Below are 91,632 nucleotides of genomic sequence, written 5' to 3'. Positions count from 1 at the left end.
CGGCAGATCGGCGATGTGCCGCTGGAGCTCGCCCAGAAGTTCTTCGTCCGGTGCTGGCGTCCGGTTGATCCGCGCGTCGTGCCAGTCGCTCGGGCGATGCAGCCGGAGGTGGACGTTAGAGCGCGCCAGCCCCAGTGCGTCGCAGACGGCCTTCACGGCTCGTCCTTGGGCAACAAGGGCGAGCGCGCAATCCACTTTTTTTCGGCGGCGTACTCCACGGCTTCCTTGAGGATTTCGTTCTCCAAGGTCTTCTTGCCCAGCACGCGCTGCAGCTTGGCGATCTCCGCGCGTGCGGCAGCGAGCTCGGACGCTGGCACCACCGACTCACCAGCAGACACCRCCACCAGCGCGCCTTCTCTCTCGAGCTTGCGCCACTGGAACAGCAGGCTCGCCGCCACGCCCTGCTGGCGCGCCACCAGCGACACCGACATGCCCGGTTCATAGGTGCGCCGAACCAGCGCAGCCTTCTCCTGCACCGACCACCGCCTGCGGCGCTGATCGGTCATCACGATCTCTACAGNCTGGCGCGCCACCAGCGACACCGACATGCCCGGTTCATAGGTGCGCCGAACCAGCGCAGCCTTCTCCTGCACCGACCACCGCCTGCGGCGCTGATCGGTCATCACGATCTCTACAGACTCCGTCCGCCTAGTCATATTCACAGTCCTACTCCTATCCTCAAAGATAAGCGATGGACCGTGTCCGGTCATTCAGGGGGCTAGCTCANCACGATCTCTACAGACTCCGTCCGCCTAGTCATATTCACAGTCCTACTCCTATCCTCAAAGATAAGCGATGGACCGTGTCCGGTCATTCAGGGGGCTAGCTCACAGGCGGCGGCTGATCGGCGATGACGCATCCGCTTCCCAGCGGACCCGTGGTCCGACAATTCCGCGATGGGCTACCTTACCTTCGACCTCACCGACAGCTCCGACGACATCCTCACGCTGGAAGCAATGGCTTCCACGCGCGAAGCTGAGCATGCGGCCGTAATGGCCGAGGTGGCGCTAGTGCTGGCCTGGGCGCGGGCCGATTTCGGTGGCCGGCAAGGACCGGTAGAGGATGGCAATGCCTGGGATCACGAGTTGCTGATCCAGCATGAGGCCGGCGGGTGGATCACTGTCACGCTGACGTTCAGCGCCTCGCCGGAGTTCGCGGAGGCCTTTCAGGAAGTCTTCGTCAAGACTGAGGACGACTGACGCGGGTTGCACTGCACCGCGCGATGGCGTCCTGTTTCGGCGTCGCACTTGGCCGGCACACTGCGCCCATGCACTTCGACCAGACCACCCCCATCCTGCGCAGCTTCAACGAAGCCAAGGCGCGTGAGTTCTATGTGGATTTCCTTGGCTTCAAGGTCGACTGGGAGCACCGCTTCGAGCCGGGCCTGCCGCTCTACATGCAGGTATCGCGCGGCAGCTGCGTGCTGCACCTGAGCGAGCACCACGGCGACTGCTGCCCCGGTGCGGGCATGCGCATCCGTGTGAGCGACATCGATGCCTTCCACGCCGAACTCAGCGCCAAGCACTACGGACATGCGCGGCCCGGCATCCAGGACACGCCCTGGGGTTCGCGCGACCTGTCCGTGACCGACCCGTTCGGCAACCGGCTGACGTTCACGAACGCTGTGAGCACCTGACGAGCCGCTGGGACACACGCGGTCCGACGCAGCAGCGCCGGCGCCACTTCCCGATCAGCACGAAGGTCATTCGCTGGACTGGGAGATGGCGGCAAGCTTCACCAGCTTGTCCAGCGCTACGAGCGACTCGTAGGCATTGACGCGCGGAAACTTCCGATTGGTATTGGCGACGTTGTCGTCCTCATCGTCGCCGTCGACGATCCAGGTTGATGTCGAACGGAGCACCTCCTGCAGCAACGGCACCGGCGGCAGTTCACCGGTGAGGCGCTTGTAGAACTGCTGCATCAGCAGAACGACGCCCGACACCGTCGGCGCCGCCTGGCTGGTGCCGTCCTGCACCGATGTCGCATCGTCGCTGGCGGCGCCGGCCGATGTGGCGGAAGCCCCGGCCGACATCACATCGGTATAGCAATCGGGGCTGGCCTCCTTGGAGAGCCGCTGCGTGAATGGCGTCATCTGGTCGGCGTGCGTCGAGAACGCGCTTGCGCCGCTCTTGTAGTGGCGGGGGCCGACCGACGCGTCGTATACCGCGCCGACCGAGATGACCTCGCGAAAGATCGCCGGCATGCTCATGCCCTCGGTCTCGAAGGACTTGTAGTCGTTGCCGGCAGCCACCACGACGGCGATGCGCCGTGCGTGAAGTTCCTTCAGGATGGCCGCGAGTTGCGGAAGCTCGGCGCGCACGCCGGCGTCGTCGCTGAGATTGACACCCGGGACGCCGAGCGAGAGGTTGGCGACGCTGATGTCCAGGCGGGTCGCGTTCTCGCTGATCCATACCAGCGCGTTGATGATTGGCTCCAGCGTGGGTGCCGGCAGCACCTTCAGCGGGACGACGCGTGCACCCGGTGCGATGCCGCGACGCTCGTCGCTGGTGCCCGCTGCGATGAGGCCCGCCACATTCGTGCCGTGGCCGTTCCTGTCGGTGACGAGGCCAGGGTCGCCGCCGTCATCAGTGGTGAAGTTGCGTACTTCGGGCACCCGGCCTGCAAAGCACTTGTGAGTCACGCGCAGGCCGGTGTCCAGCACAGCGACGGAGAGCCCGGCGCCATCGACGTTGTAAGACGCGCGCGCGCTCGGCGCCCCTAGCAGCGCATCGATCTCCGTATCGGCCGTGTTCAACAGCGACGGCGCAATGGTGGTGGGCGGCGTCGGGTCGGGGATGTAGAAGTTCATGGCGTGGCTCCTCGATAGCGGTTCAACAGGACGAAGGAAGCAGCCTTGGCTGCGGGTGACGCTTTTTCGCTGGCCAAGCGCGGCAGGTCATCCGCAGAAATGACGAGTCGCTCATGCATCGGTCCCGGCAACATCGCGCCGCGGCTATGCGCCGTTCAAGCGGGGAGGCCGCCCATGGACATGGCACTGAAGGACATCGGCATCACATTCCTGGTCGGCGCGTTTACGGTCCTCGCGCTCGACTGGGTGTTGCTCCACATTGCCGGACTCAACCTGACCGGCTTCTTCAGTGGAGAGCGGTTGGGGCTGGAAGTGCCCGATAGAGCCGGAAAGCCGGTGGCGCCCTTGAAGGCCTATGGGCACAAGAAGTCCTTCGACCCAACGATGACGGCGGCCGTGTTCGCCGGCCTGTCATTCGGTGTCGGAATCCTGGCGGAAGACCTGTCTTACAAATACATGGATAGCGTCCCGGTGCCTTCCTGGCGATCCATCCATGCGGAGCAGCTGTTCGGGGACGATGAGCTCTGGAACTTCCAGAAGGATTCGCGCCTGAGGACGCTGCTCAAGCGTGATCGGGCGAGGGAAACCGGATGGCTTCCCAAGGATCTCGCCAAGGACCTCGCCAAGGCCAACGCCTTCTCGTTGGCCCGCATCGACAAGGCGGCGGATGTCGAGGCCTGGCTGACCTCGCCGACGGCGTCAGCCGCCAACCTCGATCCGGACGCCCGCGACAGCTGCGTGGACGCAGGCTGCATCCGGGGCGAGACGCTGAAAGGTGCGATCGCCAACCTCTATTACTTCGCCAAGAACAAGGTGTACGGCGACAAGAACTACTACGACGAGATGCGGCGGATCCAGGCGCGCATGGAGTTCTCCAGATCCATCGCGCTCGTGTCATTCTTCTATCTCATCGTGAGCATCTTCGTTGGCGCGGTGGTGTTCTGTTGCCGACGCAACGTGCCGTTGAAGGCCATAGGGCGCCGCACGGGCACGGCGTTGGCGGCGCTTTTCTGCATCCATGCCGCCGCTGTCTGGGCCTATGAACGTGAAGCCGATGAGTTCAACAAGCGCGCGTTCGGCTACTTCAGCAGCATGCGATCCCGCTGAACATCAAGCCCTGATTCGAATGCCTGCTCGAAAGCTCAATACAAGTCCCGCGCCGCCAGCCTCACCTCGTGCAGCAGTTGCCTGGCCCCCGGCGACATCAGATGCCCTTCACGCGTGATGATCCCGAACGCGTCCATGTGGCACGGCAGCTCGATCGGCAGGATCGCCAGCACATTCAGCGACGCGTAGTAACGCGCCACTTCGACGGGCATCACATGCAGAGAATCGGTCTGCTGCAACAGCGCCGTGATCAACAGCAGCGCCGTCGTGTCTACCACGTTGCCCGGCGGCTCCAGCGCGGCACGGCGGAACATCAGCTCCCAGCGATGCCGCAACACGCTGCCGACCGGCGGCAGGATCCACGGCTGGTTGGCCAGGTCGGCGAGCTTCAAGTTGTCGGACTTGAGCAGCGGGTGCCCGACACGCGCCACTGCGCAGGCGGGCTCGACCGTCAGCTCCTCGTAGTGCATGCCGGCAGCGCCTTCCTCCTCGACGATGCGGCCGATCATGAAGTCCAGCTTGCCGCGGCTGAGCATGTCCAGCAGCGCCTTGCTGCTGTCCATCTGCACACCGATGCGCAGCTTGGGCGCCTGCAGCTTGATGCGCGAGATGGCGCGCGGCAGCAGACCCATGGCGGGGGTCATGATGACGCCGACCTCGACCTGGCCCGACAGGCCGTGCTTGAGCGCGACGATGTCGTCATGCGCGGCGGACAGCGACGTCAGCGCCATCCGCGCGTGGCGGATCATGGTCTCGCCATAGAGCGTGGGTTCCATGCCGCGTGGGTGACGCTCGAAGAGCTTCACATCCAGCATGTCCTCCAGGTCCTTGAGCTGCTTGGACGCGGCGGGCTGCGTCATGCACAGGACTTCGGCAGCGCGGTGGATGTTGCGCTCGTCGTCCAGCGCGATCAGCAGAAGCAGCTGACGTGTCTTGAGCCGTGCGCGCAGGAACCAGTTTGGGTTGGGGCTGGCGTCGGTCAGGCCGCCGTTGTCGTCGTCGCTATCGCGGGCCATGTCAGGTATCCATGCCGCACTCGCGGCGGCCGTAATGCATCGCTTCGGGCCGAGCGCCGGGCCGCTCCCAAGCCGGCCCGTCATGGCGATGTGTTGCCGGTCAATCCGGCAAGCATCGCCGTCTCCTCGGGGGACCGACCAAGGTACGCCTTGGGCGAGGGGCTTCATTTCACGCAAGATTGACTCTGCCATCGTTGGCCAAGACGCTGTTGATGTCGTCCCCCGTCTCGTCGAGCTGTACCAGCGTGGCTTGGCGGGCGCCCAGCGGATCGCGCGCCTGCAGCGCCGTCAGGATCGCCTTGTGACGCGGCAGCGAGAGTTCGTGCGTGTTGGGCAGTTGGCTGGACAGCGTGATGGACTCACGCAGCGCCAGCGACAGCATGTTGCCGATGTAGGCGAGCAGGTCGTTGCCCGTGGCCTCGGCAATGCGGCGGTGGAAGGCCAGGTCGGGCTCCAGCAGCTCTTCGGTCGTCTTGGCGGCGGCCATGCCTTCGTAGGCCTTGGCAATCGACGCGAGCTGCGCGTCTGTCGCGGCCTTGGCCGCCAGCGCGGCGGCGGCGGGCTCGAAGATCTGGCGCACTTCCAGCAGCGTCTGAACGAAATCGCGCTGCGGGCGGGACTGAATGAGCCAGTACAGCACGTCGGGGTCCAGCAGATGCCACTCGTTGCGCGGCCGCACGATGGCGCCGGCGCGCTGGCGAGAGACCACCAGGCCCTTGGCGACCAGCACGCGCACCGCCTCGCGCAGCACGGGTCGGCTGATCTCGTAGCGCTCCAGTAGCTGGGCTTCGGGCGGCAGCTTGTCGCCGGGTTGGAGCTCGCCGCCGACGATGGCCAGCCCCAGCTCGCTGACGATGCGACCGTGCTGGCTCTTGCCCTCGGATTGAGCGCTATAGGTGGAGTGGTCCGCTCGGGTTCGCATGGGCGCCGGGCCTGGAAAAGCCCGCATTATCGAAAGCGCGCGACGAAGCCGCCGCGGGGCGCCAATGTCAGTTGGGCGGCTGGTGCTGCGAGCTTGCGCTCGGCGAACTCGCGCTCGCCCGCGCCGTCGGTGATGAGCTGGCCTTCCCGCTTGCCCAGCCAGCCGAGGTCGAGCTGCACGTCGCGCGGCTGCCCGTCGGCATTGAATCCCGCGATGAACCACTGCTTGCCAGCGCGGCGCGCGATGACGGCGAACTTGCCCGGCTCGCCGGCCAGGAAGCGCATCTCGTCCCACTGGCGCGGCAGCTCGCGCAGGAAGCCCTTCACGTAGGAAGGCACGCTGGCCATGCCCTCGGGCGTCTCGGCGTAGTGCTGGATACCGGACAGGAACAGCACGCTCTGCGCCAGTTCGAAGCCGTTGCGCGTGGTGCGCTTGATCTTGGGGATGTCGCCGAACACCATGGGCGTGAAGTCCATCGGGTCGAACAGGTTGCGCGTGAACGGCAGCATCGCGGCATGCGGGGCGATGACGTCCTGGTCTTCCTGCGTGAAGGTCACGAACTCGAAGCCGCGCACGGCCTCCACCGTCATCAGGTGGGGATAGGTGCGGCTCCAGCCGCGCGGCAGCGTGGCGCCGTGGAAGTTCATCAGCAGCCCGGCTGCGGCCGACTCCTTCAGCAGATCCACGTAGTAGGCCTGCATGGAGGCGCCGTCGCCACCGAAGAAGTCGACCTTCAGGCCGGCCACGCCCATGGCCTTCATGCGCGCGAACTCGCGCTGCCGGTCGGCGCGGTTCAGCAGCGCGCCGCGGGGCGTCTGCGGGGTGTCGTTCCAGTCGCCGGCAGAGTTGTACCAAGCCAGCAAGCCGACGCCCTTGGTCTTGCCGTAGTCCGCCAGCGCCTTCATCTTGGCGTCGCCGATCTGGCGGTCCCATTCCGCATCCACCAGCGTGTAGTTCCAGCGCATGTCAGCGGCGTAGTCGATGAAGCGCTTCTGCACGTCGTAGACGGTGGCCTCGTCTTTCAGCAGTGCCCAGCTCCAGGACGCATGGCCGGGCTTGAGCTTGGCCTTGTCGAAGGGCACGGCGGGGGCGGCGAGGTCGGTGCCGAGGGTGGACTCCATGACCGTCTTCAGCGGGCCGATGGCCAGCACGCGCCAGGGTGTCGTCAAAGGCCCGTTCACGTCGGCGAGGACGTGGCCGCCGGTGAACACCTCGCTCGGGTCGGGCAGACCGATGCGGTAGGTGCCGCCGGTCGAGTCAGCCTGCAGGCGCGACGCGTGGAAGCGGCCGTCCATGTCTGCCTCGGTCAGCGCCACCCAGTTGGCGCCGCTGCGGAACAGCGCGGGGAAGATCCAGCCGGCCGGCATCGGTGACGGCGTGCCGACGGCGATGTCCACCTGGTAGTGCTCTTCGTAGGACGGGTTGACGCGCTTGTAGCCCGACTTGGCGGCCGCCATCGGCTGCAGCCAGGCGCGGGCCTCGGCGGGGAAGGCGAAGCTGGTCAGCTCGTCCTTGAACGTCTTCTGGCCCGCGCCGTCCACCGTGTAGCGCAGCGCCAGGCCGTCGTTGGAGGCGCGCAGCGTCAGCACGGCCTGCTGCCCGGCCGCGTTGGCGACGGTGAAGCGCTGCTCGTTGGCGCGGTAGTCGACGCGGCTCTTCTTGCCCGCGGCCAGCGTGTACTGCTCGCTGTGGACCTTCACGGGAGACGTCGCGACAAGCTTGAGCCCGTTGGCAAAGTCGCCCTGCTCCAGCACCAGGCCCAGCCGCGAGGCCAGCAGCACGGGCTGGCCGGCGCGCTGCACCGTGTAGACAAGCTGCTGCTCGGCGTTGACCGACACGTCGACCTGGAGCTGGCCGTCTGGGCTGCTCAGCGCGTGGGCGAGCGCGGGCAGGGCGAGCAGGAGCGAGGCGATGTGGCGCATGTTGTTCCTCAGAGGGAATAGGGGCCGTCGGCGACCGGCGTGCCGAAATCGGGGAAGCCGTCCGCGCGCCAGCCGAAGGCCTGTACGCGTGCATGGCGGTTGGGATCGTTCAGCGGGTCGCCGACGATGGCACGGTAGCTCCGCGCGTGATAAACCAGCAGATCGGTCTTGCCGTCGGGCGTTGTCGTGAAGCTGTTGTGGCCGGGGCCGAACTGGCTGACCGGCTCGTGCGTGCAGAACACCGGCGTGGGCGACTTGTGCCAGCTCGCAGGGTCGAGCAGGTCAGCGTGCTCGTCGGCCCACAGCAGACCCATGCAGTAGTTGGCATCGGTCGCGGCGGCCGAGTAGGCGATGAAGATGCGGCCGTGGCGCTTGAGCGGCGCGGGGCCCTCGTTGACGCAGAAGCCGATTCGCTCCCAGGCCAGGTCGGGCCGCGTGATGACGACCGGCTCCGTCTTCAAGGTCCACGGGTTGGCCATCTCGGCGAGGTAGAGATTGCTTTCGGTCGGCGGGCTCTTTTGCGCCCAGCAGAGGTAGCGACGCCCGTTGTGCTCGAAGGGCGTCGCGTCCAGCGAGAAGCCTTCTTCCGGCGTGAGGATCTGGCCTCGTTCGATCCACGGGTCCGTCATCGGATCCTGCCCCGAGCATTCGAGGACATACATGCGCAGCTTCCAGATGTCGTCGCGCTCGCTGGCGGCGAAGTAGACATACCAGCGCCCGTCAATGCGGTGCAGCTCCGGAGCCCAGACATGAAAGCTCATCGGACCGCTGTCATGTGCCCGCCAGATCACTTTCGTGGGTGCGCCCGCGAGGCCGGCGATGCTGTCGGCGGTGCGGATCTCGATGGCGTCGTAGCGTGGCACCGACGCGGTGAACCAGTAGCGGGCGTCGACCAGCGTCAGGTGCGGGTCGGCGCGCTGCTCGACGACGGGGTTGTGCCAGGCGTTGCTCATGAGCGGACGGCCCTGGTGACGATGACGTTCCACGATGCCGGTTTCAGCAGCACGCGCAGCTGCTCGCCGTCGACGAGCACATCGGGCAGCGGCTGGGGCGCCACGCGGTCTGGCGCATCGGCGGTGTTGGTGGCGTGCAGGTCGGCCGAGTGCAGTTGCTCGGCCAGCACGAGCTGCCGTGCGTTGCCCAGACCGCGCAGCGTGATGGACAGGTCCATCTCGTCCGTCAGGCTGCGGTTGAGCAGGAAAACGGCCGTCTGCCCCGTGGCGGCGTCATCCACGACGCTGGCGCAGAGATACGGCACCTCGCCATGTAGCGCGTTCGCATATCCCGGCGACTTCACGACCGGTCGCAACACCTGGCCGCGGGCCCAGCGCGCCGCCTGGGCGAAGGGGTGGAAGATCGTCTGCCGCCAGGCCGGCCCGCCGGGCTCGGTCATGATGGGCCCGATGACGTTGACCAGCTGCGCCATGCAGGCCACCTTGAGCCGGTCCGCGTGGTTCATCATCATCGTCAGCATGCCGCCGATCAGCAGCGCGTCTTCCGCCGTGTAGATCTCCTCCAGCAGGCGCGGCGCCTCGGGCCAGCCGACCGGCTTGAGATGCTCGCCATGGCGCGCGCGGTACCAGACGTTCCACTCGTCGAAGGACAGCATCAGCCGCTTGCTCGACCGCTTGCGCGCCGCCACCGAATCGGCAATCGCCACCGTATCGCGGATGAAGCGCGCATTCGTCTCGATCTGCGCCAGGTAGCTCTCGGTGCTGGTATCGGCCGCCTGGCCAATGGGCGGCTTGACGAAATAGCTGTGCAGCGACAGGTAGTCCACCTGCTCGTAGCAGTGCTCCAGCACGCGGTCTTCCCAGATGCCGTAGGTGGGCATGTCGTGGGCCGAGGAGCCGCAGGCGGCCAGTTCGATGGACGGGTCCACCATGCGCATCAGCTTGGCCGTCTCCTTGGCGATGCGGCCGTACTCGTCGGGCGTCTTCTGGCAGATCTGCCAGGGGCCGTCCATCTCGTTGCCCAGGCACCAGAACTTGACGCTTAGCGGGGCCTCGGCGCCGTGCGAGCGCCGCAGGTCCGACAGCGCCGTGCCGCCGGGGTGGTTGCAGTATTCGAGGTAGTGCCGTGCTTCGTCCGGTCCGCGCGTGCCGAGGTTGACGCCGAACATCGGCTCCATGCCCACCAGGCGGCACCAGTCCATGAACTCGTGCGTGCCGACTTGGTTGGTCTCGGTCGAGTACCAGGCCAGGTCGAGCCGGCGCGGGCGCTGGTCCTTGGGGCCGACGCCGTCCTCCCAGTTGTAGCCCGACATGAAGTTGCCACCGGGGTAGCGCACGATGGTGGCGCCGAGTTCGCGCGTCAGCGCTGCGACGTCGCCGCGGAAGCCCTGCTCGTCGGCGGTCGGGTGGCCTGGCTCGTAGATGCCGGTGTAGACGCAGCGGCCCAAGTGCTCGACGAAGACGCCGAAGAGGCGGCGGTCCAGCGGGGCGATGTCGAAGTCGCGGTCGACGGTGAGGGAGGCTTGGAACATCATCGACGGGCTTTCTGCAGGGCTTTGTTGACGCGCTTCTCGACGCTGGCCTGAACCTCCGCCACCGGCTTGCCCGACAGCAGCAGGTTGGCCACGTCCTCGCCGATGAGCAGCTCGATGTTGCGTTGCGTGGGCACGTTGCCGGGCATGGAGGCACCCGTGCGCGTGATCTCGGCCAGCGACTCGCGCTGCGGCAAGGCACGGAAAGCCTCGCTCTGCGCCACGGTTTTACTGACTGGCAGGTGACCGGTGCGCGACCACTCGGCGCTGCGGTCCCAGACAAACTTCAGGAACTTCACGGCGGCCTCGTGGCCCTTGGCGTCGGTCGTACCGCCCTTGAACAGCGCCCACGAATGGCCGTCGGCGAACACCGCCGGCTTGTCGTACAACTGCGCGAACGGCCGCACCGCGTATCCACCCTGCAGCGGGGAGTCGGGCTTCCTGGATTCGCGCAGGAACTGGTCGATGGTCCAGGTGCCGACGACGACGACGCCGGCCTCGCCGTTCAGGAAGGCCTGGTTGGCGGCGGCGTAGTCCAGGTTGGGCCGCACATGGCCTTCCCGGTAGAGCGTCTGCATCAGCGTCAGCGCCTTGGTCACGGCGGGCTGCTGCATGTGGATGCTCTTGCCGTCTTGCGCGAACAGTGCCGCGCCCTGCTGCGCTATCAGCGACTGGAAGGTGCGGTTGTTGGCGGCCGTTTCGTTGGCCACGGCCCAGGCGAAGTAGGGCTTGCCGGTCTTCTGCTTGAACTGCCGTGCCTGCGCCAGCAGTTCGTCGGGCGAGCGCGGCAGAACGGGCTGGCCGTCGGCGGTGGTCAACGCGGCCTGCTTCATCAGCCGGGTGTTGATGTGCCACAGCCAGGCCCAGGTGTCGAAGGGCAGCGCATAGGTCTGGCCGTTGAACGTGGTGCCCTTGCGCGCATGCTCGGTGAAGTCATCCACGGGGATGCCGATGCGCTGGAAATCGTCGTCCAGCGGCAGCACCAGCTTGCGGCGCACATAGTCTCCGAGTGCGGACTCGTGCATGACGGCCACGGTCGGGATGTCCTTGGACACAAGCCGCGCAGTCAGCTGGTCGTAGTACGGTCCCCACTCGCCGATCTGGGTGCGCACGACGATGCCGTCGGGGTTGGTCGCATTGAACTCGTTGACCAGCGCGGTGACGATGCCGCACTCGCCGATGCCATCGGACACCTTCGCCACCTGGCCGAACTGCGACTCGCAGCTGCCGAAGAAGCGCATCAGCGTGATCTCGGTCTTGCCGGCGTCAGGCGTGCGGGCGCCGCAGGCGGCGAGCAGCGCGGCGGTCAAACAGATCAGCAGGCGCTTCATCACTTGCCCGTCCCCGCGACGGCCGTCACCAGATGGCGTTGGAAGAACAGATACAGCATCAGTGCGGGCACGCCGGCGAACACGGCCTGCGCCATGAGGAAGCCCAGCCCTTCCGACTGCGCGAAATTGGTCTGCGTGGAGGCCAGGCCACGCGTCAGCGTGTACATGTCTGGTTGCGTCGCGATGACCAGCGGCCACAGGTAGTCGTTCCAGCAGGCCAGGAAGGTGAAGATGCCGAGCGTCGCCTGTGCCGGCAAGGTCAGCGGCAGGATGATGGTCAGGAAGGTCTTGAAGCGCGATGCGTTGTCCAGCATCGCCGCCTCTTCGAGCTCGGCCGGGATGGCCTTGAAGTACTGCGTCATCAGGTAGACACCAAACGGCGCGGCCAAGCCCGGCAACGCCAGGCCAGCGATGGTGTTCTGCAGGTTCCACTCGGAGAACAGCCGGTGCAGCGGGATGAAGACCGACTGCGCTGGCACGGCCAGGCCGAACATGACCAGCGCGAACAGCCACTTGCGCCCCGGGAACTCGCAGCGCGCGAAGCCATAGCCGGCCAGCGACGACAGCACCAGCACGCCCACCGTCTGCAGCAGCGCGACGAGGGCACTGTTGCCCAGCCAGCGGAACACCTGCGAGGTCTGCAGGATGTCCAGGTAGTTGGCCAGCGTGTAGGGCGGCGCGAGGAACACGTCGGTGTGCCGCAGCAGGAAGTCGTTGGGCTTGAAGGACAGGGCCAGAACCCACAGCAGCGGCGCCATCCAGACCAGCGCCAGCAGCGTGAGCGCGACCATCACGAAGCGGTCGAACCAACCGCGTCTGAGCAAAGGATTCATCGCGCGGCTCCCTTGCGATCACGCTCCAGCCAGAGCTGGGTGGAGACGCCGATGAGCATGATGGCCAGCAGCACCTGCGAGGCGGCGGTCGCATAGCCTAGCGAGAGCTGCATGAAGGCCTGCTCGTAGGTGAACTGCACGATGGACCGCGTGGTGTTGTTGGGCCCGCCGTTGGTCATCAGCATGATCTGCGGGAAGACCTGGAACTGGCGAATAACCTCGATCAGAGCCACCAGCACGATGGCGCGTTTCAGGCTCGGCAGCGTGATGTGCGTCAGCACGCGCCAGCGCGGCGTGTTGTCCAGCGCGGCGGCCTCGTAGATGTCCGACGGGATCTGCTGCAGTGCCGACAGGAACAGGATCATCGGCAATCCGATGATCCACCAGACGGTGACGAGGGCGATGGTGGTCAGCGCAAAGGCGTCGCTGGTCAGCAGCGGCAGCTCGGGGATGCCGAGTGCCTGGAATGCCTGGGCGATGAGGCCGCGTTCGGGCATCAGGGCCAGCTTCCAGACCAGCGTGATCAGCGTGACGGAGAAGACCGACGCGCAGAAGAAGGTGGCGCGCAGGAAGGTGGCCAGCCTGCCAGGGCGGTTCAGAGCGATGGCGAGCATCAGCGACAGGATGACGAAGATGGGCGTGCTGATCGCGACGAAGCGGATGGTGTTCCACACGACTTCATGGAAGACCTCGTCGCTCCACAGCTCCTTGTAGTTGGCCAGGCCGATCCAGAAGCTGTCGTCGGACAGCAGGTCGTGATCGTGGAAGCTGGTCCACACGCCCTTGGCGAGCGGCCACAGCAGCATCAGCACGTACAGCGCCACGAAAGGCAGCACAAAGAGGGCATAGGCCGGGCGCGAGGCGCGCAGCCCGACGGCAGCGCTCATGCCAGTGACTCCTGTGCGTGGTGGGCCCGGCCGCTTTCGTCGAACAAATGGGCCTCGGCCACATCCACGCTCACCGCCACATGCGAGCCGAGTTTCGGAGAAGCCCCGGCCGGCACTGTCACGATCAACGGCGAGCCGCCTTCAAGCTTCAGATGCGCCAGCGTCCGCTCGCCGAGGAACTCGACCAGCTCGACACGGCCTCGCAGCGGGCCCTGCTCTGCCACCCGCAGGTTCTCGGGTCGCACGCCCAGCGTCAGGCCTTGCGCCGGCAGGCCGTCGGTCGAAACGCGCGTCGTCACCCACTGGCCGCCCGGCACCGTCACGACGACGCGCCCGCGGTCGTCCGGGGCGCGCTGCACGGGGATGAAGCCCATGCCTGGCGTGCCGATGAAGCTGGCGACGAAGCGCGTGGCCGGCCGGCGGTACAACTCGGCCGGCGTGGCGACCTGCTCGATGGCGCCGCCCTTCATGACGACGATGCGCGTCGCCAGCGTCATCGCCTCGATCTGGTCATGGGTGACGAACACCATCGTCGCGCCCAGCCGCTGGTGCAACTGCGCGAGCTCCAGCCGCGTGCGACCGCGCAAGGCCGCGTCGAGGTTCGACAGCGGTTCATCGAACAAGAAGATGCCGGGTTCCTTCACCACCGCGCGGCCAATGGCCACGCGCTGGCGCTGGCCGCCCGACAGCTGCCCCGGCTTGCGGTCCAGCAGCGTGTCCAGCTCCAGCATGCGGGCCGACTCGGTGATGCGCTTGGCGATCTCCTCAGAAGGGATGCCAATGTTCTTCAGACCGAACGCCAGGTTCTCGCGCACGCTCATGTGCGGATACAGCGCGTAGTGCTGGAACACCATGGCGAGGTTGCGCTGACCCGGCGGGGCCACCGTCACGTCGCGATCGCCGATCAGGATGCGCCCGCCGCTGACTTCCTCGAGCCCCGCCACCATGCGCAGCAGGCTGGTCTTGCCGCAGCCCGACGGGCCCAGGAAGACGACGAACTCGCCTTCGGCGACGTCGAGCGACAGGTTCTCGATGACTTGCACCGCGCCGTAGCGCTTGCAGACGTTTTCCAACTTCAGGCCAGCCACGGTGCTCGTCTCCGGTTCATTCTTCTTGTGCGACCACGGGCCAGCCGTCGTCGGACCAGGCGAGGCGCTTGAAGCGCAGATGCGGCTTGCCGCCACGCGTGGTGTCGTAGGCGTGGTGGACCAGCCAGTCGCCGACGACGTCCTGGTGGCCCGGTCCCTTCCAGCGCGCGCCGCTTGCGGCGAGCACCTGGGTCCCGCCGGCGTCCATCAGGTCCTTGCCGTCTCGGTCGAGGTAGGGCCCCGTCACGCTGCGGGCGCGACCCACGCGGACGTTGTACGTACTGTCGGCGCCCTTGCAGCACAGGTCATAGGAAGCGAACAAGTAGACCCAGTCGCCGCGGCGCTGAATGGTGGGCGCCTCGATGGCGGGGCTGCGGGCAATGAAGCGCGTGCTGCCGATGGGGTGCAGGGTCGCCGCGCTCAGCTCGGTCAGGCGCAGGCCACCCCAGAACGAGCCGTAGCTCATCCACAGCTTGCCGTCGCCCTCGACAAAGAGGTCGGGATCGATGGCGTTGAAGTTGTCCGTCGCCGTGCTGGCCACCACCAGGCCGTCGTCGCGCCATTCGCCGCCGTCGGGCTTGTCGCTGCTGGCCAGGCCGATGGCCGAGCGGTTCTTGCCGAAGGTGGAGATGGAGTACAGCAGCCAGGTGCGGCCCCGGTGCTGGAAGACCTTGGGCGCCCAGACGTCCACGCCCTTGTGCGCGGGCACGGCCTCGGCCCACCAGGCAGGCGCCTGCGTGAACACCGGCGCCAGGCGACGCCAGGTCTTGCCCTGGTCGGTCGACTCCAGCCGCTGCACGCCCTTGCCGGTCGTGAAGACGAACCAGTGGTCGCCCTGGATCAGCAGCGTGGGGTCATGCGCGCCCGTGTCGCCTTGCGGCTCGACGGCGCTCGCGGGTACGGCCAGGCACAGGGCCAGCAGCGCCGCGAACAGCGCCCGCATCAGTTGCCCCAGCGAAGGACCAGGGGATCGAGGCGTCTTGCGGCATCGAGCAGGCCGGCGCGCACCTCGGGGCTCATCTCGGGGAAGGGATGGCGCGGCGCGTCGCTCTTGATGACGCCGCCTTCCTTCATCAGCGCCTTGGCGGTCAGGATGCCGCCCTGGCGGTTCTCGTAGTTGATCAGCGGCAGCCAGCGGCCGTACTGGACGACGGCCTCTTCACGATCGCCGCGGTGGAAGGCGTCGAAGATGAGCCGGATGCCGTCGGGGAAGCCGCCGCCCGTCATTGCGCCGGTGGCGCCGGCGTCCAGGTCGGCCAGCAGCGTGATGGCTTCCTCGCCGTCCCACGGGCCTTCGATGGCCGCGCCGCCGACGCGGATCAGCTCGCGCATCTTGCTGGCAGCCTGCGGCATCTCCAGCTTGAAGTACTTCACGTTGGCGATCGTTGTAGCCATCCGCGCCAGCAGCGGCACCGACAGCGGCGTGCCGGCCACCGGGGCGTCCTGGATCATGATCGGAATCTGAATGGCGTCGGACAGGCGCTGGTAGAAGCTCTCGATCTGGCCTTCCGACACGCGGAAGGTGGCGCCGTGATACGGCGGCATGACCATGACCATGGCCGCGCCGAGCGATTGCGCGAGCTGGCTGCGCTCGATGCAGATCTGCGTCGAGTAGTGCGTCGTCGTGACGATGACCGGCACGCGGCCGGCGACGTGTTCCAGGATCGCTCGCGTCAGCGTCTCGCGCTCGGCGTCCGACAGCACGAACTGCTCGGAGAAGTTGGCCAGGATGCACAGGCCGGTGGAACCCGCGTCGATCATGAAATCCACGCAGCGCAGCTGGCCGGGAACGTCCAGCGTGCCGTCGGCGTTGAAGATGGTCGGAACGACGGGGAAGACGCCGCGGTAAGGTCGTGCGAAGGCGGTGGCGGAGGCGCTCATGATGCGGTCCCTTGTCTCTGTGGGAAGTTGGATCAAGCACCGGCGGGCGGCGCACGGCCAGCTGTCATCGCCGGCATGGCGCTCATTAAAGTATGACTATTTATCGTTGATCATCGGGGTTAACCCGAAAACTGCTGCCTTTGCAAACAAAAAAGTATGACTAATAATTCCCGCATCGCCTGGCCAATGCAGCCGGGCCGGATGCTGCAGGAGACCGACCGATGAGTTCTTACGCCCGCTACCCCAGCCTCCAGGACCGCAGCGTCCTGATCACTGGCGGGGCCACCGGCATTGGCGAAACCCTGGTGGAGAGCTTTGCCGAGCAGGGCGCCAAGGTGGCCTTCATCGACCTGGCCGCCGAGGAAGGCAAGGCTTTGGCCGACCGGCTGGCAGGCGCGCGCCATGCGCCGCAGTTCATGGCGGCCGACCTGTCCAACGTCGAGTCCCTGCGCGGGGCGATCGCCGCGCTGCGCCAACGCAGCGGCCCCTTCACGGTGCTGCTCAACAACGCCGCCAACGACAAGCGCCACGCCGTCGAAGACACCACCCCGGAGTTCTGGGACGCCAGCGTCGCCGTCAACATCAAGCACCAGTTCTTCACCGCCCAGGCCGTGCTGCCCGACATGAAGGCAGCCGGTGGCGGCAGCATCATCAACTTCGGCTCCATCAGCTGGATGCTCAAGCAGGGCGGCATGCCGGCGTACACGGCCAGCAAGGCCGCGGCGCAGGGCCTCACGCGTTGCCTGGCGCGGGACTTCGGGCCGCACAAGATCCGCGTCAACACGCTGGTGCCGGGCTGGGTCATGACCGAAAAGCAGTTGAAGCTCTGGGTCACTGAAGAGACCAAGCAGGAGATCGCCAAGGGCCAGTGCATCAACGAGCCGCTGATGCCGCAGCACATCGCTGCGATGGCGCTGTTTCTCGCGGCGGACGACAGCGCCATGTGCACGGCGCAGGACTTCATCGTCGACGGCGGCTGGGCATGAGCGTTCGGTGCGTCGAATACGGGCAGCTGCCCGATGGCCGCGTCGTCCATGAATACACGCTGGACAACGGCCTGGGCCTGAAGCTGACGGCCATCACGCTGGGCGGCATCGTCACCGGCCTGTGGGTGCCGGACAAGCAGGGCCAGGCTGGCAATGTGGTGCTGGGCTTCGACAACCTCGGCGACTACGTCCACCGCAACCCTTCCTTCGGCATCATCGTCGGCCGTTACGGCAACCGCATCGCGGGCGCCAGCTTCGAGCTGGACGGCCAGACCCACACGCTCGCCCGCAACGACGGCCCCAACTGCCTGCACGGTGGCACGGAGGGATTCGGCCACCGGCTCTGGACGGCCGCGCCCGTCGAGCCGCCCGATCTCCTGCCTGGCGAGGCCGCGGCGCTGGTCTTGAACCTCACCAGTCCGCATGGCGAGCAAGGCTTCCCAGGTGAGCTGCAGGTCAGCGTGCGCTACTCGCTGAGCGCTGCCGACAACAGCTGGCGCATCGACTACCGGGCCACGACCGACCGCGCCACCGTCGTCAACCTGACTCATCACGACTACTTCAATCTCGCCGGCGACGGCAGCGTCCTGCGCCACCGGCTGACGATTCCGGCTTCGCGGTACAGCGAGGTCGACGCGCATCTGATTCCGCAACGTCATGCGCCGGTGGAAGGCACGCCCTTCGACTTCCGCCAATCGACCGCTATCGTCGCGCGCATCCGCAAGGCCCATCCGCAACTGCTGTTCGGCAAGGGCTATGACCACAACTGGCTGCTCGACGGCGCCCTGGACGCCGACGGCCTGCGTCCCGCCGCGACTCTGGAAGACCCGTATTCCGGACGCCGCATGGACATCCTGACCAGCGAGCCGGCGATCCAGTTCTATTCCGGCAACTTCCTCGACGGCAGCCTGGTCGGCCCCGAGGGGCGCATCTACCGCCAGGGCGACGGCCTGTGCCTGGAGACTCAGCACAACCCGGACTCGCCGCACCACGACGCCGGCACCGACTGGCCCTCCACGGTGCTGAGGCCGGGCGAGGTGTTCCGCAGCACCACAATCCATCGCTTCAGCTAGGAGCGCTCGATGGACCTGCCCGCCCACCAACTGACGATGACGGTGCTGATGACGCCGGACACCGCCAACTTCGCCGGCAACGTCCACGGCGGCAACATCCTCAAGCTGCTCGACCAGGTCGCCTATGCCTGCGCCAGCCGGTATGCGGGGCGCTACGTGGTCACGCTGTCGGTGGACCGGGTGATTTTTAGGCAGGCCATCCACGTCGGCGAACTCGTCACCTTCCTGGCCAGCATCAACATGACCGGCACCTCGTCGATGGAGGTCGGCATCAAGGTCGTGGCCGAGAACATTCGCACGCAAGACTCGCGGCACGTCAACAGCTGCTATTTCACGATGGTGGCCGTGGGCGACGACAACAAGCCCGTGCCCGTCGCACCGCTGCGCCCCTTCACCCCCGATGAGCGCCGGCGCCATGCGGCCGCGCTCGCCCGCAAGCAGGCCCGCGCCAGCCTGGAAGCTTCACCCGATGCCCACTGAACATCCCTTCACTCTCGCGCTCGCCCAGGCCAACAGCCTCGGCGAAGGCCTGCAATGGCATGGCCCCAGCGGCCGCTGGTGGTGGACCGATATCGAGGGTGCCTGCATCTACGCCTGGACGCCTGGCGCCAATGCCACGCTGCAGGTCCGCCTGCCCGAGCGAGTCGGCTGCTTCGTGCACGGACGCTCCGGCGCTATTGTTCTGGCCATGGCCAAGCGGCTGGCGCGCCTGACGCTGCCCGACCTGCAGGCCACCGGCAGCATCGCCGGCGAACCCGAGACCATCACGTCGCTCGAAGCCCACCTGCCCACCACACGCGCCAACGATGGTCGCTGCGACCGCAGCGGCGCCTTCGTCTTCGGCACGCTGGACGAGGCCGAGCCCCGTCAGTCCATCGGCGGCTTCTACCAGTACTCGCTGGCCAGGGGGCTGCGCCGCCTGCCGCTCGACGGCGTGGCCATCGCCAACAGCATCTGCTTCAGCCCCAACGGCCAGCGCATGTACTACTGCGACACGCCCAGCCGCCGCATCATGGTCTGCGACTACGACTCGGCCAGCGCCCGCGTCAGTGAGCCGCGCGTGTTCGTGAAGAAGGAGGCCCGAGACGGCTATCCCGACGGCTCCTGCATCGACGCCAAGGGCTGCCTGTGGAACGCCGAATGGGGCGCGGGCACGGTCGCCCGCTACGCGCCCGACGGTCGGCAGCTGGGCCGCTACTCCGTCCCCGTCAGTAACACCACCTGTCCCGCCTTCGGCGGCCCGGCCGGTGACCAGCTGATGGTCAGCACCGCCCGCGAAGGCCTGAGCACGGCCGATCTGATGGCCCGTCCGCTGTCCGGCAGCCTGTTCGGCATGACCGTCGAGACGGGGCTGTATCTGGTTGAGCCGCTGTTCAACGACGCTTGATCCAGCGCGGGCTTCTGCACCCAGGCATCCATCCGCGCCGTCCGACAGCTTCAACACGAAGTCGCCTTCGGGATGAGCGGGGCCTCACGGCCCTCTGGCATGGCGGTGGCGTGGTGAGCAAGATCGGCTGATCCTGCGCGCCAGAGTTGGTGTGCATCAGGCATCGCTAACGCGAACCATGGCTGATCAAGACACTCCCTCCAAACGCCGTCAGCGCGAGCACAGCCCAGAGCTCAAGCGCGAGTTGGTTCGGCCATGCCTGCTGCCCGGCAACCTCATTTTTTTCGTACGAGGTGCGGATTTCCGTTAAATGCGACGACGTGTCCAATTTTTTTAGTACGACAGCCCAACAGTCAGCGCTGTGTCTCGCCGCGTCGCACTGGCTTGGCGGGCCGAGCAAAAGCAGCTGCCCTCACTTCGCCACATTTCGACGTCGTCCGCCTTCGGCAGCCGCCGGAAACAACCGATGCAGAACATAGAAAACCTCCTGCAGCCCGCATGAATGCTCACTTCTCGACTGAACTTTAGTGAGCATGGACCCAAATATGGACCCAGCCATGCCATGTGTCTCAGCCGCAGGGGTGCGTTGCTTCATCGAATCTATCCCAGACTAACGCCTTCCCTGCGCATCGCTCGCACCAGCGCCTCGGCCAGCTCCTCGGTCGAGCCAGGCTTGCTGACTTTCGGCTTGGCAAGCGTCTTGATGATCTCCCCCTGGCGGCGGCCCGACACCGTGCCATAGCTGTAAAAGGTCGTCAGCACGCCCTCGTGCCCGAGGTTCTGGCTCCATGCCTTGAAGTCCTCGGGCGACTGGCAAATTGTCTCGCCCAGCTGCACCAGCGTGCTGCGCAGGCTGTGCGGGTTGAAGTAAGGCAGTCCGGCCGCCTCGAAGGCCTGTTTGAAGATGGCCCGTATGGGCGCAGCCGTCGCCCAGCCCTTGCGGTCGATGCCGGTGGCTTCGAAGTGCAGCTTTTCGCCCCAGCTCGATGCGGGTTGCCGGAAACAGGGGGGCGTCGTTACCCCACAGCAGATCCCGGCGCAGGTGCGTCAGGCGCGCCAGCAGCTCGGCCAGGGCCGCGTCTGGCGTGGCTGGCGCCATGTCAGGCCGCTGCAGCCTGGGCCGGGCTTGCCTGCTCCACCGGTGCCGGCGCGTGCGGTTCGATGCCCGAGTCCTCCAACATCTGCCGCAGGCTCAGGTCGATCTCGTCATATTTGAGTGAACACGAGTTCGGGTGCGTGATGCGGATGTTCACCGTCTTGGGCGGCTTCCCTTCGGCCACAAACACCGTCGCTGCCAGGTCCACCTGCGTCACGTTGTAGAGGTGCAGCGGCACAGATTGGCCCACCTGCGCCAGCAGCTCATGCACCGCCTGCCGGTTGCTGCGCCCGTCCGCCTCCACCGTGATCTTGTCGCCCGCTCGCACGCGCGACGACAGCCGCAGCTTCTTCACCACCACCGTGCCGATGCTGCTACCCAGAGCATGCGTGAACTCGAAACCGGCCTGCGTCAGCGGCGCCAGGTCATACACCCGCTCGTCCTTCGGGTCTGGCGGCAGCTCGTCCAGCTTCAGGATGGCCTGCGCAAACATGCCTTGAAGCGCGGCGATGAACTTCTGCCCGCCCCGAAAGTTCAAGTCCAGCGTTCCCTCGCCTTGCGCATAGACGAACACGATTTCGAACGCCGGGTTGTGTGGTCGCGGGTTGAACTCGCCATCCACCCACTCCACGCTGCGCTGCGCGTGGTCCTCGGGAAAGGCGAAGAAGTAGTCCCGCTCCCCGCGTCGGTAGGCCTCCACCACGCAGTTCCGGCCCCGGCCTTCGGTCGCCCGGAAGTAGTTCTTGATGAGGTCCGCCAGCCGCGCCACGCTGGCCTTGTCCGTTGCCGCCACCACGCGCGGCAAGTTCTAGCGCTTGCGCCAGTGGGTGAGCTGGTCGGCGTAGTGAAAGCGCTGCGCGCCCTTCCAGCACTGCGGGTGATCAAGAAACGTCACCAGTGCCCGTGCCGGGTGGTCGCCCAACGCGGCCAGGTCGTCGATGAAGGCCTGCAAAGCGTCCGGCTCATCCGCGGGCTGCCAGCGAGCCTCATCGACGATGGCGCCAAAGCCCTTCGCGTTGCTCATCAGCCAGATCTCGCGAAAGTCCGCCTCGGCGCTGCTGCGCTGCTCATCCGTCAAGCCTGTCCAGGCCTCGAACAACGCCTCTGGCTTGCCCTCGGGCATCGCGCCGAAGTCCAGGCCCGTCATCAACCTTCGTCCCGCGAAGTACCGCCCCAGCAGGGGTTTCGGCATCTGGCGAAAGAAGTCTTTGCTCGAATAATGTCGACTCATCCGGCTCCTCCCCGTCACTGATGGACGTTATGGGCAGCTAATGTACAAACACGGCCAGCGCGCACCAAGCGCAGCCACGCCGCCGGGCCACCGGCAGAGCGACAAGATCAGGGGGAACCATTGGCCAAAAAACGCACCGCCGCAGCGGCAGCAACGCCTGCCAGCCAGACCGGCACCTACCGCCACAACCAGCAGGCCGTTCAGCGCCCCGATGCCGGCGTGCAGGACCAGTTCAGCAACCGCAAGCCTGCCAAGACCTACCGCTACGACAGCAGCCTGGACCCCGCCCTGAGCTGGGACGAAAGCCGCGACCGCGAACTGGCCGAATGGCTCATCGGCTTGGTGCAGCGCTGCGCGACCGAAGGCGAGGCGGCCGTATTCGCGCAGCCCGAGGCTTGGGCTGGCGGTGGCGTGCAAGTGCAGTCGCTTAAGGCGGCAGCCGACCTGCTGCAGCACTTGAGCCAGCCCTTCCTCAACTGGGCCGGCAAGGCCGAGCGCCACCAGCTCAGCGTGCCCACCGTGCCGCTGTTCGTGCATGAGCGCCATTCCACCAAGGCGATCCTGGACGGCATCAGCCACCGCAAGGCCAAGGGCACCACGCTGGACCTGTTCGGCGACGGGGGCCTGGACGTGACCGACAAGCTCGACGCCTACGAACATAGAGGCCCCTGGCAGAACCGCATGGTGCTGGGCGACAGCCTGCAGGTGATGAACTCATTGCTGGAGTTCGAGGGCCTGGGTGGCCAGGTGCAGATGATCTACATGGACCCGCCCTATGGCGTGAAGTTCGGCTCGAACTTCCAGCCCTTCGTGCGCAAGCGCGACGTGAAGCCCAACGCCGACGAGGATATGACTCGCGAGCCTGAGATGGTCAAAGCCTACCGGGACACCTGGGAGCTGGGCCTGCATTCCTATCTGACCTATCTGCGTGACCGGTTGATGGTGGCAAAGGAGTTGCTGCACGAGAGCGGGAGCGTGTTCGTACAGATCTCGGATGAAAACCTGCATCACGTCCGCGAAGTGATGGATGAGGTCTTTGGCAGTGCAAATTCAATGGGCGTCATCGTCTTCTCGAAGACGACTAGTGCTTCTGGGTCGGGCTTGGCCTCGGTTTGTGACTATCTTCTTTGGTACGGTAAGGACTCGGCGCGTACCAAGTACCGCGACTTGTACCTACGTCGGGACGGCGAGGGCTGGGTGAACTATGACTATCTCAAGACCGGCCAAGGTGAGTTTCGGCGCATGTCAGGTGACGAACGTAGAGACTGGTCCCTTTTGCCAGAAGGCAGCACTGTCTATAGGCGTGACAACCTGACAAGCCAGCGTCCCGCACAGGATGGTGATGTCCGTCAATACGAATACGAAGGCAAGTCTTACACGCCAGGGAAGGGAACCTTCAAGACTGACAAGAAGGGGCTTGACAGACTTGCAAAGGCAAAACGCTTAGAGGCCTACGGTGCGACGCTTTCTTATCGGCGCTTCGTAACTGACTTCCCTTTTCTCCCACTCAGCAACTTGTGGGATGACACGCTGACCGGCGGATATGCCGAGACTCGCTACTACGTCGTTCAAACGACCACAAAGACGATCCAGCGCTGCATGCTCATGTGCACCGACCCGGGTGATCTAGTTCTTGACCCCACCTGTGGCAGCGGCACTACCGCCTATGTCGCCGAACAATGGGGCCGCCGCTGGATCACTTGCGACACCAGCCGCGTGCCGCTGGCGCTGGCCCGGCAACGGCTGCTGACCGCAACCTTTCCGTACTACGAGTTGAAGAACCCGCAGGCCGGCCCGCAGGGCGGGTTTGTCTACAAGCGGCGGCAGAACCGCAAGGGCGAGGAGGTGGGCGGGCTGGTGCCGCACATTACGCTGAAGTCCATTGCCAACGACGAGCCGCCGGCCACCGAGGTGCTGGTGGACCGGCCCGAGATCAACAACACCGTCACCCGGGTGGCCGGCCCCTTTGTGGTGGAGGCCACCATTGCCCCGGCGCAGTCGCTGGATGAGCCGGTGGGTGCGAGTGAGCCCGCCGAGGCCCTGGCCGCGCAGTCCCTGGACGCCGCGCTGGCCGAGTCGGATGCCGCCAATGGTGCGCTGCCGCGCGGTGTGGCCGAGACCGCAGCCCGCTACAACGACCCCGCCACCCACATCGAGCGCATGACTCAGGTGCTGCGCCAAAGCCGCACGCTGCGCCTGCCGGGCAACCGCGAGCTGGCGCTGGAGGGCATCCGCCGCGCTGACAGCGATGTGCTGCACGCCGAAGGGGTGGACGCCGAAGGCCAGCGCATCGGCATCGTCTTCGGCCCCGAGGATGGAGCCATCGGCTCGGAGCTGGTCTACGAGGCGGCGCGCGAGGCGCATTACCTGAAGTTTGCGCACCTGTACTTCTTCGGCTTCGCCATCCAGGCCAAGGCCCGCGAGCTACTTGAAGACCGCAACAAGCTGCGCATTCCCTGCACCTATGTGACGGTGACGCCCGACGTGGCGATGAGCGACCTGCTCAAGACCAGCCGCGCAAGCCAGATCTTTAGCGTCACCGGTTTGCCAGACGCAGTGCCGCGCAAGACAAAGCTGAAGAACGACGACGGCGCGGCACTCTACGAGGTGGAACTGCGCGGGCTGGACATCTTCAACCCTGCCACGATGGAGCAGGAGGCTATTGAGGGCCAGAACCTGCCTTGCTGGATGCTGGACACCGACTACGACGGCATGTGCTTCTACGCCACGCAGGTGTTCTTTCCCAAGACCGCCGCTTGGGACAACCTGCAGAAAAGCCTGAAAGCCGAGTTTGACCCCTCAGTGTGGGAACACCTGGCCGGCACCGTCAGCGAGCCCTTCCCTGTCGGGCCGAGGCGGCGCGTGGCGGTGAAGGTCATCGACGAGCGGGGGAATGAGCTGGTGCGTGTCTTGGAGGTGGGGACGTGACGGTAAAGAAGCCCGGTTTCGCAGAGCGCGTCTTCGAGTTCGCGTTTAACGCTGAGTACTGCGCCGCTCACAAAGCGGTGTTGGCCGCCTGTCCGTACCTGCCCTCCCAGCAACAGGAAAAGCGTTTGGGCTATGACGTTGAGATCCAGACTCTCGTGGCGGGAGGAGCGGTGTCGTCCCTATTCCTCCAGCACAAAGTGGCCCGGCATGTTGATTCACGCACAGGGTCGAACGCCAAGTTCTATGACGCGGTTGGTGGACCGTACTTCAAGTTCGAGCTGGATATCGAGCAGTACAACCTCATTCACAAAGCGGTTCAAGGGGGGAAGCAGAACTTCTTCTACTGCGCCCCCGCGTTCACGACGCGCGCCGAAGTGGACCAACACTTTGCGACAGGCTCTGTCGTGGACAACTCCGTTTGGATCGACGTATTGAACGCAGGTGCCATTACAGACGCACGCTCCCACTCCATCGTTTACAACCTTGACGCGTCGCAAGTCCACAGGTTCTCAGACCAACCCGTGCGCGCAACCGGCGGCGCTCCTTCCGAATGGAGGCTGGATACCGGCCGCATTGAGAAATTTGATCGGGATGCCGTAGTTGAGATTTACAACGACCTTCTTGAGGATCTGAATGAGTGGTGGCCACATCGGCAAAAGCTGCGGAGGAAGTCGGAAGCAAGCGAATCGCAACTGATGCCCGACCATCTTCCGAAAGTTCGAGAAGTCCCTGACCTAGCGCAGGCTGTGGAGGCCGTTCAAGAGCTTGCGGTTGACTATTTCGGGGTGTCTTGGTTGATCGGAGCGATTGAATGAGCCAGATCAACGCAGTTGAAGCGCCGATCATCAACCTGCCCTACGTCGAGCCGGCTTTCCACTGGCACATCGAGGCAGCGAAGCAGCCCGAGAAGCGACCGGGCCGCCGGCAAGCCTCCTACTTCTTCCGCGTGCCTGAGCGCGCCGCCCGAGGTGCCAAGGGCAAGGTGCAAAAGGCGTTGTTCGATGACGCGTCCAAGGGCCAGGAATACCTGCTGGACCTAGCCAACCTGATCCGCCTGCGGATCAAGGAATGGCGGGCGCGTGAGTACGCAGGCGCCACTAAGGTCACGCGCGAGCTGCTGGCGCTATGGCACGACCCCGAGCGCTCGCAGAGGCTGTTCTTTGCCCAGCTCGAAGCAGTCGAGTCCGTGCTGTTCCTGGTGGAAGGGCCGGATGACCTGAAGCAGGGCGTGGTGGTGCCCTCGGACGAGCCGGGAGAGGACGCCAAGGCCGCCGGCTACAAGGCGTTCGTGCGCTATGCGCTGAAGATGGCCACCGGCAGCGGCAAGACCACGGTGATGGGCATGCTGGCTGCGTGGTCCATCCTGAACAAGGTCAACGACGCGCAGGCCGCCGCGTATTCGGACACCGTGCTGATCGTCTGCCCTAACGTCACCATCCGCGACCGGCTGCGCGAGCTGGACCCGAACCAAGACGAACTGAGCCTGTACCGCACCCGCCAGCTCGTGCCCCTGCACCGCATGCCCGAGCTGCGGCGCGGCGAGGTGTTCATCACCAACTGGCACAACCTGGAGCGGCGCGAGCTGGGCGACGTGAGCGGCTCATCAGCGCGCGTGGTGCGCCGAGGCACACCGGTGGAGAAGCTGCGCACCATCAAGCTGGGCGGGCGCGACGACCTGAGCGAGGCCGACATCCGGCACCAGGCCTTGACCGGCGCCTTCGACATCGTGCGCGAGCTGCGCGACAAGAAGGAGGTGCTAACTGGCTTCGAGGTCAAGGAGACCCGCTACTACGAGAGCGATGCCGCCTTTCTGCGCCGCGTGCTGGGCAACCGCAAGGGGCGCAGTTCGGCCATCCTGGTGATGAACGACGAGGCGCACCATGCCTACCGGCGCGGCAAGCTGGATGCGGATGACACCTACGCCATCGACGAGGAAACAGCCGAGGTCGATGCCCGTGAGGCCACCGTGTGGATCGAGGGCCTTGACCGCATCAACAAGGCCTTGGGCGGGCGCGCCAACCGGGGCAATGGCATCCGGCTGTGCGTGGACCTGTCGGCCACGCCCTTCTTCATCCAGGGCAGCGGCAACGAGGTGGGCAAGCCCTTCCCCTGGGTGGTGTCGGACTTCAGCCTGTTGGAGGCCATCGAGGCCGGGTTGGTGAAGATCCCGCAACTACCCACGCAAGACGGCGGCGGCACCGCGACGCCGGCTTACTTCAATGTCTGGCGCTGGGTGCAAGAGATTGCCGAGAAGGACGGACTTGGCAAAGGGCTGACGCCGGAGCTGCTGATGCGCTACGCCACCCAGCCCATCGTGCAGATGGCCGACGAGTGGCGCAAGACAGCGGCCGACTGGCAGATGCAGTTCGCCGCCGGCCACCGCAAGAGCGACGTGCCGCCCGTCTTCATCATCGTGTGCCGCGACACGGCGCTGGCCAAGGAGATGCATGACTGGCTGGCCCATGGCAAGAGCGAGTATGGGGCCGCGCCCGAGTACTTTCGCAACGCACCGGGCCGTGAGTGGACGGTGCGCGTGGACAGCAAGGTGGCCGAGGACATCGCCGAGGGCGGCGGCAAGAACGACGAGGCGCGGCGGCTGCGCTTCGTGCTGGAAACCATCGGCAAGACAGCCTGGCACGGCAACCAGGTGCCCGAGGAGTACACCGACCTGGTGAACCGCCACAACCACCGCGCGCTGGACGACGACAACGGCTTGGTGACGCTGGACGCGAGCGTGCCCCCGGGGCGCGATGTGCGCTGCATCATCAGCGTCGCCATGCTGTCTGAAGGCTGGGACGCCACCACGGTGACGCATGTGGTGGGTCTGCGGCCGTTCGGTTCGCAACTGCTGTGTGAGCAGGTGGTGGGCCGGGCGCTGCGCCGCACGTCCTACGCGGTGGACGAGGCCACCGGCTTCTTCCGCGAGGAAACCGCCAAGGTCTTTGGCGTGCCCTTCGAGCTGATCCCGTTCAAGGTGGAAGGCGGCGCGCAGCAGCCCCCGTCGCCACCCGCCAACCAGATCTATGCGGTGCCGGCCAAGTCGGGTTACGAGATTCGCTTCCCGGTCGTGGAGGGTTACACCGACCCTGGCATCACTCGGCTGGCCATCGACTGGGCCACAGTGCCGAAGCTAAAGCTGGACCCGATGACGGTGCCCGACACAGTGCTGATGAAAGGCCTGGCAGGTGCCGACGGCGCCCTGGCAGCGTATGGCCCCGGCGCCGTGGACGTGATGACGCTGGATGCCTGGCGCGCCGGGGTGCGCGTGCAGCAGGTGGCGTTCACGCTGGCCAAGGTGCTGTCGCAGCAATGGGTGCAGGTGCGCGGCGACACCATCCCGATGCACCGAGTCTTTCCGCAAATGCTGGGCTACACGCAGCGATTCCTGGCCACGAAGCTGGACTGCATGGGCAATCGCGCGGCGCAAGACGTGGCGCTGAATCCGTACTTCCAGAAGGCTGTGGCGCTGCTCTTTGATGCCTTGCACCCTGTGGATGCCAGCGGCGCAGCGATGGAACGGCCCCTGATCGCGCCAGGCCCGGCGGGCGAGCGCTCCACCCGTTTTGTCGAGTTCGCCACCGGCCGCCAACCCTGGGCCGCACACAAGTGCCACCTGAACGCCATCGTGGCCGACACCAAGACCTGGGAGCAGGCGGCAGCCACAGCGCTGGACGCGCATCCGGCGGTGCGTTCATGGGTGAAGAACGACCACCTCGGGTTTGTCGTGCCCTACCGCAAGGACGGGCTGCGCAAGCGCTACCTGCCGGACTTCATCGTGGAGCTGGCGAGCGGCGAACGGCTGATTGTCGAGATCAAGGGCCAGCCGGGTGATGCCGAGATCAAGGCAGCAGCGGCGCAGCGGTGGTGCCGGGCAGTGAACAACGATGGGCGGTTTGGGCGGTGGAGCTATCACCTGGTGATGCAGCCGGCGAATTTGAGCAAGCTGCTGGATCAGGTTGCAATGGCGGTTGCTGCATGAACGAGTCGCCACTTTGCGCTCAGCCGCCAAGATTTACGGTGAACCTATGAGTGACACATTACCCGTGACTACTGGCGCTGACGTAGAAGAACCAATATCGCCACCGCCACCGCCACCTCGACTTGACGGACCAATCCACTTGCGCACAGGCGGCTTTTGGCCGCGTTTGCATGATGTCGGCAAGCCGGTGACGCTGAAGGATGCTGCTGACAACCTCAAGAACTATGGCATTGCGGCAGCATCGTACGCGGCGGGGGTCACGCTCTTAAGCAAGGCCGGCATGACGGCATTTGCAGGCGGACTACTTACTGCCATCGCGTGTGCTTTCTTCGTCATTACTCTCGCTCAGTCGTGGGTTATTGCTCAGAAGCAAGCCCAAGCGTTTGTGCCGTTCACCGTCAACGATCGGATCCGCAATGGTCTGAAATCAGCGGCCAAGGTGTTGTTCTACGTCCTGGTGCCTACGACATTAGCGTTCATCACGATAACCAGTGCCATTTGGTTTGCGGGACATCAACCGCCTTAACGGCATTGCTTGGAGTACGGTAACTTGCTTCAAGCGACCTGCTTGAACCTCCCCAGGATTAGCTGCCCGCTCATCATCAACTGCTCGGTGTAGTCGGACCAGAACTGCAGCATTTCGCGCCGCTGCGATTCGTACTCTGCACGGTTGTAGACGCCACGCACCCCGCCGATGGTGTGGTTCAAAGCCTTTTCCACCACGTCGGAAGGCCAGCCGTTTTCATGCAGCAGCGTGGAAGCGGTGCGGCGCAGGTCGTGGATGGTGAACGCAGGTATGTCCTGCCCCTGCAGCGCCATCTTCAAAGCGTTGTTGATCGCATTCTGGGCAAACGGCTTGGTCAGGCTGCCCCGCCCGGGCAGTACCAGCTCGCTGCCGCCAGCCAGGGCCTGGAGTTCCTTGAACATCGCCACCGCCTGCCGCGAGAGAAAGACGATGTGCGGCTTGCCCGTCTTGGAGTGCTCGGCGGGAATGTGCCACTCGGCCTGCTCGAAATCCACGTCGGACCAGCGCGCCAGCAGCAGCTCGGACTTGCGCACCATCGTCAGGAGGATGAGGTGCAGCCCAATCTTGAACTGGCGCCGGATGTTGGACTCGAACGCAGCCTTCAGGAACTTGCGGATCTCGTCCGGCGCCAGCGCGCGGTCGCGTGACTTGGCCTTGTGGACATGGCGCATGGGCAGTGCCAGCACCGGGTTCACCGTCGCCAGCCCGGCGGTCATCGCATAGTCGAACAGCCGCTTCAGCACGCCCCGGATGTTGCCGGCTGCAGCGTCGAAGCCCTCGTCCTTCTTCTTCCAGATGATGGCCCGCACGTCCTCGGTCGTCACGTCACGCACCGGTTTGCTGCCGATCGCCGGCACGATGGCCTTGTCGAAGTAGCGGCGCGGAATGGTCAGGTCGCGCCGGTCCTTAGCCACGATCTCACTGAAGAAGCGCTCACCAAACTCCGCCACGGTGGTGGCGTCGGCGGCAGCCACCTTGGCGAGCTGCTTCTGTTTGGCCGGCGACTGGTCCATTGCCGCCGCTTGCGCCGCCTCGTCGCGCTTGATGCGCGCGTTCTTGAGTGTCAGCGCCGGGTACTTTCCCAGAGTCAGCTTTTCGCGCTTGCCCCCAATGCGGTAGCGGTAGCGCCAGACGATGCTGCCGGTGGGCAGCACCTCCACATACAGCCCCCGCTCATCCGCCACGGTGTAAGCCGCGTCCTTGGGTTTGAGTGCCTTCAGGGCGGTGTCTGTCAGGGCTATCGCTGCCTCGCTGGGCCCATGGAATTTTGATTTCTGGGTCCAGATCGCTCCATGGACCCAACCGTGGACCCAGTAGCTATCGGCTGCCGTTGGGTCCAGGTGGACATTGTAGGAAGACAATTCCTTTGCAGATCAACGGTTTACGAGCGATCTTTAGATTCCGATGGATCGTCTAGGAAGCGGTGTCATTTGCCGATGCAAAAGCTGCTGAAGATGACGCCCAGCAGTTCGTCAGCCGAGAACGCGCCGGTGATCTCGCCCAGCGCGTCGTGCGCCAGGCGCAGCTCCTCGGCCAGCAGATCCAGCGCCGCGTCGCGCTGAGCGGCGACCTCTCGTGCAAGCATCAAATGCTCAGCCGTGCGGGCCAATGCCTGTACATGCCGCTCGCGGGCGATGAAGAGGCCTTCCGGCACAGCCTGCCAGCCGGCCGTTAGCAGCAGGCGCTGGCGCAGTGATTCCAGGCCGTCGCCAGTCTTCAAGCTCAGCGCGATTTCGCCTTCGGGTGCTGTGGCGAGGTCGGCCTTGTTGAAGACCTGCACGATGCGGCTTGCGTCCACGCCGGCCAGCCGCGCGCGGATGCGCTCGTCCTCGGCCTCGTAGTCCGCCTGGCCGACTCGGCCCAGGTCATGCAGGAAGAGCACCACGTCCGCATCGGCGATGGCATCCCAGCTGCGTGATACGCCGATGCGCTCGACCTCATCGGCCGTCGCGTCGCGCAGGCCGGCGGTGTCGGTGATGTGCAGGGGCACGCCTTCGATCTGGATGGTCTGGCTGACCTTGTCGCGCGTCGTGCCGGGGATGGGGGTGACGATGGCGAGTTCTGCGCCTGCGAGCGCGTTCAGCAGCGAGCTTTTTCCCACATTGGGCTGGCCGGCGAGCACGACCTTGAGCCCGTCGCGCAGCAGCGCGCCCTGGCGCGTGCGGGCCTGCACGGCGCCCAGTTGCGCCGTCAGGCGGTCTAGCCGGCCAAAGGCGTCGGCCTTCTCGAGGAAGTCGATTTCTTCTTCGGGAAAGTCCAACGTGGCCTCGACCAGCATGCGCAGCTGGATCAGCTGATCGCGCAGCACGCCGACCTCGTGCGACAGCGCGCCACCGAGTGCGCGGCTGGCGCTGCGCGCCGCAGCTTCGGTGCTGGCGTCGATGAGGTCGGCCACCGCCTCGGCCTGGGCCAGGTCGAGCTTGCCGTTCAGGAAGGCGCGCTGGGTGAACTCGCCGGGTTCTGCAAGCCTGACGCCGGGGCCGGCCTGGATGACCCGCGCCAGCAGCAACTGCATGACGACGGCGCCCCCGTGGGCCTGGAGCTCCAGCACATGTTCGCCGGTATAGGAGTGCGGCGCCGGGAAATGCAGCGCCAGGCCCTGGTCGATTGATCCGCCGTTCGCGTCACGGAACGGCAGGTAGGTGGCCTCACGCGGTTTGAGCGTGCGGCCGCAGACGGCTTCGATGATCGGTGCCAGGTCCTGCGGTGACGACACGCGCACGATGCCGACGGCGCCGCGCCCCGGCGCGGTGGCGATGGCGGCGATGGGGTCGCTGTGTCCAGTCAGTGAGCGGGCAAGCATGACGCGATTGTCGCGGCCCCAAAAGCAACAGCCGCTCGGTGAGCGGCTGTTGCGGGCATTGGCGCGGGGGAGGCCAGTTTCGGTCGCTCTCGTGAGCCCCGTCCAGGCCGGTGTTCTCTGCCCCGCGAAGCCATTGAACTGCTAACTGCAGGCAGAAAGTAGCCCCCGGCTGCGGGGGCTGTGCAGATTCACGTGACTCAGTTCACGCCCATCTGTTTGTTGATCATCCACTGCTGTGCGATCGACAGGATGTTGTTCGTCAGCCAGTACAGCACCAAGCCGGCCGGGAAGACAAAGAACATGACGCCGAAGGCCACGGGCATGATCCACATCATCTTCTGCTGCATGGGGTCGGCTGCCGGCGGGTTGAGCCAGACCTGGAACAGGCTGGTCGCCATCATCAGCAGCGGCAGGATGAAGTAGGGGTCGCGCACGGACAGGTCGGTGATCCACAGAATCCACGGCGCCTGGCGCATCTCGACGGTGGACAGCAGCACCCAGTACAGCGCCATGAAGATGGGCATCTGCGCAAAGATGGGCAGGCAGCCGCCGATCGGGTTGACCTTCTCCTCGCGGTAGATCTTCATCATCTCCTGCTGCATTTCCTGCGGCTTGTCCTTGTAGCGCTCCTTGAGCTCGGCGACGCGCGGCGCGACGGCCTTCATCTTGGCCATGGACTTGTAGGCGCTGGCGTTGAGCCAGTACAGCGCAATCTTCAGCAGCACGACCAGGGCGACGATGGTCCAGCCCCAGTTGCCGATGAAGCCGTGCAGCTTGTCGAGCAGCCAGAACAGTGGCTCGGCCAGGATCGTCAGCACGCCGTAGTCCTTGACGCGCTCGAGACCCGGGGCCAGCTTGGCGAGGTTGTTCTCCTCCTGTGGGCCTGCAAACAGCGTGGCCTGTTGCGTCGTGCTGGCGCCTGGCGCCAAGGTGGGCAGCGTGAACACCATGCCGGTGGCATAGGTGTCCCCGCGCACGCCGGCCTGGCCGGGCAGCTTGCGCACGAAGAACTCGCGGCTGACCTGCTCGTTGACCAGCCAGGCGCTGGCGAAGTAGTGCTGGATCATCGAGACCCAGCCGTCGGTCGCCTGCTTCTCGATGTCGACCTTGTTCTTGTCGATGTCCTCGAAGGTGACGGTCTGGAACTTGGCCTTGTCGCTGTAGACCGCCGGACCGGTGAAGCTCGGCGTGAACGCCGCGCCACCGGTGACGGTGCTTCCGTCGCGCACCAGTTGCAGATAGACCTGCGGCGTGACCGCCGCGGCACCGGCGTTGATGATCTCGTGGGTGACGCCGATCGTGTAGGCGCCGCGCTTGAAGGTATAGGTCTTGACCAGCTTGACGCCACCGACCTCGGGCGACTCCAGGCGCAGCTTGACTTCGTCGCTGCCGGCTTCCAGCTCGCGCGGGCCTTCCACGGCCGTCATCGGCGTGTTGTGCGTCGGCAGCGGTGCCGGGCCGCCCACCAGACCGGTCTGGGCGCGGTACTGCTGGCCGGCGTTGAACAGGACGACCGGCTGCGGCTTGAACTCGGGCTTCTTCTGCAAGCCGACCATCTGCAGCAGCTGGTCGGTGACGTCCGGGTCATAGGACGTCAGGTATTTGGGCAGTTCGGCGCGGACGATGTCGCCTCCCAGCGTGTCGACCGTGACGGTCAGCACGTCGGTGCGTACCGTGATCTTCTCGGAAGGCGCTGCCGCAGCAGGCGCGGGGACGGCACCGGTTGCCTGTGCAGCGCCGGCAATCGCGGACGGCACGCCGCCGGATGCGGGCGAGGCCGGTGCTGTCGACGCTGCCCGCGGCGCGGGGCTGAACATCGAGGGTTGTCCGTTGTGCTTCTGCCAGCCGTCCCAGAGCAGGACGAGGGACATGGTGAACACCACCCACAGCACGGTGCGGCGAATATCAGTCATTGGGAGACTCGGACGAGGAAGAGGACGCGCAGGTGCGCGCCAGGGAGGGAGAAATGAGGCGCGAAAACAGCCGCGGCGCATTGTCAAGCACGCGGTCAGGCACGGGGTCGTGCCCGCCGGCGCACCACGGAGCGCAGCGCAGGATGCGGTGCACGGTCAGGTAGCTGCCGGCCAGCGCGCCGTGTTTTTCAAGGGCGGCGAGCGAATAGCGCGAACAGGTCGGCTCGAAGCGGCAGGCGCTGCCCAGCCAGGGGCTGAGCATGAGGCGGTAGCCGCGCACGACGGCCATCAGCGCGCGGGCGGGCCAGCTCGGCGTCATGCCGGCGCTCCGGCTTTCGGTGCAGCCGGGGCCAGGGCGCGATCAAGCAACTGGGCCAGTTCAGCGCGTGCGGCCTGGCGCAGCGCATCGGATGCGGCGCTCGGGAACTTCTGGCGATCAAACGGCGAGCGCAAGCGGACGACCCACAAACCCGGCGGCATGCCGGGACGCTCGGCAAATGCGGCGCGGATCTGGCGCTTCAAGAGTGCCCGCGTCACCGACCGCTTGGCGTGCCGTTTGGGCACGACGATGCCCACCCAGCAGTCGCGGGGCGGGCTTGGTTCCACAACATTGTGGGCAGCTTGTTCGTCGCCTGTTGATAACTCGGCCTGGGCTGTGCGTAACTTTGCAGCTGCCCAGGCGCTGGGCGCCGGGTGGGCCGAGAGATGGTGCAAGGCGAAGTGGACGCTGCGAGAGCGGCTCGGGCGGGCGAGAACCCGCTCGAAATCCACCGGGCGTTGGATGCGACCGATCATCGGGAGCCCGGATGCGGGCGACGCGGGAGCGCCGCCTTGTGCGACAAGACCTTAGACGGCCAGGCGCTTGCGGCCCTTGGCGCGGCGAGCGGCGATCACGGCGCGGCCACCGCGCGTCTTCATGCGCACGAGGAAGCCATGGGTGCGGGCGCGGCGGGTCTTGGAGGCTTGGTAGGTACGCTTCATGGGGAACCCCTTTTGAGGCTTTTGAGGGCTTGTTCGGTCCGGGCACAGCGGTTGGCACCCGGGCAGGAAATGCCCGAAGCAGGTCGGGCAAGAAAAGCGCACGGCGATAAATCGCAGTGGGCGAAAACCCGGCATTACAGCAGAAGCGGCAACACCGGTCAATAAGTCGCCAGTCTCAAGCCGGGTTTGCCAGGGATTGACCCTCGTCCGAATTCTGTGGATAACCCGTCCTTCGTCGGCCTCGGTTCCGTACAATCCGGCCGCTCGAAAAGAAGTTTTCCACAATGAGCCAAGAAGAACAGAGGGTGGATGGGGTGCAGGTTTTGAAGGCGGGCGAACAGAGCATGGGTTCGGCGGATTGGGCAACGGAGCTGTGGCGTCGCGGGTGCGAGCGCCTGGCCACCGAGCTGCCCGAGCAGCAGTTCAACACCTGGATCCGCCCGCTGCCGCCGGCCACGCTGGAAGGCGTTGGCGCCCCTGAAACCGCCCTGGTCGCAACGCTGAAGGTGCCCAACCACTTCAAGCGCGATTGGATCCGCCGCCAGTACGCGGCCCGCATCGAAGCCATCCTGACCGAACTCGCCGGCCGCCCGACGCGGCTTGAGCTGTCGCTGACGGCGCGCGAGCCGTCGGGCGCGCCCATCGCCATGCCCGCGTCCAGCGTGAACGCCGCGCCAGCGCAGCAGACATCGGCGCAGCCGGATGCCGGCGCCGGTCCGCGGCCCACCGCCACCACGGCCAGCACGATGATGCTGCCGTCGCAGGCGCCTGCCTCGGCCAAGCACCGCATCAACCCGCTGTTGACCTTCGACACGCTGGTGCCCGGCCGCGCCAACCAGATGGCCCGCACCGCCGCATTGCATGTGGCCGGCGCGCCGGGCATCACCTACAACCCGCTGTTCATCTACGGCGGCGTCGGCCTGGGCAAGACCCACCTGATCCACGCCGTCGGCAATGCGCTGCTGAAGGACCGGCCCGACGCCCGCGTGCTCTATCTGCACGCCGAGCAGTTCATCTCCGACGTCGTCAAGAACTACCAGCGCAAGACCTTCGACGAGCTCAAGGCCAAGTACCACTCGCTGGACCTGCTGCTGATCGACGATGTGCAGTTCTTCGCTGGCAAGGACCGCACGCAGGAGGAGTTCTTCAACGCCTTCGAGGCGCTGCTGGCCAAGAAGGCGCACATCATCATGACGTCGGACACCTACCCCAAGGGGCTGGTGGACATCGACGAGCGGCTCACCTCACGCTTCGACGCCGGCCTGACGGTGGCCATCGAGCCGCCCGAGCTGGAGATGCGCGTGGCCATCCTGATCAAGAAGGCCGAGGCCGAGGGCACGCCCATGCCCGAGGACGTCGCCTTCTTCGTCGCCAAGAACGTGCGCGCCAACGTGCGGGAGCTCGAGGGCGCGCTGCGCAAAGTGCTGGCCTATGCCAAGTTCTCGCACAAGGAAATCAGCATCACGCTGGCCCGCGAGGCGCTCAAGGACCTGCTGTCCATCCAGAATCGCCAGATCGGTGTGGAGAACATCCAGAAGACCGTGGCTGACTTCTACAAGATCAAGGTCGCCGACATGTACTCCAAGAAGCGCCCGGCCAGCATCGCCCGGCCGCGCCAGATTGCGATGTACCTGGCCAAGGAGCTGACGCAGAAGAGCCTGCCCGAGATTGGCGAGCTCTTCGGCGGCCGGGACCACACGACCGTGCTGCACGCGGTGCGCAAGATCGGCGGCGAGCGCCAGAAGAACACCGAGCTGAACCAGCAGCTGCACGTGCTTGAGCAGACCTTGAAGGGCTGAACCAAAGGTCGGCTACGGGTTGACCCGTAGCCTTCGCCAAGCCCCGGCAGCCTGGCCGCGCACCCTTTCCGGGCGACAATCGCAGCTTCACGCGCGCGCGCGTTTTTGGGCTTGGCCCCAGCTGAAATCTCTCCCCCCAAGAGGCCCTCATGATCGTTTTGAAAGCTCCCCAGGATCAGGTGCTCGGCGCGCTGCAAGCAGTGGCCGGCATCGTTGAGCGGCGTCACACGCTGCCCATCCTGGCCAATGTGTTGATCCGCAAGACCGGCAACCAGGTGGAGCTGACGACGAGCGACCTCGAGATCCAGGTACGCACCACGGTGCAGTTTGATGGCGATGCGGGCAACCTGTCCACCACCGTCGGCGCGCGCAAGCTCATCGACATCCTGCGCTCCATGCCGAGCGACCAGGTCGTCAGTCTGACGAGCAACGCCAACAAGATGACGCTGCAGGGCGGCAAGAGTCGCTTCACGCTGCAGACCCTGCCGTCCGACGACTTCCCGCTGGTGCAGGAAGCCGCCGACTTCGGCCCTGCCTTCAGCGTGCCGCAAAAGGCGCTCAAGGGCCTGATCAACCAGGTCCACTTCGCGATGGCGGTGCATGACATCCGCTACTACCTCAACGGCATCCTGTTCGTCGCCGAAGGCAAGAACCTGACGCTGGTGGCCACCGACGGCCACCGCCTGGCGCTGGCCCAGGCCGAGCTGGACACCGACATCCCCAAGCAGGAAGTCATCCTGCCGCGCAAGACCGTGCTGGAGCTGCAGCGACTGCTCAAGGACGGCAAGGACGTCGACGAGAACACCCTCATCGAGATGCGCTTCGCTGGCAACCAGGCCAAGTTCTCGTTCAGCGGCATGGAGTTCGTCACCAAGCTCGTCGAGGGCAAGTTCCCCGACTACAACCGCGTCATTCCCAAGAACCACAAGTTCCGCCTGACGCTGGGCCGCGCGCCGCTGCTGTCCAGCCTGCAGCGCGCCGCCATCCTGACCAGCGAGAAGTTCAAGGCCGTGCGCCTGAGTTTCGAGCCGGGCCTGCTGTCCATCGCGTCCAGCAACGCCGAGCAGGAAGAGGCCAAGGAAGAGATCGAGATCGACTACGCCGGCGACAAGATCGAGACCGGCTTCAACGTCACCTACCTGATGGATGCCCTGGCCAACATGAGCCAGGACATGGTCTGTATCGACCTCAACGACAGCGCCAGCAGCGCGCTGCTGACCATCCCCGACACCACCGGCTTCAAGTACGTCGTGATGCCGATGCGGATCTGAGTCAGAACTGACTTGGACACACAGCGGGCCTCGGCCCGCTTCAGTGCTTTTAAAGGGTGATGAGTTTGTCGCCCGCGAGTGAGAGAGAGTTCCCGATGAGTGATGTTTCCAGCAGTGCCGAACACCCCGATGGCCTGAACGCCAACCAGCAGGCCGCCGCTGCGGCCGAGGCCAAGTCGGGCGCGGTCTACGACGCCAGCTCCATCCAGATCCTCGAAGGCCTGGAGGCCGTGCGCAAGCGCCCGGGCATGTACATCGGCGACACGTCCGACGGCACCGGCCTGCACCACCTCGTCTTCGAGGTGGTCGACAACTCCATCGATGAGGCCCTGGCCGGCCATTGCGACGACATCGTCGTCACCATCCATACCGACAACTCCATCTCCGTCATCGACAACGGCCGCGGCATCCCGACCGGCGTCAAGATGGACGACAAGCACGAGCCCAAGCGCTCCGCCGCCGAGATCGCGCTGACCGAGCTGCACGCCGGCGGCAAGTTCAACCAGAACTCGTACAAGGTCTCCGGCGGCCTGCACGGGGTGGGCGTGAGCTGCGTGAACGGCCTGTCCAAGTTCCTGCGCCTGACCGTGCGCCAGAACGGCAAGGTCCACTTCATGGAGTTCGCCCAGGGCATCCCTCAGGACCGCGAGATCGTCCTGGTCAACGGTGTCGAGACCAGCCCGATGAAGATCACCGGCGAGACGGACAAGCGCGGCACGGAAGTGCACTTCCTGCCCGACACCGAGATCTTCAAAGAGAACAACGACTACCACTACGACATCCTCGCCAAGCGCCTGCGCGAGCTCTCGTTCCTGAACAACGGCGTCAAGATCCGCCTGGTCGACGAGCGCAACAACAAGGAAGACAACTTCGCCTATGCCGGCGGCGTCAAGGGCTTCGTCGAGTTCATCAACAAGGGCAAGACGACCCTGCACCCGAACATCTTCCACGCCATCGGCGACAAGATGAGCGACCAGCAGACCAACATCGGCGTCGAAGTCGCCATGCAGTGGAACGACGGCTTCAACGAGAACGTCCTCTGCTTCACCAACAACATCCCGCAGCGCGACGGCGGCACTCACCTCACCGGTCTGCGCGCCGCGATGACCCGCGTCATCAACAAGTACATTGAGGACAACGAGCTGGCCAAGAAGGCCAAGGTCGAGGTCGCCGGTGACGACATGCGCGAAGGCCTGGCCTGCGTCGTCAGCGTCAAGGTGCCCGAGCCCAAGTTCAGCTCGCAGACCAAGGACAAGCTGGTCAGCTCGGAAGTGCGCGGCCCGGTGGAAGACATCGTCTCGCGCCTGCTGACCGACTACCTGCTCGAGAACCCCACCGACGCCAAGATCATCTGCGGCAAGATCCTCGACGCTGCCCGCGCCCGTGAGGCCGCCCGCAAGGCCCGCGAGATGACACGACGCAAGGGCGTGCTCGACGGCCTGGGCCTGCCCGGCAAGCTGGCCGACTGCCAGGAAAAAGACCCGGCGATGTGCGAGATCTACATCGTCGAGGGCGACTCCGCCGGCGGCTCCGCCAAGCAGGGCCGCGACCGGAAGTTCCAGGCCATCCTGCCGCTGCGCGGCAAGATCCTGAACGTCGAAAAGGCCCGCTACGAGAAGCTGCTGACCAGCAATGAAATCATCACGCTGATCACTGCTTTAGGCACGGGCATCGGCCGCGGCGCCGGCAGCGACGACTTCAACCCCGACAAGCTCCGCTACCACCGCATCATCATCATGACCGACGCGGACGTGGACGGCGCCCACATCCGCACGCTGCTGCTGACCTTCTTCTATCGCCAGATGCCCGAGCTCTGCGAGCGCGGCCACATCTACATCGCCCAGCCGCCGCTCTACAAGGTCAAGGTCGGCAAGCACGAGCAATACCTCAAGGACGCGCCCGAGCTCGACAGCTTCCTGCTCAAGGTTGCGCTCCAGGATGCGTCGCTGGATACCGGCACCGGCAACACGCTCAAGGGCGACACGCTCGATGCGCTCGCCCGCAAGTACGTCGCCGCGCAAGCCGTCATCACCCGGCTTTCCAATTGGATGGACATCGAGGCCCTGCACGTGCTGGCCAACGGCTTGGCGCTGGACCTCGACACGCCTGAAGCCGCCGAGACCAGCGCGGCCAGCCTCAAGGGCCTGCTGCACGACGCGCTCGTGACGGTCGAGACCGACCCGCGCACCGACAAGCTGTTCCTGAAGATCGCCCGCACCCACCACGGCAACGTGCGCGCCAGCGTCATCTCCGCCGACTTCGTGCACGGCGCTGATTACGCCGTGCTGGCCGACGCGGGCCTGAGCTTCCAGGGCCTGATCCAGCCCGGTGCCATCGTGCGCAAGGGCGAGGGCGAGAAGGCCAAGGAAAGCAAGGTCGAGGACTTCCGCGCTGCCATGGCCTGGCTCATGGGCCAGGCCGAAGGCGCCGTCGGCCGCCAGCGCTACAAGGGCCTGGGCGAGATGAACCCCGGCCAGCTGTGGGAAACGACGATGGATCCCAACGTGCGCCGCCTGCTGCGTGTGCAGATCGACGACGCCATCGAGGCGGACAAGGTCTTCACGATGCTGATGGGCGACGAGGTGGAGCCACGACGGGACTTCATTGAGACGAATGCGTTGAGGGCGGGGAACATCGACGTTTGACGGGCTCTGGCAATGGATGGCGACGCATCGGAGCCAGTAGATGGGCAGGCCTCGGGCTCTGACGTCAGAGCTGTCTTTGAACAGCTGGCCATTTGTGTTCCCTTCGACATTGAAGGCACTCGAGGCCCCCAGTCCAAAGTATTGAATCGAATTGCCACTCGTGCGAATTTGATTGGCCTGCCCCTGCTCGCCTGTGTTGCCATCTTTGCTTGGCTTAGGTACGGCATTGGCTCAGTCGGGCCTAGCTTGGACTGGCTTCTCTGGTTCTTCGGTCTAGGCGTCATGCCGCTAGTGGCCGTCGTGAGCTTGTTTTGCACCGTCGCGGCCGAAGTTCTCCACTTTCGTGAGATGCAACAACGGCAGGGACAGAACTGGGCGAGTGAATACGAAAACGACGCCTCGTACGCGGATTCACTCGCAAAGTTCTCGATAGACGTATTGCGATCAGCCGACGCGTGGTTCGAGCAGAAGATCAAGCGCATTGAGCGGCGCCAAACGCGATTTTTCGGTGGCCATGACAAGCTCGCGCTGCTGACCTTGATCGCGGCGGGGTGGGCGTCGTGGAAAGAGATCCGGGGCCTGCTTCAGGGAGGCGAACCGCCTTGGTTTTTACTCGGGCTGGCGCTTCTGGGCGGCATCCTGCTGGGAGGCCTGACGCTTTCGAGTCAGTGGGAGCGGATGGGCTACCTGCGTGATTTGCTGGCTATGGCAATCAAGCGCAAAGAGGCTGCGGCGGAGTAACAACCGACGACGCTGCTCAGTCCTGCTTCAGCAAGTCAACGAACGCCGGATTCACAAAGATCTTCTCGCGACCTACTTTGTGCTCGCGCAAGATGCCGATGTCGGCCAATTGCTTCAGATAAACACTGGCTGTCTGGCGCTTTGCCAGGCCGGCATTCGTCACATGCGCGATGCGGCAATACGGTCGTTCGAAGACGAGTTCGGCCAGCTCACGCGAGTAGACCTGCGGTGCCTCCTGCCGCATGCGTTCAGTCGTCACGTCCAACAGCTTGCGCACGGCGTGGATCTTGTTCATCGTCCAGCGGGCCGTGTCGGACACACCTTGCAGCATGTACAGCAACCAGGGTTCCCATGCGCCATCCTGGGTGACGGACTGCAGGCCGCGGTAGTACTCGGCGCGGTTACGGAGAATGTGCCGGCTCAGGTAAAGCACAGGGATGTCTAGCAATTCCTGCTCTACCAAATACAGCAAGTTGATGACTCGGCCCGTGCGGCCGTTGCCATCGGTGAATGGGTGGATGGCCTCGAACTGATAGTGCGCTACCGCCATGCGCACCAGCGGATCAATCTCTTCGCTACCGGGCAGCGCACCGTGCATCCACCGCTCCCAGTTGGCCAGCTTCTCGCGCAACAGAGCTTCACCCTCGGGCGGCGTGTAGATGACTTCAAGAGTCTGGGCGTTGCTGAGCGTGGTGCCTGGCGTGCGGCGCACGTCCATGTCCACGCCCTTGATCGCGCGGCAGATCTGTACCGCAGTGTTGGTGGACAGCGGACGCTCCTTGAGGGCCTGAAAGCCCTCCCACAAAGCCGTGCGGTAGCGCAACGCCTCCTTGGTGGCTGGGTCGGCGTTACCTTCACTCACGCCATCGAACAGGAACATCTGATCGGTCGTCGTCACGATGTTCTCGATCTCGCTGCTCGCCTGAGCCTCGAGTAGCGGAATGGTGTTGATCAGCACACCCTGGTTGGGAATGAGGCGTCCAACGGCTTTCAGCTCTGCGACGACGGCACGCGCGGAAATGCAGGCTTTCAAGACGGCCCTTGACTCCAGCTCCACCGCTGGCGGCAAGGCCGGCAGATCGTTGTGTGGCCGAGTGGGATCGAAAGGCATGTGTTGATCTTTAGATTGGAAATCGACCTATTAGGCGGATATGTCTAGCTGATCGACATGATGCCATTACATGTCGATTTATCTTTGGTAAATCGACATTTTATGAAAAGCATGTCCACTCAAGCCCGGTGCACCGACACGTCAACGTGCGCAAGGGCGAGGCGAGAAAGCCAAGCAAAGCAAGGTCGAGGACTTCCGCGCCGCCATGGCCTAGCTGATGCAGCAAGCCGAAAGCGCCGTCGGCCGCCAGCGCTACAAGGGCCTGGGCGAGATGAACCCCGAGCAGCTCTGGGAAACGACGATGGACCTCAACGTGCGCCGCCTGCTGCGCGTGCAGATCGACGACGCCATCGAGGCGGACAAGGTGTTCACGATGCTGATGGGCGACGAGGTGGAGCCGCGTCGTGATTTCATTGAGACGAATGCGTTGAGGGCGGGGAATATCGACGTTTGACGTCCGTCCGGGCGCGCCGGCCGGCAACTCTAGGAAACTAGGCGCTTGGCGCGTTTTTCAACTGCGCGTAGACCTTGCTCAGCAGGTGCTCCACAGCCAGTCTGCGGAACTCGCCATCAGCCATTAACCGGCCGAAGATGTCTTCGTTGCCCTCCATGCGGTCGATCACCAGCCCCTCAAAGGCCTTCTCGAACACCGAGCGGAAGTCGTCCTTGGAGTTGCTGGTCGCGGCCTTGCGAAGCGCCTCGTTTTCCACGGCCTGCTCCTGGATCTGATCAAAGAACAGCTGATCGGCCTGCCTGAAGTCGGTGCCAAAACGTTCGTTGAGGATGTCGATCAGCTCTGACAGCCGAACCATCTGTTCCGGCTGCCCCGTCCCCACGTCGCCCGGCCCTTTTAGCGGCTTGGCCTCACCCTGGCTCAGGTCGATGCGCTGCTCGCCGATCTTCTGCAGGCGGTAGTACTCCAGTTCCACTTCATCTTCCACCTGCACGGGCGTGCCACCCTCGCGCCTGGGTAGCTTGGTGAGCAGGAACCGCAGGTACGTGTAGAGCTGCTCCAGGTCACTGTCCTGGTACGGGATGACCTGCGAGAGGAATCCGTACAGGTTGCGGAAGTTCACCAGCTGCGCCTTCAGCTCATCTTGCTCTTCAACAACCAAGGCTTTGTAGCGCTGCACCGCCTGGTCCAGCACCGCGTTCATCTGCTCGTGATCAGTGACCGATGACTTGCGGCGCGGCTTAAAGTACACCGCGCAGAAGGCCTGAACCTCCGCAGTGTGAACAAGGCCCGCCTCCTCGATGTCGTGCTGCAGGCGATAGAGGTGCTGCGGGTCGGTCAGCGGCTCGGTCGGCGTGTCTTCGTAGTAGGGCTTGAAGGCCTTGAAGATCTCCCCCGGTTTGTTACGGAAGTCCAGCACGAAGGTGTCCTCCTTGCCCGCGCAGGTGCGGTTCAGGCGCGACAGCGTCTGTACCGCCTGTAGGCCCGTGAGCGTGCGGTCCACGTACATGGTGTGCAGGAAGGGCTGGTCAAAGCCGGTCTGGTACTTCTCGGCCACCAGCAGCAGCTGGTAATCCTGCGAGTCGAAGCGCTCGGGCAGCTCGCTCTCTTTGATGCCCTGGTTCATGCCCACTTCGGTCCAGCGCTGGCCGGGCAGGTCCGGGTCTTCCACCGTGCCCGAGAAGGCCACCAGCGTCTTGATGTCGGTGTAGCCCTTGTCGGCGATGTACTTGTCGAACGCGCGCTTGTAGCGCACCGCGTGCAGACGGCCATCCGTCACCACCATGGCCTTGGCCCGGCCGCCGATCTTGTGGCGGACATGGGTGCGGAAGTGCTCCACGATCACCTCGGTCTTGGTGCGCAGGTTCACCTCGTGGAAGGTCAGCGTGCGGGCCAGCGCCCGCGCCGCCTGCTTGCGCTCCACATGCGGGTCGTCATCGCCCACCTGCACCAGGTGGAAGTAGGTCTCGTAGGTGATGTAGTGGCGCAGCACGTCGAGGATGAAGCGCTCCTCGATGGCCTGGCGCATCGTGTACTGGTGAAACGGCGTGCGGCCATCCGGCCCCGGCTCGTTGAAGACCTGCTTGGTCTTGTACTTGGGGGTGGCCGTGAAGGCGAAGAAGCTCAGGTTGGGCTGGCGGCCTCGCTTGCTCATCTCGCGCACCACGCCGGCCATCAGGTCGGCTGCGTCTTCGTCGTCCACCAGCCCATGCTCGATCACGTACTCCGCTGCTGCCTCCTGCACGCCGTGGGCGTTCAGTACGCCCTTGAGCTGCATTGCGCTCTCGCCCGACTGCGAGCTGTGCGCCTCGTCCACGATCACCGCAAAGCGCTTGCCCTGCGTCGCAATGCCCAGCTCGCCGCCGCCTTCGGCCTGCGCCTCACGCAGCTTGTCCAGCGTTTCGGTCACGAACGGGAACTTCTGCAGCGTGGTGATGACGATGGGCGTGCCCTTGGCCAGCGCCTGCACCAGCTGGCGCGTGTCCTCGTCGATCTTCTGCACCACGCCCTGCTTGTGGTCGAACTGGTGGATGGTGTTCTGCAACTGCTGGTCCAGCACCCGGCGGTCGGTCACCACGATGACCGAGTCGAACACCTTGCCCTCGCCCGCGTCGTGCAGGCTGGCCAGCCGGTGCGCCAGCCAGGCAATGGTGTTGCTCTTGCCCGAACCCGCCGAGTGCTGCACCAGGTAGTTGCGCCCCGCGCCGTGTTCGCGCGCATGGGCCACCAGGCGCCGCACCGCGTCCAGCTGGTGGTAGCGAGGGAACACCATGGTCTCCTTGCTGATCTTCCTGATGCCCTCGTCGGTGAGGATGCGTTTCTCCTCCACCTGCAAGTGCATGAAGCGCCCCAGGATGTCAAGCAGGCTGTCGCGTTGCCACACCTCGCGCCACAGGTAGGCGCTGCGGTAGCCGCCATCCGCCGCTGGCGGGTTGCCTGCGTGGCCGTGGTCGCCCCGGTTGAAGGGCAGGAAGTGCGTCTGGCTGCCCGAGAGCCGGGTGGTCATGAACACCTGGTCCGGATCCACCGCGAAGTGCACCAGCGCCCGCTTCTTGAACTCGAAGATCGCCTCCCGCCCATCGCGGTCGCGCTTGTACTGGAGCTTGGCGTACTCCACCGTCTGCCCCGTCATCGGGTTCTTCAGCTCGGCCGTCACCAGCGGCAGGCCGTTGAGCAGCAGCACGAGATCCAGGCTGTTGTGGTGGGTCTCGCTGTACTGCAGCTGCCGCGTCATCACCAGCCGGTTGGCCGCGTACTCGGCCTGGGTCAGCGGGTTCAGGCCATTGGCCGGCGCAAAGCTGGCCACCCGCAGCGTCTTGCCATAGCACTTGAAGCCCTGGCGAAGCACCTTGAGCATGCCCTTGGTGTCCAGCTCCTTCACCAGGTGGTCGATGACGATGCGCTCGGTCTCGGCGCCATGCACGGCGTGCAGGCTGGCCCAGGTCTTGGGCTGGGTCTGCCGGATGAAGGCCAGCAACTCGGCGGCATCCAGCGCACGCGCCTTGTCAAAACGGCCGACCGCCTCGCCCTGTCGGTAGTCGATGAAGCGATAGCCGCCCCCACCCTCGCACAGCGCGTGGACGATGGCGTCTTCCAGCCGGGCTTCGGTGTGTTGGCGCATGGCGGGCTCCCTGGTGTGCTTGTGCTTGTGTTGTCGTGAGTCAGGCGGCGGCCGGCACCGCCACACCGCGCACATCGATCTGACCGGTGATGGCGGCGGTAATGAGGGCGGAGCGGTATTCGGTCAAAAGTTCCGCTCCTTTCAGGCTGCTGCTAAGTCCGCTTTTCCGATCAATCAACGCATCGATCTGGCCTGTCTTCCAGTCGAGGAAGTTGGCGATGTGTCGTTGTTCATCCTCCGGCGGCAGCGGCACCACCAGGTCCTTCAGCGTGTCCTGGCCGATGTTCTGCATCGAGCCGCTGGCGCCCGTGGCGTCGCGCTCGTAGTGAAATCGGGCGGCAGGCGTGCGTAGCAGGTAGACCAGGAACTCGCGCCGGATGCCCGGCACCGGCCGCAGCCGGAACAGCTTGTCGCATAGCAGCAGACGCGGGCGCACGCCTTGCGGCACCAGGGCGGCGCTGCCCACCAGCTCACGGGTGTTCGCGCGGCTCACCAGCACGTCGCCGGGCTGGAGTTCGTATTCGGGCAACGGCGCAAGGTCTGGCGGCAAAGCCTTGTTTTCGGTCGCGTCAAAGCCATGACCGTTGACGCAACCCACCTTCATGACGCCCCAGGCTTCTTCGTCGGCAGGCAGGTTGTCGCACTGGGGCGACCAGCCTTGCTCGATGCGCTCGGTCAGGAAGCGCAGTCGGCGCCAGCCCCAGTGGGCAGGCAAACGGCTCAGCGGGCCGTGGTGGGTCGGCTGCCACTCGGGATACGCCGGATACCTCACGCCTTCTTCCTCTGCGCCCGCTTGGCCGCCTCGCCCAAGGCCTCCAGTTCCGCCAGGTCCGCCGCATCGGCCGCCAGCGCCTCGCCACGCCGACGCTGCGTGTCGAATTGAGCGTACCGCTCGTGGGCGATGGCGTCGGCATCGTCCTTGCGCAAGCTGCCGGCGCCCTGCAGCACCGGGCGTTCGCTGAACTGCAGCAGGCGATCCACGTTCTGGCGCCAATAGTCCAGGCTCAGGTCCTGGCGCTCCTTGGCGCGCAGTTCTGCCTGTTCCAGGAAGATCACCACCAGGCGGTTAAGGGTGTCCACCTCGTCGGCGCTCAGGTAGTTCTTGGCCACCACCACGTCGGCCTTGCGCACGCGGCTGCCTTCCCATGTGGTGAGGGCCATGTTGGGCTCGGCCGGGTTAGCGCGAGCCACGATCAGCTCGGCGGCGGTCCTCTGCGTCACCGCATAGAGCAGCTTGTTCTGCACCTCGGCGAAGAAGACCTGGGTGCCGGCGTCGCCCGCGCGATAGTCGCTGCTGAGGGCAAAGAGGTCGCGCACCTTTTGGTAGAAGCGCTTCTCCGAGGCGCGGATCTCGCGGATGCGGGCCAGCAGCTCGTCGAAGTAGTCCCAAGCGCCGCCCGGGTTCTTCAGGCGCTCGTCATCCATGACGAAGCCCTTGACCAGGTACTCGGCGAGGTGGGCCGTGGCCCATTGGCGGAACTGGGTGCCGCGCACGGAACGCACCCGGTAGCCCACGGCCAGCACCATGTCCAGCCGGTAGAGCTTGGTGGGGTAGCGCTTGCCATCGGCGGCAGCTATTAAGTCCTGCTTAATAACTGCCTCGGCGGCCAGCTCGCCCTCCTGCACGATCTTGCGCAGGTGGATGTTGATGTTGGCGACGGTCACGCCATACAGCTCGGCCAACTGCAGCTGGGTGAGCCACAGGCTGCCCTCGATGGGCCGGAACTGCACCCGGGCCTGACCGTCGTCGCTTTGGTAGATGACCAGTTCACCGCTCATGCCGTGATCTCCTTGAGCATGGCGACGATGTCGCGCTCCAGGTCCTCGATGTCCTTCTCGATGGCCGTAAGGTCGCGGGGCGGCTTGTATTCGTAAAAGTGGCGGTTAAAGGGGATCTCGTAGCCGACCTTGGTCTTGCTGTGGTCGATCCAGGCGTCGTCACGATAGGGCAACACCTCGCGGGCGAGGTAGTCCTCGCAGTGTTGCTGCACCAACTCCAGCAAGGGCTCAAGGCTGACCTTGCCCTTATTCTTCTTGCCTTCGTAGTCCAGCGGGAGGGGCAGCTGGATGCCTTCGGGCAGGGGCACGTTCTCGGTGTCGCGCAAGTCTGGATCGGGCTCGGATTCACCCTTCTTGTTCCAGCAGACCTCGGCCTTGGGGTCTTTCTCACCCAAGCTGCCCGGGGCGAGCAACGCAGTCTTGAGACCGGCCTCCAGCTCGTAGCCGGCGGCTTTGAAGGCCTGGTTGAGCATCTGGTCGAACTCGGCCCGGTCCTTGACGAGCCGGCCATCCAAAAACGCCATGCGCATGCCGCGCAGTACCTTGAGTAGGCTGGCCTGCGCCTGCCGGCCGGCGACTATTTCTGCCTCGGCAGCCGCCTTGTTCTTGCGCTTGCGCGAGAGCAGCAGGTTGGCCAAGGCGCCGGTGCGCTGCGCGCGGCGAAGGCGCTCGTTGGTGACGGTGAAGTTCAGCCGCAGCGGGCGCTCGACGGTGATCTTGAGGTAGCCGAAATCCTGGTTGCGGAACACCTTGCTCACGCACAGAGTCTCGTCGGCATCACGGTCACTGTTGTCGATGTTGTTGCCGATGTCGGCCCAGGGCATGCGCACCTCGTGGCCGAAGTTGCCGTACAGGCGCGTGATGAAGCCGATCTGGTCCGGCGAGCCGTCGGGCTGGTCGCTCTCGCCGTTGGTGCCGTCACCCAGGCGTTTGCGCTTGTCGCCCAGGCTTTTCTTCATGCGGCGGGCGAAGTCGGCGGCGTTGATGAGCTGCACCTTGCCGCGCCGCTCGGGCCGCTTGCGGTTGGTGACCAGCCAGATGTAGGTGCTGATGCCGGTGTTGTAGAAGAGCTGGTCGGGCAGGCCGATGACGGCCTCCAGCATGTCGTTCTCGATGATCCAGCGGCGGATGTTGCTTTCGCCACCGCCGGCATCGCCGGTGAACAGCGGCGAGCCGTTGAACACCACGGCAATGCGCGAGCCCTCGCCCTTACGGTCGGCCGGGCGCATCTTCGAAATCATGTGCAGCAGGAAGAGCAACGCGCCGTCGTTGATGCGCGGTAGGCCCGGGCCAAAACGGCCCTTGAAGCCGAATTGCTCATGCTCTTTGGTGACGTGGTCCTTCTCGGGCTTCCACTCCACGCCAAAAGGTGGGTTGGCCAGCATGTAGTGGAACCGCTCGTCGGGGTGCCCATCACCGTCCACAAAGCCTTCCTTGGGCTTGCCGGTGCCGAGGGTGTTGCCATAGACGATGTTCTTTACTGCCTCGTCCTTGATCATCAAGTCGGAGCCACAGATAGCGTAGGACTCTGGGTTGTATTCCTGGCCGAACAGCTCAAGGTTTGCACCGGGGTTCAGGCCTGTCTCAGGGTCTGCGATCAGCTTGTCGGATTCGGAAAGCATGCCTCCGGTCCCGCAGGTGGGGTCATAGATCGTGATTCGCTTGCCGTCTACGTACACGAGGTCGTCGTGCGTGAACAGCAGCTTGACCATCAGCTTGATAACCTCGCGCGGCGTGAAGTGGTCTCCGGCCTCCTCGTTGGCCTGCTCGTTGAAGCGACGCACCAAGTCTTCGAAGAGGTAGCCCATTTCGATGTTGGGGATGCGGTCAGGGTGCAGGTCGACCTTGGCGACCGACTGAACCACTTCGAAGAGACGATTGGCCTCGTCAAGCTTCTCGATCTCCTCCTCAAACTTGAACTTCTCCAGAATCTTGCGGGCGTTGGCGGAGAAGCCAGCGATGTAGGCGCGAAGGTTCGGATTGAGCTTGTCGGCGTCTGCCAGCAAGCTCTTGAAAGTGAAGGCGCTGGTGTTGTGAAAACTGAGCTTGAACTTGTGGTTCACCATCTTCTCGATGGTCTCGTCGTCGTGCTTGCCGCTGGCCTTGAGCTGGCCGTGGTAGGTCAGCACGTTCTTCTTTGTGGCCTCCAGCACGCAGTCGAGTCGCCTCAGCACTGTCAGCGGGATCATCACGCGCCGGTATTGCGGTGGCCGGTAGGGGCCGCGTAGAAGATTGGCGATGTTCCAGATGACATCGCCTTGCTGCTTCAGAGATTCTTGGTTCTTCATGTGTCTGTCAGCAATGCGGACGTGGTGCCTACAAGTTCAAGGGCAGAGCAGGTTGGCCCTGGCTTTGCTGGCGCTGGTAGATCAGTCGTGACCAAGCGAGTCACGACGGGCGGTGTGGAGGCGCCGCCCGTTGGGCCAGCACTCTAACGGGCGGCGCATTTACGGTGACGAGAACGCTCAGGACACGGCTAAGCCTCTGCTTGCTTTCGTACCCCGTCGCCACGCGCCCAGGTGATCTAGAGGGGCATCAGCGCGGGCCACGCCTCCTCACCACGTCTTGCCCATGCCGCTGGCCGCCGGCCTTGCGGCGCCTTGCAACGCGCCTTACCGCCCCGCCGCGCTTAACAACCCCCGCTGCCGCAGCCAGTCCTCGGCGTGGCGTGGCCAGGCGGAAGCGGTGCCGAACCCGTCGCGCATGCCGATGCCGTGGCCGCCTTGCTCGAAGACGTACAGCTCGGCCGGCACGCCGGCGCGCGTGAGGGCCTGGTAGTACAGGATGCTGTTGTCCACCGGCACCGTCTTGTCGCGCTGGGTGTGCAGCAGCAAGGTGGGCGGTGTGTCCTTGCTCACCTGCTGCTCCAGCGAGGTCAGCGCCAGCAGCGCCGGACTGGGCTTGTCGCCCAGCAGCGAGCGGCGCGAGCCGGCGTGGGCGGCGGGATCAGTCATCGTGATGACGGGGTAGACGAGCGCGGCGAAGTCGGGCCGGGCGTTGACGTTGTTGTCCAGCGCGGCGCCGGTGCGGCCGTCAGCGTGGTCGAACAGCGTGCTGGCGCTGGCCGCCAGGTGGCCGCCGGCGGAGCTGCCCATCACGCCGATGCGGTTTGGCGCGATGCCGAACTCGGCCGCGCGTGAGCGCACCAGGCGGATGGCGCGCAGCACGTCCTGCAGGGGTGCGGGGTGGCCCCACTCCTGCAGGCGGCTCTTGAGGATGAAGGTCGTGATGCCCAACGTGCTCAGCCAGGCAGCGTATTGCAGGCCCTCGTGCTGCCAGGACAGGTAGCGGTAGCCGCCGCCCGGGCACAGGATGACGGCGGTGCCATGGGGCGGTGAGTGGCGGTCGACGGCGGGCGCCACGACGGTGAGCGTGGGCACCGACACATTGGCAATGGCGCCGTTGGCGTCCACGCGCTCGGGGCCGAGTTCGCCGCGGGCGGCAGGCGCGTCGGCGCGCATCGCGGCGGGCACGCCCTCGGGCCAGAGCGGCAGCACGTTGGGCGGGGCGGCCCGGGCGTGCGTCGGGAGCAGCGCGAGCAACGGCGACAAGGTCAGCAATCGGCGCTTGGTGTTCATGGCGGCTCAGTCTGCCAGCGGGCGGCGGTTTCGGCGCGGGGTGGTCGCAAGCGCTCAGCGCCTTGACCGCGCGGCTGTGGCTACTTCTGCGGCCGGCCGTAGCCCGTGGCCGCCCACCACACCCCGCCCCACAGGTGGTCCAGATACCGCTCGTCGCGGTACATCGCGCCGTTGTGCCCCAGCGCCGTGACGAACACGCGGCCCTTCTCGTAGGTCTGCCACCAGCTCACCGGGTGGTCCGCGCCCATGCCCTTGGCGACCTGGCCCGGCCAGATCTTGGTGGGGTCGTAGGTGCGCTCGTCCACGGCCAGCACGGGGTTGATCTTCACGCCGTGCGGGTTGCTGAACTCGTACCACTCGTCGCTCCAGATCCACTTGTCCGGCAGGCCGAAGGTGGCGGGGTGGGTCGGGTCGGTCTTGGTGACGACGGCCGTCTGCAGCATGGGGTGGATGACGAAGGAGCGGCCCACCAGCTTTTCGTACCAGGGCCACAGGCCCGGCTTGCTGATGATGGCGCGGTGCACGACGACGGCGTTGCCGCCAGCCTTGATGTAACGCTCGAACCCCGCGCGCTGCGCCTCGTTGAATTCCTCGCCCGAGCTGTTGAGCAGCACGACGGCCGCGTACTTGCTCAGGTCGCCTTCGAAGGCATAGGGCTGCGCCGCCCAGGTCAGCTCGAAGGCGTGCAGCCTGGCGAGCTTCTCGAAGCTCTCGCGCGCCACCGGGATGTACTCGTAGTGGTACTTGGTGGGCATGGCCAGCACCAGCAGCTGGAACTGGCCATCGGCTGCGATGGCGGTGCTGGAGAGCGCGGCGGCGGCCAGGGCGGGCAGGACGTGGTTGAGCTTCATGGGCGACGATTCTCCCTGCCCGCGTGGCCGGCGCTAACCCCGCAGGCGCACGCAAGGTGGCGCCTGCGGGGTGGCGGGCTTCAGGCCCCGGCGCGGCGGCGGCGCGACATGAAGCCGATGACGCCCAGGCCGAGCGCCATCAGGCCGTAGGTCTCGGGCTCCGGCACGGCGGCGATGGCCGCGGCGCCCATCAGGGCGTGCGACACGGCCGACGGGTGCAGCGCGTCGCTGAACTGCGAGACGGCGCACGACGTGCCCGGCGAGAACTGGAAGCTGCCGCAGGACGTCGTGACATTGGTGATGCCGTAGAGGCCGCCGCCGTTGTTGAGCGCATCGTTGCGGACCGTGGCGCTGAGCGCGGCAAAGTCGAAGAAGCTCATGGTCAGGCCCAGGCCCTGTCCGTAGCTGACCACGCCGCTCATCTCTGCATTGAAGGCATTGGTGGCTTGCGTGGATGCGGCGGTCAGGCCGAGCATCATGGCCTCGGGTGTTGCGCCGAGGTCGGGCAGGTTGGCCACGAGGAAGTGCTTGGCGCCCTTGCCGGCGAGCTGGTCGATGGCGGTCTTGAGATTGTTGGCGGCCGCAGCAGCGGCGGTGTCGATGTTGGCCGGGTTGCCGCTGCGGGCATCACGCATGTCGTTGCCGCCGGCGACGACGACATAGAGCGCGTTCGGGTCGGCCACGGCGTAGTTGCTGCTGAAGGTGCCGATCTGGTTGAGCACGCTGGTGGCACCAGACGCCACGCGGGCGCCGCCGATGGCGTAATTGTTGCCGCCCAGGTAGTTCGCCTTGGCCGCGACGGCGTGGCCGATGCCGGCCGCGAGGTATTCCACCCAGACCGGGCCGTCGGAGAAGCGGCCCTGGTAGTAGGGGCCAGCAGGCATCTGGCCGAACGCCAAGACGTTGCCGGTGTCGGACAGGCTGTCGCCGAAGAAGAAGGCGTTGCTGAAGCTGGCAGACGCGGGGCCGGCGAACAGCGCCACGAGTGCCGCGGCGGCGAGCTGGCTGCGAAGGGGTCGGGTCATGAGGTCTCCATTGGTTTTGTGGGAGGCCGACGCTAGGCACCCGGCCAGGCGCTGACAAGAGGGTTAGCCAGCGTGTCCCCGAGGTGTCATGCGCAGCCACCCGCCCAGGTGTTGCATGGCCGCCGGCGTGCGTGCCAGGCTGCGGTGATCGGTGCCCGCCAGCTGGTGCACGGTCACGGCGGCGCCGGCGGTCTGCAGTGCCTTCACCAGCGTGCGCGAATGCGCATGCGGCACCTGCCGGTCGCGCTCGGCCAGCAGCACCAGCACCCCGCAGTTCAGCGCCCGCGCGGCGGCGATGCTGTCCAGCGGCGAGCGCAGCCAGGGTGTCAGCGGGGCCAGCAGCAGGTTGCGCGCGAGCACCGCGCGCAGGCTCTTCAGCGGCGTGATCAGTGCGACGCTGGCCGCCGGCCGGCCGGAAGCGGCCAGTCGCGCGGCCAGCTGCATGGCCACGCCGGTGCCCAGGCTGCGGCCAGCCAGGTGCAGGGCGCCGGGCGGCAGCGCCAGTTGCGCCAGTCCCCAGGCCGCGGCTGCCTCGGCGTCGGCCACGCAGGCGGCCTCCGACGGCCAGCCGCCGCTGGCGCCCAGGCTGCGGTAGTTGAAGGCCAGCAGGGCGCAGTCGTCGGGCAGCCAGCCCGCCAGGTCTGGCGTCCAGGCCACGTTCTCGTTGCGGCCGCCGAACCACAGCAGCATTCGCCGCGGCGGCGTGTCACCCGCGGGCACGGTCAGCCAGCCCTGCAACTGCACGCCGCGTGGGCGGGTCAGCCAGACGGCCTCGCTGCGCCGCCGGGCTGCGGCCGGGCCGGGGTCGGTGCGGCGGATGACCCAGGTGCGACCGAACAACAGCTTGCCCTGCAGCAGGACGATGGCGGCTATCAACGCGGCCCATGCGAGCAGAGGCCAGCTCCAGGGTGGGAGGTCATTCATGTTGCATATCAGCCTATCCGCCCACCGTTACAGCATGGTGAGGCGCCCTTGTTACGCCCGCGCAGCGGTGACCCACGTATATTTGAGTGCTTGCATACCCCAGACAAGTTGCGACCGCTGCTGATCGGCGTTTCCGCGCGCATCTACTACCCCGCCACGCCAGTGCTCGACCTGGGCGGCGTCTGGACCCGGACCCTGCACTACCTGGAGCAATCGGCCGCGGTCTGGCTGGCGCGCAGCGGTGCCCTGCCGGTGATGGTGCCGGGCGTGGATTCACGCAGCCTGGCCTTGATCGGCGCCGATCAGATCGACCGTTATGCGCAGGCCCTGGATGGCCTGGTGCTGCAGGGCGGCAACGATGTCTGCCCCGCCACCTACGGCGAGGAGGCGCTGCGGCCGGAATGGGCCGGCGACGCCATCCGCGACCACTATGAGCTCAACCTCATCGACGCCTTCGTCCAGGCCGGCAAGCCGGTGTTCGGCATCTGCCGGGGCATGCAGTTGCTCAACGTGGCCTTTGGCGGCACCCTTTACCAGGACCTGCCCACCCAGCGTCCGCAGACAGGCGAAACGCATTTCGCTCGCCAGGCCTACGAGCAGAATTTCCACCATGTGGACATGGTGCCGGGCGGCTGGCTGGCCCATCTCTACCCGAACGCACGGCACTGCCGGGTCAACAGCATCCACCACCAGGGTGTCAAGGACCTGGCGCCGGCCTTCCGTGTCGAGGCGCGCTGCCCCGATGACGATATCGTCGAAGCCATCCGCAGCACGCGCCACCCCTTCGTGGCCGGCGTGCAGTGGCACCCCGAGTTCCACGGCATCGGCGAGCCGACCGTGTTCGATGATTCGAAGCTGCTGGCCGACTTCCTGTTGGCCTGCCGGCGGGCCAGCGAGGTGACCGAGCCGGTGACCGTCGAGCGGGTCATGCGCCTGCCGTCACACGGCGGCAAGCACGGCTTCCGGCCGTCCTGACCGGCGGCCCGGCGGGGGCGAGCCGGTCATGCAGGCGCCACGGCTTTTGCGGACACTCCCGTCATGGCCTACGCCCACACCCTCGGCGCCGAGCGTTTTCACTTCCCCGACCTGCGCACCCTGCTCGCGCGCGCCAGCCCGCGGCGCTCGGGCGACGAGCTTGCCGGCGTGGCCGCAGCGAATGCGCGCGAGCGCGTGGCGGCGCAGCTGGCGCTGGCCGACCTGCCGCTCCGCACCTTTTTGAACGAGGCCGTCGTGCCCTACGAGGCCGACGAGGTCACGCGCCTCATCCTCGACACCCACGACGCGGCCGCCTTCGCCCCCATCGCCCACCTGACCGTCGGCGGCCTGCGGGATGCGCTGCTGGCCGACGCGGTGGACCCCGCGCAAATCGCACGCGGCCTGACGCCCGAGATGGCCGCTGCGGTCAGCAAGCTGTGCCGCGTGCAGGACCTGATGCTGATCGCGCGCCGCTGCGAGGTGGTCACGCAGTTCCGCAGCACGCTGGGGCTGCGCGGGCGGCTGGCCACGCGGCTGCAGCCCAACCATCCGACGGACGACGAGGCCGGCATCGCGGCCAGCCTGCTGGACGGCCTGCTGATGGGCGCGGGCGATGCGGTCATCGGCATCAACCCGGCCACCGACAACCTGCCGCAGGTCATGCGCCTGCTGCAGATGCTCGACGCCGTCATCACACACCACGAGATCCCGACACAGAGCTGCGTGCTGACGCATGTGACGACGACCATCGAGGCCATCCGGCGCGGTGCACCGGTGGATTTGGTGTTCCAGTCCATCGCCGGCACGCAGGCCGCCAACACCGGCTTCGGCATCACGCTGGCGCTGCTCGAAGAGGCGCAGGCCGCCGCGCTGGCGCTCAAGCGCGGTGGCCGGCAGGTCATGTACTTCGAGACCGGCCAGGGCAGCGCGCTGTCCAGCGGTGCCCACCACGGCTGCGACCAGCAGACGCTGGAGTGCCGGGCCTATGCGGTGGCCCGGCAGTTCGAGCCGCTGCTGGTCAACAGCGTCGTCGGCTTCATCGGGCCGGAGTACTTGTTCGACGGCAAGCAGATCCTGCGCGCCGGCCTGGAAGACCATTGCTGCGGGAAGTTGCTGGGTTTGCCGATGGGTGTGGACGTCTGCTTCACCAACCATGCCGAGGCCGATGTCGACGATGTGGACAGCTTGCTGACGCTGCTGTGCGCTTCGGGCTGCAACTACGTCATGGGCGTGCCGGGATCGGACGACATCATGCTGGGCTACCAGAGCACCAGCTTCCACGACGCGCTGGCGATGCGCCGCCTGCTGGGGCTGCGGCCCGCGCCGGAGTTCGAGGCCTGGCTGCAGCGCATGGGCGTGTTCACGCCCGGCCCCGAACCGCGGCTGGCCGACGGCATGCCATCGGGCTTTGCGGCACTGTTGGCGGCGACATGACGGTGATCACCCAGCCCTGGGCCAGCCTGCGTCGCCACACTGCCGCGCGCATCGCGCTGGGCCGCGCCGGTGTCAGCGTGCCGACTGCTGCCCACCTCGCCTTCCAGCAGGCCCATGCCGAAGCGCGCGACGCCGTGCATGCGCCGCTGGATGTCGAGGATTTGTCGGGCGGCCTGCGCGCGCTGGGTGAGGCGCCGCTGGCCGTTCAGAGCCAGGCGCCGGACCGGGCTGTGTACCTTCAGCGGCCGGACCTGGGTCGCCGCCTCGACGCGGCCGACGCCGCTGTCTTGGCGGGGCTTCATGCGCCGGTGTGCGATCTCGCCTTTGTTTTCGCTGACGGGCTGTCGGCGCTTGCGCTGCAGCGACAAGGGCTGCCGCTATTCAGCGCGCTGCGCGAGCGGCTGTTGCTTGAGGGTGGCTGGACGTGGGCGCCGCCCGTCGTCGCAACGCAGGCGCGGGTCGCGCTGGGTGACGAGGTCGGCGCGCTGCTCAACGCGCGTTGCATCGTGGTGCTGATCGGCGAGCGGCCCGGCCTGTCGGCGCCGGACAGCCTGGGCGTCTACTTCAGCTGGGCGCCGCGCATCGGCCTGGTGGACTCCCAGCGCAACTGCATCTCCAACGTGCGAGCTGCCGGCATTGCGCCGGCTGCCGCCGCGGCGAAGCTGCATGCGCTGCTGCGCGAGGCGCGAACGCGCCAGGTCAGCGGCATTGCCTTGAAGGACGAGCAGGACGAACGCGCCTTGCCTCAAACCGCCGCGGCGGCGCCGCTGATGCGTTTGCTCGGCGGTTAGGTGCGGCCAGGTCGCGGTGTCATGGTGTCGATGCCCGCGCCGGGGTCTTCTTCGCCGGCCACCGAGTCGTCGAACGACCCATTCTTCACATCGCGCGCGGGCCGCTGCTTCGCAGTGGGCCGGTCGCTGTCGACGGTTGGTATCGCCGGAGCGTTCTCGGGCGGAATCGGCGGGGTGCGGGTGGGGTCGGGCATAAGGCCTCCAAGGGCTAGCAAAAAGGGGCGGCAACCGCCGCCCCCTTCAATCACGAAGCGGCTGGCGCTCAGACCCACCAGCTCGAACCGTAGTAGTCATAAACCTTGCGGCCGTACTCGTCGTTGTAGGTGGGCGTTTCGTCCATCGGGTAGCGGGGTGCGCGCTCCAGCTGGGTCTTGTCGACGTTGACGACATAGCCGTCCTTGGCCGTGTCGTACTTCAGCTGGTCCCATGGCAGGGGGTAGCGGTCGGTGCCCATGCCCAGGAAGCCGCCGAATTCCAGCGCGGCGTAGCGGACCTGGCCGCTCTTCTTGTCGATGACGAGGTCGTCGATGGAGCCAAGCTTGTCGCCGTTGGGGCTGAAGACCGTGGTGCCCTCGACCTTGGACGAGGAGATGGTGGGATTGGCGCTAGTCATGGTGATTGCTCCTGTGAGGTTGAACATCGGGCGGGGCGGGCGTTGCGCGCCCCGGCAGGTGCTGTGCACCATGTCTCCAATGTGCGCCGCAGCGCCCGCGTTCACAGTCGGGCTGGGCCCCTCAGGGATGTAGGAACTGGCCGACCGGGCGGCGCCAGCCCATGACGGTGGCGTCAGTCGGCGGCGATGGCCTCGATCTCCAGCAGCCAGTCGCTGTCGTAGATGCCGGCGATCAACACCGTCAGCGCCGGGCTGCGCGTGCCCAGCACCTCACGGCGAATGGCCGAGTTCTCCAGCGCGTGCTTGCGGTCGCCGAGATAGGTGGTCACCTTGACGAGGTGGTCCAGCGTCATGCCTGCTGCGTGCAGTTGGGCGCCGACATGCGCCCAGACGAGGCGGCATTGCGCGGCGAAGTCCTTGGGTACGGCGCCGTCCTTGTCGACGGGGATCTGGCCGCTGATGAAGAGCAGGCGAGACGGCGCCTTCAACTCCAGCGCCTGGGCATAGCCGCCGGACGGCGCGGGCGCTGCGGGGGTGTTGATGGCGCGGGTCTTGGTGGCCATGGCGGCTCCTGCAGTGGTGGTGGTCGCCAGGCTTAGGGCCAGCGCGCGGCGCGTGACGGTCATGGCGAGGTGCTCCCTGGGCAGGCCGGCGGCCAGGTTGGATCGGCACCGGGCTGGAGGTCGATGACGAAGAGCTCGCCCGAGCGCGTGCCGTCGGCTTGCGCGAACAGCAGCCGGTCGGCCTTGGGCGACAGCAGCGGGCCGACCTGGAAGACGTCGTCGCGTGCCGCCAGCCGGCCCAGCGGGCGCCAGCCGTCGCCGCTGCGCGCGAAGCGGTAGAGATGGGAGCGGCCTTCGCGGTCGGACACGACGACGGCCTGGCTGCCGTCGCGCGACATCTCGACCTCGTAGTCGTTGCGCGCCGTGTTCAGCGGCGCGCCGAGGTTGGCGACGCGCCAGCCCCCGTCGGCCTGCCGCGTGGCCACGTAGACGTCGTTGCCGCCGAGGCCGCCAGCGCGGTCGGAGCCGAAGAAGAGGCGACCATCGGGCAGCAGGCGCGGCAGCAGCTCGGCCTGCGCTGAATTGATCGGTTCGGGCAGGCGCCGCGGTGCGCGCCAGCCCCCGCGGCCGTCGCTGTCGGCGACCCAGATGTCCAGGTCGTCGCCCCGCTTGCCGGGGAAGGGCCGGTTGGAGACGAACCAGATCTGGCGGCCGTCGGCCGTGATGAAGGGGTCGGCCTCGCTGGCCGGCGGCGGCGCCGCGATGGCCAGCGGCGTGGCCTCGCCCCAGCCGGCCGGGCCGCAGCTCGACTGCAGGAGGCGGTAGGCCGAGAACTGCGGATTGGCGCGCATGAAGACCAGCGTGCGGCCGTCGGGCGCGAAGCTGGGCGATGACTCGTAGTCCGCGGTCGAGAGGCGCTCGGGCGTCCAGCGCAGCGGTGCGCCTGCGGCCGCTGCAGCAGCGGCGGCTATGGCGAGGCTGAGGGCCAGCAAAGCCTTCATGGCGGTCCTTCGAGTGCGGCAGGTCGCGAGTCTCGTGCCGAGCCGGTTCTTGGCCGAAAGCCATGGACTCAGCCGTCGGCGCGTACCTACACGACGGTTTCCGGCCCGCCGACGACGCGGGCCAAGCGGCGCGCCGACAGTGGGCGCATGGCTGACAACGCAAAACCCGCCAATCCTCGCGCCATCTGGAAGGGCGCCATCTCCTTTGGCCTGGTCCATGTGCCGGTGTCCCTGCACACGGCCACCAGCGAGCAGGAGGTCGACTTCGACTGGCTGGACAAGCGCAGCATGGACCCGGTCGGCTACAAGCGCATCAACAAGCGCACCGGCAAGGAGATCACCAAGGAGAACATCGTCAAGGGTGTCAAGCTCGAAGGCGATGACTACGTGGTGCTGTCGGACGACGAGATCAAGGCGGCCTACCCCAAGCGAACGCAGACCATCCAGATCGAGAGCTTCGTCAAGGCCACCGAGGTGTCCTTCGTCTACATCGAGAAGCCCTACTACCTGGCGCCCGACGGCCGCGCCGGCCGTGTCTATGCGCTGCTGCGCGAGGCGCTGGAGAAGTCCGGCGTCATCGGCATCGCGCGCTTCGTGTTGCACAACAAGGAGCACCTGGCCGCGTTGATCCCCGCGGGCCCCGCGCTGATGCTGGGCACGCTGCGCTGGGCCGAGGAGATCCGCTCGCCCGAGCCGCTGGACCTGCCCAAGGCGGGGGCAGGCGACCTCAAGCCCGCAGAGCTGAAGATGGCGCAGCAGCTCATCGCCCAGATGACCGATGCCTGGAAGCCCGAGCAGTTCAAGGACGACTTCAGCAGCGCCATCCGCGCGCTGGTCAGCCAGAAGGCCAAGGCCGGCGACAAGGCCACCGTGCAGCCGCTGGAAGAGGCGCCCGACCTCAGCGGCGCCGCCAATGTGGTCGACCTGACAGAGCTGCTCAGGCAGAGCCTGGGCGGCAAGGCCAAGGCCGCCAAGGGCGACGAGAAGGTGAGCAAGCCAGCCGCGGGAAAGAAGCCCGCGGCCAAGGCTGGGGCGCCGCGCAAGAAGGCGGCTTGAGCGCGCCTGTGCGGGAGCCCGGATAGCGCGCTCGGGGTGTCACGGGCGCATGCCGGCGAGTTGAGTGGGGCCTGTCGTTGCGCTCGCCCTTCACCGATGGGCGCGGTGCGATGTGGCATTCGTTGGAGGAGCAGACCCTGGAAACCACGCTTACCCTGCTGGGAACGCTGATGATCGTCGCGACGCTGCTGCCGCTGGCCAGGCTGGACGACTGGTGGGTTCGCGTCTTCGATTTCCCGCGTCTGCAGATCGCGGCGGTGTCTGCCGCGGTGTTGGTGCTCACGCCCCTTGTGCGCGACGACGCCGGCATGCTGCACAACCTCTGGCTGGCGGCGCTGGCCGCCTGCACGCTCTACCAGGGCTGGCGCATGTTTCCCTATACGCCGCTGCATGCCAAGCAGGTGCAGGACAGCGAGGGTGGCGACCCCGCCGCCAAGATCAGCCTGCTGTGCGCCAACGTGCTGATGAGCAATCGCAGCGCCGCGGGCCTGTGCCGCCTCATCCAGGAGAACGACCCCGACCTCATCCTGGCGGCCGAGCCCGACGGCTGGTGGCAGCAGGCCTTGAAGCATCTCGAGGCCTCGCATCCCCATACCGTGCAGCAGCCGCAGGGCAACACCTATGGCCTGCTGCTTTACTCGCGGCTCGAGCTGATCGATGCCCGTGTGCGCTTCCTCGTGGAGGACGAGGTGCCTTCCATCCACGCCCGCGTTCGGCTGCGCTCCGGGCAGGAGATCGTGCTGCGCTGCCTGCACCCGCGCCCGCCCGCGCCTGGGGAAAGCAGCCGCTCGACCGAGCGCGACGCCGAGCTGCTGCTGGTCGGCAAGGAGATCAAGGCGCTGCAGGCACCGGCGCTGGTCTGCGGCGACATGAACGACGTGGCCTGGTCGCACACCAACGACCTCTTCTGCGACGTCAGCGGCCTGCTCGACCCGCGGATCGGCCGCGGCTTTTTTCATACCTTCAGTTCCAAGTGGCCGCTGATCCGGTTCCCGCTCGACCATGTCTTCCACAGCACGCACTTCCGCCTGGTCGACTTCCGCCGGCTGCCGCACTGGGGATCGGACCACTTCCCCGTCTTCATCAAGCTGAGCTTCGAACCGGATGCGCAGGCCACCCAGGACCAGCCGGAGGCCAGCGCCGAGGAGCACCAGGAGGCGCAGGAAAAGATCGGCAAGGCGGCTTGACGTCCTCGAGGTCGGCGGGTCGTCGCCCACACATCCGTCTTCGAAACATCGACTCACGTCTTGCCGGCGGGATTCGTCGAAAACGATGCCGTTGACTCGTCGAATCGATGTCGGCAGCGTTGCCGTCCCACCTCAAGGAGCCCTCATGACTAGCAAGAACACCATCTGTCTCTGGTTCAACGGCGAGGCCGAAGACGCGGCGCGCTTCTACGCCCAGACTTTCCCCAACAGCCAGGTCGGCGCCATCCGCCGCGCGCCGGGCGACTATCCCTCGGGCAAGCAGGGCGACGTCATCACCGTCGACTTCACCGTCTACGGCATCCCCTGCGTCGGCCTCAATGGCGGGCCCGAGTTCAAGCACAGCGAGGCCTTCTCCTTCCAGATCGAGACCGAGGATCAGGCCGAGACCGACAAGCTGTGGAACGCCATCGTGGGCAACGGCGGCCAGGAGAGCCAGTGCGGCTGGTGCAAGGACCGCTGGGGCGTGTCCTGGCAGATCAGCCCGCGCGTGCTCAACGAGGCGATGGACAACCCCGACCGCGCCGCCGCCAAGCGGGCCTTCGAGGCCATGATGACGATGCGCAAGATCGACGTGGCCGCCATCGAGAAGGCTCTCAAGGGCTGATCCGCTGCCACGAAAGCGCCCGCTCCGCCGGCCGCAAGTCGTAACAGTCGCGGCCCGCGCGTCGCGCGCTCAAGGGACAGCCCTGGCCGCAGGGCAGTGCGTAACGGTCCGTCGATGCCGCTGGATTAGGGGGTCAGCCGGATACAGTGCTCCAGTAGTAGAAATACGCCCACAAAGGCCCCCATGAGCATTGCCCGGCGCAATAACGTCCAGGTCAGCGGCGTCGGCACGGCGACCATCGTCTTCGCCCACGGTTTCGGCTGTGACCAGGCCATGTGGCGCCTGTTGGCGCCGCAGTACGCCCGTCGGTACAGGGTCGTCACGTTCGACCATGTCGGCAGCGGCAGCTCGGACCTGGGCGCCTACAACCGCGAGAAGTACAACTCCCTGGGCGGTTATGCCGACGACCTCCTGGAGATCATCCGCGACTGCGGCTCGGGCCCCGTCATCCTTGTGGGCCATTCGGTCAGCGCCATGATCGGCCTGGTTGCGGCGCTGCGCGCGCCGGGCGCCATCGCGGCGCATGTGATGGTCGGCCCGTCGCCCTGCTACATCAATGACGGTGACTACGTGGGCGGCTTCTCGCGCGAAGACATCGACGGCCTGCTCGACATGCTGGAGTCCAACTACCTGGGCTGGGCCAGCAACATGGCGCCTGCCATCATGGGTGCGCCCGAGCGGCCGGAGCTGGGGCTGGAGCTGGCCGAGAGCTTCTGCCGTACCGACCCCGAGATCGCCAAGCAGTTCGCGCGCGTGACCTTCCTGTCGGACAACCGCGCGGACCTGGCCAAGCTGCAGGAGCCGACGCTGATCCTGCAGTCCACCGAGGACATCATCGCCCCCGTGGCCGTTGGCGAGTACATGCACCGCGTGCTGCCGCGTGCGACGCTGACCCTGGTGGACAACGTCGGCCATTGCCCGCACTTGAGCGCGCCCAGCGCCAGCGAGCAGGCCATCGACCGCTTCATCGCCTCGCTCGAACTCTGATCGTGGCAACCGCACCGCCCTGCCCGCCGCTCGAGCAGTTGCTCGACGAGGTGCCCGTCGGCCTGCTCGTCACCGACGCTGTTGGCACCATCACCAGCGTCAATGGCACGCTGTGCAACTGGTCGGGCTACAACGCGCAGGAGCTGGTAGGGCAGAAGAAGCTGCAGGACCTGTTCACCGTGGGCGGGCGCATTTTTCACCAGACGCACTGGATGCCCATCCTGCAGGTGCAGGGCTCCATCTCCGAGGTCAAGTTCGACCTGCGCCGCAGCGATGGCCGCGTGCTGACGGTCATGCTCAACGCCGTGCGCCGGGGCGCGGGGGCTGGCTGCCACGACGTCGTCTCGGTCGTCGTTGCCGAGGAGCGGAACAAGTACGAACGCCAGCTCTTGCTGGAGCGCAAGCGCTCGGAAGAGCTTTCGCAGAAGCAGCTGCGCGAAGCCGAGGACCGCGCGCTGTTCGCCGAGCAGATGGTCGGCATCGTCAGCCATGACCTGCGCAATCCGCTCGCGGCCATCACCATGGGTGCCACCACCATCGGGCGCGATGCCACGCTGGGCGAGCGCCATGCCAAGGTGTTGGACAACATCCACCGCTCCGCGCGCCGCGCCCGTCGCCTCATCGACGAGCTGCTGGACTTCACGATGATCCGCGTCGGACATGGCCTGACCGTGGCGCACAAGCCGGCCAACTTCCACGAGCTGGTCGGCCAGCTCGTCGAGGAGCTCAAGCTCGCGTTCCCTTCCAACCCGATACGGCACAGCGCCGAGGGGCCGGGAGGCTGCGCGGTCGACGCCGACCGCATCGCGCAGCTGCTGGGCAACCTCGTCGCCAATGCCGTCACCTACGGCGAGCCGGGCGGCCCGATCACGGTGACCTCCTGGGGCGACGGCGGCGAGTGCGTGCTCACCGTCCACAACCTCGGCGAACCCATTCCCGAGCCCATGCTGGCGCGCGTGTTCGAACCGCTGGTGCGCGGCGGCACGCCCGATCACTCGACACGCAGCGTCGGCCTTGGCCTGTTCATCGTCAAGGCGATTGCCCAGGCGCATGGCGGCTCGGTCACGGTGACCTCGTCGCGGGAGCAGGGCACGACGTTCAAGTTCGTGTTCGCCTGCTGAGGGCGTTCAGCCGGCGCAACGCCCGGTCTGCCTACTCGCGCCCCGCATCCTGGACTACAGCCCCGCATCGATGGGCGACCGACAGTGCGGCAGGACTGCGACGCCGTTCATGGCGTGGCTCCGCACCTTCCAAGGAATGAACATGAGCATCAGCGCCATCCTCCTCGTCGTCGTGATCCTGCTGCTCGTCGGCGTCCTGCCGGCCTGGCCGCACAGCCGCAGCTGGGGCTACGGGCCCACGGGCGGGCTGGGTCTGGTGCTGGTGATCCTTTTGGTGCTGCTGCTGATGGGCAAGTTGTAGGCACTGGGGCGCGCGGCCTGTCGGCCAGCGCTTCGGCTCGTCCGTTGGCCCACGCGCTTCGTCGCCTGCTGCTGGCCGCGCCGCGGCGCGCTTTGCAAACTGCCCGGCATATTCAGCTTTGCAAGGAGCCGCCATGCCGCCCATTTCCATCGAGCGCCCCGTTCAAGCGATGCGCTCGCGTTCACGCCAGATGTTGGCCGGGATGTGCCTCGCCGCCTTGGCCACGCCCTGCTTTGCGCAGGACACGGCCCGGTCGGGGCCGCTCCATGACGAACTTGCAGGCATGGACGCCGCGTTGTTCGAAGCCGCTTTCGTCACCTGTGACGCGGCCAAGTTCAGAAGGCTTTTCACGGACGACGCCGAGTTCTATCACGACAAAACCGGCGCCAGTTTTGGTGAGGCCGTGAAGGTCATGAAGTCCTGCCCCCGCGACAACGGCGTCACGCGCACGCTGGTCCCCGGGAGCCTGGAGGTCTATCCCATGCAGGGCTACGGCGCCGTGCAGATGGGGCGGCATGTGTTTGCCAAGCAGGGCGAACCGGGCTCCGAGGAGGCGAAGTTCGTGCACCTGTGGAAGCGTGAGGCGGGCGGGTGGCGCTTAGCGCGGGTGCTCAGCTTTGACCATCGGCCGGCGGCGGCCAGGGCGCCTTGAGTCCAGGGCAGCGTGGGTCGCCAGCTCGGCGAGCCAAGACCCATCAGCGCTCCGTCCACTGGCCTGCAGCAGGATGCCAGACTGCTCCGATTCGAGAACTCTCTGCTGCGGCTCGGTAGAAGCAGGAATTCGCCGAGCAATGCCGTGACGTCCGCCAGCGCTTGGTCCTCGAGCGCAGCCTTGGACAGGAAGGCGCGCCATTGCTTCATCTTCGCGGGATCGGTGCCGAAGTAGGGCGTCAACTCGAAAGGGGCAGGTTGAAGTTTTCGCCCTTGCTGCGCGACCGGTTCAGCAGCCGGGCCAGCACCGATGCCGAGCGATCAGCGCTCACGCCGCCAGCGCCTCCAGATACGGCCGCATCACGTTGGTCATGCGGTTGATCTGGGCAAAGCGCCACAGCTCGTCCATCGTCACCTTGCGCTCGGTCCACGCCTCGCGCAGCGCTTCGAGTGCGACATCCAGCCCCACCTTGCCGCGCAGCTTGAAACAGTCGGTGATGGTCTTGGCGAGGGAGTAGACGCGCACCGGCGCACCGTCGAGCACGTGGGTCTCTATGCCGTCGGTGAAGGCGGCACCAGACAGGCGCGTGATGCGCAGGACTGCCGTGCTGCCCTTGGGTGCGTGGGTGCCGGCCGGCAGCGCGATCCAGACCTCGAAGGGGGCCTGCACGCCGATGCCATGAATCTCCAGCGCGGAGAGCAGGCAGAGCACGGCCCTGGGCGCGAGCTTGGTTACCTCGATGGCAGATTGATGCGCGCTCGGCGGGGTGTCCGTGCCGGCGTAGAGCCCACGGCCGACGCGCCGGATATGGCCACTGGCCGTCATGCGTGAGAGCGTGCGCGCCGGAATCCCCGCCTCGTTCAGCTCGCGGGAGGACAGCGCCGGCTGCTTTGCAGCGAGGCGCAGCAGCTTGGTGGCGCGGCTTTGGGCTGACATGGGACGGAATGGTAAAAAAGTGCACTACTTGTGTGGAAGTAGTGCACGATCATGACATCCGGACTTGCCACTTTGACCTCCTCACGAGGGCGCCGAGTTCTTTCATGGCAAAACCGGCGCCAGTGTTGGCGAGGCCATGAAGCAGAGTCATCCGCACCCTGATGCCCGACAGCCTGGAGGTCTATCCGATGCAAGGCTATGGCGCCGTGCAGATGGGCCGACATGTCTTGCCAAGACGTGCTAACCGGGCTCCGCGGAGGCGAAGTTCGTGCACCTGTGGAAGCGCGAGGCCGGCGGATGGCGGCTGGCGGGTGTTGAGTTTTGAGCACCGGCCGACCCGACAAAAGGCACCCTAGGCTGGGCTTTGAGTTGGAAGCGTCATTTAGCCTGAGCGGCCCGGTGACTGGGCAGGTATTGGCTAACATGCCCGCCCATCTGAATCGTTAGGCTGAGCGCTACCTCCTCGGCGCAGGGTCCCCCTTTCATGCGCCAAGTCCCCGTCCTGTCATTTGCAATGGCTAGTTTGCTGCTCGGCCTGACCGCTTGCGGTGGCGGGGGTGATGATCGTGAATCCGTGGGTTGTCCGGCCATTGTCCTGAGCGACGGGCCGTCGCTCATCCTTGCCTCGGTCCAGAATGCCGCCACCGCTGCATCAATCCCTGTGGTTGTACTGAGCGACATCACGGTCGGTGGCTCACGCGTCCCGCTGGAGTTGCTGAGCCAGCAGTCGCTCAATGTCAGAGTGGTCGGCAACACGCTGGAATGCACGCTGCCGTGCGGCTTCTCGGCGTCGGCGGGAGAACAAGCCTTCACCGTCTCGGCACCCGGCTACATCTCGCAAACAGTGAGCGCCATTGGCTCTTACGCTGGTCGTCGTGGCGAGTGCCCACCCACGCTGACTGACGGAAAACGAATCTCGCTGAGCTTGCATCCGAGCTAGCACTGCGTCCCGGTCGCGGGGAACTGTGGGCTGCCGAGCGGGCGGCTGCCTGTTCTTGAATGCCAACGGGCCTGAGACCAAAACGGGTCTGTCACTACAGTCGTACCAGGCACAAACAGCTGCGTGCCCTTCAGCACAGAGTGGCCCGCCGAGCCAGCACCTATGCCGAGCGATCGGCGCGCACGGCGCTGCCAGCGTGCCGAGGTACGGTCGCAGCATATGGGTCATGCGGTTGAACTGGGTGAAGCGCCACAACTCGTCCATCGTCAACTTTCGCTTAGTCCTAGCCTCGCACAGCGCTTCAATTGCGACATCCAGCCCTACCACCAAGGCCCTTGACGCGAGCTCGCTTACCTCGATGGCAGACTGATGCACGCTCGGCGGGCTGTTCGCGCAGGCGCATAGCCCACGGCAAACGCGGCGGATGTGGCCTCTGGCCGTCATGCGCGACAGCGTACGCGCTGGGATTGCGGGTGCGATCAGCGTGGAACGGTGTCCGCCATCACCGCGGAATACTGTCCGCCATCAGAGCGGAACGGTGTCCGCGATCGGGTGGAACACGCAATGTCCCCAAGACTCGCCACTCGGTGCGTGCGCCTCGCGAGTGCACGACGCGGGAGACTGTCGACTGGCCCGGGTGCTCAGTTTCCATATCGGCCGGCGGCTGCCAACTAATCAGGCGCGCCGTTCTTGCGAACATGACCCGCTGATGAAGACTTCGTCACGGCCCGCCCATAGCTGAACGCGGGCTTCATCTACGACACGCAGACCGGTGACTCCGGCGGCTGCACGAGCGTATCTGCTGCTGCGAATGCTAAAAGTCCCAGCTATAGGTCGAACCGCTGTCCTTGTGGGTAACGATGACGCGGCTGCGGGTTGCGCTGCAAATCCATTCCTGCAGATCGTAGGGCGGGGCGGTGCGCAGCGCGCGCGGGCTCACAACCGCAGCGCAGTGCGTCCCGGGGCAGCGCACCGACTCATAGCGAATCCATTCGATGCCATGAACGCGCGCTTCGGCGGCGACCGCCTGCGTGCCGCTGTAGTCGGCGCCATCTATCCACCGCGCGCGTCCTGCGTGCCAGGGTGGTTCGGTCAGGTTCATGGCCAAACCATGGATGTGGGTCTGAAACAGGGTGTGCAAGGTCAGCAGTCCGCTGGCATCTTTGGCCAAGCCTGCCGAATCCAGAATGAAGCGGTGACGCCAATAGGCCAACTCAGCGCAGACGGTCTCAACCGATGCGGCGCCGTACCAGATGCCTGCTTCGTTGGGCCGCCGGAAGCGCGACGGATAGGGGGAGGTGTACCGAAACGGCGTAAAGAGCAGGTAGTGCAGCCCCTCGCAGCCTTCGGGCAGCGGGGGCTTCGACGCTTCCAGCATTTCCTCTAGCGCGTCGTGCTCCGCGCCCGAGTCGACAAGTCGCCAAGTGGCGACTTGCGCCTGGCGTTCGACGCCGCGCCAAGCCGTCATTTCCGCCGGTGCGCAACGCTGGAACCAATCAGCGTCCCAAGCAAACGGTGCTTCTGCCGGTCCGGTTGTCATCAGATTGGGGCGCGCATGCCGTCCAGATAGGCCAAGGTGCGCGCTAGCCCCTCGGCCGTCACGATGAGTGCTGCGGGCACGCCGTTGAGAGCGGCGTTGTGCGACGTCATCCAGGTCTGACGCTTGGCCGCATCTCCGCCAACCAGTGCGTCAAGTGAACGGAACACGCGCACCAGCATCAGGCTGAGCTGGCCCTCCTTGGAGGCGGGGTCAATGCCGCGTTCGCCCCGCAAGATGCGGGACACGGTCGGCTCGCTGAACCCGACGACTTGCGCCAGCGTACGGCCATTCAAGCCCAAGGCCTCGGCTGCGCGCTGCGTGGCTTTGCCAAGCACATGGCTGCGGTCGACTTCCATCGCGGGACTGATTTGCATCGCCTTCCTTAGACTCTCTCGATTTCTCAGGAAAGATTGTTATCGAAAAGCAGATATTTTTGTGGGAAGCGTCGTAACAAAGCCGCCACGGGTTCAAAGCGCTATTGGCATGCACCTGGCCGCCAAGTACTGATCCCGCGACACCGCCGGGACTGCTACGAACTCTGCGTGCAGGTCACCAATGCCGTGCGAGCAGGGAGCAAACAAAAAGGCCCGTGGCGTTTCACACCACGGGCCCGTTGTTCGCGTGAAGTCCGTTTTAGAACGGAATATCGTCATCCATATCATCGAACCCCGTTGACGCCTTGGGCGCCGCAGCCGGCGCACGCGGAGGCGCCGGGCGCTGAGCCGCTGCCGGACGCGCCGCTGGACGGGCACCGCCACCGCCCTCGTCATCGCCGCGACCGTAGCCGCCGCCACCACCGCCAGCGCCAGCACCACCACGGGCGTATCCGCCCCCGCCGCCTTCATCCCCACCGCCCTGGCCGTCACGGCCGCCGAGGAGTTGCATTTCCTGGGCAATGATTTCCGTCGTGTAGGTGTCCTTGCCTTCCTTGTCCTGCCACTTGCGGGTCTTGAGGCGGCCTTCGACGTAGAGAGGGCGGCCCTTCTTGACGTACTCGCCGACGATCTCGGCGAGGCGGTCGTTGAAGACGACGCGGTGCCATTCGGTCTCTTCCTGGCGCTCGCCGGTCTCGCGGTTCTTCCAGTTGCGGGTCGTCGCCAGGCTGAGGGTGACCCAGGCGCCGCCGCTGGGGTTGTAGCGGACCTCGGGGTCCTTGCCGACGTTGCCGATGAGGATGACTTTGTTGACGCTGGCCATGACGCTCGCCTGAATTCGATGGGGAAGGGGCGAATTATGCCGAGCGACCTGTCCCAATTCGTCAGCAACACCCCGCAGACCGCATCCCGCACCCTAGGGCCTGCACTTCGTCTCCCCGCCCGTCACCAGGCTGGCTGCCCTCCCTAAGATGAAGCCATGAACCCGCCCAGCCACCGCCACAGCAACCGCCGCCTCTGGTTGGCGTACGCCGGTGGCTGCGCGCTGGCCTGGTGCCTGTTCGTGCTGGCCGGCAGCGAGTTCGATCGCGGGCTGGATCCGTTCTGGCTGGCCGTCTACCAGGCCACGACCATGCTGTGGGCGCCGATGTTGCTGGGTATCGCCGTGTGGCCGGTGGCTCGCCTGCTGCATGGCAGTGATGCCGGCCCGGCCGCCGCCGCGCTGGCGCACTGGATCGCGGCGCTGTCGTTCTCGGCGCTGTGGCAGGTGGGGGAGTTCGCCGTCAACGCCGTGCTGTTCGGCACCGACCATGCCGGCGCCGTGCTGCTGGCCGGGCTGCTGTGGCGCTCGGTGTGGGGGGTGGTGGTGTACGCCGCCATTGCCACCGCCTTCACGGCCGTGCTGCAGGCGCGCGCGGCGCGCGCGGCGGCGGTGGCCACGGCCCAGGCGGAGAGCGCACTGGCCAAGGCCGAGCTGTCGGCCATCAGCGGCAAGCTCAACCCGCATTTCCTGTTCAACACGCTGAACTCGCTGATCGCACTGACGCGAAAGGACCCGGCCGCCGCCGAGGCCGCGCTGCTGAAGTTCTCGTCCATGCTGCGTTATGTGCTGGACACCAAGCGCGGCGCCGAGGACCGCGTGATGCTGTCCGACGAGATCGACTTCCTGCGCGACTACCTTGCGCTGGAAGCCCTGCGCCTGGGCACGCGGCTGCGCGTGGACTGGGACCTGGAGGAGCGCGTGCTGGCCGACGAGTTGCCGCCGCTCACACTCCAGCCGCTGGTCGAGAACTCCATCCTGCACGCCGTGGCGCCGCGCAAGGGCGGGGGCCGCGTGACGATCAGCGCGCGCCGCAATGCGCTCAACCAGGGGCTGGACCTGGCCGTGGCCGACGATGGCCCGGGCTGCGAGCCCGAGGCGCTGGAACCCCAGCCCGGCCAGCGCCGCGGCGTGGGCCTGGCGGCGCTCAAAAAGCGCTTTGCGCTGGACTACAACGGCCAGGCGCGCCTGCGCATCCACACCGCCCCCGGCGCGGGCTTTCGCGTCGATTTGTTTATCCCGCAGACATGAACATGACCACTGTCCTCATCGCCGAAGACGAACACCTGGCTGCCGACGCGCTGGCCGATTGGGTCAAGGCCACGCCGGGCCTGCAGCTGGTTGCCGTCTGTGAGGACGGCGACGACGCGCTGGCCAAGATCCGCGCGCTCAAGCCCGGCCTGGTGCTGACCGACATCCAGATGCCCGGCCTGACCGGCCTGCAGGTGGTGCAGGCGCTGCAGGGCGATGCGCACCAGCCGCGCATCATCTTCACGACGGCGTATGACCAGCATGCGCTGACCGCCTTCGAGCTGCACGCGGTGGACTACCTGCTCAAGCCCTTCTCGCGCGAGCGCTTCGACGAGGCCGTGCAACATGCGCTGCGCGATGCCGCACCCAGCACCGCGGACGTCGCGCAGGCGCTGGGCGCCCCGCATGACGCACCGCTGACGCGGCTGCTGGTGCGTGACCAGGGCAAGATCTTTCCGCTGCAGATCAGCGACATCGAGTGCCTGCGCTCGGACAACAAGTACACCGCTATCACGGCCAAGGGCCGCAGCTTCCTGGTGCGCCTGCCGATTGCGGACTTCGAGTCCCGGCTGGACCCCGCGCGCTTCCTGCGCGTGCAGCGGGGCTGCATCGTCAACCTGGACTTCGTCGACAGCATGACGCCCGACGAGAACTCGCAGCTGGTCGTGCAGCTGCGCGACGGCACGCGCATCACGGCCAACCGCGAGGTGTCCAAGATGCTGAGGGAGCAGTCGCTATGACGCTGATGCGCCTTTTGCCGGTGCTGCTGCTGGCGACGGGCCTGGCCGGCGCCCAGCCCGCGCCGCCCGCAGCCGCTGCGCCGGCCGCGCCGTCGGCCCAGCCGGCGCAACCGGCCTCACCACCCCGGCCCCATTTGCAACCGCGACCGCTGCCGCTGCCTCACCCTGCGCCGGTGGTCCGCCCCGCGCCGCCTCTGCCGCCGGCCGGCGAGGGCAGGGTCTATGCGCCCGGCCCGTTCGACCGCCTGGAGCTGGCCGGCGCGGCGCGCGTTGTTCTCGTGCAGGGCGACCGGGATCAAGCCTTCATCGCCGGCGACGAGGAGGTGCTCAAGAGCGTCGAAGTCGAACTGGTCGACCGTCAGCTCGTCATCCGCCCGGCCGGTGGCTGGAAGTTCTGGCACAGCAGCAAGCTGTTCGTGCAGGTGGAAATGCGCGAGCTGCGCCAGCTTTCGCTGACCGGCGCGAGCGACGTGCACGCGCCCGGGCCGCTGCGCTGCGACCAGCTGCTGCTCAGCATCAGCGGCGCAGGCGTGGCGCGGCTGGACCAGCTGGACGCGCGCCAGATCACCTTTGCGATCTCGGGCGCAGGCGACGGCCGGCTGGGGGGGCGCGTGGATGACCTTGCGCTGCAGATCTCCGGCAAGGGCAAGGTCTCGGCCGAGCGCCTGCAGGCCCAGCGGGCCCGCGTCAACGTCAGCGGCATCGGCAACGTGGCCCTGTGGGTCACCGACGACCTGGCGGCCCACATCTCCGGCATCGGCTCGGTCGATTACTACGGCAACCCCGCGGTGCAGCGCTCGGTGTCGGGCATGGGCTCGATCAGCGCGCGTGGCGCACGGCGGCATTGACGCCGCGCTGCGACCGGGCAGCGCTTACGTCGAGGTCGGCCGGGCCGCGCGGCGGCAACGCCAGCCGGCGACAAGGCCGCCCACGGCCATCAGCCACAGCGTGGACGGCTCCGGCACCGGGGCGAAGGACTTGGTCCAGTCCAGCCCGGAGGGCGATGAGACGCTGAACAGCGACAGGTCTGCCGGCACATACAGGCCGGAGTTGGGGTCGAGCACGGAGATCGCGGAGATGCCGTTCCAGTAGGAGGAGTGCCCGAAATCCGCGGTCGCCGAGCCGGCGGCGCTGAAGCTGCACTGCAGGTCGGTGCCGCCGCAGTCGACCTTGTGGGTGTGCAGCCTGAGGCGCTCGATGACCGTGAAGACCGAACCCAGCGTGATGTTGGCCGTGATCTCGTGGATGCCCGAGTAGTACAGCGGGCCGCCGGCGACGGCGCTGACGTTGGCCACCGGGAAGCCGCCCGGGAAGGCCGGATTGGAGTTCGCCGTCCACGTGCCCAGAAATGAATTGGTGTTGCTGCCCACGCCGAAGAAGAAGTCCACCGAGCCGTAGCCGCCGCCGGTCGGGTCGATCAGGCCTTGCAGCGTGACGCCCATCTTGACCTTGGCCTGCATGCCGTTGAAGCCGGCGGAGCTGATGGTGATGTCTTCCCCGTAGGAAGCACCGGCATGGGCGTCGCCGATGCTGTTGCCGGCGCCGCCGAAGCTGGAGGCGTAGAGCTTGATGACGCCCAGCTGCACCGAGGCGTCGGCCGTGGCGCCGGCGCCATTGCCGCTGGCGGATGACGAGGAGCTGAACGTGCCGGTGTCGAGGTCGACAAACGGCGGGTCGGTCGCCTTGCCGAGGGCACTGGCCGATGTGTTGGCAATCGTGGACGCTGCGGTGGCCGCGAAGGCGCAGCCGAGGGCCGTCAGGCCCACCAGGAGGTGTCGGAATTTCATGGAACCTCTCCTTGACTGCCCGGCGAACTTCCGAGCTCAGGGCGTTCTACGCCCGTGCGGCAAGGGGGTCAATCGATGCGAGGCGGTTCCCCCTAGGACGCCGAGCCACCGGTTGAGGATGAAACGGCGGGTCCAGCGCCACGCTGGGCTGTCCCTAAACTCCGCGCCACATAGCGGGGGAGATGGACATGGTCGCTTGGAAGAAGGCCGTCACGGCACTGGTGGGCGTGGGCGTGTTGGCAGGCGCGGGTTGGTGGGCCTGGCAACGTCAGTCCGAGCCCGGCCTGCCGAGCAGCGCCGAGATCGGCGGCGAGCAGGCGGCCTTTGCGCTGCTGGACTGCAAGGCGCGGCTGTTCGACGGATCGCCGGCCATCGCGCTGAGCTTCACGCAGCCGCTGGATGCCAAGCAGGATTTCGGCGCCCTCGTCACCGCGCAGGAAGGTGCTGCGCCGACCGTGGAAGGCGACAAGAAGACACCGCCGCCGGCCACCAGCTTCAAGCCGCTGCCTGCCCGCTGGGTGCTGGGCGACAACCCGCGCGTGCTCTACCTTCCCTTCGTCACGCCGGACCGCAGCTTCAAGTTCGCCTTCAACGCCGACCTGGCCGCGCGCGGCGGCGCCAAGCTGGCGACCGCGCAGGCCTGCGACGCTGTCAGCGAGGCCATGCCCGACAGCTACTACTTCGCCAGCCGCGGCCTGGTGCTGCCGGCCGGCCAGAACGGCGGCCTGCCGGTGGTGACCATCAACACGCCCGAGGTGGACGTGCAGTTCCTGCGCATCAAGCCGGCGTCGCTGCCGGCTTTTTTGGAGCAGGTGGGCGGCCGGCGTGATCGCGGCAATGTCGACGCCAATGCGGGCGAAGAAGAGGGCGAGGGCGCCTACTACGACGGTTACAGCGACAACCAGCGGCGACTGAAGGGGACGGTCGGCGGCTGGGCGCTGGACGAGCTGCGCGCGATGAGCGACAGCGTCTACCTCGGCCGCTTCACGACCGACACGCGGCCCAACCGGCGCAACGTCAGCTTCCTGCCTGTAGAGGGCATCAAGGAGCTGCAGGAGCCCGGGATCTACGTGGCCGTCATGAACCAACCCGGCCGCTTCGGCTGGGACTACCAAGTCACGCATTACTACGTGACCGACATCGGCCTGCACCTGCGCCGGCATGCGTCGCAGATCGACGTCTTCACCACCTCCCTGAAAAACGGCCGCGCGCTGCCGGGCATTGAGCTGAGCCTGGTGGATGAGAACGGCAAGGCCATCGGGCAGGCGCAGACCGACAACGACGGTCATGCGGTGTTCACTGGCAAAACGGACAAGGCGCGCGCGGTGCTCGCGCGGCGCGGCGGCAAGGAGATGTCCGTCCTGTCGCTGCGCGATGCGGCGCTGGACCTGAGCGAGTTCGACGCCACCGGCCACCCGTCGCGCAGCAACAAGCTCTTCGTCTACGCGGGCCGCGACCTTTACCGGCCGGGTGAGACGTTCCAGCTCTCGCTGCTCGCGCGCGACGCCGATGGCAAGCCGCTGCCCAAGCCATTGCCCGTCACGCTGACAGTCAAGAAGCCCGATGGCAGCAAGCTGGTCGAGCAGCTCGTTCAACCCGGCAAGGTGGGCGCCGGCTACTACCAGCAAGCCATCACGCTCCCGGCCGATGCACCCACCGGCGGTTGGACCGTGCAGGCCCGCATCGACCCCGGCGCCAAGCAGCCGGATGCGCAATGGGCCTTCAAGGTCGAGGAGTTTTTGCCGGAGCGCACGAAGCTCACGTTGACTGCGCCCGAAGCCACGCTGACCGGCAGCGAGGGCGTGACGGTGGACGTGCAGGGCGACTATCTGTACGGCGCGCCCGCCGCGGGCAACCGGCTGCAAGGCAGCGCGTACTCCGAGCGTCTGGTGATGCCGCTGCCGGCCAAGCTGCCGGGCTTCGTCTTCGGCGACCTGGCCGACGACAAGGCGCGCAATCGGCAGGACCTGGAAGAGCAGGCGCTGGACGACGAGGGCAAGGCGAGCGTGGACATCGCGACCGCCTTCGGCGAGCGCAAGTCGCCAATGAAGCTGCGCGCTGCCTTCAGCCTGCTGGAATCGGGCGGTCGCCCGGTCGTGCGCACGCTGGAGCGCAACTGGTGGCCGGCGCCCGTGCTGATCGGCGCGCGCCCGCTGTTCGACCGCAATGTGTCGCCCGAGAACGGCCTGGCCGAATTCGAGCTGGTGCGCGTGGACGCGGCCGGCAACTTCAAGCCGGCCAAGCAGGTGCAGCTCAAGCTGATCTACGAGGAACGCCAGTGGTATTGGCGTTATGACGACGGCCGTGGCTGGCACTCGGGCTTCAACGTGACGGAAGAACTCGTCGAGGCGCGCACGCTGGCGCTGACCCAGCGCACCAAGGTCGCGCTGCCCGTGCGGTGGGGCCGCTACCGCCTGGAGGTGAGCGACCCCGATACCGGCCTGTCGCTGCGTTATGGCTTCTACGCGGGCTATGGCGCGCAGGACGCCGACGACATCGGCAACCGGCCGGACCGCGTTCAGTTGCAGCTCAAGGGCGCGCCCTTCAAGCCGGGCGATGTGGCCAAGCTGGCCATCAAGCCGCCGCACGACGGCGAGGCCATCGTCACGGTGGAGGGCGACCGCGTCCTGTGGACCAAGCGCCTGGCCGTGAAGGCCGGTGGCACGGACATCGAGATTCCGGTCGATGCGAGCTGGGCGCGGCATGACCTCTACATCACCGTGGCCGCCTTCCGCCCTGGCAGTGAGGGCGACCGCGTGACCCCGGCGCGTGCGCTGGGCCTGGTGCACCTGCCGCTGACGCGCGAGGACCGCAAGCCCAAGGTGGCGCTAACCGTGCCGGCCAAGACGCAGCCATCCGTGCCGCTGCCCGTCAGCGTCAAGGTGCCGGCTCTGGCGGGCAAGGCGGCAATCGTGACCGTCAGCGCGGTCGACGTCGGCATCTTGAACATCACCAACTACAAGACGCCCGACCCGCAGGACTTCTTCTTCGGCAAGCACCGCTACGGCGCCGACATGCTGGACCTGTATGGCCGCCTCATCGAGAAGATGGAAGGCAACACCGCCAAGCAGCGCTTCGGCGGCGACGCCGGCAAGCGCGACACGCAGAGCATGCCGCGCAAGGTGCTGCTGGTGGACCTGTTCAGCGGCCCCGTGCAGTTGGACGCCAAGGGCGAGGCGACGATTCAACTCAAGCTGCCCGACTTCAACGGCACGCTGCGCGTGATGGCCGTTGTGAGCAGCGCCGACAGCTACGGCTCGGCGCAGGCCGACGTGCTCGTCGCGGCGCCGCTGGTGGCCGAGCTGAACATGCCGCGCTTCGTGTCGCCCGGCGACAAGGCGACGATCGCGCTGGACGTGACCAATCTCAGCGGTGCGCCGCAGGAGGTGAAGGTGTCGGTCACGTCGAGCGGGCCCGTGCGCATCACGGGGTCGGCCGAGCCGATGCAGCTCGCCGACAAGCAGCGCCAGATCCTGCGTTTTCAGGCTGAGGCGCTGGATGCGTATGGGCTGGCGCCGATCGAGGTGAAGGTCAGCGCGGGCGCCCTCAACCTCGTGCGCGAGGCCGCGCTGCAGGTCCAGCCCGCCACGCCGCTGGTGCGCGAGAGCCGCCGCATCCGCCTGGAGCCGGGTGCCACGCAGGCGCTGGACAAGGCGCTGCTCGATGCCTTCTGGGCCGGATCGGCCAGCGTTGCCCTGAGCGTGTCCAACACCCCGCCCATCGACATCAAGGACCAGGTGCGCGGGCTGCTGACCTACCCCTACGGCTGCCTGGAGCAGACGACGTCGAGCGCCTACCCGCTGCTCTTCATCGATGACGAGGCCGCCAAGCGCTGGGGCCTGACGCCCGTGCCGCGAGAAGAGCGCGCCAAGCGGCTGGACGGTGCCTTCGCCCGCATCGCCAGCATGCAGCAGCCGCGCGGCGGTTATGGCCTGTGGGCGGCCAGCGGGTCGTACGAGGGCTGGCTCTCCGCCTATGTGACCGGCTTCCTGCAGGACTCGCGCGATGCCGGTTTCGTGGTGCCCGAGGCCATGCTCAAGCGCTCGCTGGACAACCTGCTGGAGCAGTTCCAGCGCAGCCCCGCGCAGCAGACCACGCCGGCCAAGGCGCCGCGGCGCGACGACAAGGGCCGGATCGCCGACTGGCGCGACGCCGAGACGCTGCGCCTGGCCCACCAACGCTTCGCCGAAGCCGCGCACGCCGGCTACATCCTCGCTCGCGAGCAGAAGGCGCCGCTGGCCACGCTGCGCACGCTGCACGACCAGTACCGCAGCCATGCGCTGTCGCCGCTGCCTCTTGTGCAGCTGAGCCTGGCGCTCAAGCTGATGGGCGACGAGAACCGCGCAAGGCAAGCACTGGACGATGCGATGCAGCGGCCTTACGGCTACCAGCCCGATGACCCCAACAACTACTGGGGTCAATGGCTGGGCGACTACGGCAGCAAGGTGCGCGACCGGGCGCTGGCCTATGCGCTGCTGCTGCGCCACAAGGTCGCGCATGAGAAGCGCGAGAACCTGCTGTTTGACCTGGCTGAGGACTTCCAAAGGCGCAACTACTACTCCACGCAGGAGCGGCTGTCGCTGTTCCTCGCTGTGCAGGCCGCGACCAATGGCGCCGGCAAGGACGACGGCTGGAAGACCGCGTTGACCGTCGGCACCAAAGCCGACGCCTGGGCCGGCAGCGGCGTTGGCCAGCAGACCTTTGCGCTGGCCCAGCTGAAGTCCGGCATTGCGCTGAAGAACGACGGCGCAGCGCCGCTCTACCTGGATGTCACGGCCCAGGGCTACCCGACCAAGCCGCTGCCGCCGACCAGCGACCGCATCTCGGTCGAGCGCGCGATGTTCACGACCGACGGCAAGCTGGTGACGGCGAAGCAGTTCACCACCGGCGAGATGTTCATCGTCCGCCTGCGCGTGAAGGCCGCGCAGGCCATCAAGGACGGCCTGGTCGTCGACCGCATCCCGGCCGGTTTCGAGATCGAGAACCTGAACCTGAGCCAGGGACCCAAGGCCGGCGAATTCACGGTGGAGGGCGTCAACATCGCCCAGGCCAACGCGAACGAGCGCATCGTGCATACCGAGTACCGGGACGACCGCTTCGTGGCCGCCGCACAGTTGGGGCAGCCGCTGGAGCTGTTCTATCTGGTGCGCGTGGTGACGCCGGGCAAGTACGTGGTGCCGGCGACGTTTGCGGAGGATATGTATCGGCCGGAGGTGAGGGGGATCGGGAAGGCGGACGGGGAGATTGCGGTGGTGGAAAAGAAGTGAAGGCGCAGCGGGTATCTCCAACTGGCAAGTCTGACGCGGCGGTTCACGCACCCAAAGCCTTCTTTACTTGCGGGCTGTTGGCCTCTAGCGCGGCTAACGCGGCTGCGCCGATCTATTTCGACCTTGGCGGACTCGTCCTGGCCGCGTTCTTTGTGGCGGTTGCAGTCGTCCTGGGAGTCGCGTATGCAGTTGGTGGGGGGAAGGGCGTTGGGGCGGCGATCATTTTGGGCGGCGCTTACCTCGGTTGGTGGGCCATCCAGATCAGCGGGGACGCTGAAACTCAGCGTTCGCTGAACGATTGGAGGCGCTCTGCGCGGGAGGCATGCGAAGCCGAATACGCGACGCTTCCGAAAGTCATTGAAACCACGAATGTCGTTGACACCACCGTTAGTCTCGCGAGGACAGGACTTCTCCAGTTATTTTCCGAGCGCGGACTGGAATTCGTTGAGGTCAAGGTCGCGGAGGAACCTTTCAGAGCGAAGGCGATCTTCCGTGAAGACTGTTGCAACTCGGGCTGGGTAAGAGCGGGCTGGACGCAAAAGCCGTATGTGCGGTTGAAACTTGGCAAGACCTCAGATTCAACTTGCCATCCCGAACTTACAGCGCCCTCTTGGCAGGCGGCCCCTTTTCTGCCAAACACCTGCCTGTTGGCGGAAGAAATCGATCAGCCTTCCGCGGCAGTCCGGCTTGAGGAGTTGGGCGCCAAGGACAACGAGCCACGGGGGCACGGTTGGGTCCGGGTAGTTGACGCGAAAAGCGAGCAGGTACTTGCGCAACTAACCTCAAGCGCGGTGGCTGGCTATGGCTTGGGGGATCGCCTGAGCCGGCCCGGTCAACCGCCTAGATCTTCCCGTTGCCTCGCGCCACACTACCTACTTGCGGACTTGTTGCGAAACCCCCGCCGTGCGCCACCGCGCTCCCAAACGCAAGTTTTATCGGAGGTCGGCATTCAACCCAATACCGCGCTGAGCGAAGTGGCAACCCGCGCTTCGGAGTGGCCAACATTGCGGGCCTCAGGTCAAGCGGTGTACCTCAGCAAGGAAGAGGAGTGGAACATCTTCAACTCGTCGATTCGATTAGAGGAGTGGACGGAACATATTGAGAACGCGAAACGCAATGCCGACGGCATCGCCCCCCACGGCCACCAACTGATCGATCTCGGCGAGGCGACGCTCATCCGACTTGATTCGGGGAACGAGGGGCACTTAAATTGGTGGACGCATGCTGCATTCAACGGCTTCTTTGTCATGAAGCGGGAAGGCGTTGATGGAAAACGACTGCTGGCTCGCTTCACGCGCCAGGGCCAGCTGGAGTGGGTGGTATCTATCGCTGCAGAAGACGGCCTATCTACGCGCCGAGACGAACCTGCGCTTGATTTCAAGGGCGCAGCTGTTGAAGGGGGTGATCTGGTGTTGTACGGCCGTGGGCAGCTTGTACAGCCGAAAGAAAAGGGACCAGCCGACTCTTACGCTGTTACGGCGTTTCGAATTCCGGTGGAGCGCCTGCCGCCGATGAAAGACTATCCCTAACGAAGTCGGTTGGTGAACGGTGTGAGCTCAACGTTTCTGGCCGCCGAGCGTGCGTTGGAGTGCCGAACTTTTTTAAGAGTCCGAATCATGAATGCCTGTCACTTCCTCATGCGCCTTGTGCTGACGTCATTGCTTGCCTTGGCATCCGTCGCCAACGCCGCACCTCTGCCCGCCACCGCCCGCGCCGAAGTCGACGCACTACTCACCCGCCTGCAATCCTCCGGCTGTCAGTTCAACCGCAACGGCAGTTGGCATGCCGGCGCCGAGGCCCGGGCGCATTTGCTGAAGAAGCTGGACTATTTGGAGCGCAAGAACCTCGTGCAGACCGCCGAGCAGTTCATCGAGCGCGTGCGTCGGCCAGCAGCATGAGCGGCAAGCCCTACCTTGTCCGCTGCGGCGGCAAGGCGCCGGTGGAAAGCGCGAAGTGGCTGGCCGGCGAACTGCAGCGGCTGCGCGCAGGTGCCGACAAGCCGGGCTGAACTCCGCGGCGTTTCAGGCGCCGGCGTCCTTGCGCGCCAGCATGGAGACGGCATTGGGAAACTCCACCGTGTGCAGCTCCACGCGCTTGAACCCGGCCTGCATCACGTGTGTCCACGCATCGGCGCCGAACTCGGTATGGACGATGTAGTCCTGCGTATCGGTCGCCGGGTTGCCGTGGTAGCTCGGCGCCAGACCGTCGCGGCTTCTGGACATCCGGCCCACGACGATGGGCACTGTGAAGGCGAGCGCACCGCCCGGTCGCAGCACGCGCCAGCATTCGCGCAAGGCGTGGACCGGGTGTTGCACATGTTCCAGCGTGTCCGAGTGCAGCACCAGGTCGAAGGAGCCGTCGGCATACGGGAGCGCATGCATGTCGACTTCCGGATAGGCGCCGAAGGTGTAGCGGGGCAGGGTCCTGAGGAAGGGGGTCAGCGTGCCGGCCTCATTGATCTCCAGCGTGGCCATGTTGGCACAGCGCTCTTGCACGTTCACCTGGGCCAGCAGCAGGTCCGTGCCGAGGAAGGCCCGCATGGCATCGGCCAACGCGATCGAGCGCAGGTTGGCGCCGCAGTGCGCACAGGCAGTGCCTTGCTGGGCGTTGATATAGCGAGCCTCGTGCGGCGCAAGCTGCCATTCGGAGACCAGGCCGTCCCACAGCACATGGTTCTGGACGAAGTTCTGGGATCCGCAGATGGTGCAGCGCATGGGTTCTTCCTTCTGGATGGCCGGCGGCGTGGAATGGCTGATCGTGAGCTGCGCAAGGATACGAGGCGCGCAGGCGGTCCCATCCCACGATCAAGCCCTTATCCGCCCGATACCCGCCCGATACCCGCACTGGTCCGGCTGCCGCCCGGCGCCATGAAAAAGGGCGGCCGAAGCCGCCCTCAGGGGCACCGCTGCCCGCTCAGCGTCGACGGCGCGCTGCAGCGAGCAGCAGCAGGCCTGCGCCCGCCAGTGCAAAGCTGCCGGGCTCCGGCACGGCGCTGATGTTGTCGAGCGCGAAACCGCCGGTGGCCGAAAAGCTGACCGAGTCCAGCTTGGCCCAGCTGCTGGCCAGCGCAAAGCTGCCTGCGCTGGCCAGGTCGACGCTGAGGGCCGCCACCTGCGCGCCGCCGAGCAGGCCGATCATGGACAGCATGCCGGGGCCAAAGCCCAGGTCATAGGCCGCCACGTCGAGCGACTGCAGCCCGAAGGCGCCGCCGCCGAGCAGGCTGAGCGTGAAGGGCGTGGCGTCGAAGCCGCCGACCAGCGCGCTGTCCAGCGGCAGGAAGCTGGTGGCCGGGCCGCTGATGACGAAGCCGGCCTCCATGTAGCTGGCGATGCCGGTGTTGTTGTCGATGTCGACCAGGCCGGGGTTGTCGAAGGTGATGAGGCCGGCGTGGGCCGCCCCGCCGCTGCCGAGTGCGGCCGCTAGGGCCAGCGCGCTGAGTAGACGTTTCATGGTGGTGCTCCTTGGGGCGGTGTTCACTTCGCGCCCGGCTTGGGCGTGTTGAGGTAGGGGAAGCCGGGCAGCAGCGGCACGACGGCCTGGTCGACGGCGTCGTGCAACTCCAGCGACGTGGCGCCCAGCGGCACGACCGCACGCGTGCAGGCCGGGCCGAAGAGCGCGCCGCCGTTGTTGAGCCAGCACAGGCCGCCCATGACCGCGGCGAGCGACACGTCGACCACATCGTCCTTGGGTCGGCGGCCGTTCGGGAAGCCGGCCAAGTCGGGCGGGTTGTCCGCGTCGCGCAGCGTGCCGACGATGCCCAGCCGGTTCTGCATCGCGAAGGGCCGCGGCGCGATGGCCGTGTTCAGGCGCAGCATCTCCGAGCCGACCACGTTGGCCGGCTGGTTGACGCCGGGGATGCCGGTCAGGAATGTGGTCACCAGGTCCAGGCGCGGCAGGTTGGTCGGGGCCGCATTGCCGATGGGCAGCACGGCCGACAGCAGCGCTGGCAGCGTCGGGTTGGTCACGTAGGTGGCGAACTGCCCGTCGCCCGACGGCACCGAGGCGTTGAACTTGTCCTTGTCGGGCAGGCCGATGACGACCTCGTTGACCAGCGGATGGCCCAGGCGCGAGACCTGAACCCAGCCGCCGCCGGTGCGTACGGCGGTGTCGTAGCCGCTGGGCGGCGCGGCGTTGACGATCTGGCTCTGGCGCACGCTGGCAGTCGTCCAGCCGCCGATGACGGTCTCACTGCCTTGCGTCAGGCAACTTTTGTGCACTTCCACGGCCAGCGACGTGACGTTCTTGTCCTGGATGGAATTGGCCGCGGCGGCGTTGATGGTGGCGCGGTCGACCAGCACGGCTACGGGGGCGTTGACCAGGTCGAAGATGGTGCCCAGGTTGACCGCGAAGGCCTCCTGGCGCTGGCCGACAAACACCTTGGCCGGCATGGCGCAGCCGGGCAGGCTGACGTTGTAGACATGCTGGGCGGCATAGGCGGGGTAGTCGGCAATCGTCTTGGTACCGATGTTGTCGACCGGCTTGTCGAACAGCGTGCCGCCGGCCGGGTTGGGTATCGGGCTGGCCGTGCCGGTGCGGCGGTCACCGCGCACGAGGGTGAGGCTGAACTTCTCGTTGACGTTGAGCGTGGCCGCGTTGGGCGCGCTCACCGTGCCCGCCTGCGTCAACGGGATGGGCACCATCTGGTTGCCGATGGGCAATGCGATGCTCTTGAGCGTGTTGCTGAACTTGAACTGGAAGGTCAGGTCTTCCTTGGCGTCGCCGTTGTTGTCGACGTGGATCTCATAGATCGCGTTCGGGTCCAGCTTGAAGTAGTTGGGACCACCGTAGGCGTCCTGCAGCGGCAGGTAGTTGGCGATCAGGGTCACATAGCCGGCCCGGCCGCCGGTGCCGTTGGCTGCGACGCCTTCGTAGCTGTTGAACAGGTAGAAGTCGGCGGCGTCGACGCGCGGCATGCCGGCAATCGACGGCGCCTCGCGGTGGCTGGACGCCTGGGCCGGCAAGGTGGCTAGGCTGGCGAGGACGGCCGCAGTGATGAGCGCGACGGTGGGCGCGCGGGTGGGACGGTTCATGGTTGCTCCTGTGACTGATCGTGGCGGTGGCCGCAAACAGATGTGAACAACCAGCGCTGCGGCCTTGTCTCTACGCAGCGCGTGCGGCTTGGATGCAAAACGCCGGGTGCCAAGCTAGGGGGCTTGGCTGCTCGGCTATCGTCCTCGGCATGCCCAAGCGCTTGCCCCGCCGCCACGTTGAGCTCGCCCTCGCCGGCCTGCTCGCGGCTGTGCTGGTGCTGGACCTTGCCTGCCCGTTGCCCCAGCCCGCCGCGGACTCGCCGACGCTGACCGTGCTGGCTGCCGATGGCACGCCGCTGCGCACCTGGCCGGGTGCAGACGGCGCCCAGCGCCATCCGACGACGCCGGAGGCGGTGTCGCCGCTGTACGTGCGGGCGCTGCTGCAGTACGAGGACCGCTGGTTCTACTGGCACCCGGGCGTCAACCCGGCGGCCCTCGCGCGCGCGGCCTGGCAGTGGGCGCGGCATGGGCGCATCGTGTCGGGCGGGTCGACGCTGACGATGCAGGTGGCCCGTTTGGTCGACGAGAAGGCCGCGGGCAGAAGCATCGCCGCCAAGCTGCGCCAGATCGCCCGTGCGTTGCAGCTCGAACTCCATCTGAGCAAGCGCGAGATCCTGGCGCTCTACCTCAACCTCGCGCCCATGGGCGGGCCCTTGGAGGGCGTCGAGACTGCCAGCCGCGCCTATCTCGGCAAGAGCGCCTCCGACCTCTCGAAAGCCGAAGCCGGGCTCCTGGTCGCACTGCCACAGTCGCCCACGCGGCTGCGCCCGGACCGCGCCGTTCCCGCTGCCCAGGCCGCGCGCGACAAGGTGCTGGCGCGCATGCAGACGCTGGGCGTCTGGAGCGCCGCCGACGTGGCTGATGCCAAGCTGGAACGCGTCTTCGCGCCGCCGCTGCGGGCGCGCTGGCTGGCGCCGCTGGCCGCCGAGCGGCTGCGCCAGGAGGCCAAGCGCCGCGGTCGAGCGGCAGCCGTCATCCAGACGACGCTCGACGCCGGCCTGCAGGCGCGACTGGAGCAGCTGCTGACGGACCGCCTCAACAGCCTGCCGGATGCCGTCTCGCTGGCAGCGCTGGTGGTCGACAACCGGTCACTGGAAGTGCGAGGTTACGTCGGGTCCGCCGATTTCAACGATGCGCGCCGCGGCGCACACGTCGACATGGTGCGCGCCAGGCGCTCGCCGGGCTCGACGCTCAAGCCCTTCCTCTACGGCATGGCGCTGGACGAAGGACTGGTGCATTCCGAGAGCCTGCTCATCGATGCGCCGCAGAACTTCGGCGGCTATGCACCGGGCAACTTTCAGGCGGATTTCTCCGGCCCGGTCAGCGTGGCCGAGGCCTTGCAGCGCTCGCTGAACGTGCCGGCCGTGGACCTGCTCGAGCGCCTCGGCCCCGAACGCTTTGCCGGCCGGCTGCGGCACGCGGGCCTGCGGCTGCGCATGCCGGCGAATGCGGCGCCCAACCTCAGCCTGATCCTGGGTGGCGGCAGCACCTCGCTGGAGGAGCTTCTCGGCGCCTACACGGCACTGGCGCGCGGCGGGGTCGCCGCCCGCCCGCGCCTGACGCCCGACGAGCCGCTGCAGGAGGCGCGGTTGATGAGCGAAGGCGCCGCCTACATCGTGCGCGAGATCCTGGAGAACGGCGGCCGCCCCGGCAGCCCCTTCCGCGAGAGCGCGCAGCGCGTGGCGTGGAAGACCGGCACGTCATTCGGTTTTCGCGATGCCTGGGCGCTGGGCGTGACGGACCGCTACACCTTCGGCGTCTGGATCGGCCGCCCCGACGGCACGCCCAACCCCGGCCATTTCGGTGCCAACGCGGCGGCCCCGCTGTTGCGCGACCTGGCCGCCGCGCTGGGCCCGGCCGAGTCGCGCCAGCAGCTCGCGCCGCGCCGCCAGCCCGCCAGCGTTGCCGCCGTGCCGGTCTGCTGGCCGCTGGGGCTGGCCGAATCAGCCACCTTGCCGGGGCAATGCCTGCAGCGCCGCACCGCCTGGACGCTGGACGGCGCCGTGCCGCCGACGCTGCCGGACCGGCTGCGCCCGGGCGGACTGGCCGAGCCCGTGTGGGTGGCCGCGAGTGAGCGGGTGCAACCCGGCTGCGCACCCATGGCCGAGCGCCATGAGGCTGTGCGCTGGCCGGCCCTGCTCGGGCCTTTCGTCGACAGCGAACAGCGCCATCCGCTGGAGCGCCTGCCGTGGCGCGCGGACTGCAGCGGCCGGCATCCCGTGGCCCACCGCCTGCGCGTCGTGGGGCTGGAACCCGGCACGGTGCTGCGCCCGGCGCCGGGCCAGCGCGAGGTCGTGCTCCGGCTGCAGGCCATCGGCGCCCAACGGGGAGCCACCTGGCTGCTCGACGGCCAGTGGATGGCCGCGAGCGACATCGCCTCGGCGGCGCAGACGCTGCGCATCGAGCGCGCCGGCGCGCATCGGCTCACCGTCATGGACGGGCTCGGGCAGTGGGCGCGGGTCGAGTTCCAGCTTGCGGCACCATAGCGGCATGGACACCCTGCAAGCCCTCGAACAACGCATCACCGACCTGGAGATCAAGGCCAGCTTCGCCGAGGACACGGTGGAGCAGCTCAACCAGGTCGTCGTGCGCCAGCAGGCGCAGATCGACCGGCTGGTGCGCGAGTTGGTCCAACTGCGCGACCGCGCCGCCGCGGCGGAACCAGGCGGGCCGGGTGGCATGCGCGACGAACTGCCGCCGCATTACTGACCCGGGAACCACCAGCCACCGCCTGTCACTAACGGGTCTCTCAAGGAGACCCCCCATGACGACTGCGAAACTGGAACTGCTGGAGCCGGCGAACTACATCCGCCTGCTCAAGACCGAACTCAAGGACAGTGACGGCAAGGCGGTCGCGCTGCGCTACATCTACGACCGCGCTGACAAGAAGCCTGCGGTCGTCTTCGTCGGTGACGTTGGCGCGGGCATGGTCACGCTGATGAAGAAGCAGGACTCCGGCCTCAAGGTGCTGATCGGCCGGATCGCCGAGACCGAGAAGGCCTTCCTGTTCGAGGCTGGCAGCCAGCTCACCGACAAGGGGCTGACGGTGCAGCTGCTGGACGCCAGCATCCGCAAGCCCGTGCTGCGCGTGAAGGACCTGGATGCGGCGCTGCAGACGCTGTCCAGCGCGTCCGGCAAGGGGGCGGCGCCCAGCAAGGACGAAAACGCGCTTGTCGACAAGGCCAAGAAGGCCTTCGAGGGTTTGAAGGCACGCAAGGACGTCGCGCTCAAGCGCGGGGCAGACAACCACAAGCAACGCCTGAATGCTGCCATCAAGGAGTACGACGACGCCGTCAAGGACGGGTCGGGCAAGGAAGCGGTGGAGGCGGTGGTCGGCATCGGCAAGGTGCTGGACCTCATCGAGCGTGAGCACGACTTGAAGGGCGAGGCGCTGGAAAAGCGCATGAAGGCCCTCAAGACCCAGGCCGACGGCTTCAAGAAGCCGGCCCTGCACCCCAAGCACACCAAGGCGATCGGCGAGGTCTTCGATTCAGTGCAGAAGGCCGTGGACGCCGTCGAGTTCCTCAACCTGGCCACGCAGTTGGCCAAGCTCGACGCCGTCGACACCCTGCTGGACAAGGCGTCCGACCTGGCTCGGGTGTTCCGCGACCAGAAGTCCGAACACGAGGCGCTGGTCAAGGAGATCGCCCAGAAGGACCGCGCCACGGTCCTCAAGACCCGCAAGAAAGACCTCGAACTGCTGGAGAAGGCCGTCAAGCAGCTGGCCGACAAGACGCCCGACACCCTGCTGATCGCAGACCGCTACGAGCCCTTCACCGACCTCATCGAGCTCGAGAACAAGCTGCTCACGTTCATGCGTGATGCGCTCAAGCCCACCACGGCGGTCGATCTCTCGACCGTGACCGGCCGCAAATCGGTCTATGCCTACAACGATTCGTCGACCTGGGTCATGAACCCGGTCGTCTATCGCAACGGCACGTCGAACTCCAGCATGACCTCGCAGCAGCTGGACCTGCTCAAGAAGGGGCAGTTGAAGTCCAACACCACCGCGGGCGGCTCGGTGCTCAAGGTCGGCTTCGAGGGGCATGTCCACATCGACGGCGGTAGCGGCGGCATGGCCTTCGTCTACCAGCTCGACGACCAGTACAAGGTCACCCCCATCGTCGTGGACACCGCCAACTCGCGCGGTAACGGCAAGGACAAGAACAAGTACAGCTGGAGCACCGGCGGGCTGGACTATTTCCCGCCCAACGCGCGCTACTGAGGCGCTCGCCCGTCAGGCTTCGCCGTCCCAGTATTCCAGCCCGGCCTCCCGCCGCTGCAGCAGGCGCAGCCCGGGTGCGAAGCTGCCCACCTTGCCTGAGTCCGGGTAGACACAGATCTCCGGCTTCTTCTGCGTGCTGATGCTGAGGTAGTGCAGCGGCGCGTCGGACGTGTTGATGATGTGGTGCGGATACTCGGGCCCCGCCGGGATGGAGATGACGTCGCCGGCCTTGATCGGCACCAGCTCGCCGGCCACGCGCAGCGTGCCCTGGCCCTGGACGACGATGAACATCTCCTCTTCCGCGTAATGGAAGTGGTAGGGGCAGCTCTGCTGGCCAGGGGCCACGATGTCGAAGCTGGCGCCCAGCTGCTGGGCGGCGGTACCCGTGGTCATCGAGGCAGTCTCGCTGTCGTAGCGCGGTGCGCGAAGGAAGCGCTCGCGCGGTGCGTCGTTGAAATTGCGGATCAGCTGCTCGCGCAGTTCGGCGGCGGACGGGGAAGAGGGCATGAGGAGTCTCCGGGGACAATCGCGGCGTGAACCCGCCCCTGCATCTTCCAAGTCCCACCGACAACCTGCAATCCGCAGCCCACCAGGTCCTGTCAGCAGTCTTCGGCTACACCGCCTTCCGTGGCCAGCAGGGCGACATCGTCGAGCATGTGGCCGCCGGCGGCGACGCGCTGGTGCTGATGCCCACCGGCGGCGGCAAGAGCCTCTGTTACCAGGTGCCGGCCATCGTGCGCCACACCCGCCAGCAGGGCGTGGCCATCGTCGTCAGCCCGCTGATCGCACTGATGCACGACCAGGTCGGCGCGCTCGAAGAGGCCGGCGTGCACGCGGCCTTTCTGAATTCGAGCCAGACCGGCGAGGAGGCCAGCCGCATCGAGCGCGAGATGATGAGCGGGCGGCTGACGCTGCTCTACGCCGCGCCCGAGCGGCTGACGACGCCGCGCTTTTTGGCCCAGCTGGCGAGCCTGCACGAGCGCGGCCTGCTGTCGATGTTCGCCATCGACGAGGCCCACTGCGTCAGCCAGTGGGGGCACGACTTCCGATCGGAGTACCTGCAGCTGAGCCTGCTGCACGAGCGCTTCCCGGATGTGCCACGCATCGCACTGACGGCCACCGCCGACGACCTGACGCGGGCCGACATCATCGAGCGGCTGCAGCTGCAGGACGCGCGCGTCTTCATCAGCAGCTTCGACCGGCCCAACATCCGCTACCTGATCGCCGAGAAAACCGCCTCGCCGCGCGAGCAGCTCTTGCGCTTCATCCGCGACGAGCATGAAGGCGAGGCTGGCATCGTCTACTGCCAGAGCCGCAAGAAGGTGGACGAGACGGCGGTGTGGCTGGACAGCGAGGGCATCAAGGCCCTGCCGTACCACGCCGGCCTGGACGCCGACGTCCGCCGCCGCCACCAGGACCGCTTCCTGCGCGAAGAAGGCCTGGTCATGGTGGCCACCATCGCCTTCGGCATGGGCATCGACAAGCCCGACGTGCGCTTTGTGGCCCACCTGGACCTGCCCAAGAACATCGAGAGCTACTACCAGGAGACCGGCCGCGCCGGCCGCGACGGCGCACCGGCCGAGGCCTGGATGACCTACGGCCTGGCCGACGTCGTCAACCAGCGCCGCATGATCGACGACAGCCCGGCCGACGAGGTCTTCAAGCAGGGCCAGCGCGGCAAGCTGGATGCGCTGCTGGCCCTGGCCGAGGCGACGGACTGCAGACGAGTGCGGCTGTTGAACTACTTCGGTGAAGAAGCCAATCCCTGCGGCAACTGTGACAACTGCCTGAATCCACCGCAGACCTGGGACGGCACCGAGGCGGCGCGCAAGCTGCTGAGCTGCATCTACCGCTTCCACCAGCGCGGCGAGCGCTTCGGCGCCGGCCACCTGATCGACGTGCTGCGCGGCAAGGCCACCGACAAGACCAAGCAGTACGGCCACGACAACCTGTCGACCTGGGCCTGCGGCGCGGACCTGTCCGAGCAGCAATGGCGGGCCGTGCTGCGCCAGCTGATCTCGCTGGGCCATGTGGCCGCTGAGGGCGAGTTCAACACGCTGGCGCTGCAGGACAGCGCCCGGGCGGTGCTCAAGGGCGAGGTGGAGTTGCGCCTGCGCGAGGCCGAGGAGAAGCCGCCGCGCGGCAAGGCCAAGACCTCACGTGGCGGCGGTGCGAAGCCCAAGGTCGACCCGGCGCTGGGCCTGGACGCCGAGGGCCAGGAGCGCTTCGAGGCGCTGAAGGCCTGGCGCTCCGAGGTGGCCAAGGAGCATGGCCTGCCGGCCTATGTGATCTTCCAGAACACGACCCTGGCCGAGATGGCGCGGGTACTGCCGGCTGATCTGGCCGAACTTGGCGAGATCAGCGGCGTGGGAGCCAAGAAGCTCGACGCCTACGGCCGCGAGATCCTGCGCGTGCTGGGCCGTTAGGCCCTTGCCTCCTTCAGGCGGGGCTGCGCGTCGGGCGCACGATGATCTCGCTGACATCCACATCCGCCGGCTGCGCGATGGCAAAGCCGATGGCGCGGGCGATGGCGTCGGCGTCCAGCGTGACGGCGCGGAACTCGCGCATCGCCGCCGCTGCGTCGGCATCGGCGATGTGGTCGGCCAGCTCGGAGGCGGTCGTGCCGGGGCTGATGGTCGTCACGCGGATGTCGCCGCCGAGCTCCTCCTGACGCAGGGCGTCCGAGATGGCCCACACCGCGAACTTGGAGGCGCAGTAGACGGCCGCGCCCGCGTAAGCCCGGTGGGCGCCGATGGAGGCGACGTTGATGAACTGCCCCGTGCCCTGTCGTTTCATCAGCGGCAGTGCTGCGGCGATGCCGTAGAGCACGCCCTTGACGTTGACGTCCAGCGTTGCCTCCCACTCCTCGACGCGTCCCATCGCGAGGGTGGACAGCGGCATCACGCCGGCGTTGTTGACCAGTACATCCAGCCGCCCGAAGCGCGCCACCACACCTTTGACAAACGCCTCCACCGCCGCGCGGCTGCACACGT

The 91,632-nt window shown here is 66.5% G+C and carries 80 protein-coding genes and 3 pseudogenes (1 of these 83 running past the window's edge); 37 read left to right on the top strand and 46 right to left on the bottom strand.

Annotated features, from left to right (window positions below):
- Together ASC81_RS26565 and ASC81_RS27020 are read right to left on the bottom strand one after the other, a co-directional pair.
- A pseudogene (locus ASC81_RS26565) lies at positions 1-520 on the bottom strand (transposase); the annotation flags it as partial.
- Position 521: 1 nt separating this feature from the next.
- A partial coding sequence (locus ASC81_RS27020; protein ID WP_235533648.1) for a transposase occupies positions 522-623 on the bottom strand: 102 nt, incomplete at its 3' end.
- Positions 624-896: 273 nt separating this feature from the next.
- Here ASC81_RS27020 and ASC81_RS12840 point away from each other — a divergent pair.
- Positions 897-1,199 (top strand): hypothetical protein, encoded by a 303-nt coding sequence (locus ASC81_RS12840; protein ID WP_056267429.1) that lies wholly within the window; start codon positions 897-899, stop codon positions 1,197-1,199.
- Positions 1,200-1,267: 68 nt separating this feature from the next.
- Positions 1,268-1,636: a glyoxalase superfamily protein gene (locus tag ASC81_RS12835; protein ID WP_056267426.1), complete on the top strand. Its 369-nt coding sequence runs from the start codon at positions 1,268-1,270 to the stop codon at positions 1,634-1,636.
- Positions 1,637-1,702: 66 nt separating this feature from the next.
- On the opposite strand, the gene ASC81_RS12830 is transcribed toward ASC81_RS12835, so the two are convergent.
- Positions 1,703-2,809, bottom strand: a complete 1,107-nt coding sequence (locus ASC81_RS12830) for a S8 family serine peptidase (protein WP_056267425.1) — start codon at positions 2,807-2,809, stop codon at positions 1,703-1,705.
- 174 nt (positions 2,810-2,983) lie between these two features.
- Here ASC81_RS12830 and ASC81_RS12825 point away from each other — a divergent pair, with 174 nt between their 5' ends.
- The gene (locus ASC81_RS12825) at positions 2,984-3,916 is read left to right on the top strand and encodes a hypothetical protein (RefSeq protein ID WP_056267422.1); all 933 of its coding nucleotides are present in this window, start codon (positions 2,984-2,986) and stop codon (positions 3,914-3,916) included.
- 35 nt (positions 3,917-3,951) lie between these two features.
- On the opposite strand, the gene ASC81_RS12820 is transcribed toward ASC81_RS12825, so the two are convergent.
- The 11 genes from ASC81_RS12820 to ASC81_RS12770 all read right to left on the bottom strand — a co-directional run bounded on the left by ASC81_RS12820 (position 3,952) and on the right by ASC81_RS12770 (position 16,281).
- Positions 3,952-4,932, bottom strand: a complete 981-nt coding sequence (locus tag ASC81_RS12820) for a LysR family transcriptional regulator (RefSeq protein ID WP_056267419.1) — start codon at positions 4,930-4,932, stop codon at positions 3,952-3,954.
- Positions 4,933-5,101: 169 nt separating this feature from the next.
- Positions 5,102-5,854, bottom strand: coding sequence for a FadR/GntR family transcriptional regulator (locus tag ASC81_RS12815; protein ID WP_056267417.1), 753 nt, complete (start codon positions 5,852-5,854; stop codon positions 5,102-5,104).
- A 26-nt stretch (positions 5,855-5,880) separates the two neighbouring features.
- Complete coding sequence (locus ASC81_RS12810) at positions 5,881-7,776, bottom strand: glycoside hydrolase family 97 protein (protein WP_056267414.1); 1,896 nt, start codon at positions 7,774-7,776, stop codon at positions 5,881-5,883.
- An 8-nt stretch (positions 7,777-7,784) separates the two neighbouring features.
- Positions 7,785-8,729, bottom strand: a complete 945-nt coding sequence (locus ASC81_RS12805) for a family 43 glycosylhydrolase (protein WP_056267412.1) — start codon at positions 8,727-8,729, stop codon at positions 7,785-7,787.
- Positions 8,726-10,261, bottom strand: coding sequence for an alpha-N-arabinofuranosidase (locus ASC81_RS12800; RefSeq protein WP_056267610.1), 1,536 nt, complete (start codon positions 10,259-10,261; stop codon positions 8,726-8,728). The genes ASC81_RS12805 and ASC81_RS12800 overlap by 4 nt, the downstream gene beginning before the upstream one ends.
- On the bottom strand, positions 10,261-11,592 hold the full coding sequence (locus tag ASC81_RS12795) for an ABC transporter substrate-binding protein (protein ID WP_056267410.1): 1,332 nt from the start codon (positions 11,590-11,592) through the stop codon (positions 10,261-10,263). Before ASC81_RS12795 ends, ASC81_RS12800 begins: the two co-directional genes overlap by 1 nt.
- Positions 11,592-12,425 (bottom strand): carbohydrate ABC transporter permease, encoded by an 834-nt coding sequence (locus tag ASC81_RS12790; protein WP_056267408.1) that lies wholly within the window; start codon positions 12,423-12,425, stop codon positions 11,592-11,594. The genes ASC81_RS12795 and ASC81_RS12790 overlap by 1 nt, the downstream gene beginning before the upstream one ends.
- On the bottom strand, positions 12,422-13,312 hold the full coding sequence (locus ASC81_RS12785; RefSeq protein WP_056267405.1) for a carbohydrate ABC transporter permease: 891 nt from the start codon (positions 13,310-13,312) through the stop codon (positions 12,422-12,424). Before ASC81_RS12785 ends, ASC81_RS12790 begins: the two co-directional genes overlap by 4 nt.
- Entirely contained in the window at positions 13,309-14,400 is a 1,092-nt protein-coding gene (locus ASC81_RS12780) for an ABC transporter ATP-binding protein (RefSeq protein WP_056267403.1), read from the bottom strand. The genes ASC81_RS12785 and ASC81_RS12780 overlap by 4 nt, the downstream gene beginning before the upstream one ends.
- A 16-nt stretch (positions 14,401-14,416) precedes the next feature.
- A complete protein-coding gene (locus ASC81_RS12775) occupies positions 14,417-15,343 on the bottom strand; it encodes an arabinan endo-1,5-alpha-L-arabinosidase (protein ID WP_056267400.1) in 927 nt (308 codons plus the stop codon).
- Positions 15,343-16,281: a dihydrodipicolinate synthase family protein gene (locus ASC81_RS12770; RefSeq protein ID WP_056267399.1), complete on the bottom strand. Its 939-nt coding sequence runs from the start codon at positions 16,279-16,281 to the stop codon at positions 15,343-15,345. The genes ASC81_RS12775 and ASC81_RS12770 overlap by 1 nt, the downstream gene beginning before the upstream one ends.
- A 221-nt stretch (positions 16,282-16,502) precedes the next feature.
- Between ASC81_RS12770 and ASC81_RS12765 the strand changes: the two genes are divergently transcribed.
- From ASC81_RS12765 to ASC81_RS12750, 4 genes are read left to right on the top strand one after another with little or no spacing between them, the layout of a single operon-like run.
- Entirely contained in the window at positions 16,503-17,267 is a 765-nt protein-coding gene (locus tag ASC81_RS12765; RefSeq protein ID WP_056267396.1) for an SDR family NAD(P)-dependent oxidoreductase, read from the top strand.
- Positions 17,264-18,340, top strand: coding sequence for an aldose epimerase family protein (locus ASC81_RS12760; protein WP_056267394.1), 1,077 nt, complete (start codon positions 17,264-17,266; stop codon positions 18,338-18,340). Before ASC81_RS12765 ends, ASC81_RS12760 begins: the two co-directional genes overlap by 4 nt.
- 9 nt (positions 18,341-18,349) lie before the next feature.
- Positions 18,350-18,820: an acyl-CoA thioesterase gene (locus ASC81_RS12755; protein ID WP_056267391.1), complete on the top strand. Its 471-nt coding sequence runs from the start codon at positions 18,350-18,352 to the stop codon at positions 18,818-18,820.
- A complete protein-coding gene (locus ASC81_RS12750) occupies positions 18,810-19,727 on the top strand; it encodes an SMP-30/gluconolactonase/LRE family protein (protein ID WP_056267388.1) in 918 nt (305 codons plus the stop codon). The genes ASC81_RS12755 and ASC81_RS12750 overlap by 11 nt, the downstream gene beginning before the upstream one ends.
- A 600-nt stretch (positions 19,728-20,327) precedes the next feature.
- On the opposite strand, the gene ASC81_RS27535 is transcribed toward ASC81_RS12750, so the two are convergent.
- The 3 genes from ASC81_RS27535 to ASC81_RS12735 form a co-directional block, all read right to left on the bottom strand.
- The gene (locus ASC81_RS27535) at positions 20,328-20,564 is read right to left on the bottom strand and encodes a hypothetical protein (protein WP_056267384.1); all 237 of its coding nucleotides are present in this window, start codon (positions 20,562-20,564) and stop codon (positions 20,328-20,330) included.
- Positions 20,565-20,827: 263 nt separating this feature from the next.
- The gene (locus ASC81_RS12740) at positions 20,828-21,616 is read right to left on the bottom strand and encodes a hypothetical protein (protein WP_156392048.1); all 789 of its coding nucleotides are present in this window, start codon (positions 21,614-21,616) and stop codon (positions 20,828-20,830) included.
- Positions 21,617-21,631: 15 nt separating this feature from the next.
- The gene (locus ASC81_RS12735) at positions 21,632-21,970 is read right to left on the bottom strand and encodes a hypothetical protein (RefSeq protein ID WP_056267379.1); all 339 of its coding nucleotides are present in this window, start codon (positions 21,968-21,970) and stop codon (positions 21,632-21,634) included.
- 426 nt (positions 21,971-22,396) lie between these two features.
- Here ASC81_RS12735 and ASC81_RS12730 point away from each other — a divergent pair, with 426 nt between their 5' ends.
- From ASC81_RS12730 to ASC81_RS12715, 4 genes are all read left to right on the top strand, one after another.
- A complete protein-coding gene (locus ASC81_RS12730; RefSeq protein WP_235533647.1) occupies positions 22,397-24,982 on the top strand; it encodes a site-specific DNA-methyltransferase in 2,586 nt (861 codons plus the stop codon).
- Positions 24,979-25,797, top strand: coding sequence for a hypothetical protein (locus tag ASC81_RS12725; RefSeq protein ID WP_056267375.1), 819 nt, complete (start codon positions 24,979-24,981; stop codon positions 25,795-25,797). The genes ASC81_RS12730 and ASC81_RS12725 overlap by 4 nt, the downstream gene beginning before the upstream one ends.
- Positions 25,794-28,961, top strand: coding sequence for a BPTD_3080 family restriction endonuclease (locus tag ASC81_RS12720; RefSeq protein ID WP_056267371.1), 3,168 nt, complete (start codon positions 25,794-25,796; stop codon positions 28,959-28,961). Before ASC81_RS12725 ends, ASC81_RS12720 begins: the two co-directional genes overlap by 4 nt.
- 139 nt (positions 28,962-29,100) lie before the next feature.
- On the top strand, positions 29,101-29,487 hold the full coding sequence (locus tag ASC81_RS12715) for a hypothetical protein (protein WP_156392046.1): 387 nt from the start codon (positions 29,101-29,103) through the stop codon (positions 29,485-29,487).
- Positions 29,488-29,516: 29 nt separating this feature from the next.
- Here ASC81_RS12715 and ASC81_RS12710 read toward each other — a convergent pair whose 3' ends face one another.
- The 6 genes from ASC81_RS12710 to rpmH all read right to left on the bottom strand — a co-directional run bounded on the left by ASC81_RS12710 (position 29,517) and on the right by rpmH (position 35,184).
- On the bottom strand, positions 29,517-30,722 hold the full coding sequence (locus ASC81_RS12710) for a site-specific integrase (RefSeq protein WP_255354419.1): 1,206 nt from the start codon (positions 30,720-30,722) through the stop codon (positions 29,517-29,519).
- Positions 30,723-30,913: 191 nt separating this feature from the next.
- Positions 30,914-32,290 (bottom strand): tRNA uridine-5-carboxymethylaminomethyl(34) synthesis GTPase MnmE, encoded by a 1,377-nt coding sequence (mnmE, locus tag ASC81_RS12705; RefSeq protein WP_056267364.1) that lies wholly within the window; start codon positions 32,288-32,290, stop codon positions 30,914-30,916.
- 197 nt (positions 32,291-32,487) lie between these two features.
- Positions 32,488-34,203, bottom strand: a complete 1,716-nt coding sequence (yidC, locus tag ASC81_RS12700; protein WP_056267362.1) for a membrane protein insertase YidC — start codon at positions 34,201-34,203, stop codon at positions 32,488-32,490.
- A complete protein-coding gene (yidD, locus tag ASC81_RS12695) occupies positions 34,196-34,522 on the bottom strand; it encodes a membrane protein insertion efficiency factor YidD (RefSeq protein WP_056267360.1) in 327 nt (108 codons plus the stop codon). The genes yidC and yidD overlap by 8 nt, the downstream gene beginning before the upstream one ends.
- Positions 34,519-34,998: a ribonuclease P protein component gene (locus tag ASC81_RS12690; protein ID WP_082536471.1), complete on the bottom strand. Its 480-nt coding sequence runs from the start codon at positions 34,996-34,998 to the stop codon at positions 34,519-34,521. The genes yidD and ASC81_RS12690 overlap by 4 nt, the downstream gene beginning before the upstream one ends.
- 51 nt (positions 34,999-35,049) lie before the next feature.
- On the bottom strand, positions 35,050-35,184 hold the full coding sequence (gene rpmH / locus ASC81_RS12685) for a 50S ribosomal protein L34 (RefSeq protein ID WP_054021782.1): 135 nt from the start codon (positions 35,182-35,184) through the stop codon (positions 35,050-35,052).
- A 344-nt stretch (positions 35,185-35,528) separates the two neighbouring features.
- Here rpmH and dnaA point away from each other — a divergent pair, with 344 nt between their 5' ends.
- The 4 genes from dnaA to ASC81_RS12665 all read left to right on the top strand — a co-directional run bounded on the left by dnaA (position 35,529) and on the right by ASC81_RS12665 (position 41,640).
- Entirely contained in the window at positions 35,529-36,983 is a 1,455-nt protein-coding gene (dnaA, locus tag ASC81_RS12680; RefSeq protein WP_056267357.1) for a chromosomal replication initiator protein DnaA, read from the top strand.
- A 149-nt stretch (positions 36,984-37,132) separates the two neighbouring features.
- Positions 37,133-38,254, top strand: coding sequence for a DNA polymerase III subunit beta (gene dnaN, locus ASC81_RS12675; RefSeq protein WP_056267355.1), 1,122 nt, complete (start codon positions 37,133-37,135; stop codon positions 38,252-38,254).
- A 95-nt stretch (positions 38,255-38,349) separates the two neighbouring features.
- Positions 38,350-40,899, top strand: a complete 2,550-nt coding sequence (gyrB, locus tag ASC81_RS12670) for a DNA topoisomerase (ATP-hydrolyzing) subunit B (RefSeq protein ID WP_082536470.1) — start codon at positions 38,350-38,352, stop codon at positions 40,897-40,899.
- Positions 40,900-40,911: 12 nt separating this feature from the next.
- Positions 40,912-41,640, top strand: a complete 729-nt coding sequence (locus ASC81_RS12665) for a hypothetical protein (protein WP_156392044.1) — start codon at positions 40,912-40,914, stop codon at positions 41,638-41,640.
- 16 nt (positions 41,641-41,656) lie between these two features.
- Here the strand turns inward: ASC81_RS12665 and fic are convergent, their stop codons facing one another.
- Positions 41,657-42,751, bottom strand: coding sequence for a protein adenylyltransferase Fic (gene fic / locus ASC81_RS12660; RefSeq protein ID WP_056267349.1), 1,095 nt, complete (start codon positions 42,749-42,751; stop codon positions 41,657-41,659).
- Between the two features lie 151 nt (positions 42,752-42,902).
- On the opposite strand from fic, the pseudogene gyrB (ASC81_RS12655) reads away from it, so the two are divergent.
- Positions 42,903-43,205, top strand: a pseudogene (gene gyrB / locus ASC81_RS12655) (DNA gyrase subunit B); the annotation flags it as partial.
- A 37-nt stretch (positions 43,206-43,242) separates the two neighbouring features.
- On the opposite strand, the gene ASC81_RS12650 reads toward gyrB (ASC81_RS12655), so the two are convergent.
- The 8 genes from ASC81_RS12650 to ASC81_RS27880 all read right to left on the bottom strand — a co-directional run bounded on the left by ASC81_RS12650 (position 43,243) and on the right by ASC81_RS27880 (position 54,483).
- Positions 43,243-46,326, bottom strand: a complete 3,084-nt coding sequence (locus ASC81_RS12650) for a type I restriction endonuclease subunit R (protein ID WP_056267600.1) — start codon at positions 46,324-46,326, stop codon at positions 43,243-43,245.
- A 40-nt stretch (positions 46,327-46,366) separates the two neighbouring features.
- Positions 46,367-46,930, bottom strand: coding sequence for a restriction endonuclease subunit S (locus ASC81_RS12645; protein WP_156392042.1), 564 nt, complete (start codon positions 46,928-46,930; stop codon positions 46,367-46,369).
- Between the two features lie 164 nt (positions 46,931-47,094).
- Complete coding sequence (locus ASC81_RS12640; protein ID WP_056267340.1) at positions 47,095-48,105, bottom strand: virulence RhuM family protein; 1,011 nt, start codon at positions 48,103-48,105, stop codon at positions 47,095-47,097.
- Positions 48,102-50,393 (bottom strand): class I SAM-dependent DNA methyltransferase, encoded by a 2,292-nt coding sequence (locus ASC81_RS12635; protein ID WP_056267336.1) that lies wholly within the window; start codon positions 50,391-50,393, stop codon positions 48,102-48,104. Before ASC81_RS12635 ends, ASC81_RS12640 begins: the two co-directional genes overlap by 4 nt.
- A 324-nt stretch (positions 50,394-50,717) precedes the next feature.
- Positions 50,718-51,683, bottom strand: a complete 966-nt coding sequence (locus ASC81_RS12630; protein ID WP_056267333.1) for an alpha/beta hydrolase — start codon at positions 51,681-51,683, stop codon at positions 50,718-50,720.
- Between the two features lie 80 nt (positions 51,684-51,763).
- Positions 51,764-52,534 (bottom strand): ThuA domain-containing protein, encoded by a 771-nt coding sequence (locus ASC81_RS12625; RefSeq protein WP_056267331.1) that lies wholly within the window; start codon positions 52,532-52,534, stop codon positions 51,764-51,766.
- 80 nt (positions 52,535-52,614) lie between these two features.
- On the bottom strand, positions 52,615-53,559 hold the full coding sequence (locus ASC81_RS27885; RefSeq protein ID WP_056267328.1) for an SGNH/GDSL hydrolase family protein: 945 nt from the start codon (positions 53,557-53,559) through the stop codon (positions 52,615-52,617).
- Positions 53,560-53,622: 63 nt separating this feature from the next.
- The gene (locus tag ASC81_RS27880) at positions 53,623-54,483 is read right to left on the bottom strand and encodes an alpha/beta hydrolase (RefSeq protein ID WP_056267325.1); all 861 of its coding nucleotides are present in this window, start codon (positions 54,481-54,483) and stop codon (positions 53,623-53,625) included.
- 90 nt (positions 54,484-54,573) lie between these two features.
- Here ASC81_RS27880 and ASC81_RS27875 point away from each other — a divergent pair, with 90 nt between their 5' ends.
- The 3 genes from ASC81_RS27875 to eutC all read left to right on the top strand — a co-directional run bounded on the left by ASC81_RS27875 (position 54,574) and on the right by eutC (position 57,683).
- Entirely contained in the window at positions 54,574-55,458 is an 885-nt protein-coding gene (locus ASC81_RS27875; protein ID WP_082536469.1) for a gamma-glutamyl-gamma-aminobutyrate hydrolase family protein, read from the top strand.
- A 63-nt stretch (positions 55,459-55,521) separates the two neighbouring features.
- A complete protein-coding gene (locus ASC81_RS12605; protein WP_056267322.1) occupies positions 55,522-56,892 on the top strand; it encodes an ethanolamine ammonia-lyase subunit EutB in 1,371 nt (456 codons plus the stop codon).
- The gene (gene eutC, locus ASC81_RS12600; protein ID WP_056267319.1) at positions 56,889-57,683 is read left to right on the top strand and encodes an ethanolamine ammonia-lyase subunit EutC; all 795 of its coding nucleotides are present in this window, start codon (positions 56,889-56,891) and stop codon (positions 57,681-57,683) included. The genes ASC81_RS12605 and eutC overlap by 4 nt, the downstream gene beginning before the upstream one ends.
- On the opposite strand, the gene ASC81_RS12595 is transcribed toward eutC, so the two are convergent.
- From ASC81_RS12595 to ASC81_RS12580, 4 genes are all read right to left on the bottom strand, one after another.
- Positions 57,680-57,877 carry a hypothetical protein gene (locus ASC81_RS12595; protein WP_056267317.1) on the bottom strand — a complete coding sequence of 66 codons (198 nt, stop codon included), beginning with the start codon at positions 57,875-57,877 and terminating at the stop codon, positions 57,680-57,682. The genes eutC and ASC81_RS12595 overlap by 4 nt on opposite strands.
- 68 nt (positions 57,878-57,945) lie before the next feature.
- A complete protein-coding gene (locus tag ASC81_RS12590; protein WP_056267315.1) occupies positions 57,946-58,296 on the bottom strand; it encodes a PRC-barrel domain-containing protein in 351 nt (116 codons plus the stop codon).
- 173 nt (positions 58,297-58,469) lie between these two features.
- Entirely contained in the window at positions 58,470-58,859 is a 390-nt protein-coding gene (locus tag ASC81_RS12585; RefSeq protein WP_056267597.1) for a RidA family protein, read from the bottom strand.
- A 59-nt stretch (positions 58,860-58,918) separates the two neighbouring features.
- Complete coding sequence (locus ASC81_RS12580; RefSeq protein WP_056267313.1) at positions 58,919-59,800, bottom strand: PD40 domain-containing protein; 882 nt, start codon at positions 59,798-59,800, stop codon at positions 58,919-58,921.
- Between the two features lie 147 nt (positions 59,801-59,947).
- Here ASC81_RS12580 and ASC81_RS12575 point away from each other — a divergent pair, with 147 nt between their 5' ends.
- The 7 genes from ASC81_RS12575 to ASC81_RS12550 all read left to right on the top strand — a co-directional run bounded on the left by ASC81_RS12575 (position 59,948) and on the right by ASC81_RS12550 (position 65,729).
- Positions 59,948-60,856 carry a Ku protein gene (locus ASC81_RS12575; protein WP_056267310.1) on the top strand — a complete coding sequence of 303 codons (909 nt, stop codon included), beginning with the start codon at positions 59,948-59,950 and terminating at the stop codon, positions 60,854-60,856.
- A gap of 110 nt (positions 60,857-60,966) precedes the next feature.
- The gene (locus ASC81_RS12570; protein ID WP_200960046.1) at positions 60,967-62,043 is read left to right on the top strand and encodes an endonuclease/exonuclease/phosphatase family protein; all 1,077 of its coding nucleotides are present in this window, start codon (positions 60,967-60,969) and stop codon (positions 62,041-62,043) included.
- 145 nt (positions 62,044-62,188) lie between these two features.
- Positions 62,189-62,668: a VOC family protein gene (locus ASC81_RS12565; RefSeq protein WP_056267307.1), complete on the top strand. Its 480-nt coding sequence runs from the start codon at positions 62,189-62,191 to the stop codon at positions 62,666-62,668.
- Positions 62,669-62,851: 183 nt separating this feature from the next.
- On the top strand, positions 62,852-63,655 hold the full coding sequence (locus ASC81_RS12560) for an alpha/beta fold hydrolase (protein ID WP_056267305.1): 804 nt from the start codon (positions 62,852-62,854) through the stop codon (positions 63,653-63,655).
- Between the two features lie 2 nt (positions 63,656-63,657).
- Positions 63,658-64,776, top strand: coding sequence for a PAS domain-containing sensor histidine kinase (locus ASC81_RS12555; protein ID WP_056267301.1), 1,119 nt, complete (start codon positions 63,658-63,660; stop codon positions 64,774-64,776).
- Positions 64,777-64,918: 142 nt separating this feature from the next.
- On the top strand, positions 64,919-65,077 hold the full coding sequence (locus ASC81_RS26555; RefSeq protein WP_082536485.1) for a DUF3309 family protein: 159 nt from the start codon (positions 64,919-64,921) through the stop codon (positions 65,075-65,077).
- Positions 65,078-65,360: 283 nt separating this feature from the next.
- Entirely contained in the window at positions 65,361-65,729 is a 369-nt protein-coding gene (locus ASC81_RS12550; protein ID WP_162253761.1) for a nuclear transport factor 2 family protein, read from the top strand.
- Positions 65,730-66,056: 327 nt separating this feature from the next.
- Here the strand turns inward: ASC81_RS12550 and ASC81_RS12545 are convergent, their stop codons facing one another.
- Entirely contained in the window at positions 66,057-66,665 is a 609-nt protein-coding gene (locus tag ASC81_RS12545; protein ID WP_056267296.1) for a type IV toxin-antitoxin system AbiEi family antitoxin domain-containing protein, read from the bottom strand.
- A gap of 484 nt (positions 66,666-67,149) precedes the next feature.
- On the opposite strand from ASC81_RS12545, the gene ASC81_RS27015 reads away from it, so the two are divergent.
- A complete protein-coding gene (locus ASC81_RS27015) occupies positions 67,150-67,605 on the top strand; it encodes a hypothetical protein (RefSeq protein ID WP_156392038.1) in 456 nt (151 codons plus the stop codon).
- A gap of 814 nt (positions 67,606-68,419) precedes the next feature.
- Here ASC81_RS27015 and ASC81_RS12540 read toward each other — a convergent pair.
- The 3 genes from ASC81_RS12540 to ssb form a co-directional block, all read right to left on the bottom strand.
- On the bottom strand, positions 68,420-69,145 hold the full coding sequence (locus ASC81_RS12540; RefSeq protein WP_200946803.1) for an RES family NAD+ phosphorylase: 726 nt from the start codon (positions 69,143-69,145) through the stop codon (positions 68,420-68,422).
- The gene (locus ASC81_RS12535; protein WP_056267291.1) at positions 69,145-69,519 is read right to left on the bottom strand and encodes an antitoxin Xre/MbcA/ParS toxin-binding domain-containing protein; all 375 of its coding nucleotides are present in this window, start codon (positions 69,517-69,519) and stop codon (positions 69,145-69,147) included. The genes ASC81_RS12540 and ASC81_RS12535 overlap by 1 nt, the downstream gene beginning before the upstream one ends.
- Before the next feature lie 259 nt (positions 69,520-69,778).
- Positions 69,779-70,342 (bottom strand): single-stranded DNA-binding protein, encoded by a 564-nt coding sequence (ssb, locus tag ASC81_RS12530; RefSeq protein WP_056267289.1) that lies wholly within the window; start codon positions 70,340-70,342, stop codon positions 69,779-69,781.
- Between the two features lie 156 nt (positions 70,343-70,498).
- Here ssb and ASC81_RS12525 point away from each other — a divergent pair, with 156 nt between their 5' ends.
- From ASC81_RS12525 to ASC81_RS12515, 3 genes are read left to right on the top strand one after another with little or no spacing between them, the layout of a single operon-like run.
- On the top strand, positions 70,499-71,590 hold the full coding sequence (locus ASC81_RS12525) for a sensor histidine kinase (protein ID WP_056267286.1): 1,092 nt from the start codon (positions 70,499-70,501) through the stop codon (positions 71,588-71,590).
- Positions 71,587-72,330, top strand: a complete 744-nt coding sequence (locus ASC81_RS12520) for a LytTR family DNA-binding domain-containing protein (RefSeq protein ID WP_056267284.1) — start codon at positions 71,587-71,589, stop codon at positions 72,328-72,330. The genes ASC81_RS12525 and ASC81_RS12520 overlap by 4 nt, the downstream gene beginning before the upstream one ends.
- Complete coding sequence (locus ASC81_RS12515; RefSeq protein WP_056267281.1) at positions 72,327-73,178, top strand: head GIN domain-containing protein; 852 nt, start codon at positions 72,327-72,329, stop codon at positions 73,176-73,178. Before ASC81_RS12520 ends, ASC81_RS12515 begins: the two co-directional genes overlap by 4 nt.
- Positions 73,179-73,202: 24 nt before the next feature.
- Here ASC81_RS12515 and ASC81_RS12510 read toward each other — a convergent pair whose 3' ends face one another.
- Positions 73,203-74,117, bottom strand: coding sequence for a PEP-CTERM sorting domain-containing protein (locus ASC81_RS12510; protein WP_082536468.1), 915 nt, complete (start codon positions 74,115-74,117; stop codon positions 73,203-73,205).
- Between the two features lie 182 nt (positions 74,118-74,299).
- On the opposite strand from ASC81_RS12510, the gene ASC81_RS12505 reads away from it, so the two are divergent.
- From ASC81_RS12505 to ASC81_RS12495, 3 genes and pseudogenes are all read left to right on the top strand, one after another.
- On the top strand, positions 74,300-79,384 hold the full coding sequence (locus tag ASC81_RS12505) for an alpha-2-macroglobulin (RefSeq protein WP_235533637.1): 5,085 nt from the start codon (positions 74,300-74,302) through the stop codon (positions 79,382-79,384).
- Positions 79,381-80,913 (top strand): hypothetical protein, encoded by a 1,533-nt coding sequence (locus ASC81_RS27010; RefSeq protein ID WP_156392037.1) that lies wholly within the window; start codon positions 79,381-79,383, stop codon positions 80,911-80,913. The genes ASC81_RS12505 and ASC81_RS27010 overlap by 4 nt, the downstream gene beginning before the upstream one ends.
- 87 nt (positions 80,914-81,000) lie before the next feature.
- Positions 81,001-81,392: pseudogene (locus ASC81_RS12495) on the top strand (DUF5329 domain-containing protein).
- Positions 81,393-81,405: 13 nt separating this feature from the next.
- Here the strand turns inward: ASC81_RS12495 and ASC81_RS12490 are convergent.
- From ASC81_RS12490 to ASC81_RS12480, 3 genes are all read right to left on the bottom strand, one after another.
- Positions 81,406-82,098 (bottom strand): methyltransferase domain-containing protein, encoded by a 693-nt coding sequence (locus tag ASC81_RS12490; protein ID WP_056267272.1) that lies wholly within the window; start codon positions 82,096-82,098, stop codon positions 81,406-81,408.
- 199 nt (positions 82,099-82,297) lie between these two features.
- Positions 82,298-82,834 (bottom strand): PEP-CTERM sorting domain-containing protein, encoded by a 537-nt coding sequence (locus ASC81_RS12485; protein ID WP_056914134.1) that lies wholly within the window; start codon positions 82,832-82,834, stop codon positions 82,298-82,300.
- 23 nt (positions 82,835-82,857) lie between these two features.
- Complete coding sequence (locus ASC81_RS12480; RefSeq protein ID WP_056267266.1) at positions 82,858-84,414, bottom strand: DUF4331 domain-containing protein; 1,557 nt, start codon at positions 84,412-84,414, stop codon at positions 82,858-82,860.
- 149 nt (positions 84,415-84,563) lie between these two features.
- On the opposite strand from ASC81_RS12480, the gene pbpC reads away from it, so the two are divergent.
- The 3 genes from pbpC to ASC81_RS12465 are packed head-to-tail and all read left to right on the top strand — an operon-like array spanning position 84,564 to position 88,639.
- Positions 84,564-86,900 (top strand): penicillin-binding protein 1C, encoded by a 2,337-nt coding sequence (gene pbpC, locus ASC81_RS12475; protein WP_056267264.1) that lies wholly within the window; start codon positions 84,564-84,566, stop codon positions 86,898-86,900.
- 4 nt (positions 86,901-86,904) lie between these two features.
- Entirely contained in the window at positions 86,905-87,123 is a 219-nt protein-coding gene (locus tag ASC81_RS12470; RefSeq protein WP_056267260.1) for a SlyX family protein, read from the top strand.
- Positions 87,124-87,178: 55 nt separating this feature from the next.
- Positions 87,179-88,639 (top strand): hypothetical protein, encoded by a 1,461-nt coding sequence (locus ASC81_RS12465; RefSeq protein ID WP_056267258.1) that lies wholly within the window; start codon positions 87,179-87,181, stop codon positions 88,637-88,639.
- Positions 88,640-88,651: 12 nt separating this feature from the next.
- Here the strand turns inward: ASC81_RS12465 and ASC81_RS12460 are convergent, their stop codons facing one another.
- A complete protein-coding gene (locus ASC81_RS12460; protein WP_056267257.1) occupies positions 88,652-89,146 on the bottom strand; it encodes a cupin domain-containing protein in 495 nt (164 codons plus the stop codon).
- 26 nt (positions 89,147-89,172) lie between these two features.
- Here ASC81_RS12460 and recQ point away from each other — a divergent pair, with 26 nt between their 5' ends.
- Positions 89,173-91,065 carry a DNA helicase RecQ gene (gene recQ / locus ASC81_RS12455; RefSeq protein ID WP_235533636.1) on the top strand — a complete coding sequence of 631 codons (1,893 nt, stop codon included), beginning with the start codon at positions 89,173-89,175 and terminating at the stop codon, positions 91,063-91,065.
- A 13-nt stretch (positions 91,066-91,078) separates the two neighbouring features.
- Here recQ and ASC81_RS12450 read toward each other — a convergent pair whose 3' ends face one another.
- Positions 91,079-91,632: the 3' portion of an SDR family oxidoreductase gene (locus ASC81_RS12450; protein ID WP_056267254.1), read on the bottom strand. It continues 187 nt past the right edge of the window; 554 of the gene's 741 nt are visible here — the last part of the coding sequence; its start codon lies beyond the right edge, outside the window; it ends in the stop codon at positions 91,079-91,081.

The sequence above is a fragment of the Pelomonas sp. Root405 genome (assembly GCF_001425165.1).
Lineage (GTDB): Bacteria > Pseudomonadota > Gammaproteobacteria > Burkholderiales > Burkholderiaceae_C > Pelomonas.
Note: the sequence above shows the minus strand (reverse complement) of the source record. Positions and strands in the feature narration are given on the sequence as shown.

Coding starts and splice junctions, on each gene's coding strand:
- ASC81_RS12840 (WP_056267429.1), top strand. CDS start 897: ATGGGCTACCTTACCTTCGACCTCACCGACAGCTCCGACGACATCCTC.
- ASC81_RS12835 (WP_056267426.1), top strand. CDS start 1,268: ATGCACTTCGACCAGACCACCCCCATCCTGCGCAGCTTCAACGAAGCC.
- ASC81_RS12830 (WP_056267425.1), bottom strand. CDS start 2,809: ATGAACTTCTACATCCCCGACCCGACGCCGCCCACCACCATTGCGCCG.
- ASC81_RS12825 (WP_056267422.1), top strand. CDS start 2,984: ATGGACATGGCACTGAAGGACATCGGCATCACATTCCTGGTCGGCGCG.
- ASC81_RS12820 (WP_056267419.1), bottom strand. CDS start 4,932: ATGGCCCGCGATAGCGACGACGACAACGGCGGCCTGACCGACGCCAGC.
- ASC81_RS12815 (WP_056267417.1), bottom strand. CDS start 5,854: ATGCGAACCCGAGCGGACCACTCCACCTATAGCGCTCAATCCGAGGGC.
- ASC81_RS12810 (WP_056267414.1), bottom strand. CDS start 7,776: ATGCGCCACATCGCCTCGCTCCTGCTCGCCCTGCCCGCGCTCGCCCAC.
- ASC81_RS12805 (WP_056267412.1), bottom strand. CDS start 8,729: ATGAGCAACGCCTGGCACAACCCCGTCGTCGAGCAGCGCGCCGACCCG.
- ASC81_RS12800 (WP_056267610.1), bottom strand. CDS start 10,261: ATGTTCCAAGCCTCCCTCACCGTCGACCGCGACTTCGACATCGCCCCG.
- ASC81_RS12795 (WP_056267410.1), bottom strand. CDS start 11,592: ATGAAGCGCCTGCTGATCTGTTTGACCGCCGCGCTGCTCGCCGCCTGC.
- ASC81_RS12790 (WP_056267408.1), bottom strand. CDS start 12,425: ATGAATCCTTTGCTCAGACGCGGTTGGTTCGACCGCTTCGTGATGGTC.
- ASC81_RS12785 (WP_056267405.1), bottom strand. CDS start 13,312: ATGAGCGCTGCCGTCGGGCTGCGCGCCTCGCGCCCGGCCTATGCCCTC.
- ASC81_RS12775 (WP_056267400.1), bottom strand. CDS start 15,343: ATGCGGGCGCTGTTCGCGGCGCTGCTGGCCCTGTGCCTGGCCGTACCC.
- ASC81_RS12770 (WP_056267399.1), bottom strand. CDS start 16,281: ATGAGCGCCTCCGCCACCGCCTTCGCACGACCTTACCGCGGCGTCTTC.
- ASC81_RS12765 (WP_056267396.1), top strand. CDS start 16,503: ATGAGTTCTTACGCCCGCTACCCCAGCCTCCAGGACCGCAGCGTCCTG.
- ASC81_RS12760 (WP_056267394.1), top strand. CDS start 17,264: ATGAGCGTTCGGTGCGTCGAATACGGGCAGCTGCCCGATGGCCGCGTC.
- ASC81_RS12755 (WP_056267391.1), top strand. CDS start 18,350: ATGGACCTGCCCGCCCACCAACTGACGATGACGGTGCTGATGACGCCG.
- ASC81_RS12750 (WP_056267388.1), top strand. CDS start 18,810: ATGCCCACTGAACATCCCTTCACTCTCGCGCTCGCCCAGGCCAACAGC.
- ASC81_RS12735 (WP_056267379.1), bottom strand. CDS start 21,970: ATGACGGGCCTGGACTTCGGCGCGATGCCCGAGGGCAAGCCAGAGGCG.
- ASC81_RS12720 (WP_056267371.1), top strand. CDS start 25,794: ATGAGCCAGATCAACGCAGTTGAAGCGCCGATCATCAACCTGCCCTAC.
- mnmE (WP_056267364.1), bottom strand. CDS start 32,290: ATGCTTGCCCGCTCACTGACTGGACACAGCGACCCCATCGCCGCCATC.
- yidC (WP_056267362.1), bottom strand. CDS start 34,203: ATGACTGATATTCGCCGCACCGTGCTGTGGGTGGTGTTCACCATGTCC.
- yidD (WP_056267360.1), bottom strand. CDS start 34,522: ATGACGCCGAGCTGGCCCGCCCGCGCGCTGATGGCCGTCGTGCGCGGC.
- ASC81_RS12690 (WP_082536471.1), bottom strand. CDS start 34,998: ATGATCGGTCGCATCCAACGCCCGGTGGATTTCGAGCGGGTTCTCGCC.
- rpmH (WP_054021782.1), bottom strand. CDS start 35,184: ATGAAGCGTACCTACCAAGCCTCCAAGACCCGCCGCGCCCGCACCCAT.
- dnaA (WP_056267357.1), top strand. CDS start 35,529: ATGGGTTCGGCGGATTGGGCAACGGAGCTGTGGCGTCGCGGGTGCGAG.
- dnaN (WP_056267355.1), top strand. CDS start 37,133: ATGATCGTTTTGAAAGCTCCCCAGGATCAGGTGCTCGGCGCGCTGCAA.
- gyrB (WP_082536470.1), top strand. CDS start 38,350: ATGAGTGATGTTTCCAGCAGTGCCGAACACCCCGATGGCCTGAACGCC.
- ASC81_RS12665 (WP_156392044.1), top strand. CDS start 40,912: ATGGATGGCGACGCATCGGAGCCAGTAGATGGGCAGGCCTCGGGCTCT.
- fic (WP_056267349.1), bottom strand. CDS start 42,751: ATGCCTTTCGATCCCACTCGGCCACACAACGATCTGCCGGCCTTGCCG.
- ASC81_RS12650 (WP_056267600.1), bottom strand. CDS start 46,326: ATGCGCCAACACACCGAAGCCCGGCTGGAAGACGCCATCGTCCACGCG.
- ASC81_RS12645 (WP_156392042.1), bottom strand. CDS start 46,930: ATGAAGGTGGGTTGCGTCAACGGTCATGGCTTTGACGCGACCGAAAAC.
- ASC81_RS12640 (WP_056267340.1), bottom strand. CDS start 48,105: ATGAGCGGTGAACTGGTCATCTACCAAAGCGACGACGGTCAGGCCCGG.
- ASC81_RS12635 (WP_056267336.1), bottom strand. CDS start 50,393: ATGAAGAACCAAGAATCTCTGAAGCAGCAAGGCGATGTCATCTGGAAC.
- ASC81_RS12630 (WP_056267333.1), bottom strand. CDS start 51,683: ATGAACACCAAGCGCCGATTGCTGACCTTGTCGCCGTTGCTCGCGCTG.
- ASC81_RS12625 (WP_056267331.1), bottom strand. CDS start 52,534: ATGAAGCTCAACCACGTCCTGCCCGCCCTGGCCGCCGCCGCGCTCTCC.
- ASC81_RS27885 (WP_056267328.1), bottom strand. CDS start 53,559: ATGACCCGACCCCTTCGCAGCCAGCTCGCCGCCGCGGCACTCGTGGCG.
- ASC81_RS27880 (WP_056267325.1), bottom strand. CDS start 54,483: ATGAATGACCTCCCACCCTGGAGCTGGCCTCTGCTCGCATGGGCCGCG.
- ASC81_RS12605 (WP_056267322.1), top strand. CDS start 55,522: ATGGCCTACGCCCACACCCTCGGCGCCGAGCGTTTTCACTTCCCCGAC.
- eutC (WP_056267319.1), top strand. CDS start 56,889: ATGACGGTGATCACCCAGCCCTGGGCCAGCCTGCGTCGCCACACTGCC.
- ASC81_RS12595 (WP_056267317.1), bottom strand. CDS start 57,877: ATGCCCGACCCCACCCGCACCCCGCCGATTCCGCCCGAGAACGCTCCG.
- ASC81_RS12590 (WP_056267315.1), bottom strand. CDS start 58,296: ATGACTAGCGCCAATCCCACCATCTCCTCGTCCAAGGTCGAGGGCACC.
- ASC81_RS12585 (WP_056267597.1), bottom strand. CDS start 58,859: ATGGCCACCAAGACCCGCGCCATCAACACCCCCGCAGCGCCCGCGCCG.
- ASC81_RS12580 (WP_056267313.1), bottom strand. CDS start 59,800: ATGAAGGCTTTGCTGGCCCTCAGCCTCGCCATAGCCGCCGCTGCTGCA.
- ASC81_RS12575 (WP_056267310.1), top strand. CDS start 59,948: ATGGCTGACAACGCAAAACCCGCCAATCCTCGCGCCATCTGGAAGGGC.
- ASC81_RS12570 (WP_200960046.1), top strand. CDS start 60,967: ATGTGGCATTCGTTGGAGGAGCAGACCCTGGAAACCACGCTTACCCTG.
- ASC81_RS12565 (WP_056267307.1), top strand. CDS start 62,189: ATGACTAGCAAGAACACCATCTGTCTCTGGTTCAACGGCGAGGCCGAA.
- ASC81_RS12560 (WP_056267305.1), top strand. CDS start 62,852: ATGAGCATTGCCCGGCGCAATAACGTCCAGGTCAGCGGCGTCGGCACG.
- ASC81_RS26555 (WP_082536485.1), top strand. CDS start 64,919: ATGAGCATCAGCGCCATCCTCCTCGTCGTCGTGATCCTGCTGCTCGTC.
- ASC81_RS12550 (WP_162253761.1), top strand. CDS start 65,361: ATGGACGCCGCGTTGTTCGAAGCCGCTTTCGTCACCTGTGACGCGGCC.
- ASC81_RS12545 (WP_056267296.1), bottom strand. CDS start 66,665: ATGTCAGCCCAAAGCCGCGCCACCAAGCTGCTGCGCCTCGCTGCAAAG.
- ASC81_RS27015 (WP_156392038.1), top strand. CDS start 67,150: ATGCGCCAAGTCCCCGTCCTGTCATTTGCAATGGCTAGTTTGCTGCTC.
- ASC81_RS12540 (WP_200946803.1), bottom strand. CDS start 69,145: ATGACAACCGGACCGGCAGAAGCACCGTTTGCTTGGGACGCTGATTGG.
- ASC81_RS12535 (WP_056267291.1), bottom strand. CDS start 69,519: ATGCAAATCAGTCCCGCGATGGAAGTCGACCGCAGCCATGTGCTTGGC.
- ssb (WP_056267289.1), bottom strand. CDS start 70,342: ATGGCCAGCGTCAACAAAGTCATCCTCATCGGCAACGTCGGCAAGGAC.
- ASC81_RS12525 (WP_056267286.1), top strand. CDS start 70,499: ATGAACCCGCCCAGCCACCGCCACAGCAACCGCCGCCTCTGGTTGGCG.
- ASC81_RS12520 (WP_056267284.1), top strand. CDS start 71,587: ATGAACATGACCACTGTCCTCATCGCCGAAGACGAACACCTGGCTGCC.
- ASC81_RS12515 (WP_056267281.1), top strand. CDS start 72,327: ATGACGCTGATGCGCCTTTTGCCGGTGCTGCTGCTGGCGACGGGCCTG.
- ASC81_RS12510 (WP_082536468.1), bottom strand. CDS start 74,117: ATGAAATTCCGACACCTCCTGGTGGGCCTGACGGCCCTCGGCTGCGCC.
- ASC81_RS12505 (WP_235533637.1), top strand. CDS start 74,300: ATGGACATGGTCGCTTGGAAGAAGGCCGTCACGGCACTGGTGGGCGTG.
- ASC81_RS12490 (WP_056267272.1), bottom strand. CDS start 82,098: ATGCGCTGCACCATCTGCGGATCCCAGAACTTCGTCCAGAACCATGTG.
- ASC81_RS12485 (WP_056914134.1), bottom strand. CDS start 82,834: ATGAAACGTCTACTCAGCGCGCTGGCCCTAGCGGCCGCACTCGGCAGC.
- ASC81_RS12480 (WP_056267266.1), bottom strand. CDS start 84,414: ATGAACCGTCCCACCCGCGCGCCCACCGTCGCGCTCATCACTGCGGCC.
- pbpC (WP_056267264.1), top strand. CDS start 84,564: ATGCCCAAGCGCTTGCCCCGCCGCCACGTTGAGCTCGCCCTCGCCGGC.
- ASC81_RS12470 (WP_056267260.1), top strand. CDS start 86,905: ATGGACACCCTGCAAGCCCTCGAACAACGCATCACCGACCTGGAGATC.
- ASC81_RS12465 (WP_056267258.1), top strand. CDS start 87,179: ATGACGACTGCGAAACTGGAACTGCTGGAGCCGGCGAACTACATCCGC.
- ASC81_RS12460 (WP_056267257.1), bottom strand. CDS start 89,146: ATGCCCTCTTCCCCGTCCGCCGCCGAACTGCGCGAGCAGCTGATCCGC.